Raw genomic sequence first — 112,942 nt, 5'->3', positions numbered from 1 at the left:
CGATCAGCAAAAACAGCATGATCAGGCCAAACAACGTGAGGTTGCCGAGGATCGAAGACAAGCCCGCCAGGGCCGTGGCCGACATCGTCGCCAGCAAGGCCATGAAGCCGCCCAGCACCAGCGCACCGGGGATCAGGTACGCCAGCACTACCGGGTCCCAAAGGCGCAGGCGCTGCATCAGCGCCACCGACAGCAGGCCCACCAGGGTCGAGGCGCTGGTGGCTAGCAGGATCGGCAGGAACACCAGGGTCGGGTCGGGCGCGCCTTGCTGGGCGCGGTACATGAAGATCGTCACCGGCAGCAGCGTCAGGGAAGACGCGTTGAGCACCAGGAACAGGATCTGCGCGTTGGTCGCGGTGTTGGGGATCGGATTGAGTTCTTGCAGCGCCTTCATGGCCTTGAGGCCGATCGGCGTCGCCGCGTTATCCAGGCCCAGGCCGTTGGCGGCAAAGTTGAGGGTGATCAAGCCGATGGCCGGGTGACCGGCCGGTACTTCCGGCATCAGCCGCAAGAACAGCGGGCCCAGGGCCTTGGCCAGCCACTCGACGATCCCGGCCTTCTCGGCGATGCGCAAAAAGCCCAGCCACAGGGTCAAGGTGCCGAACAGCAGCACCATCACTTCCACAGACAGCTTGGCCATGGCGAAGATACTCTCCACCATCGCCGCAAAGATCCCGGCGTTACCGCCCACCAGCCATTGCACCAGCGCCGATACCATCGCCACGACAAAGAAGCCAAGCCACAGGCCATTGAGCATCAGTCACACCCCTTTAAATATGTGGCGAATGATAGCGGGGCTGACAGAAACGACAAACCCCGGATTTACCGGGGTTTGTGCGTATCAAGCAGGGATCAGCCCTGGCTGGTCTCGCCAGCCGGCAGCGCGGTCTTGGTCCGCCAGTGTGGCAGGGAGTTCCAGTAGCGCTCGCCCTTGGCATCGTCGTACATGCCTTCCCAACGCGCGATGACCAGCACGGCCAGGGCGTTGCCGATCACGTTCAGGGCGGTACGCGCCATGTCCATGATGCGGTCGACACCGGCGATGAACGCCAGGCCTTCCAATGGGATACCCACGCTGCCCAGGGTGGCCAGCAGCACCACGAAGGACACGCCCGGCACGCCGGCGATACCTTTGGAGGTGACCATCAGGGTGAGTACCAGCATCAGTTGCTGGCCAACCGACAGGTCGATGCCATACAGCTGGGCAATGAAGATCGCCGCGATGCTCTGGTACAGGGTCGAACCGTCGAGGTTGAACGAGTAACCGGTCGGCACCACGAAGCTGCAAATGGCTTTCGGCGCACCGTAGGCTTCCATCTTCTCGATCACGCGCGGCAGCACGGTCTCGGAGCTGGCGGTGGAGTAGGCCAGTACCAGCTCATCCTTGAAGATGCGCATCAACTTGATCACCGAGAAGCCAAACAGGCGGGCGATCAGGCCAAGAATCACAAAGGCGAAGAACAGGATGGCAACGTAGACCAGGATTACCAGCTTGGCCAATGGCAGCAGCGAGGCGAAGCCGAAGTTGGCCACGGTCACGGCGATCAGGGCGAATACACCGATAGGGGCGTATTTCATGATCATGTGGGTGACTTTGAACATGCTCTCGGACACGCCCTGGAACATGGTGACCAGGGGTTCGCGCAGGTCTGGCTTGAGGCTCGACAAGCCCAGGCCGAACAACACGGAGAAGAAGATGATCGGCAGCATCTCGCCACGGGCCACGGCGGCAAAGATGTTCGATGGGATCAGGTTGAGGATGGTCTCGATGAACGCATGTTCATGCTGCACCTCGGCGGCGGTCGCCTGGTACTTGGAGATATCCACGGTACCCAGGGTACTCATGTCGATCCCGGCACCGGGGTGGAACAGGTTGGCCAACAGCAGACCGACCACAATCGCAATGGTAGTGACCACTTCGAAGTAAACGATGGTCTTCACGCCGATCCGACCGAGTTTTTTCGCATCCCCCACACCGGCGATTCCGACAATCAGCGACGAAATCACGATCGGGATCACGATCATCTTGATCAGGCGGATAAAGATATCGCCCGCCGGTTGCAACACGTTGCTGATCCACCAGGCTTTTTCGGCACTGAAGTGGTTGAGTACAGCACCGATTGCAATCCCTAGCACCAGACCGATGAGGATCTGCCAGGCGAGGCTTAGTTTTGCCTTCTTCATGTCATTACCCTTGTTTCAAGTGGACTCAGGCAGATGCGCCAGCTGGAACGCCCGGGAGCGAAAAAGTGTGAGCATCAACCTCCGTAGAAGGTCACCGCAGATGGCCGATATGGCTTACTGGCAAGCGAAAAAAGGCGCAACTATTCCGATGCGCGGGGGCAGAGTCTAATGCCGTAAACGCCTACCCTATGCCGAATCGGCATGGGTTTTTGCAAATAAATCTGTCTGTTTGGTCAGTTCGAATGCGACATTTTGTCAGGCATACCTGCCGTGAACCGGTCATTTCAGGCTTGCCCAGGGATTTTCGGTTTTTTTGCGGGGAGGGAAAAACTCTTGAAATTTCCTACGCATACCGTCAAGAAACAGGTCTGGCCGTAGACAAACTTTCTCGATAGATGGTCACGTAGCAACACCGTGAAACGGTTGTGATGATGCAGAAAGGAAATTTGCAGCTAAGTACAGCATAAGTGCCACGGGATGCTGAGCAAGCCCGTCGCAAGTCCGTCAGGCCATAACTGCCTGCGGACCTGCGTCGCAGCTTTTCTCCTGACCCGGCCCTTGCGCAGGCACTCCCTGTACCCGTAGGTCACGCCGATCCACTTTGATCAGAGCAACCCGGCCCCCTGGTCATGCACCGCCGCCAGGCAGGTGCAAACGGAAACAGGCAGTTGGCCGGTTTCCATGTGGGTAAGGCCCGCAGACGGGCCTAGTACCAATTCGGATCTTTCTTCAGTTGCTCCATGAGCAACTTCTGCATGCCTTCATCAGGCTTGCCGATGAAGCGATAGTCCGCATGCCTAGTTGGCGACTTGTCCGCCGGAAGCCCGGCTGGGACTTCGACCAGCATCGCGTAGGCATCTTCCTTATCAAGGCTGAAGGCAACGATCAGGCGTTTATTCAGGCAGGTGTCAGCCGTTTCACACAGCGGCCCTACCAGATACCCATCACCGTCCTCCGTGACGGCATTCATCTGCTCAGAGGTGCCCGACAGATTGATCACCCATTCCGGCAGGCGCTCTTCCTTCTTGACCACGCCCTGCCAGGTTTCCCGATACTGCGGGTCGGCATTGAGCAGTTCATTGGCCCGCGCCTGGCCGTCATTGGCGGCCATGGCCAAGCCACTGCCGCCCAACAGCAGGGCGGCAGCCAGGGTTTTGAAAGACAAGTTGGCCATGTTCAACCTCGACCGCGACGGCCAAAGAAGAAGGAAGCGATGAACATCACCAGGAAGACGACAAAGAGAATCTTGGCGATACCCGTAGCGGTGCCCGCGATACCACCGAAGCCCAGGACTGCAGCCACAATGGCAATGATCAGGAATGTGATTGCCCAACTCAACATGGTGATTCTCCTTTTGCGTCTATAGAAGTGACTGCTGTGTAGCCATCCTGTCGCACCCAACGGGGCGGCAGGTTCGTGCCTAGAACACCCAGCGTTCCTGGACGGGTTCGTCGTACAGGGCAATGTCCTGTTCAACCGCCATCATGCGTGGGGCTGTCACGTCAGCGCTGGTGCTGCCAACGGAACGGAAATGGGTCTGTGTCATCGGTGCGCGCTCGAACTGCGGGGCGGACTGCTGGCTCTGCTGCCAATGTTGCAATTGCTGGCCACCGATCAAGGTCACCATCAAGGCGAGGCTGGCAAACAGCCCCTGTTGAAGGCGCAGTGGCGATACACGCAATGGCTTGAGGCTTTGGCGAGTCATCCTGAATCTCTCCCGCATGTTGTTTTGTTCGTTGATCACGCTTGTAGAGGAGGTATTGCAGAGTGCATGCCAGTTTTTAATCCAAATAAAAGCCAATAAAATCAGCCACTTAAAAGATAGGTGCGTTTCTTGTCAGCAGCATCCTGCACGATGCGCCTATCCTCACCGTGCGAAATGCACGATGGCCAATGGTCGGATCAAGGGATCAGAGAGGCTGTAGGACTGCCGAAGGGTCAACAAGGGTTAAAAACCCGCTGCCCAGGCATATAAGTAGGAATGGTCTCAGATAGCTGCGCGATAGGGCTTTGAATCAATCAGAATAAACCATGCAACTTGCCCGATTATTCCGGGACTAACCAAGATCAATCATTCTTATTTTAAGGAGCGCGGGACAGATGGAATCCGCCAAGGAACTTCAAGGCCGCATTCTTTTAGTGGACGACGAGTCAGCAATCCTGCGCACCTTCCGCTACTGCCTGGAAGATGAAGGCTATACCGTAGCCACCGCCAACAGCGCGGCCCAGGCCGATGCCCTGTTGCAACGCCAGGTGTTCGACCTGTGTTTCCTGGACCTGCGCCTGGGCGAAGACAATGGCCTGGACGTGCTGGCGCAGATGCGCATCCAGGCACCGTGGATGCGTGTGGTGATCGTCACCGCTCATTCGGCCGTCGATACGGCAGTGGATGCGATCCAGGCAGGCGCGGCCGATTACCTGGTCAAACCATGCAGCCCCGACCAACTGCGCCTGGCCACCGCCAAGCAACTGGAAGTGCGCCAGCTGTCGGCGCGCCTGGAAGCGCTGGAAGGCGAGGTGCGCCAACCCAAGGATGGCCTCGACTCCCATAGCCCGGCGATGATGGTAGTGCTGGAGACCGCCCGCCAAGTGGCCGGCACCGATGCCAATATCCTGATCCTCGGCGAATCCGGCACAGGTAAAGGTGAGTTGGCCCGGGCGATTCACGGCTGGAGCAAAAGGGCGAAAAAATCCTGCGTCACCATCAACTGCCCGTCCCTGACCGCCGAACTGATGGAAAGCGAACTGTTCGGCCACAGCCGCGGGGCCTTTACCGGCGCCAGCGAAAGCACCTTGGGCCGAGTCAACCAAGCGGATGGTGGCACGCTGTTTCTTGACGAGATCGGCGATTTTCCCCTGACACTGCAACCCAAGTTGCTGCGTTTTATCCAGGACAAGGAATATGAACGGGTCGGTGACCCTGTCACCCGGCGCGCCGATGTGCGCATCCTGGCGGCGACCAACCTGAACCTGGAAGACATGGTGCGCGACGGACGCTTTCGCGAGGACTTGTTGTATCGCCTGAATGTCATCACCTTGCACCTGCCGCCCCTGCGCGAACGCAGCGAAGATATCCTGGCCCTTGCCGACCGCTTCCTCGCGCGCTTCGTCAAAGAGTACGCACGACCGGCTCGCGGCTTCAGCGATGACGCCCGGGAAGCGCTGCTCAACTACCGTTGGCCGGGCAATATCCGTGAGCTACGCAACGTCGTGGAACGCGCGAGCATCATCTGCGCCCAGGAGAAAGTCGAAATCAGCCATCTGGGGATGGCCGAGCAACCGACCAACAACTCGCCGCGTATCGGCGCGGCGTTGAGCCTGGATGAACTGGAAAAGGCCCATATCGGCGCCGTCCTGGCCACCAGCGACACCCTGGACCAGGCGGCCAAGACCCTGGGCATCGATGCGTCGACCCTGTATCGCAAACGCAAGCAATACAACCTGTGAGCTGCACCTTATGAAGCTGGCGATGAAACTGCGCACGCGGCTGTTCCTGAGCATTTCTGCGCTGATCACCGTGGCGCTGCTCGGGTTGCTGCTGGGGCTGGTGAGCGTCATGCAAATGGCCAAGACCCAGGAAGCCCTGATCCGCAGCAACTTCATTACCCTGGACCTGGGGCTCAAGCTGCGCCAGACCCTGGGTGACCAGCTGATTTTGATGCTCAACGACACTCCGGACCCGGTCGCGCTGAACACGTCCAAGCAACAGTATTTCAAGCTGCTGGACGAGGGCATCGCCCACGAAATGAGTGTCGCCAGGGTGGGAGGTTTCTCTCAGGCCAAGGCCGATTACCTGACATTCCTCGAAGCGTTCGAAGAAAATGAAAATAGGCCTCCGCCCCTGCGCAATAACGAACAACTCACCACCAGCTTCAACGTCTTGCGCAATGGGCTGATCAGCGAACACAAAAGAGCGCTGGAAAACATCAATGCCACCGAAAGCCAGTCTCGCGAACGCGCCCTGTGGATCGCCGGCCTGCTCGGGCTGGTGGGCCTGGCGGTGCTGATCATCGGCTTCATCACCGCCCACGGCATCGCTCGGCGCTTTGGCGGGCCGATCGAAGCCCTGGCCAAGGCAGCCGACAAAATCGGCCAAGGCAACTTTGATGTCACCCTGCCGATTTCTTCGGCGGCGGAAATGAACCAACTGACCCGGCGCTTTGGCATCATGGCCGAAGCGCTGCGCCAGCATCAGGCGACCAATGTCGACGAATTGCTCGCCGGCCAGCAACGCTTGCAGGCGGTGCTCGACAGCATCGACGACGGCTTGCTGATGATCGACCGCCAAGGGCACCTGGAACACCTCAACCCGGTCGCCCAGCGCCAACTGGGCTGGGACGAGAGCCGCCTGGGGCAGGGCCTGGGCGACGCGCTGCAACGCCCCGAACTGGATGAGCAACTGCACCTGGTGCTGCGCGGCGGCAACCTGGAGCGCGCACCCGACGACCTGGAAGTGGAAGTCGAAGGCGAATCGCGCCTGCTGACCTACAGCATGACGCCGGTCAGCCACCACCAGGGGCATATTCTCGGCGCGGTGATGGTGTTGCATGACGTTACCGAGCAGCGCGCCTTCGAGCGCGTGCGTAGCGAATTCGTGCTGCGTGCCTCACATGAACTGCGTACGCCGGTCACCGGCATGCACATGGCATTCGGCCTGTTCCAGGAGCGGGCGAAATTCCCTCCTGAATCCCGCGAAGCCGACCTGCTGAACACGGTCAACGAAGAAATGCAGCGCTTGATGCAACTGATCAACGACCTGCTCAACTTTTCCCGCTACCAGAACGGCCTGCAAAAACTCACCCTGGCGCCGTGCGACATCAACGATCTGCTTGAACATGCCCGCGCACGTTTTGCCGAGCTGGCGAATGCGCAACACATCGACCTGCTGGTAGAGGCGCAGGCGCAACTGCCCAGGTTGCATGCCGACCAGGCGCAATTGGAGCGGGTCCTGGACAATCTGCTCGGCAATGCCCTGCGCCACACCAGCGAGGGCGGGCAGATTCGCCTGCAGGCGCGGCGCCATGGCGAACGGCTGATCATCAGCGTCGAGGACAATGGCGAAGGCATCGCCTACGGCCAGCAGGGCAGGATTTTCGAGCCATTTGTCCAGGTAGGCCGCAAGAAAGGCGGCGCCGGCCTGGGGCTGGCGCTATGCAAGGAGATCGTGCAGTTGCACGGTGGCCGCATGGGGGTCTATTCCCGGCCGGGGCAGGGCACGCAGTTCTATATGGCGTTGCCGCTGTAACTACACACGGTGACCACTCAAGGGGTGCAAGATCAAAGGTCGGGGCTGTCGAGTCCCCACAGGTATTGCTCGCAGCCCTTTACTAGCCTGAATCAAAGACCTCAGCGGTGATTCAATACCCGCAGGATCGCTGCACTTTGCGCATCCGGCGTACCGTCGAACAACGCCGGCCTAAAGCGCATCTGGAACGCAGCCAGCACCCGCCGCGTCGCCACATCCAGCTCGCCGGTCTGCGGCGTGGAATAGCCCACGCGTGCCAACTCTTCCTGGAACCAGGTAATGCTCGGCAACTGCCCGGCGTACTCGGCCTGATACCGCGCGACCGCCTGGGCCTCGGGCCAGATCCCCAGGCCTTGATCCGCCAGGCGCTTCCACGGGAACAACGGGCCCGGATCGAGTTTGCGCCCGGGAGCGATATCACTGTGGCCGATAATGAACTTAGGGTTGATCCGATTGCGCTGGCTGATGTCCTTGAGCAAGGTCACCAGGGACTGGACCTGCGCTTCGGAGTACGGATACCAGACGCGCCCGGTGGGTGTGTCGCGGTAGCCAGGATTGACGATCTCGATGCCAATGGAGCTGGAATTGAGCCAGGTACGGCCCATCCACTCACTTTCCCCGGCGTGCCAGGAGCGCTTGTCTTCGTCCACCAGCTTATAGATGGTTGCACGGGCATCATCGCCAATCAGGTAGTGGCTGCTGACTTGGCCTTTGGTCAATAGCGCCAGCGAGCCTTGCAGGTTGGTAGCGGTGTAGTGCAGGACGACGAACTGGATACGATTATCGAAGTTCACCGACGGGTGGCTGGTATCCAGGCGTGGGCCACTCGCACAGCCGGCGAGTGTGAGGGATAGAAGAGCAGCAACGAGAAATTTCATGGCAACAGGCGGTACGCTAAAGACGATAATGCAACAGTGTAACGTACCGTTTGCCGGTCAGCGGCCCGCTATACAAAATGGAACAACTTTTCAGCCCGCCTGTACCTGATTGCGCCCCGCCGCCTTGGCCCGATACAAGGCTTCGTCTGCGCGCTTGAGTGTGAGGTCGCTGCGCTCGCCGGGCTGGAACTGCGCCATGCCGATGGACATGGTGATGGTCACGCGCTCGCCCTTGAAGTGAAACGGGCACGCCTCGATGGCTGCCCGCAGGCGCTCACCGAGTTGCAGCGCATCGCCCAGCGCCGAATCCGGCATCAGCAAAACAAACTCCTCACCGCCAAACCGCGCGATGAAGTCCGTCGGCCGCAGGCGTTTGCCCAACACATTGGCGATGATCTTCAGCACCTTGTCGCCCGCCAGGTGGCCGTAGCTGTCATTGATGCGCTTGAAGTGATCGAGGTCCAGCATCGCCAGCGACAGGCTGTTGCCCTGCTGATGCCAGATGTTGACCTCGGACTCCAGGCGCTCGCTCCAGGCGGCACGGTTGGGCAAGCCGGTGAGCGGATCGATCAGGGCTTTCTGGCGCTGGACCTCAAGGTGCTCACGATAGCCCTGGGCCTCCTGCTCCATGCTTGCTACCCGCTCCGCCAGCCCCTGCAACCGTGCGGCGACTTCATGTTCACGCTGGTCGCGCTGCTTTTGATGCTCGTCCATGGCCCCCAACAGCCCCTCAAGATGGCTTTCCAGCACTTGCTTGAGGTCATCGATGTCGGCCGCTTCCTGGACGCTGCTTTGCAAGCCGTCCATCTGTTCACGGATCTGCGTATCCATCTCGCGCGCAGCGCTGCGGCTGTCGGCATGCCCGTCGCTGGCCGCCTGCAAGTTAGCCTGGAAGGCTTCCAGTCGCTCGTTGAGGCGCTTGAGGTAGGCTTCGAACTCATGCTGGCCGCTATCAGTGATGGCCAGCATCAATACCGCCAGGTCATCAAGGATCGGCAGCAACTCGTACCAATTGAGCCCGTGGGCCAGGCGCTCGCGCATGGCTTCGGCCTGGGGCCGGTGATGCTCGGGCAGGTCGAGGTCGCCCAGCAGGCCGAGCAGGGTGTCTTCGATGTGCTTGGCGACTGAGCTGTAGGAAGGCTCGGGCGAGTCGGGCAGGGCGTACAACGCCTCGGGATCGATTTCAGCCGATTCGTCATCCAGCACCGGCGGCAATGACAGGCTGCCGATTGCCGTCGGCTGCGGCGCCTCTGGCAGGAGCTGCGGCGCTGCGACCGTACTTTCACGCTGCGGCACAACGCTCACGTCGGCAGACTGGACAGATTCCGGGGCCTGGACCACGGCAGCAGGCATTTCGACCGGCGTTATACGGGCAACCTGCGGCTGCGGCTGCGGCTGCGGTGCCACAAGCTCATCCACTTCGACCCGGGGCGCAACAGGCACCGGCGCAGGTGCGCTCTCAGTGACCTGCGGCTGCGGGGCCTGGGCTTGTGGCGCAAAAGCCCGCAGGGCCTGGGCCAGCTCGGGCGCATCCTCAACCGCCGGTGCGGCCGGGCTTGCCTGAGCAGCAGGGCTTTGCCGGGAGGCCGTGGCAGCGGGCTCAACCGGCGCAACCTCGGTACCCGCCTCCTTGCCCCCGAACAGACGTTGCAACAAACCCGGGCGAGCCGGTTCGTCATCCGACTCGAGGTTGCTCAGGGCCTGCCCTTGAAGGCCGCTCAATTCACTGAGCAGCAGAGGGATTTCCCGCGCCTGGCCGACGCGGCTGTCCAACTGCTTGGCAAAACTCTTGAGCGGGCGACTGACTTCCCGGGGCAAGGGCAGCGCCTGCAATTGCGTGACCAGGGAGGTCATAGCTGTGCTGATCTGATCAACCCGCGTTTCACGGCGTTGCTCGGAATCCAGCACGGCCTTTTCCAGGCGCGGCAGCAGGGCGGCGAGTGCGGCGTCCATGTCATCGCTGCGCACCACATCGCGCATCTCTTTCATGCACTGGTCGACGGCCCGGTCCGTGCCCTCGGCTGCCAGGGTGCTGCGCACCAGGCCACGGCGCAGCAAGTCGAGGCGCGCGGCCCAACGGCGTTCGAGCTTTTCTTGTTGCTCGATGCTTAACAGGTATTTTTCTTTCCAGCGCTGGGCGTCGTCGCTCATGCAAGGGGTCCGCGAGGGCCGGGGCTCAACGCGGGTAATGCATCAACCGTGAGCGAACCCGGCAGACGAATCTCTACCGCGACCGGCAGGTGATCGGAAATGGGTTGCGCCAGCACCTGCACGCTTTCCAGCGTCAGGGTCGGGCTTAACAGGATGTGATCAAGACAGCGTTGCGGGCGCCAGCTGGGGAAAGTGGCTTCGACCTGGGGCGCCAGCAGCCCGAGGTCGCGCAACGGGGAATTCTCCAACAGGTCACTGGCGTGGGTGTTCATGTCCCCCATCAGCACCTGGTGTTTGTAATCGCCAATCAGCTCACGGATGTAGGCCAACTGCATGGTGCGGGTACGCGCGCCCAGCGCCAGGTGCATCATGACGACCACCAGCGCCTCGGGCCCCTCGCCAAACCGCACGAGAATCGCCCCGCGCCCTTTCGGACCTGGCAGTGGATGGTCTTCGATCGCCCAGGGCTTAAGGCGGCTGAGTACACCATTACTGTGTTGGCCGAGTTTGCCGAGGTTGCGATTGAGTTGTTGATACCAGTAGGGAAACGCGCCGAGCTGGGCCAGGTGCTCGACCTGGTTGACGTAGCCCGAACGCAGGCTGCCACCATCGGCCTCCTGCAGGGCCACCAGGTCGAAGTCTCCCAGCAGGTCGCCAATCTTCTGCAGATTGCCGGCCCGGCCATTGTGGGGCAACAGATGCTGCCAGCCACGGGTCAGGTAGTGCCGGTACTTTTCGGTACTGATGCCGACCTGGATATTGAAGCTCAGCAAGCGCAGCCGGCTGTCCGCCGGCAGGCCGGTGGACGCGAGATGATGCTCGTTGACCTGCGGATCATGCAGGCCAACCACTCGTTCTGTACCCCAGCGGCGCATGGCGGGCCCCTTACTTGGCTGCGCGCTCTTTGGCGATCAGCTGGTCGGCAACGTTCAGGGTCGCTTCAGGGCCGCCGGTGGAGCCGAGGTCAAAGCGGTACTTGCCGTTGACGATCAGGGTTGGAACGCCTTGCACGCCGTATTTCTGTGCCAGCTCCTTGGCCTGCTTGATCTGGCCCTGGATGGCGAAGGAGTTGAAGGTTGCGAGGAACTTGTCCTTGTCCACGCCTTGGGTGGCGAGGAAGTCAGCCATTTGATCAGGCTTGGTCAGCGGCTTGCGATCCTTCTGGATAGCTTCGAACACGGCATTGTGGACCTTATGCTCCACACCCATGGCTTCCAGGGTCAGGAACATCTGGCCGTGGGCATCCCAAGGGCCGCCGAACATGGCCGGGATGCGCTTGAAGTTCACGTCCGAAGGCAGCTTTTCGGCCCAAGGGTTGATGGTCGGTTCAAAAGAGTAGCAATGCGGGCAGCCATACCAGAACAGCTCTACGACTTCGATCTTGCCCGGCACGGAAACCGGTACAGGATTGGCCAGTTCAACATAGGTCTTGCCCGCTTCAAGTGGCACATCGGCGGCTTGGGCGGTCATGCCGAACAGGCTGGCAGTGACGAGAGCGGCGCTGAGGATCAATTTACGCATGCTTTACTCCTGGACAAATAAAGTCGCCTCGCGCGACCTTTTTTATGACAGGCCTGCACGGGCATGAGTTCGTTAGTGTAACGGTAGCGGCCACAAAAAAGGGCGGCCCGCGCCACCCTTTTTATGCTTGCATCGACGGATTAATCGAGCGTTAACGTTACCACTGGTGTACGCCCGGCCTTGCGCGCCTTACTTGTGCAGGCCCTGGATATAGCTGGCCACCGCTGCAATGTCTTCATCGCTCAATTTGCGCGCGATGGTGCGCATGGTCATGGCGTCGCCATCGTTGGCGCGACCGGCTTCTTCCTTGCGGAAATCGGTCAGTTGCTTGGCAATGTACTGGGCGTGCTGGCCGCCCAGGTGCGGGAAACCTGCTGCGGCGTTACCCGAGCCATCCGGGGAGTGGCAGCCGGTACAGGCCGGCAGGCCTTTGTCGAGGTCGCCGCCACGGAACAGCTTTTCACCACGCTCGACCAGTTTTGGATCCGCCGCCCCCACGCTGCCTGCCTGGCTGGCGAAATACGCCGCGATATCCGCCAGGTCCTGATCGTTGAGATTGGTCAGCATGCCGGTCATTTCCAGGACCGTTCGCTTGCCGTCCTTGATGTCGTGCATCTGCTTGGTCAGGTATTTCTCGCCCTGGCCCGCCAGTTTTGGAAAGTTGGGTGCCGGGCTGTTGCCGTCCGGTCCATGGCAGGCGCCACATACAGCGGCCTTTGTCTGGCCAGCAGTAGCGTCACCTGCACCATGGGCAACACCAGTGATGCCCAAGGTCAACAGCAGACTCACGATCAATTTGTTCATCAGCTAATCCAATTACGGCTAAAGGTTATAGAGTTATGAACCGGGTCTACTCGCTCATCAAAAGGATGATGGCCTGGTAATCCTCGGCACGGCATTCCATGCACAAACCACGCGGCGGCATCGCCTTGAAACCCTGGGTCACGTGCTGCACCAGCGTATCCATGCCTTGCGCCAGTCTCGGCGCCCAGGCTGCCTGGTCACCCCGCTTGGGGGCCGTTGGCAACTGCCCGGCATGGCAAGCCGCGCAAACGCGGTTGTACACAGCTTCCGGATCCTGTGTAGCCTGCGCACTGTAAAGTGGTATCAGGACACCGACAGCTAGCAGCCACTTGGTCATACGTCGACCTTTTCAGGGTTTGGAAGCGTTTTGCGTTCTAATGCGCAATAAAGGTCTATCGCTCCCGTGAACTTCATCCTTCGCTGGGACAAAGCACACACAAAATCTGCGGCATTATATACTGGCGCTACTGAAACGGGAACGACACTACTTGCCGCACCCATTCCCGGCACCGCCCACATCGGAAATCCCATGCAACTCAAGAACCCCATCCTCGGTCTGTGCCAACAGTCCACGTTCATGCTCAGCGCCGCCAAAGTCGACCAATGCCCCGACGACGAAGGCTTTGAAGTGGCCTTCGCCGGGCGCTCCAACGCCGGCAAGTCCAGCGCGCTCAACACCCTGACCCATGCCAGCCTGGCTCGCACCTCGAAAACCCCAGGCCGCACGCAACTGCTCAACTTCTTCAAGCTAGACGATGATCGGCGTCTGGTCGACCTGCCGGGCTACGGTTACGCAAAAGTACCTATCCCATTGAAGCTGCACTGGCAGCGTCACCTGGAAGCGTATCTGGGTGGCCGCGAGAGTTTGAAAGGGCTGATCCTGATGATGGATATCCGTCATCCAATGACCGATTTCGACCTGCTGATGCTCGATTGGGCAGTCGCCAGCGGCATGCCAATGCACATCCTGCTGACCAAGGCCGACAAGCTGACCTACGGCGCCGCCAAGGGCACCTTGCTCAAAGTGCAGGCACAAATCCGTAAAGGTTGGGGTGATGCCATCACCATCCAGCTGTTCTCGGCACCCAAGCGCATGGGCCTGGAAGATGCCTATACCGTGCTGGCAGGCTGGATGGAACTGGCGGACAAGGGCGCAGAACTGGCCGAATAACTTTTCTGCGGGCAAAAAAAACCCCGGACTTCGTATGGGGAGGGGAAGTTCGGGGTCCAAGTTCCGGACCGCTAGGGCGGGGTCCAGATATCTGCCAACACTTAACACAACATAGGAGCATTGAAGGGCTTCACCACCCATTCAGTAACTCTGAGTGACTTTTCATGGGTTAAGTTCCGGCGCCCCGGAAAAACTATTGGAAATAACCCTCGGATATTTCCGATCTATAGGCAACGCTGCGACCTCATGCCGCAGCGCTGCCGGATAATCAGTGCGCCTGGTCCCAGTTATCGCCCACGCCGACCTCCACCAGCAGCGGCACATCCAGTTGCGCGGCACTGCTCATGTGCTCGCGAATCTTCTCGCTGACTTCAGCCACCAGGTCCTCACGGACCTCGACCACCAATTCATCGTGCACCTGCAGGATGACCTTGGCGTCGAGCCCCGACTCCGTCAGCCAGTTGTCGACCTTGACCATGGCCTTCTTGATGATATCGGCGGCAGTCCCCTGCATCGGCGCGTTGATCGCGGTGCGTTCTGCGCCTGCGCGCTCCTGCGGCTTGTTGGAGTGAATATCCGGCAAGTACAGGCGACGCCCGAACAGGGTTTCCACATAGCCCTGGTCGGAAGCCTGGGCGCGGGTGCGCTCCATGTACTCGCGCACCCCTGGGTAGCGAGCGAAGTACACATCTATATAGGCCTTGGCCGTCTTGGTATCGACGCCAATGTCCTTGCCCAGCTTCTGCGCGCCCATGCCGTAGATCAGGCCGAAGTTGATCGCCTTGGCGCTGCGGCGCTGATCGGACGTGACCTCGTCCAGTTCGACCTTGAACACCTCGGCCGCCGTGGCCGTGTGCACATCCAGGTTGTCGCGAAAGGCGTTGAGCAAGCCTTCGTCCTTGGACAGGTGCGCCATGATCCGCAGCTCGATTTGCGAGTAGTCCGCCGCCAGCAGCTTGTAGCCCTTGGGTGCGACGAACGCCTGGCGGATCCGCCGGCCTTCGGCCGTGCGCACCGGGATGTTCTGCAGGTTCGGATCACTGGACGACAAGCGCCCGGTGGCCGCCACCGCCTGGTGATAAGAGGTATGGATACGCCCGGTACGGGGGTTGATCTGCTCAGGCAAACGATCGGTGTAGGTGCTTTTGAGCTTGCTCATGCTGCGGTACTGCATCAGCACCTTGGGCAATGGATAGTCATCTTCGGCCAGTTTGGCCAGTACTTCCTCGGCGGTAGAGGCCTGGCCCTTGCCAGTCTTCTTCAATACCGGCAGCCCGAGCTTTTCGTAGAGGATAGCCCCCAACTGCTTGGGCGAACCCAGGTTGAACTCCTCGCCGGCGATCTCGTACGCCTGGCGCTCCAGCTCCACCATCTTGTTGCCCAGCTCGATGCTCTGCACGCCAAGCAACGCGGCATCCACCAGGGCACCTTGGCGCTCGATCCGTGCCAGCACCGGCACCAATGGCATCTCGATATCCGTCAGCACGCTGGCCAGGCTCGGCAGGGCGCAGAGCTGCTCATACAGCGCCAGGTGCAGGCGCAGGGTCACATCGGCGTCTTCGGCGGCGTAGGGGCCGGCCTGCTCCAGGGCAATCTGGTCGAAGGTCAGTTGCTTGGCGCCTTTGCCGGCGATGTCCTGGAAGCTGACGGTGTCATGTTCCAGGTACTTCTTCGCCAGGCTGTCCATGTCGTGACGGGTCGCGGTGGAGTTCAGCACGTAGGATTCAAGCATTGTGTCGAAGGCGATGCCGCGCACGGTGATGCCGTGCGCCGGGTCGCCGCCGATGGCGCAATTGGCCAGGATATTCATGTCGAACTTGGCGTGCTGGCCGACCTTGAGCTTGTTCGGGTCCTCCAGCAGCGGCTTGAGGGCCAACAACACCGTATCGCGATCCAATTGCTCGGGCACGCCGATGTAGGAATGGGTCAGCGGGATGTAGGCTGCTTCGTTGGCCTGCACGGCAAACGAAACCCCCACCAGTTGCGCCTGCTGCGCGTCGACACCGGTGGTTTCGGTATCGAAGGCAAACAACTTGGCGTCATTGAGTTTTTTCAGCCAGACGTCAAAACGGGCCTGGTCGAGGATGGTCTCGTACTGCGCCTGGACCGGGGCCACAGGCGCCTGGGCCTCAACTGCAACCTGAGCCGGTGCAACGTCCGCGGCGGCCTTGAGCTCGACGCGCTTGGCATCGCGCTGAATCTCGTCGATCCAGCTCTTGAACTCCAGCAGGGTGTACAGCTCCAGCAGCTTCTCGCGATCCGGCTCGATCAGGTGCAAGTCTTCCAGGCCAACATCCAGGGGCACGTCGACCTTGATGGTCGCCAACTGGTAGGACAGGAATGCCATCTCTTTATGCTCTTCCAGCTTGGCCGGCAGGGTCTTGGCCCCACGGATCGGCAAGGTCGGGACAATATCCAGTTGCTCGTACAGCTCTTTCAGGCCGCCGTTCACACCGACCAGCAGCCCTGAAGCGGTCTTAGGACCGATACCAGGAACGCCTGGGATGTTGTCGGAGGAATCGCCCATCAATGCCAGATAGTCGATGATCTGCTCGGGAGCGACCCCAAATTTCTCCTTAACGCCGTCGATGTCCATGGCGCTACCGGTCATGGTGTTGACCAAGGTAATGTGCCCATCGACCAGCTGTGCCATGTCCTTGTCACCCGTGGAGATCACCACCGGGCGGTTGGCGGCAGCACTGCTGCGGGCCAGGGTGCCGATAACGTCATCCGCTTCGACGCCTTCGACGCACAGCAGCGGGAAGCCCAGGGCGATCACGCTCTGGTGCAGCGGCTCGATCTGCACGCGCATGTCATCGGGCATGCTCGGGCGGTTGGCCTTGTATTCGGCGTACATATCATCGCGAAATGTCCCGCCCTTGGCGTCGAACACGACCGCGAACGGGCTATCCGGGTACTGCTTGCGCAGGCTTTTGAGCATGTTCAACACGCCCTTGACCGCACCGGTCGGCAGGCCTTTGGACGTGGTCAACGGCGGCAGCGCGTGGAAGGCGCGGTACAGATATGAAGAACCGTCCACCAGGACGAGGGGGGCTTGGCTCATGAGCAGGATCAACCTTTTCGGCGGGTCTGGCGCTAGAATAGCCGGACCAATGACAACAAAGGGACAAGGTTATCATGCGTACATTCAATCGCCTGCTGTTGACCGGCTTGATTGCACTCGCTCCGATGGCTGCCATGGCGGCAGACGACGCTCCCTCGGGAGACCCGCAAGTCACCATTCGCACGGAAGGCGACAAGACCATCCAGGAATACCGCCAAAACGGTTTCCTGTATGCCATCAAGGTAACGCCCAAGGGCGCACCCCCGTACTTTTTGGTGCGCGCGGACGGAACCGATGCGAACTTCATCCGCTCGGACCAGCCGGATATGCTGATCCCGTCATGGAAGATCTTCGAATGGAAATGATTTCTTAACTTTAATCGGCGCCGCGGCCTGCGGCGCCCGTACTGGCAGTTTTAACCATGTCTGTGTTCACCCCCCTGGCTCGGCCCGAGCTGGAAACCTTTCTCGCCCCTTATGGGCTCGGCCGCCTGCTCGATTTCCAGGGGATTGCCGCTGGTAGCGAAAACACCAACTTCTTTATCAGCCTGGAACAGGGCGAATTTGTCCTGACCCTGGTTGAACGCGGCCCCGTGGACGAAATGCCGTTCTTCATCGAACTGCTGGACGTACTCCACGACGCCGACCTGCCCGTGCCTTACGCCCTGCGCACCACCGACGGCGTGGCCCTGCGCGAATTGGCAGGCAAGCCGGCGCTGCTGCAACCGCGCCTGGCGGGCAAGCACATCAAGGAGGCCAATGCCCAGCATTGCGTGCAAGTGGGTGAATTACTCGCTCACCTGCACCTGGCCACCCAGGGCGACAAGGTGCTGGAGCGCAAGACCGATCGCGGGCTGGATTGGATGCTCGACGAGGGCACGCAGCTGATCTCGCACCTCGACGCCCACCAACAGCAACTGTTGCAAATGGCGCTGGATGAAATCCAGCAGCTCAAAGGGCAGATCCTCACGCTGCCACGGGCCAATATCCACGCCGACCTGTTTCGCGACAACGCGATGTTCGAAGGCACCCACCTGACCGGGTTGATCGACTTCTATAACGCCTGCTCCGGGCCAATGCTGTACGACGTGGCGATTGCCCTCAATGACTGGTGCTCGGACGCCGCCGGGGTGATCGACGGCCACCGCGCCCGCGCACTGCTGGGCGCCTATGCGGCACTGCGGCCGTTCAGCACCAGGGAAGCCGAGCTGTGGCCGACGATGCTGCGCGTGGCGTGTGTGCGGTTCTGGCTGTCCCGCCTGATTGCAGCAGAGACGTTTGCGGGGCAGGACGTGCTGATTCACGATCCGGTGGAGCTTCAACAGCTGCTGGAACAACGCCAGCAGGTCACCCTCCAGCTGCCGCTCGCCCTCTAACGCTCTGGGAGCGGGCTTGCCCGCGATGAGGCGTGTCAGTCACCTAATGAGCGCCTGATACACCGCCATCGCGGGCAAGCCCGCTCCCACATTGGTTTGGCGATGTGCCTACAGTGACTCCAGGCACCCTGCCAAATCATTGCCCAACTTCTCCAGCAACTGCTCATACCCCTGGCCCGTGGCCGGGGTGTAGCCGCCCAGGGCATCCAATTCCGCCAGCTTCACCGGCAGGCCAGCCACCAGGGTCTCGGCCAGGCGCGGGCGCAAGGGTGGCTCGCTGAACACACAGGTCTTACCCACTTCCTGCAAGCGCGTGCGCATCGCCGCCACATGCTGGGCGCCGGGCTGCACTTCGGCGGCCACGCTGAACACACCGGTGTGCTTGAGGCCGTAGGCATCTTCAAAGTAGTCGAAGGCTTCGTGGAACACGAAGTAAGGCTTGCCGGCGATACCCGCCAGACGCGCTTTCAAACGCAGGTCCAAGGCATCCAGGCGCCCGTTGAACGCTTGCAGGTTGCTCTGGTAGCGCTCTGCGTTGGCGGGGTCAGCCGCGCTCAAGTCCGCCGCCATCCTGGCCGCAATCACCCGCGCATTCACCGGCGACAACCACAAGTGGGCATCCAGGCTGCCAGGGCGATGATCGTGGTCATGGTCGTCGGCTTCTTCGCCATGGGAGTGATTATCTTCGGCGAAATGCCGCAGCTTCAGGCCCGGCAGTTCCTGCACGGCCACCGTGGGCAAGTTGCGACCCTTGAGGACCCGTGGCAGGAAGCCTTCCATGTCCGGACCGATCCAATACAGCAGATCCACCGATTGCACACGCCGTACGTCGGATGGGCGCAATGCATAGTTATGCGGCGAGGCTCCGGGTGGCAATAACACCTCTGGAACCGCCACGCCGTCCTGCACAGCGGCGGCAATCAGCTGTAAGGGTTTGATGCTGGTGAGCACCCGAACCTCGGCCTGGGCAGCCCCGGCAATCAATAAACTGGTGACAAATACGACAAAAACGGCAAAAAGTCGGGACACGATGAGCACTCAAGTCAGCAGGAACGGGTAACATAATAACGTCTCTCACAAATATCTGTCGCCGCTCATGCCTAAAACACCGCTTGCCAGCCGTCCCCACGACCACTCTCACTGCGTGCACAACGCACTGTCGGAGGCCGACGCCCTGTGCGCACGCCAAGGCCTGCGCCTGACCGCCCTGCGCCGGCGAGTGCTGGAACTGGTGTGGCAGAGCCACAAGCCGCTGGGTGCCTACGACATTCTCGGCGTGCTCAGCGAGCAGGACGGGCGCCGCGCCGCGCCGCCCACGGTGTACCGTGCGCTGGACTTCCTGCTGGAAAACGGCCTGGTGCACCGCATCGCCTCGTTGAACGCCTTTGTCGGCTGCAACCACCCGGAGCACGCGCACCAGGGCCAGTTCCTGATCTGCCGCGAGTGCCACGCCGCCATCGAGCTTGAACAAAAAAGCATCAGCGACGCGATTATCAAGAGTGCCGGCGATGTCGGCTTCCGAGTCGAAGGGCAGACCGTCGAAGTGGTTGGCATCTGCTCGGGCTGCCAGGGGGCTTGATGAGCACTGCGCTAATCCGCCTGGAACAGGTCGGCGTCACATTCGCCGACCAGAACGTGTTGGACAACATTGACCTGAGCGTCGAGCCGGGGCAGATCGTCACCCTGATCGGCCCCAACGGCGCCGGCAAGACCACCCTGGTGCGCGCCGTGCTAGGCCTGCTCAAGCCCGACAGCGGCAGTGTCTGGCGCAAGCCCAAGCTGCGCATCGGCTATATGCCGCAGAAACTGCACGTTGACCCAACCCTGCCACTGTCGGTGCTGCGCTTCCTGCGCCTGGTGCCCGGCGTGGACCGCACCCGCGCCCTGGCCGCGCTCAAGGAAGTGGGGGCCGAGCAGGTCATCGACAGCCCGGTGCAAAGTATCTCCGGTGGCGAGATGCAGCGCGTACTGCTAGCCCGGGCCCTGCTGCGCGAGCCCGAATTGCTGGTGCTCGATGAACCGGTGCAAGGCGTCGACGTTGCCGGCCAGGCCGAGCTCTACAGCCTGATCACCCGCCTGCGCGACCGGCATGGCTGCGGCGTGCTGATGGTGTCCCACGATCTGCACCTGGTGATGAGCACTACCGACCAGGTGGTGTGCCTCAACCGCCACGTCTGCTGCTCCGGCCACCCGGAACAGGTCAGCGGCGACCCGGCCTTCGTCGAGCTGTTCGGCAAGAATGCGCAGAGCCTGGCGATTTACCACCACCGTCACGATCATGCCCATGACCTGCATGGCGCGGTGGTTGCCGATCCGATCGCCCCTCATACCCACGTCCACGGAGATGGCTGCAAGCATGGCTGATTTTCTGCTCTACGCCCTGCTTGCAGGCTTGGCTTTGGCGCTGGTGGCGGGCCCGTTGGGCTCGTTCGTGGTCTGGCGGCGCATGGCCTACTTTGGCGACACCTTGTCCCACGCGGCCCTGCTCGGCGTGGCCCTGGGCTTTTTGCTGGACGTCAGCCCGACCATCGCGGTAACCGTCGGCTGCCTGCTGCTGGCAGTGCTGCTGGTGACCCTGCAACAGCGCCAGCCCCTGGCCTCGGACACGCTACTGGGGATCCTCGCGCCGAGTACCCTGTCCCTGGGCCTGGTGGTGCTGAGTTTTATGCACGAAGTGCGTATCGACCTGATGGCCTACCTGTTCGGCGACCTGCTGGCGATCAGCCCCACGGACCTGGCCTGGATTCTCGGCGGCAGCGCGGCAGTATTGATCCTGCTCGTGGCCCTGTGGCGCCCGCTGCTGGCAATTACCGTCCACGAACAACTGGCCACCGTCGAAGGCTTGCCAGTACCCGCACTGCGCATGACCCTGATGTTGCTGATCGCCGTGGTGATCGCTGTCGCAATGAAGATTGTCGGCGTATTGTTGATCACGTCGCTGTTGATCATCCCCGCCGCAGCCGCCCAGCGTCATGCACGTTCGCCGGAACAGATGGCGGTCGGCGCCAGTTTGCTGGGGATGCTTGCCGTGTGTGGTGGCCTGGCGCTGTCCTGGTTCAAGGACACCCCGGCCGGGCCGTCGATTGTGGTCACGGCCGCCGCACTGTTTCTGCTGAGTTTTGTCCTGCCCCGTCGAGGGGTGTAGACTTGCTCGCTTTTTGCGCAATTAGAGAGTCGCAGGAATGAAGCCGTTCACCTCCCGTTATCTGCTCCTTGCCGCATTTTCCCTGCTGCTGGGCGCCTGCCAAAGCACCCCGCCCGTCGCCCCCGAGGCACCGGACGCGCGCGCTGCGGCCATTGCACAGCTGGAACAAAACCTGGCCAGCAGTGAGCTGGCTACCGCCGAAGACCAACTGGCGGCCTTGCAGGCCCAATCGCCTGACGATCCGGCGCTGGAGCCTTATCAGCGCCAACTGGCCGAAGCCTATTTGCAGCGCAGCCAGATCGTCCTGCAAAAAGGTGATGTCAACGCCGCCGCTACGGCCTTGAGCCGCGCCCGGGCCCTGATGCCCAAGGCTCCGGCACTGACTGGCGGGGTCAACAGCGCCATCGCCCACGCCCGCAAAGCCGAGCTGGATAAAGCCGAAGCCGCCCTGAAAGCTGCCGAAGCCAAGCCACCGGCCAAGGTCATCGACCCCACCGCCGAGAGCACCACGGTTGCGCTGAACCTCACGGATATCCAGCAATTGCGCCATCAACTGGATGCCATCGCCACCGATGTGGTGAATTACCAGTGTGACGTGAGCATCCAGGTGCCGCGCACCGAGGATTACCCGTGGCTGAACACGCTGTTGACTAAACGAGTGAAGCGGATTGACTCAGGGTATGACCTGAAGATCCACCGGCAGATTCTCAAACACATACCGGCCCAGGTGGTGCTGATTCCGCGTAAGGCGGACTGACGCCCATCGCCGGCAAGCCGGCCCCCACAGTGCAATACATTTCAACGTGGGAGCCGGCTTGCCGGCGATGAGGCCCTGTCAAACAACCAGAAACTTAAGCCGGAACCGCCTTGGCCCTAGGCTCGCGCTCCCACACCCGATGCTGGGCAATCGCCGCAATAAACGCCTTCAACGCCTTGGCATCACCGCCCACAATCAACCCCGCATCCACCTCCAGCTTCAACACTTCCAGCAACTGCTTCGCCTCACCGGCCAAGGCAATCGCCTTCAAGTGCTTGTAGGCCTCCAGCAGGTAATGCAACGCCACGCCATCGCCGCTCAATGCCTGGATCGACTTCGCCCCGCCCGGCACAAACACCGCATCGAATGCCACCGACGGCAAGCCTTCCATCGACGCGTCCACCGCCAGGCTCTTGCCATCGGCCGTAGTGACCGGCGCCGAGGTCGGCCCGAGCAACTTGGCATGGGCACCTTCTGCGGCCAGCGCCTTCTTCAGCGCGGCAATCGCGGCACCATCCACACCATTGGCGGCCAGGATCGCCACCTTGCGCGTCTTGATATTGCCCGCCAGCAAGTTGGCCTGGCTCAAGGCCGGCGAGCGCTCTGGCGCGGTCTTGCGCACCGGCACGGTGCCTTTTTTCGGTGCCGGCAGGCCCAGGTTTTGCGCCACACGCTTGGCCAGCCCGAGGTCGATATTGGCCAGGATCTCATTGACCTGGCGCACCCGGATAAACTCACGCTCGACCTTGCCCAGCTCAAAGCTATAGGCCGCGATGATGTGTTCCTGCTCGTGCTTGCTCATGCTGTTGAAAAACAGGCGCGCCTGGGAAAAGTGATCGCCAAAGGACTCACTGCGCTCGCGGATCTTGTGCGCGTCGATACGCTCCGGGTAGGACTCAAAACCACCGTCCTGCGCTGCCGGCGCAGTTTCTTTCGGCCAGCCGCCGTCGATGGAGTTCGGCTCGTACGCGGCACGGCCTTTGTCGATGGTGCTGCGGTGCATGGCATCGCGCTGGTTGTTATGCAGCGGCGTCAGCGGCTGATTGATCGGCAACTGGTGAAAGTTCGGGCCACCTAGTCGGCTGATCTGCGTATCGGTGTAGGAAAACAGGCGACCTTGCAGCAGCGGGTCATTGGAGAAATCGATACCCGGCACGATATGGCCCGGGCAGAACGCGACCTGTTCGACTTCGGCGAAGAAGTTGTCCGGGTTGCGATTGAGCACCATCTTGCCCAGCGGGGTGATGGGCACCAACTCTTCGGGAATCAGCTTGGTCGGGTCGAGAATATCGAAGTCGAACGCGTGCTCCTTATCTTCCGGAATCACCTGTACGCCCAATTCCCACTCCGGGTAATCGCCCATCTCGATCGCATCCCACAGGTCGCGACGATGGTAATCGGTATCTTTACCGGCCAGCTTTTGCGCCTCATCCCACACCAGGGAGCAGGTGCCCGCCGTCGGACGCCAGTGGAATTTGACGAAGTTGGATTGACCCTCGGCATTCACCAGGCGGAACGTGTGCACCCCAAAACCCTGCATGCTGCGTAGGCTTTTTGGAATGGCGCGGTCGGACATCGCCCAGATCACCATGTGCGCCGATTCCGGCTGCAGCGAGACAAAATCCCAGAAAGTATCGTGGGCCGAGCCGCCGGTAGGAATTTCGTTGTGCGGCTCAGGTTTTACCGCATGCACGAAGTCAGGAAACTTGATCGCGTCCTGAATGAAAAATACCGGCATGTTGTTGCCCACCAGGTCGAAGTTGCCTTCGTCGGTGAAGAACTTCACGGCAAAGCCGCGCACATCACGCACCGTATCGCCTGAACCACGTGGGCCCTGCACCGTGGAAAAGCGCGTGAACACCGGGGTTTTACGGCCAGGGTCACGTAAAAAACCCGCCTTGGTCAGCGCCGAATGGTTTTCATAGGTCTGGAAGTAGCCATGGGCGCCAGTGCCGCGGGCGTGCACGATGCGCTCCGGGATACGCTCGTGGTCAAAGTGCGTGATCTTTTCACGCATGATGAAATCTTCCAGCAGCGAAGGCCCGCGCGCGCCGACTTTCAACGTGTTCTGGTTATCGGAGATTTTCACCCCCTGATTAGTGCGCAGCGCCTGGCCGGTGGCGTCGGAGCGAGACTTCTCCAGGCTTTGCAGCTTGGCATTGGTGTTGCCACGGTCCAGGGTATCGGTGCCTGCAAGCTCGCTCTTGGGCGGCGTAGCGGGTTTTTTGGTACTCATCAGACAAAACTCCTCGTTTGCGTAGGCCAGAGCGGTCCCTGGCTCGTTTGAGCAAAACCCCGGGCACGGCACCCGGGAAATCGAGTTGCTTAAGTAGTGACTGACGGGATTTTTTACCGTTCCTTTTTTATGACCTTTGATCGCGTTATTGCCAAATCGCTGGTTGAATACGAAATAAATGCTAAGAAACGCTATACGGACAGGCTAAAATGCGCGCCCGGCTAACCGCTGATCCCTTTTCAATGCGCCCCACAAGGTTCGCTACGTGATCGAGTTTCATAACGTCCATAAAACCTACCGGGTCGCCGGCAAGGATATCCCCGCACTGCATCCCACCAGCCTGCGCGTCGAGAACGGCCAGGTGTTTGGCCTGATCGGCCATTCCGGCGCGGGAAAAAGTACTCTGCTGCGCCTGATCAATCGCCTCGAAGAGCCTTCGGGCGGCCAGATCCAGGTGGATGGCGAAGAAGTCACCGCCCTGGATGCCAACGGCCTGCGCCGTTTCCGGCAGCAGGTCGGGATGATCTTCCAGCACTTCAACCTGCTGGCCTCCAAGACCGTTGCCGACAACGTCGCGCTGCCGCTGACCCTGGCGGGCGAACTGTCGCGCCGCGAGATCGATGCGCGCGTGGCCGAACTGCTGGACCGGGTCGGCCTCGCCGACCACGCCAGGAAGTACCCGGCGCAACTGTCCGGCGGCCAGAAGCAGCGCGTCGGCATTGCCCGTGCCCTAGCCACCAAACCGAAAATCCTGCTGTGCGACGAAGCCACCAGCGCCCTCGACCCACAGACCACCGCCTCGGTCCTGCAATTGCTGGCCGAGATCAACCGCGAGCTGAAGCTGACCATCGTGCTGATCACCCATGAAATGGACGTGATCCGCCGTGTCTGCGACCAGGTCGCGGTGATGGATGCCGGGGTGATTGTCGAGCAAGGCCCGGTGGCCCAGGTGTTCCTGCACCCCACGCACCCGACCACCAAGCGCTTTGTGCAAGAAGCCGAGCAGGTCGATGAAGGTGAGCAGCGCGATGTGTTCGCCCATGTGCCGGGCCGCATCGTGCGCCTGACGTTCCAGGGCGAAGCGACCTACGCGCCACTGCTGGGTACCGTCGCCCGCGAAACGGGTGTGGACTACAGCATCCTTGCCGGTCGCATCGACCACATCAAAGATACCCCTTACGGGCAACTGACCCTGGCCATCACCGGCGGTGACATGGAAGCGGCGTTCGCGCGCTTTACCGCCGCCGATGTGCACATGGAGGTCCTGCGTTAATGGACGTGCTACTGCATTACTTCGACAACGTCGACTGGGCTGATATCTGGGTGGCCACCAACGACACCCTGCTGATGCTCGGCACCTCGCTGTTTTTCACCGTGCTGGTGGGCCTGCCATTGGGCATCCTGCTGTTTCTGTTCAGCCCACGGCAGTTGCTGGAGCAGAAAACCACCTATGCCGCCCTGGCCTTCGTGGTCAACGCCATACGTTCGCTGCCGTTTATCATTCTGCTGATTGTGATGATCCCGACGACCGTGTTCCTCACGGGCACTTCGCTGGGCGTGGCCGGCGCGATTCCACCGCTAGTGGTAGGCGCTTCGACGTTCTTCGCGCGGCTGGTGGAAACCGCCCTGCGCGAGGTCGATCGCGGCATCATCGAGGCGACCCAGGCCATGGGCGCGACCACCCGGCAGATCATCACCAAGGCGCTGCTGCCCGAGGCAAAGCCGGGCATCATTGCTGCAATCACCGTGACCGCCATTGCCCTGGTGGGCTACACCGCCATGGCGGGTGTGGTGGGTGCCGGTGGCCTGGGCGACCTGGCGATCCGCTATGGCTACCAGCGTTTCCAGGATGACGTCATGGTCGTGACCGTGGTGATGTTGATTGTGCTGGTGCAGATTCTGCAAACCATCGGCGATAAGCTGGTGACCCACTATTCTCGAAAATAACGGCCATTGCCGGCCCTCGCCGGCATGCCCGAACAAGGAGCTTGTTGGATGAAAAAACTACTGGTTGCTTTCGCCGCGGTTGCCGCATTTTCCGCCCACGCCGCCGAGACCCTGACGGTCGCCGCGACCCCGGTGCCGCACGCTGAGATCCTTGAGTTCGTGAAGCCGGCCCTGGCCGCGCAAGGCGTGGACCTGAAGGTCAAGGTGTTCACCGACTACGTGCAGCCGAACGTACAAGTGGCCGAAAAACGCCTGGACGCCAACTTCTTCCAGCACCAGCCGTACCTGGATGAGTTCAACAAGGCCAAGGGCACCCACCTGGTGAGCGTCGCCGGCGTGCACCTGGAGCCGCTGGGCGCGTACTCCAGCAAGTACAAGAGCCTGGCCGAGCTGCCGAACGGCGCCAACGTGGTGATCCCCAACGACGCCACCAACGGCGGCCGCGCGCTGTTGCTGCTGGCCAGCAAGGGCCTGATCACCTTGAAGAACCCGACCGATATCCTGTCGACCATCAAGGACATCACCGGCAACGAAAAAGGCCTGAAATTCCGCGAACTGGAAGCCGCCACCCTGCCGCGCGTGCTGACCCAGGTCGACCTGGCCCTGATCAACACCAACTACGCCCTGGAAGCCAAGCTGGACCCGTCCAAGGATGCCCTGGCGATCGAAGGCAACGACTCGCCTTACGTCAATATCCTGGTGACCCGCGAGGACAACAAGGATTCGGACGCGGTGCAAAAACTGGTCAAAGCCCTGCACACTCCGGAAGTGAAGAAATTCATCAACGAGAAGTACAAAGGCGCGATCCTGCCGGCGTTTGATCTGAAAGACGATCTCTGAAGCCGAGCAAAGCAAAATGTGGGAGCTGGCTTGCCTGCGATCGCGGTGGGTCAGCAACCAAGAGGCTGGCTGACCTGACGCTATCGCAGGCAAGCCAGGTCCCACACTTGATCTGTGTTGTCAGCTCAGTTGCGCTGCAACAACCCCGGCAACTGCGCCACCAGCTTCTGGTTGTTCAACGGCGCACGGATAAACCCGCGCTGGCTGCCATCCGGGCCGATCAATGCCAGGTTGCCGCTGTGGTCGACGGTGTAGTTCGGCTTGCTGGTGTCGGCCGGAATGAACGGAATGCTCACCGCATTCGAGACCTTCTGCACATCCTCCACATTCGCCCCGGTCAACCCTGCAAATTGCGGATCGAAGTAGCTCAAGTACTGCTTGAGCTGGGTCGGGGTATCGCGATGCGGGTCAACGCTGACCAGGATCACCTGCAGCTTATCCACCACGTCCTTGGGCAGCTCGCTCTTGATCTGCCGCAGTTGGGCCAGGGTGGTCGGGCAGATATCCGGGCAGAAGGTGTAGCCAAAGAACAGCACGCTCCACTTGCCCTTCAACTCATTGACCAGCACCGGCTGGCCGTCCTGGTTGGTCATGGTCACGGGCGGCAGCTGGCGGCTTTGCGGCAGCAGGATAATGCCCGCGTCGATCAATGCCGTAGGGTCGCCCTGGCCCTTGCCAGACAGCACTTTGTTGACGGTCAGGCCCATGATCAACGCCACGACGGCCACCAGGATAAAGACAGTTTTTTGAGTTCGAGTCATAGGTTCAACAATAAGTAGTGGTCTACGAGCAGGGCGATAAATAGCAAAAACAGGTACCAGATAGAGTACTTGAAGGTATTGATCGCCGCGTGCGGCCGACTGCCACGGTACAGCACCCAGGCCCATTGCAGAAAGCGCGCACCCAGAACCAGCGCACAACCGAGGTACAACAGCCCGCTCATGTGGATCACATAGGGCATCAGGCTCACCGCCAGCAGCGCGAAGGTGTACAGCAGGATATGCACCTTGGTGTAGTGCTCGCCGTGGGTCACCGGCAGCATCGGGATATCGGCCTTGGCGTACTCCTCCTTGCGATGGATGGCCAGGGCCCAGAAGTGCGGCGGGGTCCAGGCGAAGATGATCAGCACCAGCAGCAACGGCTCGGCGCTCACATGGCCGGTGACCGCCACCCAGCCGAGCAATGGTGGCGCCGCGCCGGCCAGGCCGCCGATCACGATGTTCTGCGGTGTCGCGCGCTTGAGAAAGCCGGTGTAGATCACCGCATAGCCCAGCAGCGAGGCCAGGGTCAGCCAGGCCGCCAACGGGTTGGTAAACGCCAGCAGCAACGCCAGCCCGGCCACCGCCAGCGCCAGGGCAAACGTCAGCGCGGCAGCCGGGGAAACCCGGCCTTCAGCCAACGGCCGCTTGTGGGTGCGCGCCATCAGCGCGTCGATGCGCCGGTCCACCACATGGTTGACCGCTGCGGCGCCACCGGCACACAGGGCAATCCCCAGGTTGCCGAAGATCAGCACCGGCCACGGCACCCCGGCGCGGGTGGCGAGAAACATGCCTACCAGCGAGGTAATCAGCATCAGCACCACCACCTTGGGCTTGGTCAGCTCCAGGTAGTCGCGCCAGATCGCCTGGCCGGGACGCTCGCCAATCAAGGTCGCCATGGCATCTCTCCTTTAAGGGTGATCAGGCCCGACACGTGCTTGCGCGGGCTGAAGCGCCAACCGAACGGCACTTGGTGGCGGACCCGCACCAGGCTGGTACGGGCGTGGTAATTGACCAGCACCAGGGTCAGCAACAACGCTGCGCCGCCGGCGTTATGGGCGACCGCCACCGGCAGCGGCAAATGAAAGTACACATTGCTCAGGCCCAGGCCGATCTGCACGGCCAGGGCAACCAGCAGCAGGCCCGCCAGGCGGGTCATGCCCACCGCCTTGAGCTGCCAGGCCAGGCCCAGCAGCGCCACAGTCACCACCAGCGCGCCCAGGCGATGGGTCAGGTGAATCGCCGTGCGTGCATCACTGTCCAGTTGCCCGCCCAGGTAGTTGGGGCCGATATGCTGGGTCAGGTGAAAGCCATTGGCAAAGTCCGCTGCCGGCCACCACTCACCATGACAGGTCGGCAAATCGATACAGGCCACCGCCGCATAGTTGGAACTGACCCAGCCACCGAGGGCGATCTGCCCGATCACCAGCACCAGGCCGGCCGTGGCCCAATACTGCAGGCGCCGGGGCACGATCAGCGCCGGCAACACCCCGGACAAACGCAGGGTCAGCAGAAACAACAGGCTCAAGGTCGCGAAGCCACCCAGTAAATGCCCGGTGACGACCTGCGGCCACAGCTTGAGCGTCACCGTCCACATGCCAAAGGCCGCCTGGGCAAACACCACCGCCAGCAGGAACAACGGTAGCTTCAAGGGCTGCCCCGGATGCCGGCGATGGGTCCAGGCGCGGGTGGCCAACAGCGCGATCAGCAGCCCCAGGGTGCCTGCTGCATAGCGATGGATCATCTCGTTCCAGCCCTTGTCGGCCTCCACCGGCGTGTCCGGGAAGTGCAACTCGGCATGGGCCAACTGGGCCTCGCTTTTCGGCACGCTGATAAAGCCATAGCAACCCGGCCAGTCCGGGCAACCGAGACCGGCATGGGTCAGGCGCGTGTAGGCGCCCAAAAGCACCACAATCAGCGCCAGCAGGGTGGCAAACAGCGCGAGGCGAAATCCAGGTTTGGCCATGACGATGCCCTTATCCGATATTCGACAGTTTCAGCAGGTGGCGCAGATCGTTGAGCAGATCCTTGCCCTTGACCCGCGCGTCGTAGCGCAGCACCAGGTTGCCGTGGGGGTCGACGATCCACAGTTGCGCATCGCCCGGCGCGGCAGCGTTTTGCTTGAAAGTCGGCAGGTCCAGGGGCAAACGCTGCAACTGCGGATACTCGGCCTTCAACTTGGCCTCATACTCGGCGCCGACCGGCTGCGCACTGGCCAGGGCATGGCTGGCACGGGACGCATCGCGCCCCAGGCCGATCTGCAGCTGGCGCGCGAGGTAGACCAGTTGCTGGCAATCGGCGGCGCAGGCCGCGGGCGCGGTGACCAGCAATTGCCAGCGATCCTCGTCGGCCTGCACGCCGATATCGCTGCGGGTCTGGCCATTGCCGATCATTTCGCCATGATCGCTGCGGTTGTCCGGCACCCAGAACTGCCACTTGTACATCAGGGTCGCCAGCACCATCGGGCCGATCACCATCAGCAGGATCAGGATCAGTTGCCAGCGCCCTTTGCTGCGGTTGGGCGCCGCTGGCGTGTCAGACATGTTGAGTGGATTCATGGCCGCTCCCATGGTGCTTCTCCCTTGCGTTGTGCCAGCCGAGGTAGAGGTAAAGGCCCAGCAGCGCCAGCGCCATGGCGAACCACTGCACGGCATACCCCAGGTGTTTTTCCGGGCCCATGGCCACAACTGGCCACTGGGTTTCATAGGTCGCCGGGCCCGCTTCGGCCCGTAGCTCAAAGGCAAAGCCGCTGCGCTCCAACTCGGCCCACAGCGCCTGCGGGTGCAGCGCCGTCAGCAGGCGTGGCCATTTGGCGGCGGCTGGGTCGGCGTGTAGCTGGAACGTCTCGCCGGGGGCGACATACACCCAGGCGTTGATATTCAAAGGCTGGTCGGGGGTGGTGAAAGCTGGCGGCGTGCGCCGGTCCGGCCAAGGCAGCCAGCCGCGATTGAGCAACAGCCACTGGCCGCTGGTCTGGTCATGAAAGGGTTGCAGCAACTCGACGCCGGCCTTGCCGTCGCGCATGCGGTTATCCAGCAGCACGCTGTGCGCGGCGTCGAACTGCCCGCGCAACTGCACGCGGCGAAAGGCCGGATCCGCCACCGTCTCCAGTTGCGCAACGCTGATGGGCTGCGCCGCCCGGCGTTCGGCATAACTCTGGAGCAGTGCCTGTTTTTCCTGACCACGGGACAACTGCCAAAAGCCCAGGAACACCATCAGCGGTAGCAGCACCAGCACCACCAGGGTCGGGGCAATCCCGGGGCGAAAGCGTTTCATGGCGTTACCGCGAAGGTCGATGCTGTGCTGGCTATACTGAATCTCATTGCCCGCCCCTCAAAATAAGAGCCCTGGAGCCTGACCATGCTCAAAGCCGCTATCGCCCTGATGCTGATCGCTACCGTTGTGAGCCTGTTCAGTGGCTTGTTCTTCCTGGTCAAGGACGAGGGCCACTCCAATCGCCTCGTCACCGCCTTGACCGTGCGTGTAGTACTGGCCGTGATCACCCTGGCGCTGATCACCTGGGGGTTCTTCAGCGGCCAGCTGGTTTCCCACGCCCCCTGGTAAATCGCTACAGCACGTAGACGAAGAAAAACAGACCGATCCACACCACGTCGACAAAGTGCCAATACCAACTGGCCGCCTCGAAACCGAACTGGTGCTCGGCATTGAAATGCCCCTTGAGGATGCGCATCAGCATCACGAACAAAATGATCGTGCCGATGGTCACGTGGGCACCGTGAAAGCCGGTCAGCATGAAGAACGTCGCGCCATACACCCCCGAGCCCAGCGTCAGGCCCAGTTCTTTATAGGCGTGGATATATTCCTCGGCCTGGAACCCGAGAAACGCCAACCCCAGCAACACGGTGATCGCCAGCCAGATCTTCAGCGCACCGCGGTGCCCCTTGCGCAGGGCATGGTGGGCGATGGTGATGGTCACGCTGGAACTCACCAGCAAGATGGTATTGACCAACGGCAGGCCCCACGGGCTGATGGTGCCTTCCGGCGCCGGGAACAGCTTGGGGTCCGGGTTGTTGAGCAGCGGCCAGGCAAACTCGAAATTGGGCCACAGCATATGGGCAATGCCCTTGGAGCCTTCACCGGCCAGCCACGGCGCCGACATATGCCGCACATAGAACAGCGCACCAAAGAACGCGATAAAAAACATCACCTCGGAAAAGATGAACCAGGTCATGCCCCAGCGGAATGAGCGGTCCATCTGCGCGCTGTACAACCCGGCGCGGCTTTCCTTGATCACCGCGCCAAACCAGCCAAACATCATGTAGGCCAGCAGCAGGCTGCCGACGAAAAAGATCAGCGGGCCGTGGGATTCCGGGCGGGCCGCCTTGAGGTCGTTGAACCACACACCCAGGCCATACACGGTGATCAACAGCCCAAACGTGGCAATTATTGGCCATTTGCTTTGCGCTGGTACGTAGTACGTATCATGAGTCGACATGTATCCGTTCTCCTAATCGAGCCCGCAGGCACGCCTAGCCGCCGGTATGGACAGCCACGGGCGGTTGGCGCGCAGTGATATCGAACAGCGTGTACGCCAGGGTCAAATGCTTCACATCCTTGGGCATGTCGCGATCGACAATGAAGCGCACCGGCATCTCGATGCGCTCTCCCGGCTGCAGCACTTGCTGGGTGAAGCAAAAGCACTCGGTCTTGTGGAAGTACATCGCCGCTTCGGCCGGGGAAATACTCGGGATCGCCTGGGCGGTCATCGGCTTGTCGGTGGGGTTGAAGGCCACGAACACCATCTCGTTGACCGCACCGGGGTGGACCACGATTTCGTCGGCCTTGGAGTGGAATTCCCAGACCATATCGATGGCATTGGTCGACAGGAATTGCACCCGTATCTGACGTGACGGATCGACCACCTGCGAGCCTTCGTACTGCCCCGCGGTCTTGCCGTTGATGCCGAACGCCTTGCACATCACGTCGTAGATCGGCACCAGGGCAAAACCGAAGGCGAACATCGCCAGCACCAGGATCAGCAGGCGCGTGACCAGGCGGTTGAGAGGGACGGAGTCAGCCATGGCGCCCACCTGGGCGAGCTGGCTTCGCGATGAGGCCCTCAAGCTCTGCAGGGGTCTTGAGGCCGCCATCGCGGGCAAGCCCGCTCCCACAGGGGATCGGGAGTGTTTTCATGACCGGGCTCATTTGACCTCCGGCGGCGTGGTGAAGGTGTGATACGGCGCCGGCGAAGGAATGCTCCACTCCAGCCCTTCGGCGCCATCCCACGGCTTGGCCGGCGCCGGCTTGCCGCCCCGGATGCACTTGATCACGATAAACAGGAAGAAGATCTGCGTGGCGCCGAACATAAAGGCGCCAATCGACGACACCATATTGAAGTCGGCGAACTGCAGGTTGTAGTCCGGCACCCTCCGTGGCATGCCGGCCAGCCCCACGAAGTGCATCGGGAAGAACGCCATGTTCATCCCCACGAACGACAGCCAGAAGTGCAGCTTGCCCAGGGTTTCGTCGTACATATGGCCGGTCCATTTCGGCAGCCAGTAGTAAGCCGAGGCGAAGATCCCGAAGATCGCTCCAGGCACCAGTACGTAATGGAAATGCGCCACCACAAAGTAGGTGTCGTGGTACTGGAAGTCCGCCGGGGCAATCGCCAGCATCAGCCCGGAAAAGCCGCCGATGGTGAACAGGATCACAAAGGCCACGGCAAACAGCATGGGCGTCTCGAACGTCAGCGAGCCTTGCCACATGGTGCTGACCCAGTTGAACACCTTGACCCCGGTGGGCACCGCGATCAGCAGGGTGGCGTACATGAAGAACAGCTCGCCCACCAGCGGAATACCCACCACGAACATGTGGTGCGCCCACACGATAAACGACAGGAACGCGATGCTCGCCGTGGCGTAGACCATCGAGGTGTAGCCAAACAGCGGCTTGCGCGAAAAGGTCGGGATGATCGAGCTGACGGCACCGAAGGCCGGCAGGATCATGATGTACACCTCGGGGTGGCCGAAGAACCAGAACACATGCTGGAACAACACCGGGTCACCGCCGCCAGCGGCGCTGAAGAAGCTGGTGCCGAAGTGGATATCCATCAGCATCATGGTCACGCAACCGGCCAGCACCGGCATCACCGCAATCAGCAGGAAGGCGGTGATCAGCCAGGTCCAGACGAACAGCGGCATCTTCATCAGGGTCATGCCCGGTGCGCGCAGGTTGAGGATGGTGGCGACCACGTTGATCGCACCCATGATCGAGCTGATACCCATCAGGTGGATGGCAAAGATAAAGAACGTCACGCTTTCCGGGGCGTAGGTGGTGGAAAGCGGGGCGTAGAAGGTCCAGCCAAAATTCGGCCCGCCACCGGGGGTGAACAGGGTCGAGACCAGCAGCAGGAACGCCGCCGGCAGCAGCCAGAAGCTGAAGTTGTTCATGCGCGGCAAGGCCATGTCCGGCGCGCCGATCATCAGTGGGATCATCCAGTTGGCCAGGCCGACAAATGCCGGCATCACCGCGCCAAACACCATGATCAAGCCATGCATGGTGGTCATCTGGTTGAAGAACGCCGGCTCGACGATCTGCAAGCCCGGCTGGAACAGCTCGGCACGGATCACCATGGCGAACGAGCCGCCGAGCAGGAACATGGCGAAGCTGAACCACAGGTACATGGTCCCGATGTCTTTGTGGTTGGTGGTCAGCACCCAGCGCATCAGGCCCTTGGCGGGACCGTGGGCGTGGTCAGCGGCATGACCGTGGTCATCGATCACAGTGCTCATGGCCGTTCTCCTGCAAGCGGATGGGCGGGGCGGTTCAGGGCATACGCAATGAAGAGGTTCATTTGCTTTCCGCCTGTTTGATGGCCAGCACGTCTTTGGGCGTGACCATGTCGCCTTTGTTGTTGCCCCAGGCGTTACGCTCGTAGGTCACGACCGCCGCAATATCGACTTCCGACAGTTGTTTGCCAAAGGCCGCCATCGCCGTGCCGGGCTTACCGTGGTAGACGATGCTCAGGTGGTCTGCCGCCGGTCCAGTGGCGATTTTCGAGCCTTTGAGCGCCGGGAACATCGGCGGTAGGCCCTGGCCTTCGGCCTGGTGACAGGCCACGCAGGTGGTGTGATAGACCTTGTCGCCACGGGCCACCAGCTCTTCACGCGTCCACTCTTTGGAGGTCAGCTCCTTGAGCTTGGCGGCCTCCTCCTTGCGCTCGCCGAGCCAGGTTTCGTAGTCGGCCTTGGACTTGACCTCGACGACGATGGGCATGAAGCCGTGATCCTTGCCGCACAGCTCCGCGCACTGGCCACGGTAGATGCCGGGCTTCTCGACCCGGGTCCAGGCCTCGTTGACGAAGCCTGGGATCGCATCGCGCTTGACCGCAAACGCCGGCACCCACCACGAATGGATCACGTCGGCGGCCGTCACCAAAAAGCGCACCTTGGCGCCCACCGGCAGCACCAGCGGTTGGTCGACTTCCAGCAGATAGTGTTCGCCCTTGGTGGCCTGGTTATGGATCTGCTCGGCGGGAGTGGCCAGGTTGCTGAAGAACTCGACGTCCTGGCCCAGGTACTTGTAGTGCCACTTCCACTGGTAGCCGGTGACCTGGATATCGATATCCGATTCACTGCTGTCGTAGATGTTGATCAGGGTCTTGGTCGCCGGAATGGCCATGGCGACGAGGATCAGCAAGGGCACCACCGTCCAGAGAATCTCGACCGTCGTGCTTTCGTGGAACTTGGCCGCCACCTGGCCCGTGGAGCGTCGATGCACAATCATCGACCAGAACATGGCGCCAAACACGATGATGCCGATCACCACACAGATCCAGAAAATGGTCATGTGCAGGTCGAACACGGCGTGACTGACTTCAGTGGCCCCTGGTGCCATATTCACCGTCCAGGCGGCTTGCGCCTGGCTGAATACTGACCACAAGAGTAAGCCCATCCAAACATGTGGATGTCGCGTCATTGCGGGTTCCCCTTATCGTTCTTGTTATCCCGCCGGTTTGCACCTGCGGCCAAGGGGGCGGCTTCCAAACTGCTTACATCCGCCAAGCCTTGCCTGCCTAATGCAGTCGGGCGTCATCAGCTAATTGCGTACAAACCCGAGTATAGACAGCGACTGCGACCCCGCAATGTGTGGGGACAAATCAGTAAAAAGAGACGAACGGCATTGGCCGGCCAGCAGATTCAGGGCCTATCCGACGAACGATGGCATTTCGATATAACAGCGGCGCATAACCATGAAATAATTATGACAAATGCGTCTTAGGGGCTCGTATAAACGAGCTACCTTATGCAATCCCCTTTCCTACGCCCGTATTCCTGGAGCTTTCATGAACACCGCCGCATTGCGCGAGCAGATTTCCCGTGCCCATCAACACGAAGCGTCCACCGGCCAATTGGCTAAACAACTGGACGCACAGTTGCCACACCTGCACTCGGCCATTTCCCTGGCCGACGGTGATCGCAATGCCGTGATGACGCGTTTCGTCACCGCCTACATCGACCAGGTCCCGGACCTGCTGGACGCCGCCAACGACGTGGCCCGGGAAGCCGGGATTGAAAGCCAGATCAAGCCGGTGCTGAAAATCGCCGAGCATTTCTTTCTACAGCCGCCGGCGATCCTGACGGCCCATGAAGGCCTCAACGGCCTGTTGGACGAGGCCTACCTGGCCCACCGACTGGTGGAAGAAGTAAACGATCTGTATATCAAGCATTTCGGCCAGCCGTTGATTCCGGCAGACACCACCGTTGCCAACGTGATTGCCCACCAACTGATCGGCGAAGATTTCGCCAATCAGCTGGATGAAGCCGTGCACCTGGCGGTGGATGAAATGCTCAATGAAGAGAGCTTCGCCCTGGAGTCCGTCGAGGCCTATCGCGAACAGCTCAAGAGCCCGGCAACGGAAGCCGCGTGGAAGCGCTGGCCGTGCCTGTCGCGCCAATTGGGCGTGGAGTTGGAGCTGGATCAGCCAGCCTGAATTTCCGGCCTGGCGCAGAACAAAGTGTGGGAGCGGGCAAGTCGAATCGTCGCAGCGCCGCTCCCACATTTTTTTATCCGGTTTCGTCAGCCCACTGACGGGGCCGAACCAATCCGCGTCGTGGTACGTATCCGCCCTTCCAACCTGCGCTTCAACCCGCGCGCCTCGATCACCAACTTCGAGCCCTTGGCCGCATTGGCCCGCCCCCATTCCTCCAGCAACTCCAGGCACGAGTGATCCACGTAGCTCAGGTTATTGAGCGGCACATGCACCGTGGTCCCCGCCGGCACAGTCGCCAGCACCTGGGTCAATGCGGGCACCTTGAGAAAGGTCGCCGCACCGGTCAATCGCAACTCCATCTCACCGTCCTGGGGCAGGTCGATCAGGCTGACTTTCAACCGTGAAGCCTTCCACGCCAGTTTGACCAGGGTCAGGCCGAAGCCCACCAGCACTCCCGTCAGCAAATCGGTGAAGATGATCGCCAGGGCCGTGGCGGCGTAGGTGAACATCGGCATCCGGCCATAACGCGCCAGGCCACGGAACGCCTTGAGGTCCACCAGCTTGATGCCGGTGTACACCAGCACCCCCGCCAGGCTCGCCACCGGAATACTTTGCAGCACGCTCGACAACAGCAATACGAAGGCCAGTAGCCAAAGGCCGTGGAACATCGCCGACAAGCGCGTGGTTGCCCCCGCCTGGACGTTGGCCGAACTGCGCACGATCACCCCGGTCATGGGCAATGCGCCTACCAGGCCGCATAGCATGTTGCCTACACCCTGGGCGGACAATTCCTTGTCGAAGTCCGAACGCTGACCGTTGTGCATACGGTCCACAGCCGCCGCCGAGAGCAACGTTTCGGCACTGGCGATAAAGGCTACCGCGAAGGCCGCGATCAACAGGTTGGGGTCGGCCAGGTTCAGCAGGTCGCTGGGGCGCAACCAATCAATGGCATCGGCGAGGTTTTCCGGCACCTCCACGCGCTTGACCTGCAAGGCCAGCGCCAGGCTGGTCACAGTCGCCAGGCCCACGCCAAGCAATGCGCCGGGGACAAAACGCAGCTTTTGCGGGCGAAACCGGTCCCACAACCACATCACCAGCATGGTCGCCAAGCCCAGCAGGCCGGCTTGCCAACCGAGCCCGCCACCCAGGCTGGGAATGGCCTGGGCCACTGCGGCGGGGAAGCCCGCGAGGTTATCCAGCCCCGAAGGCTTGGGCGCCCCATCGAGCATCACATGCACTTGCGACAGGACGATCAACACCCCGATCCCCGCCAGCATGCCGTAGACCACCGCCGGCGCCGTCACCCGGAACCAGCAGCCCAGGCGCAGGCGCCCGGCCACCAGTTGCAGGAAGCCCGCCAACAGCAGGATCGGCCCGAGCATCAGCATGCCGTGCTGGCGCACCAACTCGAACACCAACACCGCCAAGCCGGCCGCCGGGCCGCTGACTTGCAGGGGCGAACCGGCCAGCCAGCCCACCACCAGGCCACCGATAATCCCGGTGATCAGCCCCTTGGCCGGTGGCATCCCGGATGCAATGGCGATCCCCATGCACAGGGGCAGGGCCACCAGAAACACCACCACCGAAGCCAACAGCTCCCGTGGCAGCACTGTTTTTAATTGAGCTGCACGCATGATGACTCTCCCGAGGCATTCGCCGGGCGTGGCAAGGCCTGGCTGCATCCATGGCAGCCATCGCATTACCCGGCAGGGGATTGTTTTAGAAGCGCGCTTTGGGCGTCGCCGAAGGGATCGGTCCGGACCCGCTCAGCGGCCGGAACGTGGCCTGGTCCGCATCGTAGGCTTTGATCTCGCTGGTCTCGATGTTGTAGATCCAGCCGTGGATGAACAAATGGCCGTTGGCCATGCGCGAAGCCACAGAGGGGTGGGTGCGCAAGTGTTGCAACTGGGCGATGACGTTTTCTTCGGTCAGCACCTGCATGCTTTCGCCTTCATTGGCGCAATCACAATTGTCCTGGACCATGGTCTTGGCGACCTCGGCGTGGCGCAGCCAGGCTTTGACCGTGGGCATTTTTTCCAGGCTCTGGGGGTTGAGCACGGCCCGCATGGCGCCACAATCGGAGTGGCCGCAAACGATGATGTGCTGCACGCCAAGCGCCAGCACCGCGTACTCGATGGCCGTGGACACACCGCCGTTCATCTGCCCGTAAGGCGGCACGACGTTACCCACGTTACGGGTGACGAACAAATCGCCCGGGGAGCTCTGGGTGATCAGTTCCGGAACAATGCGCGAGTCGGCACAGGTGATAAACATCGCCCGTGGGCTCTGGGCCGTGGCGAGTTTCTTGAAGAGCTCTTCCTGCTGGGGAAAGACCTCGTTATGGAAATGCAAAAAGCCATCAACGATGTGCTGCAGCGCTGCATCGGCGGACTCCGCCTCGTGAGGGGCTGAAGCCGACGCAGCCAACGGCTGTTTATCCTTGTCACTCATGATTCATCCTCGTGGTTGGGGCAGGAGAGTCTTGCAGTTGAGGTCGACGCGCGATCACCGGGAAACAACACATGCAAACCACCCAGCCAGCGCCGCCGACCCATCAGTCACTCAATGAACAAGGTACCTGCCGAAACTTAACTCAAACTGAATCAACCGCTCTATCTCGCGGGTTTCAGTGATATCAAAACGCGACTACCCTGGCCGGGAAACCCGCGCATTTGTATCAGTCTACAACAAAGCCAGCTGCCTGCCGGGTGGACAGAATGCACTGCAATCGAGATTGAAGCCCTCCCGCCGGTCAAGCCCCAAGCGCTTGATCGCCTTGGCAAATCGTTGCGCCAGCAGGTCGGCAAACGGTCCTTCACCGCGCATGCGCACACCGAAGCGGCTGTCATAGACTTCGCCACCGCGCACCTGGCGTACCAGGCTCATCACATGGGCCGCCCGTTGCGGGTAATGGGCCGCCAACCACTCCTCGAACAGCGGCGCCACCTCAAGGGGCAGGCGCAGCATCATATAGGCGGCGCTCTGCGCCCCGGCGGCATGGGCCTCGGCGAGCAGGCTTTCCAGTTCGCTGTCGTTGATCATCGGAATCATCGGCGAGCACAGCACGCCTACCGGGATCCCTGCCTCGCGCATCACCCGGATCGCCCGCAGCCGCGCCTTGGGCGCCGCTGCACGAGGTTCCAGGATGCGCTTGAGTTCATCGTCCAGGCTGGTAAGGCTGATCATCACCGCCACCAGCCGCTGGCGGGCCAGTTCGGTGAGCAGGTCAAGGTCACGCAGGATCAACGAACCCTTGGTCACGATAGTCACCGGGTGGCGATAGCGCAGCAGCACTTGCAGGGTTTGCCGGGTGATCTGGTACTCGCGCTCGATGGGCTGGTACGGGTCCGTGTTGGAGCCCAGGTTGATCGGCGCGCACACATAACCGGGCTTGGACAATTGTTGCTCCAGCACCTGGGCGGCGTTGCTCTTGGCGATCAGCTTGGTTTCAAAGTCCAGGCCCGGGGACATGTCCCAATAGGCATGGCTGGGCCGCGCATAACAATAAATGCAACCGTGCTCACACCCCCGGTAAGGGTTGATGGAGCGGTCGAACGGCAGGTCCGGCGAGGTGTTGCGGGTGATGATGGTCTTTGCCGTCTCGATGCGCACTTCGGTGCCCTGGGTCGGCGGCACTTCCTGATACCAGCCGTCATCCTCGGCCACACTCACCGTGGGCGCGAAGCGATTGTGCAGGTTGGTGGCGGTGCCTCGCCCGCGCGGCGGCAGAGGAGTGGACATGAAAGCGCCTCGATACTGTTTTTATATACAGTATCGAGGCGCAGCGTATCTGACCAGTGCCGTTGGGCGGCAAAGGCAAAATCAGTGACTCGTCACTTGCCCCAGATCGTCGCCCGAGGTGGTGTGTTTATCGCTTTTGCGCAGGTCGGCCACGTCACCAGCCTTCACCGGCGCGCCCTGGTTACCCCAGCTGCCCCGAATAAAGCTGACCACATCCGCCACTTCCTGATCCGACAAGCGCCAGGCAAAAGCCGGCATGGTGAATGTAGAAGGCGCTGCGTGTGTGGCCGGCAGGGTTCCACCATTCAACACAATGTTGATCAACGATGTGGCATCCGCCGTCTGCAACACCGGGTTGCCCGCCAGCGCCGGGAACACCCGGGTGTAGCCATGGCCATCGGTGCGATGGCAGGCCGCGCAGTTGTCGATGTACACCGCAGCGCCCGGCTGGCTGTCATCGCCTTTCCATAAAGCCTCGGCCACCTGCTTGTCGTACTGGTGCGGCTGATCCTTGGGATCGACCGCCGGCAGGCTCTTGAGGTAACGGGCGATAGCGGTCAGGTCGTCTTCAGACATGTACTGCATGCTGTGGACTACAACGTCGCTCATACCGCCAAACACCGCGCTGCGATCACTGCGGCCGGTCTTGAGAAACTGCACCAGTTGCTCTTCGCTCCAACTGCCCAGGCCGTCCTTGTGGTCGCCGCGCAGGCTTTTGGCGATCCAGCCTTCCAGGGGCGCACTGCCGGACAGGAACGCCGCACCTTGCGACGCGCTCAGGGTCTTTTCCTGCATGGTCAGGGCCCGCGGGGTATGGCAGGCGCCACAGTGGCCGAGGCCTTCCACCAGGTAGGCGCCACGGCTGATCACCGGGTCGGCATCGGCCGGAGCCTGATAGCCCGCCACCTCGGGCGCAAACATCCAACGCCATGCCGCCAGGGGCCAGCGCATGCTCAAGGGCCAGGGAATATCACTGTCCTGGTTCGCCTGGGCGACCGGCTCCACGCCTTTCATAAAGTACGCATACAGCGCCTGCATGTCGGTTTCGCTGACACGTGCGTAAGACGGGTAGGGCATCGCCGGGTAAAGGGTACTACCGCTTTTGGCGACACCATGGCGCACGGCTTTGTCGAAATCTTCAAAGCTGTAGTCCCCCAGGCCGGTTTTGTCCGGGGTGATGTTGGTTGAGTAGATCACGCCGATCGGGGTTTCCATCGCCAGGCCACCGGCAAACGGCTTGCCGCCCTTGGCGGTGTGGCAGGCCACGCAGTCACCGGCGCGAGCCAGGTATTCGCCCTGTTTGACCAGATCAGTTTCAGCGGCGCTCACCGAGCAACTGCTGAACAGGGCCAGGGTTGCGATAACAAATGCTTTCATAGTCGTCGCTCCTTATGCCTGAACCAGCGGGCCGGGGTTTTTCAGGTACTGCTCGCGTATCGCCCGGGCGGACCAATAGGTCAGCGCCGCCACCAGGCCCGTAGGGTTGTAGCCCAAGCCTTGTGGGAAAGCGGATGCGCCTGGGACAAACACGTTGTGCACATCCCAGCACTGCAGGTAGCGGTTCAACGCGCTGGTCTTCGGGTCGGTACCCATGATCGCGCCACCGTTGAGGTGCGTGGTCTGGTAAGACGCGGTGTTGAAGTGCTCGCCGACCTTCTTGCCGAGTACGGCAATCGCCTTGGGGTTCATCGCTTCGGCGATCTTGCCCATTTTCTCGACCATGAAGCGGTTCATCTTGATGTCGTTTTCCTGCCAGTCGAAGGTCATGCGCAGCAACGGCAGGCCGTAGGCATCACGGTAAACCGGGTCCAGATCGAGGTAGTTGCCCCGGTAGGATTGATGAGCGCCATGGGCGTCCATCGATACCTGGTGGGTGTAGTAATCGGCCGTGGCGCGCTTCCACGCACTGCCCCAGGCCGGCGTGCCCGGTGGGTTGGAGGTACCGGCAATCGGCCGGCTGCCCGCCTGGTTGACCCACATCGGCGAACCGCCGACGAAACCATGGGGGCCATGATCGAAGTTATCGGCGTTGAAGTCGTCCACCGCCACGCCATTGCCGCCAGCGCCGATGAAGTTGTTGGTGTGCACGTCTTTGTCGAAGTAGGCCTTGATGGTGGCCATGTTCTGGTAGGCGAAGTTCTTGCCCACCACCCCTTCGCCCGTGATCGGGTCGTAGGGCTTGCCGATGCCCGAGAGCAGCATCAGGCGCACGTTGTGGAACTGGAAGGCGCCAAGAATCACCAGGTCCGCCGGTTGCTCGATCTCGCGGCCCTGGGCGTCGATATAGGTCACGCCAGTGGCCTTGCGCTTGGTGCTGTCGAGATTGACTTTGAGCACGTGGGAATTTGGCCGCAGCTCAAAGTTCGGCACCTGGCGCAGGGCCGGCAGGATGTTCACGTTGGGCGATGCCTTGGAGTACATGTAGCAGACATACCCGCTGCAAAAACCACAGAAGTTGCACGGCCCCATCTGCGCGCCATAGGGGTTGGTGTAAGGCCCCGAGGTATTGGCCGAAGGCAGGTTGTAGGGCTTGTAGCCCACAGCAGTGGCGGCCTGCTGAAACAGCTGTGCCGAGTAGGTATTTTTCTGCGATTCCAGTGGGAAATGGCTGGAGCGATCCGGCGCGTAAGGGTTGCCGCCCTTGCCTTCACCCACCAGTTGGCCCTTCACGGTCCAGGCCTGGCCGGAGGTGCCGAAGACCTTTTCGGCGTAGTCAAAGAACGGTTCCAGTTCTTCGTAGCTGACGCCGAAGTCCTGGATGGTCATGTCCTTGGGAATGAAGTTTTTGCCGTAGCGTTCTTCGTAGTGGCTGCGCATGCGCAGTTCGATAGGGTCCACCCGAAAATGCACGCCCGACCAGTGCAGGCCCGCGCCGCCTACGCCGTTGCCCGGCAGGAAGGCGCCCAACTGACGGTTGGGCAGGGCGATGTCATTCACACTATGGCGAATGGTCACGGTTTCCTTGGAAATGTCCTGGAACAGCTTTTTGCGCACGCTGTAGGTCAGTTCGTCGATCACTTGTGGGTAATTGCCGTCCGGGTAGGTGTCCTGCATCGGGCCGCGCTCCAGCGCTACCACGTGCAAGCCGGCTTCCGTCAGCTCCTTGGCCATGATCGCGCCAGTCCAGCCAAAGCCGACGATGACTGCATCCACTTTCTTCATGATGGTCGCCACGTTTATGCCCTCTCGCCACGGATGGAAACAGCCGGGAAGGGGTATTGCTCGTTGCGTTCAACCCAATCCATGAAATCGGCGCGGGCGCCGGGGAAGCCGATCATGGTCCAGCCGACCATGCCTTTGTTGCCGCCGTGGATCGGGTCGCAGAAGAACCCTTCCTTGGTGTTTTGCAGCAACAAGTTGAAGAAAATCTTCGGCGGGACCGCAGCGAAATGCTCGCCGGTTTCGGCACCTCCCGCCTCCAGGCGGCGCAGCAAATCATCCTGGGTAGCGCTGTCTTGCCCAGCAAATGTTTTACCGTTGAACGCTTTCGACCAGGAATCCGTGGCAGCAATACCCAGGCGATAGATCTCCTTGGGCACCAGTTTGCTCTGCCAGCCCATCTCGGGCGGTGCGTCGGCGTTGAACGGACCTTGCATGAACCACAGGGCGCCGCTGGCGTAGGGCGTGTTCATCTGCCGGTCGATGTATTCCGGTGCACCGGCTTCCAGGGCACCTGGGCCTTGGGCATCTGCGGGGATCAGGCGCGCGACGGCCGCGTTGATGAAGGCCCATTCCTCAGCGGTGAAGTAACTGGGCTCGTAGGCCTTTTCGCTGGTAGGTGCCTTGGCCGGGCTGGCCTGGACAGGCTCGGGCGTGGCCATCAGCATCGAGCCGCCAAGGCCGGTGCTGGCAACCGTGACCACCGGGATCAAGGTCAAGGATTTGCGCAAAAAGTCACGCCGGGGGTTGTCTCGATCTTGATCAGACATGGTGGCACCTCATCATGTGGTCACGGGTTTGAGCAGTCGCTTCATGGAGCGGCTTGTCGTTGTGGATGTAATCAATGGTTACAAATGATAGCAGGCTAAGGAATGCAGGAATCGTTTCAGCCAGGAAAATCGAGAAATGCGCGCAAAAAAAGTGGGAACAGGCTTGTGTAGGAGCTGGCTTGCCTGCGATGCAGACACCTCGGTGTATCAGTGACACCGAGGTGATGCTATCGCTGGCAAGCCAGCTCCTACATGAGCCTGTTCCCACAGGTTGGACGGAGTGAGGTCCGTCAGTCTTTTTTCAGCTTGGGATTAGGGAAGAACTGCACCGCCTGCACCTTGGGGTCCGCCGGCGCTTTCAACGCCGAGGTGTTGACCCGCGTGCCCAATTCCTTGGGCACCGACAAACCCTGGTCGTTGAGCGTGTCGGTATAGCCACAGGCCACGCATTCGCGATGGGGCACGCTGTCTTCGGTCCACATCTTCAACTTGTCCGGCTCGCTGCACGCCGGGCACACGGCGCCGGCGATAAATTGCTTTTTGGTGATCACAGGCCCGTCACTCATGCTGCCGCGTCCTCACTCAGGCCGCTGTGGCGCAAGAGTGCGTCAATCGACGGTGCGCGTCCGCGGAAGTCGACGAACAGCACCATCGGCGCCTGGGAACCGCCACGGGCCAGGATCGCCTCGCGGAAGGCCCGGCCAGTTTCGGCATTGAGCACGCCGTCTTCTTCGAACTTGGAGAACGCGTCCGCCGACAATACTTCGGCCCACTTGTAGCTGTAGTACCCCGCCGCGTAACCGCCGGCGAAGATATGCGCGAAGCTGTTGGGGAAGCGGTTATAGGCCGGCGGACGCATCACCGACACCTCGTCGCGCACGCCTTCGAGCACCTGCGCCACGCTGCGGCCATCACCGTGGGTGGCATGCAGTTCAAAGTCGAACAGCGAGAATTCCAGCTGGCGCACCATCATCAGGCCAGACTGGAAGTTCTTCGCCGCGAGCATTTTTTGCAGCAGGTCCTGGGGCAGGGCTTCGCCGCTTTCGTAATGACCGGAAATCAGCGCCAGGCCTTCAGGTTCCCAGCACCAGTTCTCCATGAACTGGCTCGGCAACTCCACCGCGTCCCAGGCCACGCCGTTGATGCCGGACACGCCCGCGTGTTCGACGCGGGTCAGCAGGTGGTGCAGGCCGTGACCGAATTCGTGGAACAGGGTGGTGACTTCATCGTGGGTCAGCAGGGCTGGCTTGCCGCTGTCGGCCGGGGTGAAGTTGCACACAAGGTTAGCCACCGGGCTTTGCAGCACACCCTCGGCGGTGCGCCGACGATCCCGCGCGCCGTCCATCCAGGCACCGCCACGCTTGTTGGCGCGGGCATACAGGTCGAAGAAGAAGCGGCCGACGTGCTGGCCGTTTTCCTTGATTTCGAACAGGCGAACATCCGGGTGCCAGGTGTCGAAGCCTTTCTGCTCGGCGATCTCGATGCCGTACAGGCGCTGGACGATGGCAAACAGCCCGCCCAGCACTTTGTCGATCGGGAAGTAGGCACGCAGGGCTTCCTGGGACACGCTGTAGCGCTGTTCACGCAGCTTTTCGCCGTAGAAACCGCTGTCCCAGCTTTGCAGGTCGTTGCAGCCTTGTTCGGCGGCGTAGGCCTTGAGCTGTTGCAGGTCCTGGGTGGCGAATGGCTTGCTGCGTTTGGCCAGGTCGCGTAGGAAACTGAGTACCTGGTCGCTGGATTCGGCCATTTTGGTGGCCAGGCTCAGTTCGGAGAAAGAGGCGAAACCGAGCAGTTGGGCCAGTTCCTGACGCAAGTCGAGGATCTGTTCCATCACCGGGCCGTTATCGTTCTGACCGGCATTCGGGCCTTGGTCCGACGCACGGGTGCAGTAGGCCGCGTAGATTTCTTCGCGCAGGGCGCGGTCGTGGGCGTAGGTCATCACCGCGTAGTAGCTGGGGAACTCCAGGCTGATCAGCCAGCCGTCGAGGCCTTTGGCCTGGGCCGCAGCCGCCATTTGCGCCTTGGCCGAGTCGGTCAGGCCGGCGAGGGTGGCTTCGTCGGTGACGTGCTTGGTCCAGGCCTGGGTGGCGTCGAGCAATTGGTTGGAGAACTTGCTGCCCAACTCGGAGAGTTTGCTTTGCACCTCGGCGTAGCGCTTCTGCTGCTCAGGCGGCAGGTCGATACCCGACAGGCGGAAGTCGCGCAGTGCGTGCTCCAGAATGGTTTTTTGCGCCACATCGAAACCGGCCGCTTGCGAGCTGTTGGCCAGGGCTTCGAAGGCCTGGAACAGTTCGCGGTTCTGGCCCATCTCGGTGGAATAGGCGCTCAATGCCGGCAGGCAGGCCTCATAGGCCTCACGCAGTTCAGCGCTGTTGCACACGGCATTGAGATGGCTGACCGGGCTCCAGGCAGCGCCCAGGCGGTCGTTGAGTTCATCCATGGCCAGGACCAGGCCGGCCCAGGTCGGATTTTTTCCCTGGCTTTGCAGGATGCCTTCGATGGCGACGCGGTTGTCGGCCAGGATCTGTTCGATGGCCGGTTGGACGTGCTCGGCACGGATCGCCGAGAACGGCGGCAGGTCGTAGGACTGCAAAAGAGGGTTGTTCGCGCTCACGGTTGGCACCTTGGCTGAAGAAACAGGTAAGACAAAGATGGGGCCATCTTAATTACAATCAACGTCCACCGCAGCTATCAACCAAACAGAGAGAGGCTATCGTGACCCTTCGCACCTATCAGAATCACACGCCAACCCTCGGCGCCGGGGCTTTCGTCGATGCTTCGGCGGTGGTGATCGGCGATGTTCAAATCGGCGCCGACAGCTCGGTCTGGCCGCTGACGGTGATTCGCGGTGACATGCACCGCATCCGCATCGGTGCACGCACCAGCGTGCAGGACGGCTGCGTGCTGCACATTACCCACGCCGGGCCCTTCAATCCTGACGGTTTCCCGCTGCTGATCGGCGACGATGTGACCATCGCCCACAAGGTCATGCTCCATGGCTGCACCGTCGGCAGTCGTATCCTGATCGGCATGGGCAGCATTGTGATGGACGGCGCGGTGGTTGAAGACGATGTGATCATCGGCGCCGGCAGCCTGGTGCCGCCGGGCAAGAAACTTGAAAGCGGTTTTTTGTATGTGGGCAGCCCGGTTAAACAAGTCCGCGCGCTTTCTGACAAGGAACGCGCCTTTTTCACCTACAGCGCAGCGAACTACGTGAAGCTCAAGGACCTGCACCTGGCAGAAGGATTCGACCGATGACCCTGGATTACCAAACCGTCCTGTTTGACCTGGACGGCACCCTGACCGATCCACGGGAAGGCATCACCCGCTCGATCCAGTACGCCTTGGCCAAGCTGGGCATCGATGAGCCGGACCTGACCAAGCTCGAACACTTTATCGGCCCGCCGCTGCTGCAAGCCTTTATGCAGTTCTACGATTTCGACGAGGCGCGGGCCTGGGAGGCGGTGAATTTCTATCGCGAGCGCTTCAAAGTCACCGGGCTCTATGAAAACCGGCTGTTCGATGGGGTCATGCCGTTGCTGGAGGAGCTCAATGCCCAGGGTCGCCAACTGTATGTGGCCACCTCCAAACCGTGGGAATTTGCCCGGGAGATCGCCCGGCATTTCGATTTCGCCAAGCACTTCAAGGTGATTTACGGCAGTGAATTGGACGGTACCCGCACCAACAAGGTCGAGCTGATCGCCCATTTGATGCGCGAGGAAGGCCTGGATCCGGCCAGTACCTTGATGATCGGCGACCGCAAGCACGACCTGATCGGCGCACGTAGCAACGGGCTGGATGCAGCGGCGGTGGGGTATGGGTTTGGTAGTTTTGCCGAGTTGAATGCTGAAGCGCCGCGCTGGCATTTTGAGACGCTGGAGGAGATGCATCAGGCGTTTTTGCGGCGGGCTTGAGACCGCTATCGCGGGCAGGCCCGCTCCCACATTGGACGGTGTTCACACATCAACATGTGGGAGCTGGCTTGCCTGCGATGAGGCCCTAAACGTCACCGCTTACCAACTGCCGCAACGCTAATTTGCGCTGTTCCACCGGCAAGCGCCCCAACTGCTCCACGGCGCCGTAGAACCTCAGCCAATCCCCGCCCTCCCGGCGAAACAACGCCGCAAACGCCGGTACCCACTGGTCATACAGCCCAAACGGCAACAACCGCGCATTGTTCATCGGCTGATTGACCCAGGCGTCATAACGCGGGTCGCCGCCCCACTGGCTGTCGCGCATCTGCCGATACTCACGGCGCAAGCGCTCGAACTCGGCCGCCTTGGCCTGGCGCATCGCAACTGCGGCCAACGGCTGCGCATACAGGCGCTCCAGGCGACTGCGGGTGTCGAGGATCAGTTGGATAAACTGGTCGCGCTGCTTCAGCGTCGATTCGCTCGCAGGCGCCAGGCCACGGGCCGCGCGCCATTGCCGGGTGCCTTCCTGCTCGACGAAGGTGGCAAACGACTCATTGAACTCCGTGTCGTCCTTCACATAAAAACGCTGGTGCGCCAGCTCGTGAAAAATCACCGTGGCCAGGCGCTCATCACCCCAACGCATCATCGAACTCATGATCGGGTCATTGAACCAGCCGAGGGTGGAATAGGCCTCGACGCCGCCAATCGACACATCCATGCCACGCAGTTGCAACAACGCAGCCTCGCCCCGGGCCGCGCCCTGAGTGTAATAACCGCGATAGGCCACGCAGCCGGCAATCGGGAAGCAATGGGTCTGGGGTAACAAAGAAAACTCTGATGTAGCAAAGACATTCCAGACTACGTACGGCCGGCCGATATCGGCGTAAAGGCGGTAGCTCTGGTTGTCGGGCAAATGCAACTGTTGGCTGGCAAAGGTGCGTGCCTTCTGGGATTGCGCCAAATGCTCACGCAACACTTGCGGGCGCGTCGGATCGGCGATCACCTTGGCCACCGGCTCCCGCGCCTGCAGCAGTTGCCATTGGCCGCTGGCCAACTGGCTGTAATAGCTGACACTGGAACAGCCACCGAGCAATAGGCACGTCAGCCCCGCCAATAAATGCCGCACCATCTCAAACCGCTCCACAATCTTTGGCCCGCCAGACTAACTGGCTGGCAGGGGTTATGCTCATACCATTCCTACGGTTGAGTGCCCACTATGCGTCAGCTCTTGCTTCCCTTGGCGGCGATTTTTCTCAGCGCCTGCGCCTCCACCCCGATCCCGCCAGCCGACCCGCAACAGGCCTGGGTCGATTTTGCCACCCCGACACCCGGCGCCAAGCTGGTCATGGCGCAACGCCTGGACGGCAAGGCCCTGGACGATGGGCGCTACTTCCAGGTGCCACCGGGCAGCCACGAGTTGATGGTGCGTTTTGATTTTGAAGTGTATGCCGGCGCAGGCCTGGGTGGCGGGCTGAACCAGCCCCAGGAGCGCACCTGTTTTATCACCCTGCAATACGACCAGTTCCAGGCCGGCCAGCGCTACCGCCTGGAAGGGCGCTCGCTGGGCTTCACCCCGAATATCCGGCTGTATGACGCCCAGCGTCAGTTGCTGGCCGAAGAACGCAGCATCAACTGCATTCCCTGATCAGTCATCGTTGCGCTGGTAGATGATGCGCTTGGTGCCGTTTTCGCAGGAGCCGACGATCATGGCTTCGTCATGATTCTTGGCTTCTTCGGCGGTGATGATTTCCAGGGTGTAGGACGGGATTGCCTTGGCCTGTAGGCCGACTTCAATCTCTTTCCTGAGCTCTTCACAGTCTTTGGGCGCGGCCATTGCCGATGTGGCCAAAACACCGCAGATAATCGCCAAGGCAAAACGTTTCATGTGTGAAGCTCCCTAAATGCGCTGCGCACGGGTGTGCGCCAAAGGCTGCATGGGTATGAGACCACATTTGCGAAACGCGAGTTCTGATTTAACGCAGAACAAAATGTGGGGGCGAGCAAGCCCGCTCCCACATTGGACCTGCGCAGATCAGTTGACGAGGGTGCCATCCAGGGTGATGGTGGCGTTCAGCACCTTGGATACCGGGCATCCTTCCTTGGCCTTCTTGCTCAGTTCATCGAACTGCGCCTGGCTCGCGCCGGGGATCTTGGCCTTGAGGATCAGGTGGACTGCGGTGATCGCAAAACCACCGTCCACCTGGTCCAGGGTCACTTCGGCCTGGGTGTCAATACTGTCAGCCTTGAGGCCGGCATCGCCAAGAATCATGGAAAAGGCCATGGAGAAGCAGCCGGCATGGGCCGCGCCGATCAGTTCTTCAGGGTTGGTACCCTTGCCACCTTCGAAACGTGCCTTGAAGCCGTAGGGGGCTTCGCGCAATACGCCGGTTTCGGTCGAGATCGAGCCCAGACCGGTTTTCAGGTCGCCTTCCCAGTGTGCGGAGGCTTTTTTCACGATACTCATAGCGTTCTCCCAAGCAGTGGTTGTGCATCAGTAAGGTTCTGAGGATAGAACCTCTGGCAAAGTTCACCCTGTCGGAAAAACCAAGCGGGCAAGTAGGAAATTTCATGTCCGCTATTGAATCTCGGGTATATGCCCTCATTGCATAGGGCATGCACATGAAGCGGCAGGTTTTGGTTCGTCACAAGCCTGCGCCCCTATGGAGAAGCAGGCTTATGAAACCACTGTCCGATGTGAAGTTCTCGACCCTCGACCTGGTACCGGTGCGCGCCAATGGCAGCCCGGCGCAGTCGTTGCGCAATTCCCTGGACCTGGCCCAGCACGTGGAAAAGCTCGGCTACACCCGCTTCTGGGTGGCCGAGCACCACAATATGGATGGCATCGCCAGCTCCGCGACCTCGGTGCTGCTCGGCTACCTGGCCGGTGGCACTTCGACTATCCGGGTCGGCGCAGGCGGCGTGATGCTGCCCAACCATGCGCCACTGGTGATCGCTGAACAGTTCGGCACCCTGGAAAGCCTGTACCCCGGCCGGATCGACCTGGGCCTGGGCCGCGCACCCGGCTCCGACCAGATGACCGCCCGCGCCCTGCGCCGCGAACGCTCCGGCAGCGCCGATGACTTCCCGGAAGATGTGGCCGAGTTGATGGCCTATCTGGGCCCGCGCACCCCCGACCAACGGGTGATCGCCGTACCGGGCACCGGCACCAACGTCCCGGTGTGGCTGCTCGGTTCCAGCCTGTTCAGCGCCCAACTGGCCGGCGAGCGCGGTTTGCCCTACGCCTTCGCCTCCCATTTCGCACCGCGCATGATGCATGAGGCGATTCGCGTCTATCGCAATCACTTCAAGCCTTCGGCAGTGCTCGACAAGCCGTATGTGATGCTCGGTGTGCCGCTGGTGGCCGCTGATACCGATGAGCAGGCCAATTACCTGGCCACCTCGGTCTACCAGCGAATTCTCGCGCTGATGCGTGGGCAAAGCCTGGTGCAACGCCCGCCGGTCGACAGCATGGACGGCCTGTGGCTGCCCCATGAGAAGGACGCGGTAGGCAGTTTCCTAGGCCTGGCGATGGTAGGCAGCCCGGCGAAGATTCGCGCCAAACTGGAGGTGTTGATCGAGCAGACGGGCGCCGATGAGCTGATCTTTACCTGCGACCTGTACGAACATGCTGATCGGATTCATTCCTATGAGCTACTGGCCCAGGTGATGAAAGGCTGATCGGCAGGGATAAAAAAACCGACGCTCTGGCGTCGGTTTTTATGTCTGCCGCACGGGATCACCTACGGTTGTAGACGATTTCCTTGGTACCACCTTCGCAACTGCCGACCACTTCGCCGTTGGTTGCGCTGCCTTTTTCGACAATTTCCAGGGTGTACCCGGACGCACCATTGGCCTGGATCTTGGCGTCGATTTCGCTTTTCAGCTCGCCACAATCCTTGCCAGCCGCCAGGGCTGTACCTGCCAGGCTCAACAAACCTACCGCTAACAGAAACTTTTTCATCCGTTACTTTCCTTGCGCTGATCAAAAAATGTACGCCGACGCATAGGGCATCGGCGCCCAAAGGGTGTAGCGCAGGTTATGGCAATCGGCCAGCGTGCAAGTTCAACCAACCCCGTCAACTATTGGCAATACGAAAGCCCACCTTGAGTGTCACCTGGAAGTGCGCGGCCTTGCCGTCCTTGATGTGGCCACGGGTTTCGGTGACCTCAAACCACTCCAGGTGCTTGATGCTCTTGCTGGCCTCGGCCAGCGCATTGTTGATGGCGTCCTCGATGCTGGTTGGGGACGAGCCCACCAGTTCGACTTTCTTGTAGGTGTGATGATCAGTCATGAGTGTTCTCCTGGGTCGATTAATGAAGCCTAGCAGTGATTCTTCTTACTGCTTCTGGCGACTCTTCTCACTTGAAAGTTCAGATTTACTGCACTTTCTGAAACCCCCGCAGTCGGAATCAACACACGTTACTCATTCACTCCAGGAGAGCCCACATGGCCAACACCTCTTTACGCAAAGCGTCATTGGAAAGCATGGAAGCCGAGATTTCGAGCCTGCTCAAATCCCTTGAGAGCCTCAAGGACGATGCGTCTGACGAGTCGCGCAAAACCCTGAAGGCCCTCAAAAGCAATGCCGAGAATGCCCTCAAGCACTCCCGCCACTTGATCAGCGACGCCTACGAAGAAAGCAAAGTGAAAATCCGCGAAACCGGGGCTGCCACCCGTGACTACGCACAGGAGCACCCTTGGACCACCGCCGGCGTTGCCGTTGGCGCACTGGGCCTGCTGGCGGCTTACCTGCTGTGCAAACGCGGTGACTAAACCGGCTGGCGCGCAAGCTCAGCCTTGAGCCATTGCGCCAGCTGCCGGGCGCGCCCATCCGCGGCGCGCTTGGGTAGCCACAACGCCAGTTGCGCCGGGGTTTGACTAAAACCCCATGGCGCAACCAAGCGACCGGCGCGCACGTCCTCCGCCACCAGCGGTTGCGGTGCGATCGCCACCCCAAGGCCAGCCACGGCCGCCTCCAGCAAATAATACAAATGCTCAAACCCCTGGCCGTACTTCAATGCGCCGGGCTCGATGCCATGGTGCTGTGCCCAATTGGGCCAGGCTTGCGGGCGCGAAGTGGTGTGCAACAGGGCTTCGCCCAGCAGAGCCTGGGCGGGTGCCTGGCACAGGGCTTGGTAGTGGGCAAAGTGCGGGCTCATCACCGGGCCAATCCGCTCGCTCGCCAGCTCGTAGACCTGCATATCCGCAGGCCACGGCGGCTCGGCAAACAGCAGCAGGGCGTCCAGGCCCGGGCGCCTTGGATCAAGGTCGCCTTCGCCCGCCGATAGATGCAGACGCAAATCCGGCAAGTCGGCATTCAAGCGCCCCAGGCGCGGAATAAACCAACGCGCCAGCAGACTGCCGGAGCAGCCAAGGACAAACGGCGCGTCGGCGCTGCTTTGGGTCAACTCCCCGCACACATCCCGCAGACGCTCGAACGCCTCGAAGCTGGCATCGCGCAGCCGCACGCCGGCATCTGTGAGTTTAATGCCGCGTCCATCCTTGACGAAAAGACTCACCCCAAGGTGTTCGTCCAACACTTTCAGTTGTCGGCTGACCGCACCGTGGGTCACATGCAATTGCTCGGCTGCCTGGCTGACGCTGTTGAGGCGGGCGGTGGCTTCAAATGCACGCAGGGCATTAAGCGGCGGAAGGTCTCGGCTCATCTGTGAGTTTTCCTGACAGGTTGCGGCGATCTTATCGGTTTTCACGGTCCGGCGTCAGGGGTAGAGTGGCCGTCATTGCCTCTCCCAACTTTCTTCCTGGAGCGCACCATGACTCAGTCCCAGACCGATTTACGCAACGGCCCTGATGCCAACGGCCTGTTTGGCGCGTTCGGCGGCCGCTACGTGGCGGAAACCCTGATGCCGTTGATCCTCGACCTGGCCCGCGAATACGAAGCAGCCAAGATCGATCCGGCCTTCAACGAAGAACTGGCCTACTTCCAGCGCGACTATGTCGGACGCCCAAGCCCGCTGTACTTTGCCGAACGCCTGACCGAGTTCTGCGGCGGCGCCAAGATCTACCTCAAGCGCGAAGAGCTCAACCACACCGGCGCGCACAAGATCAACAACTGCATCGGCCAGATCCTGTTGGCGCGGCGCATGGGCAAGAAACGCATCATCGCCGAGACCGGCGCCGGCATGCACGGCGTGGCCACCGCCACCGTCGCCGCGCGGTTTGGCCTGCAATGTGTGATCTACATGGGCACCACTGATATCGAGCGCCAGCAGGCCAACGTGTTCCGCATGAAGCTTTTGGGCGCCGAAGTGATCCCGGTGGTGGCCGGCACCGGCACCCTCAAGGACGCGATGAACGAAGCCCTGCGCGACTGGGTGACCAACGTCGACAGCACCTTCTACCTGATCGGCACCGTGGCCGGCCCGCACCCGTACCCGGCGATGGTCCGCGACTTCCAGGCCGTGATCGGCAAGGAAACCCGTACCCAGTTACAAGCCCAGGAAGGCCGCCTGCCCGACAGCCTGGTGGCGTGCATCGGCGGTGGCTCGAATGCCATGGGCCTGTTCCACCCGTTTCTCGATGACACCAGTGTCCAGATCATTGGCGTTGAAGCCGCCGGCTACGGCATCGAGACCGGCAAGCACGCGGCCAGCCTCAATGGCGGCGTACCAGGCGTGCTGCACGGTAACCGCACCTTCCTGTTGCAGGACGACGACGGCCAGATCATCGACGCCCACTCGATTTCCGCGGGCCTCGACTACCCCGGCATCGGCCCTGAGCATGCGTGGTTGCACGATATCGGCCGCGTCCAATACACCTCGGTAACTGACGACGAAGCCCTCGACGCCTTTCACAAATGCTGCCGCCTGGAAGGGATTATTCCTGCACTGGAAAGCGCCCACGCCCTGGCCGAAGTGTTCAAGCGCGCACCGAGCCTGCCCAAGGATCACCTGATGGTGGTCAACCTGTCGGGCCGTGGCGACAAGGACATGCAGACCGTGATGCACCATATGGAACAGTCTCAGCAGGAGAAACACTAAATGAGCCGCCTGCAAACCCGCTTTGCGCAACTCAAGGAACAAAACCGCGCCGCCCTGGTGACCTTCGTCACCGCCGGCGACCCGGGGTATGACACCTCCCTGGCGATCCTCAAGGGCTTGCCGGCAGCCGGCGCCGATGTGATCGAGCTGGGCATGCCCTTCACCGATCCGATGGCCGACGGTCCGGCGATCCAACTGGCCAATATCCGCGCGTTGGGCGCCAAGCAGAACCTGCTGAAAACCCTGCAGATGGTGCGCGAGTTCCGCCAGGGCAACAGCGATACGCCGCTGGTGCTGATGGGCTACTTCAACCCGATCCACATGTACGGCGTGCCGCGCTTTATCCATGACGCAAAAGAGGCCGGCGTGGACGGCCTGATCGTGGTCGACATGCCGCCGGAACATAACAGCGAACTGTGCGACCCGGCCCAGGCCGCAGGCATCGACTTTATCCGCCTGACCACGCCCACCACCGACGATGCGCGCCTGCCCACCGTGCTCAACGGCAGCTCCGGGTTTGTGTACTACGTGTCGGTGGCCGGTGTGACCGGTGCCGGTGCCGCCACCCTGGAACACGTGGAAGAGGCCGTCGGCCGCCTGCGCCGGCATACCGACCTGCCGATCAGCATTGGCTTCGGCATCCGCACCCCGGAACAGGCCGCCGCCATCGCCCGCCTGGCGGACGGTGTGGTGGTGGGGTCGGCGCTGATCGACCACATCGCCAATGCCAGCAACGACCAGCAAGCGATTGATGGGGTGTTGAGCCTGTGTGCGGCCTTATCCGAAGGTGTACGCAACGCCCGTAAATAAGCCCCCCCTTGTAGGAGCGAGCCAAGCTCGCTCCTACAACAGCTTTATTCCTTCAGCTCGATCCGCTCGACCTTACCCACCAGCAGTATGTAAGACAGCGCCCCCAGCAGCGCCAGCACCGCAATGTAGGTAATCGCCGGCGCAAACGAGTCGCCCGTGGCCAGAAAGCCAATGACGATCGGCGTGGTGATCGCCGCCAGGTTGCCGATGAAGTTGAACACCCCACCCGTCAACCCCAACAGTCGCGCCGGCGCCAGTGTCGAGACCAGCGACCAGGTGATCGACGCCAGGCCGTTGCCGAAAAACGCCACCGCCAGGAATGCAATCACCAGTGGCGTGGAATCCACGAAGTTGGCGCCGATGATTGCCGTGGAGATCAGCAGGCCACTGATGATCGGCAATTTGCGCGCAAACCCCACCGAGGCGCCACGGCGGATCAGCCAGTCGGAAAACAGCCCGGAACACAACACCCCGACAAACGCCGCGAGAAACGGCAGCGAGGCAAGCAGGCCGGACTTGATGAAGTCCATGCCGCGATATTTCACCAGATAGGTTGGGAACCATGTCAGGAAAAACCACAGGGTCGAGTTCAGGCAGAACTGGCCCAGGTAGATGCCCCACAGCTTGCGTTGGGTCAGCACGATACCCAGGTCGACCCAACTGAAAGGCGCCTTGCGCTTGGCGGTTTGTGCATCCAGGTCCACCAGGCCGCCGCCTGCGCGGATCAACTCGATTTCTGCGCTGTTGACCCCTTTGAAATCCCGCGGCTCGCGGTACACCGCATACCACACCAGTGCCCAGAGGATGCCCACCGCGCCGGTGCTGATAAACACCATGTGCCAGCCATAGTGATGCTGCAACCACGCCAGTACCGGGGTAAGGAACGCCAGCCCGACGAACTGCCCGGACGTGTAGAAACCAATGGCCGTGGCGCGCTCACGCTCGGGAAACCAACTGGTGACGACCCGACTGTTGATCGGATAAGCCGGCGCTTCCAGGGCACCCACCGCCATGCGCAACACAAACAGCGCGATAAAGCTTGCGGCAAACCCCAGCATCACCGTGGCAATCGACCACAACAGCAAGGCCACGGTGTACAAAATGCGCGGTGGCACCCGGTCCACCAGCCAGCCGCCGGGGATTTGCATGGCGGCGTAGGTCCAGCCGAACGCCGAGAAAATCAGCCCCACATGCACCGGGTCGATCCCCAGCTCGCTGGTCAGGGCCGGCGCGGCAATCGACAGGTTGCTGCGGTCCAGGTAGTTGATCACCACCGTGATAAACAGCAGGACCATGATGAAGTAACGCTTGCGGCTGGGCGTGACGAGGGACGCCTGGCCGGTGAGGGTTTCAGGGTGCATGGGGGGAGCCTCTTATTATGTTTATTGAGGTCTGAAAAAATTGACTGAAGAAACCGTACTCAGTGTGGGAGCGGGCTTGCTCGCGATAGCGGTGTGTCAGTGCCTGATAAGTTGGCTGATTTACCGCAATCGCGAGCAAGCCCGCTCCCACATTGACCGCGCTCTTTCAGGCAGGGCTTACCACTCGGCAAAACTGCCATCGGCATGCCGCCAGATCGGGTTGCGCCAGCGGTGACCAATGGCCGCGCGCTCGATCACGTATTCCTCGTTGATCTCAATCCCCAGCCCCGGCCCGTTGGGGATTTTCACAAAGCCCTGGTCGTAGTCGAAAACCCCCGGATCGCGCACGTAGTCGAGCAAATCGTTGCTCTCGTTGTAGTGAATGCCCAGGCTTTGCTCCTGGATAAACGCGTTGTAGCAAACCGCATCCAGTTGCAGGCACGCCGCCAGGGCAATCGGGCCCAGCGGGCAGTGCAGGGCCAGGGCCACGTCGTAGGCTTCGGCCATGTTGGCGATCTTGCGGGTTTCGGTGATGCCGCCGGCGTGGGATGCATCCGGCTGGATGATGTCGACGTAACCTTCACTGAGCACACGCTTGAAATCCCAGCGCGAGAACAGCCGCTCGCCCAGGGCTATCGGGGTGCTGGTCAAAGGCGCCAGTTCCTTGAGCGCTTCGTAGTTTTCGCTGAGCACCGGTTCTTCGATAAACATCAGCTTGTACGGGTCCAGCTCTTTCATCAGCACCTTGGCCATGGGCTTGTGGACGCGGCCATGGAAGTCCACGCCAATGCCGACATTCGGGCCGACCGCGTCGCGCACGGCGGCCACGTTGGCCAGGGCCTGGTCGACCTTGTCGAAGGTGTCGAGAAATTGCAGCTCCTCGGTGCCATTCATCTTCACCGCCGTAAACCCCCGGGCCACGGCTTCTTTGGCCGCACGGGCGGTGTCGGCCGGGCGGTCGCCGCCGATCCACGAGTAGACGCGGATCTTGTCCCGCACCTGGCCGCCCAGCAGGTCGCTGACCGACACGCCGAGGGCCTTGCCCTTGATGTCCCACAACGCCTGGTCGATCCCGGCCAGGGCGCTCATATGAATCGCGCCGCCCCGGTAGAAGCCGCCGCGATACAGCACGGTCCAGATATCTTCGATATTGCGTGGGTCTTTGCCGATCAAGTAGTCGGACAATTCCTCGACCGCCGCCGCCACGGTGTGGGCGCGGCCTTCAACCACGGGCTCGCCCCAACCGGTTACACCCTGGTCGGTTTCCACTTTGAGGAAGCACCAGCGCGGCGGCACGATAAAGGTGGTCAGTTTGGTGATTTTCATCTTCTTATCTCTCTTGTCGGATGCGGCGCCTGAGGCGCCAGGCACACTCAGTTCAAGGCATTCCAGGCAGCGACATACGCCTGGGCACGGCTCGCCACCTGCTCGACCGTCATGCCGGGCTTGAACAGCCCGGAGCCCAGGCCAAAGCCCTTGACCCCGGCGTCGACGAACACTTGCATGTTGTCCGGGGTAATCCCGCCCACCGGCAGCAGGACCGTGCCGGCCGGCAACACCGCCAGCCAGGCCTTGACCACCGCCGGGCCCATTTGCTCGGCCGGGAACAGCTTGAGCACATCGGCCCCTTCGGCCAGGGCGGCGAAGGCTTCGGTGGGCGTCGCGACCCCGGGCGACAGGTACAGGCCCGCAGCTTTTGCGGCACGCAGCACCTTGGCATCGCTGTGGGGCATGACGATCACCTGGCCACCCGCCGCCTTCACCCGCCCCACCTGCTCGGGCGTCAGCACGGTGCCAGCGCCGATCAGGCAGTCGGCGGGCAACGTCTCACGCAGGGTGCGGATGCTGGTGTAGGGATCTGGCGAATTGAGCGGCACTTCGATCACCCGGAACCCGGCCTGGTACAGCACCTGGCCGACAGCGCCAGCCTCATCCGGGCGCAGGCCACGCAGGATCGCGATCAAACCGTTGTGTGTGAGTGCTTGCTTGAGCATGTCAGGCCTCGATTGCAGGTTGAATGAGCCCGGCGGCCAGCGCCAGTTGCCACAGGCCGCGCTCGGTCGCTGCTTGCGCGAGGCTGACGTGGTGCAAACCACACAGGGCGAGGGCACGTTGGTAGCGGGCGCAGAGGGCGGCGGCGCCCACCAGGATGATCGGCGTGTGGCGCGCACGGTCGGGCAAGCCGGCCAGTTCATGGCCGATCAGCAGGCCGGACAGGTAGTCGGGCTGCTGTTCAGGAGTCAGTTCTGCGGTCAACCCCAGGGTACGCGCGCTGAACAGGGTCGACAGCACACCGCGCCGGCCATCCTCTGAAAGTGCCACGCGCACACCCCGGTCAAAGGCGTCGGCCTGAAACTGCCCGGCGATCTTTTGCGTACGCCCCAGAATGCTGTGCTTGCTCAGCACCGCGAACAGTTCGCCGGTCATGAAGGTGTCGAAATGGGTAATGCGGCCTGCGACCACCTCGACCCATTTGGAATGGCTGCCGGGCAGGCCGATCAATAATTCAGCGCTGGCTGGCAGGCTTTGCAGCACGCCGAGCACCTGGGTTTCTTCGCCGCGCATCACGTTGGGTAAACCGACCTGCTCGATCACACCGGGCACGATATGCACATCCACACCGCGCAAACTGCGCACCTTGTGCAGCGCCAAGCCCAGGCTGGCGACGTCAACCGGCGTCTTGCGATAGGCCGCCTCACCCCACCCCTGGGCGCTGCCGACCATGCCGCAGGCTATCACCGGCAGCTCGGGCTGGGCGTCGAGCCAGTCGCCGCACGCGGTATCAAAGGCCAGCTCAAACCCATCGCTGCAATGAACACCACCGATCAATCGCGGTTCGCTGGGCAAATGCATGATCCCCGACGCCAGCGAGCGCTGTTCGAGGACCTGGCCACCTGGGCCGAGCTTATAGGCACGAAGGGAACTGGTTCCCCAATCGAGCGCGATCAATTGCGCCGGCATCGCTTCACCTGGAATGTGGCAGATGGCCGACTATAAACCTAAGGCTGAAAATATCTCAATATATAAATATCAATCCCATATAGTGGAACAATGCCGAAAAAATCCCCACGCCCCTGCGCTGTTCTTCGCACCTGAACGTGAGGACTCAACTGACAGCAACTGGTTAAAAAATCGACAAATCCAACGGCCGCATGGCGCCCATCCAGATCGCATAGTCGGTGTGATCCTTCAGGTCATCGCCGGTATCCGGGTGCAGAAACACCACCAACCCGTTGCGGTTGAGCGCCAGCCACGGCAGCGCCACGCCGATGTACTCGGGGTCGAACGCCAGCTGGCAGCTCCAGTCCGGATGCGGGCCCACCGGGCGCTCGTGCATACGCCCCATGCGCACCGGGAAGATGGCCGCCGCGTCTTCGCAGAGCTTGCGCGCCTGGTCGAGGGTGCTGGCGTCGAAGTAGATATGGGCGTGGTAGCCCTTGATACGTTGCATGACTGGCTCCGGACTCGTTGATCGGCCGATCCTAGACCGCAATCGACGGCAGGGCCAGCCCGGCCAGGGACTGCGCGCTGCTGGCCTGCTCGGCCGCCAGCCAGTCGACAAACCGTTCGATCAACTGCCCGCGCCGTTTGCGCTGGGGCAATACCACGTAATAACCAAAGCGTGAGATCACCGTGTCGCCAATCGGCCGGCACAGCCATTTCTGCTCCAGCAGGTTATCCACCAGATGGCGCCAGCCGATGGCCACGCCCTGGCCGGCAATCGCCGCCTGGATCAACAGGGTGTAATTGTCGAAACGCAGCAGGCCGGGGGTCGGTGCGGCGGTGATGCCCAGTTCGCGAAACACCCCGTTCCAGTCGAACCACTGGCTGTTTTCCTGGCGCAGGTGCAATAGCGGCAGCTCCTGCAGGCTTTGTAGCGACAGCGGCGCGGCGCGGCCCTTGAGCAGTTGCGGGCTGCACACCGGGAACACTTCCTCGTTGAACAACCACTGGCTGTGGCCCTGGCGAAAACGCCCATCGCCAAACAACACCGCCACATCGATGTCACTGCGCAAGGCCGCGTGGTTGCGCTCGCTGGTGACCAGGCTCACATCCACCTGCGGGTTGGCCTCATGAAAGCGATGCAGTCGCGGCATCAGCCAGTAGGCGGCGAAGGCGAAGTCGGTCGCCACTTGCAACACTTCGTGCTGGTCCTGCTCCGTGATTAGACCCAGGCCCGCATCAATGCTCTGCAATCCGGCCTGGACGTGCTCGAACAACAGCAGGCCCGCGTCAGTCAATTCGATGCCGCGGTAGATACGGTCGAACAGGCGTACTGCCAGCTGTTCTTCCAGGCGCTTGATCTGCTGGCTGACGGCCGGCTGGGTGGTGCCCAGCTCCATCGCAGCCGCTGTAAAGCTGCGATGACGGGCGGCGGCTTCAAAGGCGCGCAACAGATCCAGCGACAGGTTTCCCAGGGCTTTATACATAAGCGGTGCTTATCCTAGACATTGCTTTTCATGGGCTTTACCACGGTTTCCATGGCCTGCATGCTCAATCGCATAAACACTGACTATGGAATGCCGAGAGACCATGAAGCGCAAGAACATTCTTTTCATCATGGCCGATCAAATGGCCGCGCCGTTGCTTCCGTTCTACGGCCCTTCGCCGATCAAACTGCCCAACCTCAGCCGCCTGGCCGCACAAGGCGTGGTGTTCGACGCCGCGTACTGCAACAGCCCGCTGTGTGCGCCGTCGCGTTTTACCCTGGTCAGCGGCCAGTTGCCGAGCAAGATCGGCGCCTACGACAACGCGGCGGATTTCCCCGCCGATGTACCGACCTATGCCCACTACCTGCGCCGCCTCGGCTACCGCACGGCGCTGTCGGGCAAGATGCACTTTTGCGGGCCGGACCAGTTGCACGGCTATGAAGAGCGCCTCACCAGCGATATCTACCCCGCCGACTACGGCTGGGCGGTGAACTGGGATGAGCCCGACGTGCGCCCCACCTGGTATCACAACATGTCGTCGGTGCTGCAAGCCGGCCCGTGTGTGCGCACCAACCAGCTGGATTTCGACGAAGAGGTGGTGTTCAAGGCCCAGCAGTACCTGTTCGACCATATTCGCGAGGACGGCGACCAGCCGTTCTGCCTCACGGTTTCCATGACTCACCCCCACGACCCGTACACCATTCCCAAACCGTTCTGGGATCTGTACGACGACAATGACATCCCAATGCCTACAACGCCGGCCCAGGCCGACCTGGACCCGCATTCCCAGCGCCTGCTCAAGGTCTACGACCTGTGGGACAAGCCGCTGCCTGTGGATAAGATCCGCGATGCGCGGCGCGCTTACTTCGGGGCGTGCAGCTACATTGACAGCAACGTCGGCAAACTCCTGCAAACCCTGCAGGACACAGGCCTGGCCGAGGACACCATCATCGTGTTCTCCGGCGACCACGGCGACATGCTCGGCGAGCGGGGGCTCTGGTACAAAATGCACTGGTTTGAAATGGCCGCGCGGGTGCCGCTGCTGGTCAGTGCACCGGGGCAATTCAAGGCCGGGCGGGTGAGTGCGGCGGTGTCCACCGCCGACCTGTTGCCGACCCTGGTGGAGCTGGCCGGCGGCGAGCTGGACCCCAACCTGCCGCTGGACGGCCGCTCACTGGTCCCGCACTTGCAAGGGCAGGGCGGGCATGACGAGGTGTTCGGCGAGTACATGGCCGAAGGCACCATCGGCCCATTGATGATGATTCGCCGGGAGGCCTACAAATTCATCTACAGCGAGGACGATCCTTGCCTACTGTTTGATGTGCACCACGACCCACGTGAGCAAGAAGAACTCAGTCAGTCGCCGGCCCATCGTGCGTTGTTCGAGGCGTTCCTGGCCGAAGCGCGGGCCAAGTGGGACATGCCGGCGATCCACCAGCAAGTGCTCGCCAGCCAACGCCGTCGGCGCCTGGTATGCGAGGCGCTGGCGGTGGGCAAACTCAAGAGCTGGGATCACCAGCCGCTGGTAGACGCAAGCCAGCAGTACATGCGCAACCATATCGACCTCGACGATCTGGAGCGCAAGGCCCGTTATCCACAACCCTGCCAAAACCAATAAATCAGTAAGGGGAAGGCCATGCAAAAGTTATCCACAATCGTGAGTGCAGTGTTGTTGCTCAGTGCCACCCATGCGTATGCCGACACCCGTTGCGAGACGGTAAAGATGGCCGACCCCGGCTGGAGCGACATTGCCGCCACCAATGCCATCGCCGGTGTTTTGCTCAGCGGCATGGGCTACAAGGCCAAGATCGATACCCTGGCGGTGCCGATCACGTTTGGCGGGCTCAAGGACGGCCAGGTGGATGTGTTTCTGGGCAACTGGATGCCGGCGCAGCAGGGCTTCTATGACAAGTTCGTGGCCAATGGCGATGTGGTGCAACTGGCGAAAAACCTCGAGGGCACCCAGTTCACCCTCGCGGTGCCGGACTATGTGTGGGAGGCCGGTGTGCGTGACTTTGCCGACCTGAACAAATTTGCCGACAAGTTCGACAAAAAGATCTACGGCATCGGCTCCGGCGCGCCGGCCAACCTTTCGCTGCACGAGATCATCAAGAAAAACGACTTCGACCTCAGCCAGTGGAAGCTGATCGAATCCAGCGAACAGGCGATGCTCGCCGAAGTGTCCAGGGCGGTGAAGCGCGAGCGTTTCGTCACTTTCCTGGGCTGGACACCGCACCCGATGAACGTGCAGTTGAAGATGCGTTACCTCAAGGGCGGCGAAAAATACTTCGGCGACACCGGCAATGTGTACACCCTGACCCGCAAAGGTTATGCACAGGCCTGCCCGAATGTGGCCAGACTGCTGACCAACCTTACGTTTACCCAGGATATGGAAAACAGCATCATGGCCGAGGTGGTGAACAACAAGGTCAGCAATGCTGACGCGGCGAAGGCATGGATCAAGGCCAATCCGGCGGTTTTGGACAAGTGGCTGGAGGGGGTTGAAACCCTCGATGGCCAGGATGCATTGGCGGCGGTCAAAGCCAAACTCTAAATATTGCCCTGGTTCCTACAGGTCTTCCTATCACCCTGTAGGAGCCGGCTGCCGGCGAAGAATTCGAAAACGCCGCGTTTTTTCAGGCAACCCGCGTTATCGTTATCCATCTTCGCGAGCAAGCTCGCTCCTACAGTATTTCGAGCGATCCATGTCCCGGCCCCACAGTCTGCTCCCATTCCTGCGCTGGCTGCCACGCCAGACCCGCGCCAGCGTCGGCCGGGATGCGCTGGTCGGCCTCAGCGGCGCGGTGCTGGCCTTGCCGCAATCGATCGCCTACGCCCTGATCGCCGGCCTGCCCCCCGAATACGGCCTGTATGCGGCGATCATCCCGGTGCTGATTGCCTGCCTGTGGGGTTCGTCCTGGCATTTGATCTGCGGCCCGACGGCGGCAATTTCCATCGTGCTCTACGCCAGCATCAGCCCGCTGGCGGTGCCTGGCTCCCAGGACTACATCACCCTGATCCTGCTGCTGACCTTGCTCGCCGGCGTATTCCAATGGCTGTTGGGCATGTTGCGCTTTGGCGCGCTGGTCAATTTCGTCTCCCATTCCGTCGTCCTCGGCTTCACCCTCGGCGCGGCGGTGGTCATCGCCCTGGGCCAGTTGCCCAACCTGCTGGGGCTCGACCTGCCCAGCCAGGCCACGGCCATCAACAGCCTGCTGGCGCTGATCGACCATGGTGGCGAGTGGGATCGCCCGTCACTGGCCCTTGGCCTGGGCACCTTGCTGGTGGGCGCGCTGCTTAAATACTGCGTGCCGCGCTGGCCAAGCCTGTTGATTGCCCTGGCAGTAGGCAGCCTGGCGGCGTGGGCGTGGCCGGCGATGTTCGGGCATGTGGCGCGGGTCAGCTCATTTGTTGGCCAACTGCCGCCGTTCAGCCCGTTGCCGCTGGACCTGGACATGGTCCTGCGCCTGCTACCCAGCGCCGTGGCGGTGGGCATGCTGGGGCTGGTGACCAGCCTGTCGATTGCCCGCTCGCTGTCGGCGCGCTCGCAACAGTTGCTCGACGCCAACCAGGAAGTACGCGCCCAGGGTTTATCCAATATCGTCGGCGGATTTTTCTCCGGCTACCTGTCGGCCGGATCCTTCACCCGCTCGGGCCTGAGTTACGAGGCGGGCGCCTGTTCGCCGCTGGCGGGGGTGTTTTCGGCATTGTGGGTCGCACTGTTTGCGCTGTTTGGCGCGGCGGTGATTGCGCACATCCCGATCCCGAGCATGGCCGCCAGCATCCTGCTGATCTGCTGGGGCCTGGTGGATCATCGGGGCATCCGCGCGCTGTGGCGGGTCAGCCGTGCAGAGTGTGTGGTGATGGGCCTGACGTGCCTGGCCACCTTGCTGCTGGAGCTGCAAACGGCAATCTATGCCGGGGTGCTGGCATCGCTGTTCTTCTACCTCAAGCGCACCTCGCAGCCACGGGTGCAGCAATGGCGCGATGGGGACGACGATGTGCTGCGGGTCGGTGGCTCGATCTTCTTTGGCGCCAGCCATTACCTGCAAGTGCGCTTGCAGCGCCTGCAAGGCCAGCGGGTGGTGATCGAGGCGCAGCAGATCAACTTTATCGACTATTCCGGGGTGGAGATGCTGCACCAGGAAGCGCGGCGGTTGCAGGGGTTGGGACGCAGCCTGACGCTGCGCCGGGCGCGGCCGCAAGTGGTGGAGGAGTTGAGGAAGCTGGAAGGGGCGGACAAATGCCCGATCCTTTTCGAAGACTGACACGGTCAAAACCTGTAGGAGCTGGCTTGCCTGCGATCGCGGTGTATCAGTGGCGCATCCGGCGCTGACCCACCGCTATCGCAGGCAAGCTCCTACAGTTGATCTTCAGTGGCCTGCCAACTGCCGACGTAACTCGGCCAGCACCGGCGCCGAATCCGGCCGTACACCGCGCCACAGGTAGAAGGCTTCCGCCGCCTGCTCCACCAGCATGCCCAAGCCATCCATCGCCACCGCCGCAGCGTGTTCAGTGGCCCAGCGGCAGAAGGCGGTCGGCTCCTTGGCGTACATCATGTCGTAGCAAAAGGTCTTGCCCGGTTCGATCAGGCTGCTGGCAATCGGCGGTACATCGCCTGACAGGCTCGCGGAGGTGGCGTTGATGATCAGGTCCACCGGTTCACTCAGCCAGTCGAAACCGCTGGCGGAGACCGGCCCCAGGTCATCGAACAGTTCGGCCAGCCGCTCGGCCTTTTCCACGGTGCGGTTGGCGATGATCAGCGAGGCGGGCTGTTGCGCCAGCAGTGGCTCCAGTGCACCGCGCACTGCGCCGCCGGCACCGAGCAGCAGGATGCGCTTGCCGGCCAGGCTCAGGCCGGCGTTGACGGTCAAGTCGCGCACCAGGCCGGCGCCATCGGTGTTATCACCCAGCAGGCTGCCATCGGCCAGCTTGCTCAGGGTGTTCACCGCGCCTGCGCGTTGCGCGCGCTCGGTCAGGGCATCGGCCAGGCGGTAGGCCTCTTCCTTGAAGGGAACGGTGACGTTGGCACCGCGCCCATGCAGGAAAAATTCCTGAGCACAGCCGGTGAAATCCTCGAGCGGCGCCAGCAGGGTGCTGTAGTCCAGCGCCTGGCCGGTCTGCTCGGCAAACAGGCGATGGATCAGCGGCGATTTGCTGTGGCCGATGGGGTTGCCGAACACCACATAACGATCCATCAGCTGGCCACCTGGGGCGCAGCAAGGCCGAGCCAGTCACGGTCTTGCAGGAAGTAGTCGGTCAGGCGCGCTTCTTCGCTGCCGGCAGCGGCCTTCCAGTCATAGCTCCAGCGCACTTGCGGGGGCAACGACATCAGGATCGACTCGGTACGCCCGCCCGATTGCAGGCCAAACAGCGTGCCACGGTCATAAACCAGGTTGAATTCCACGTAGCGCCCACGGCGAAACTCCTGGAACTGGCGTTGCTGCTCGGTATAAGCCATTGCCTGGCGGCGCTGGACGATCGGCAGGTAAGCGTCGATGTAGGCGTCGCCAATCGCTCGGATAAAGGCGAAGCAGGTGTCGAAGTCCCACTCGTTCAAATCATCGAAGAACAGGCCGCCAATACCCCGGGGCTCGTTGCGATGCTTGATATGGAAGTAGCTATCGCACCAGGCCTTGTAGCGCGGGTAAACGTCCGCGCCAAAGGGCGCGCAGGCCTGCTCGGCCACGCGGTGCCAGTGGATGCAGTCTTCTTCGTTGGCGTAGTAGGGCGTCAGGTCGAAGCCGCCACCGAACCACCACACCGGCTCTTCACCGTCTTTCTCGGCGATGAAAAATCGCACGTTGGCGTGGGACGTTGGCACATGGGGGTTATGCGGGTGGATCACCAGCGACACGCCGAGGGCTTCAAAACCACGACCGGCGAGCTCCGGGCGGTGGGCACTGGCGGACGGTGGGAGGCCGCTGCCGAAGACGTGGGAAAAGTTGACGCCGCCTTTCTCGATCACGGTCCCGTTCTCGATCACCCGCGTGCGGCCACCACCACCGGCTGGGCGGGTCCAGGCGTCTTCGATAAAGCGCGTATGCGCCTCGAAGGTTTCCAGGGCACTGCAAATGCGGTCTTGCAGGTCGAGCAGGTAGGCTTTTACAGCCTCGGTGCGGGTAGTCATGGCATCACCTTGAATCGGGCAAAGCTACGCGAGGCCATTGGGCGTCGGCGGCAAAGGGGCGCACAGGATACCACCGCGCCGGGCACTGCCACAGTTGACGAAGGTCAAGCATAGGAGTCCGATAGGAGCCTTTCGCGAAACAGACTTGAGGACAGAACAGATGGCCAAACGTATCCAGTTCAGCACCCATGGCGGCCCCGAAGTACTTGAGTATGTGGACTACACACCCGTGGAGCCCGGCCCACAGCAGGTTCGGGTGCGGAACAAGGCCATTGGCCTGAACTTCATCGACACCTATTACCGCAGCGGTCTGTATGCACCGCCAGCCTTGCCCTCGGGCCTGGGCGCGGAGGGCGCTGGCGTGGTGGATGCGGTGGGCAGCGCAGTCACTCAATTCAAGGTCGGCGACCGCGTGGCCTACGGCAGCGGCCCGCTGGGTGCCTACAGCGAACTGCATGTGTCGCCAGCGGCCAACCTGGTGCACCTGCCGGACGCGATCAGCTTCGAACAAGCGGCTGGCGCCATGCTCAAGGGCCTGACCGTGCAGTACCTGCTGCGCCAGACCTATGAGTTGCAAGGCGGTGAAACCATCCTGTTCCACGCCGCTGCAGGTGGCGTCGGTTCCCTGGCCTGCCAATGGGCCAAGGCCCTGGGCGTGAAGCTGATCGGTACGGTCAGTTCGCCGGAAAAAGCCGCCCTGGCCAAATCCCTCGGCGCCTGGGAAACCATCGACTACAGCCAGGAAAATGTCCCACAGCGGGTGCTGGAACTGACCGACGGCAAAAAATGCCCGGTGGTGTACGACGGCGTCGGCAAGGACACCTGGCTCGCCTCGCTGGACAGCGTGGCGCCACGTGGCCTGCTGGTGAGTTTCGGCAATGCCTCGGGCGCGGTGGACGGGGTGAACCTGGGGATTCTGGCGGCGAAAGGCTCGCTGTACGTGACCCGGCCGACGCTGGCGACCTACGCCAACAATCCGCAGAACCTACAGGCCATGGCCGATGACCTGTTTGGCATGATCGCAAGCGGCAAGGTGCGCATTGATATCAACCAGCGCTTTTCGTTGGCGGATGCGGCGAAGGCGCAGGTGGAGTTGTCGGGGCGGCGGACGACGGGGTCGACCATTCTGTTGCCTTGAGATCTCGGTGGTTTGGCAGACCGCTATCGCGGGCAAGCCCGCTCCCACATTCGAGCGCATTCCCATGCTGGAAATCGGTCGAATGTGGGAGCGAGCTTGCTCGCGATAGCCACGCCTGGGTCTCAGGACGGGCGCCGAACCTCGCCCGTCGCCAGGTCCCGAATCAAACTCGGGTTCTTGCGCCCACCCAGGCTACCGCCCAGCACCAAATCCACCTGCCCACGGAAATACTGCTCCACCCGGATCCGCGTGCGCGCTGCCGGCCGGCCTTGTGGGTTGGCCGAGGTGGAAATCAACGGGCCCACCAATGCACACAAATCCCGCACCAGCGGATGATCACTGACTCGCAACGCCACGGTGTCGTGCTTGCCGGTAATCCACTCAGGCAGCAGGTCCTGATGGGGTACCAGCCAGGTATTGGGTCCCGGCCAGGTACTGGCCATGCGGTCGATCCAGGTGTCCGGGAAGTCTTCGAACAGAAAATCGAACTGCCGGATATTGTCGGCGACCAGGATCAAGCCCTTGTCCACCGAGCGGCCCTTGATCGCCAGCAAGCGCTCCACCGCCTCCTCGTTCCATGGGTCGCAGCCCAGGCCCCACACCGCCTCGGTCGGATAGGCAATCACCGCGCCTGCGCGAATTTCTCGTGCGGCTTCTTGCACACGCCACCTGTTGACCATTACTCACTCTCCGGACTAAAGCTCTGCGCAGTTTACCGATCTTCGTTACAAAACCTAACTGCGCGCGAGCCAGCGGCCACTTTCGCAGATCACCCGGCCCTCCAGCTCCAGTTCGGTGAGGCTCGCCAACACCTGGGACAGGCTCTGCCCGCTGGCGATGGCCAGGCCTTCGCTGGTGTGGGGCGCGGCGTGCAGCAACGCCAGCAGCGGATGGGTCACCGGCACCGGCGCGGGCCGCGACAACGCCTGCCAGCCGCGCAGCCCCTCAAGGATGTGCTCGATGGTCTCCACCAGCACCGCCCCCTCACGGATCAGTTGGTGACAACCCCTGGCCCCCGGGTGATGAATCGACCCCGGTATGGCGTACACCTCGCGGCCCTGCTCGGCCGCCAGCCGCGCGGTGATCAGCGAACCGCTGGCCACGCTGGCTTCCACCACCAGCACGCCCAGGGACAGGCCACTGATAATGCGGTTGCGTCGCGGGAAGTTGCCGGCCTGGGGCCCGGCGTCCAGCGGGAACTCGGAAACCACCGCGCTGCCCTGGGCAATCATCGCCTCGGCGAGCCGGCGGTGGCGCTGTGGATAAAAATTTTCCAGGCCGGTGCCCAACACCCCGATTGTCTGCCCCCCGACATCTAATGCCGCCTGGTGCGCCGCCCCATCGATGCCCAGGGCCAGGCCGCTGGTGATCACAAAACCGGCGCCCGCCAGGCTGCGGGAAAAGGCCGCCGCCGTATCCATTCCGGGTCGGGAAGCACGGCGGCTGCCGACCATGGCCAACTGCGGTTTTTCCAGGATGGCGGGATTGCCGGCGACGAATAACAAGGGTGGCGCATCGCCCAACTCGGCCAGCAGGGCCGGGTAGTCGGGCTGGTCCCACATCAGCAAATGTTGGGCCGGATGCTCAAGCCAAGCCAATGCGACGCTGGCGCCATCACGCACCTGCACGCTGCGCCGGGCTTCGGCGCAGGCGGCCGGCAACCCCAGGGAGCGCCAGGCACTGGCCGGTGCGCCGATGGCTTTCGAGGCGCAACCAAAGGCCTCGATCAACGTCTTGAAACGCCTGGGCCCCAGCTCCGGCATGCGGTGCAAACGCAGGCGGGCTTCGAGCTCGGCAGGGGAAATATCTGCAGTAGGGATTGCTGACATATGATCATCCTTGATCAGGAACAAGCTGTGGATAACTCTGTTGGTAACTTATTTAGCAGGCTAATTATTGCAACTGGTTATTGCCGCCCAACCTGGCGCCCCGTTTTGAAGACGAGTAGCGATTTCCTCATGGGGGCAATCTCCTTTATTATGTCGGTTCGCGTGAAATGCCTTGGCCTTCGCGGCCTGCGAGCGTTTCACACCGGCCGTGCGGGGTGTCCCGAGGCCGATTTGCCTTTACCTCACATGTGCAGCAATTACGCTTATGGCTATTTTGAACATCCTCGAATTCCCGGACTCGCGCCTGCGCACTATCGCCAAACCGGTGGCCGTAGTGGACGACAAGGTTCGTCAGCTGGTCGATGACATGTTTGAAACAATGTATGAAGCCCCGGGCATCGGCCTCGCCGCCACCCAGGTCAACGTGCACCTGCGCGTGGTGGTCATGGACCTGTCCGAAGACCGCAGCGAACCGATGGTGTACATCAACCCGGAATTCGAGCCGCTGACCGACGAGATGGGCGAATACCAGGAAGGCTGCCTGTCGGTGCCGGAGTTCTACGAGAACGTCGAACGCCCGCTGCGCGTCAAGATCAAGGCCCTGGACCGCGACGGCAAGCCATTCGAGCTGATTGCCGAAGGCCTGCTGGCGGTGTGCATCCAGCACGAGTGCGACCACCTCAACGGCAAGCTGTTTGTCGATTACCTGTCCACGCTCAAACGCGACCGGATCAAGAAGAAACTGGAAAAGAAGCATCGCCAGCAAGCTTGATTCCCTTCTTTCAAAGGCTTGCTCCGGCAAGCCTTTTTCTTTTGTGAGACGTTTCCCATGACCGAGCCACTGCGCATCGTTTTTGCCGGCACCCCTGAATTTGCCGCCGAACACCTCAAGGCCCTGCTTGCCAGCCCTTATGAAATCGTCGCGGTGTACACCCAGCCGGATCGCCCGGCCGGCCGTGGGCAAAAACTGATGCCCAGCCCGGTCAAGCAACTGGCGCTGGAAAACGGAATCGTCGTGCTGCAACCGCCGACCCTGCGCAATGCCGAGGCCCAGGCTGAACTGGCAGCACTGCAGCCGGACCTGCTGGTGGTGGTGGCCTACGGCCTGATCCTCCCCCAAGCAGTGCTGGATATCCCGCGCCTGGGTTGTATCAACAGCCACGCCTCGCTGCTACCGCGCTGGCGCGGTGCGGCGCCGATCCAGCGCGCGGTGCAAGCCGGTGACGCACAAAGCGGCGTGACCGTGATGCGCATGGAAGCTGGCCTGGACACCGGGCCGATGCTGCTCAAGGTCACCACGCCCATCACCGCCCAAGACACCGGCGGCAGCCTGCACGACCGCCTGGCCGAGATGGGCCCGCCAGCGGTGGTCGAGGCGATTGCCGGCCTCGCGGCTGGCACCTTGCACGGTGAAGCGCAGGACGACAGCCTCGCCACCTACGCCCACAAGCTGAACAAGGACGAAGCGCGCATCGACTGGAGCCGCCCGGCCGTGGAACTGGAGCGCCTGGTACGTGCCTTCAACCCGTGGCCGATCTGCCACAGCACCCTCAATGGCGAAGCCTTGAAAGTCCTCGCCGCCACCCTGGCCGACGGCAGCGGCGCACCCGGTGAAATCATCGGCGCCAGCAAGGAAGGCCTGCTGGTGGCCTGCGGCGAACAGGCACTGTGTCTGACTCGTCTGCAATTGCCCGGCGGCAAGGCGCTGAACTTCAGCGACTTGTTCAACAGCCGTCGTGAGAAATTTGCCCCCGGCATCATCCTCGGAGTGGACGCTTGATGAACCCGCGTTTGGCCGCCGCCAAGGCCCTGGCCGCCGTGCTCAATGGCAAGGCTTCCCTGAACAGCTCGTTGCCGGTGCAACTGGATAAAGTCGAAGACCGCGATCGCGGCTTCACCCAGGACCTGGCCTTTGGCACCGCCCGCTGGCAGCCGCGTCTGTCGGCGCTGGCGGCCAAGCTGCTGCAAAAGCCGTTCAAGGCCGTCGATTCCGACGTCGAGGCGCTGCTGCTGGTGGGCCTCTACCAGTTGCTCTACAGCCGCGTGCCGGCCCACGCCGCCATCGGCGAAACCGTGGGGTGCGCCGACAAGCTGAAAAAGCCCTGGGCCAAGGCCTTGCTCAACGCCGTGCTGCGCCGTGCCCAGCGCGAAAGCGAGGGGTTGCTGGCCGAGCTCGAACACGACCCGGTAGTGCGCACCGCGCACCCGCGCTGGCTGCAAAAATCCCTCAAGGCATTCTGGCCAGAGCAGTGGGAAGCCATCTGCGCCGCCAACAATGCCCACCCGCCGATGATTCTGCGGGTCAATCGCCGCCATCACAGCCGCGATGCCTATCTCCAACTACTGGCAGAGGCCGGCATCAATGCCAGCGCCTGCGTGTACAGCCAGGACGGCATCGTGCTGGAGACCGCAGGTGATGTGCGCAGCCTGCCAGGCTTTGCCGAAGGCTGGATCAGCGTGCAGGACGAAGCCGCGCAACTGGCCGCCGACCTGCTCGACCTGGCACCGGGCCAGCGGGTGCTGGACGCCTGCTGCGCCCCAGGCGGCAAGACCTGCCACATCATGGAAGTGCAGCCGGGCCTGGCCGGCGTCGTCGCCGTCGACCTGGAAGCCAAGCGCCTGGTGCGCGTGCGCGAAAACCTCGCGCGCCTGGGCCTGGACGCCGAGCTGATTGCCGCCGATGGGCGCGACACCGCCGCCTGGTGGGATGGCAAGCCGTTCCAGCGCATCCTGCTGGACGCACCCTGTTCCGCCACCGGTGTGATCCGCCGTCACCCGGATATCAAGCTCACCCGCCAACCCGACGACATCGCCGCCCTGGCTGTGCTGCAAGGCGAGTTGCTGGACGCGCTGTGGCCGACGCTGGAAGTCGGTGGCATCCTGCTCTACGCCACCTGCTCGACCTTGCCGACCGAAAACACCGACGTGATCGAAGCCTTCCTCGCCCGCACCAGCGGCGCGCGGGAGTTGGACATTGCCACTACCGCCGGCATCAAGCAGCCCCACGGCCGCCAGTTGCTGGCGCAGGAAGGCGGGCACGATGGCTTCTATTACGCCAAGCTGATCAAGATTGCCGCGGCACGCGGTTGAATGGTTTTTAAGGGAGTGACCGGATGAAGATCATCATCCTTGGCGCAGGGCAGGTCGGCGGTACGCTGGCCGAGCATTTGGCCAGTGAAGCCAACGACATTACCGTGGTCGACACCGACGCCGAACGCCTGCGCGGTCTGGGCGATCGCCTGGATATCCGTACGGTCCAGGGCCGTGCCTCGTTCCCCACCGTGCTGCGCCAGGCCGGCGCCGACGATGCCGACATGCTGGTGGCGGTGACCAACAGTGACGAGACCAATATGGTCGCCTGCCAGGTCGCCCACACCCTGTTCCACACCCCGACCAAGATCGCCCGGGTGCGTGAAGCGGCCTACCTGACCCGCGCCGGCCTGTTCGACAACGACGCGATTCCGGTGGACGTGCTGATCAGCCCCGAGCAAGTGGTTACCCACTACATCAAGCGCCTGATCGAAATCCCCGGCGCGCTGCAGGTAATCGACTTCGCCGAAGGCAAGGCGCAACTGGTGGCGGTCAAGGCCTACTACGGCGGGCCGCTGGTGGGCCAGCAACTGCGCCAGCTGCGCGAACATATGCCGAATGTGGAAACCCGCGTGGCCGCGATTTTCCGTCGCGACCGGCCGATCCTGCCCCAGGGCGACACGGTGATCGAAGCCGACGACGAAGTCTTCTTCATCGCCGCCAAGGCCAATATTCGTGCCGTGATGAGCGAAATGCGCCGGCTCGACGAGAGCTACAAGCGCATCGTCATCGCCGGCGGCGGGCAGATCGGCGAGCGCCTGGCCGAGGCCATCGAAAGCCGCTACCAGGTGAAGATCATCGAGATGAACGCCGCGCGCTGCCGCTACTTGTCCGATACCCTCGACAGCACCGTGGTGCTGCAAGGCAGCGCTTCGGATCGCGACCTGCTGATGGAAGAGAACATCGCTGACGCCGATATCTTCCTGGCCCTGACCAACGACGACGAGGCCAATATCATGTCGTCGCTGCTGGCCAAGCGGCTGGGGGCGAAGAAGGTGATGACCATCATCAACAACCCGGCCTATGTGGACCTGATCCAGGGTGGCGACATCGACATTGCCATCAGCCCGCAATTGGCCACCATCGGTACCCTGCTGGCCCACGTGCGGCGCGGCGATATCGTCAGCGTGCACTCATTGCGCCGGGGGGCGGCGGAAGCCATCGAGGCGATCGCCCACGGTGACTCCAAGTCGAGCAAGGTGATCGGCCGGGCGATCCGTGATATCGGCTTGCCACCGGGCACCACCATTGGCGCGATCATCCGCGATGAAGAAGTGATCATCGCCCATGACGATACGGTGATCGCCACGGGCGACCATGTGATCCTGTTCCTGGTGGATAAAAAACATATCCGCGATGTGGAGAAGTTGTTCCACGTGGGGTTGAGCTTTTTCTGATCTGACGGAGAGACCGACATGCTCGAATCCCTGGAAAAAATGCTCGCCAAGGGTGTGGATAACTCGCTGCTGCGCTTTGGCTTGGGCAAGGGTTACCTGGATTTGAAGGACAACGCCAAGGCAGCCGAGCATTTAGGCAAGTGCGTCGGGTTTGACCCGAAGTATTCGGCGGCGTGGAAGCTGCTGGGCAAGGCACACGCTGCGCTCGGCGATAAAGACGCGGCACGCCAGGCATGGGAGAAGGGTATCGAAGCGGCCCAGGCCCATGGCGACAAGCAGGCCGAGAAAGAGATGACGGTGTTCCTGAAAAAACTCGATCGCCAAGCCTGAGGCACCCCCTGTGGGAGCTGGCTTGCCTGCGATGCAGGCGACTCGGTCTCTCAGTGACACCGAGGCGATGCTATCGCAGGCAAGCCAGCTCCTACATTTGATCTTTGTTGCTTGCAGAGCCGGGTGTATCAGTACCAACGCGCCTCGCCCGGCGGGCGTTTCTTGAAGCGCTTCATGCTCCACATGTACTGGCTCGGGTAGGCGCCGACATAACGCTCCACCACCTTGCTCATCGCCGCGCAGGACGTGGCCGTGTCGGTGCTGTACATGTCTTCTGGCGCCGCTTCCAGGATCACTTTGTAACCCGAGCCGTCCGGCAGCCGCAGGGCATGCAGGAACACGCCCACCGCCTTATGGCCGGCGAGCATATTCGGCACGAACTTGCTGGTCAGCGCCTGGGTGGCGAAGAACGGTACGAAGATCCCGGCCGATTCTGCCGGCTCCGGGTCAGCGGGAATCCCCACCTGGCCGCCCTTGCGCACTTCCTTGATGACGCTGAGGATGCCTTCTTTGGTCGACGCCGCCACCCGGTTGCCCAACTGCACGCGTTGCTTGCGCAGCAGGTCATCCACCGCCTTGAGCTTGGGCGGGCGATAAAAAATGATCGGTTTGCACTGGCTGCAATAGAAGTGGTTCAACACTTCCCAGTTGCCCAGGTGGCTGGTGATGCCGACCACGCCTTTGCCAGAGGCCAGGGCTTGCTGCAGCACTTCCAGGCCTTCGACTTCACGTACCAGGTCGATAGAACGCTGGGCCGGCCAGATCCAGGCGCACGCGCTCTCGGTCAGGGACTTGCCGATGTCCATCAGGCTCTGGCCGACCAGGCGCTCGCGCTCGGCCGGGTCCATGTCCGGGAAACACTTGGATAGGTTGATCCGCACCGTGTCGCGGGAGCGGTTGGGGGTCTTCCACATGATCCAGCCAATCGCCGAACCCACGGCTTGCACGGCGCGCCAGGGCAGCAGGGCAAACAATCGCAGAGCGCCTACCAGCAAGACGCCTTTTAACTTTTCCACAGGTCACTCCTGATCGTGTGTGGTGCGCAAAGCGGCCATTCTACCCGGCGTTGACCAAGTCCGCGTAACGGTCACAGTCCTGGGTGTGGTCCATGACCATCCCTGAGGCCTGCATGAACGCGTAGCAGATGGTCGGCCCGACGAACGTGAAGCCGGCTTTCTTGAGGGCTTTGCTCATGGCTTCGGCCTCTGGCGTAATCGCCGGGACCTGGCTGCGATCCTTGAAGTGATTGACCTTGGGCACACCACCGACAAACGACCAGAGCAACCCCACCGGGTCCTCCAGCGCCAGCCAGGCCGCGGCATTGCGCCGGGTGGCATTGAGTTTCAAGCGGTTGCGCACAATGCCTGGGTCGAGCATCAACTGCTCGATCTGGGCATCGCTCAACTGCGCCAGGCGCTTTGGATCAAAACCGAACAAGACCTTTCGATAATGCTCGCGTTTGCGTAAAACGGTGATCCAGGACAGGCCCGCCTGGAACCCTTCGAGCAAAAGCAACTCGAACAAACCCTGCGCATCGCGCAGCGGCGTTCCCCACTCTTGATCGTGATAAGCCATGTACAGCGGATCTTCAGAACACCAAAAGCAGCGTGGCATAAGGCTCCAGGGAGTGGTGGCGGGGCCGAATCGGGTATACTCCCGCCCTTTAAATCGCAGCCCAAGTAACAGGTGAATTTTGTGAGCCAGCCTACGCCAGCCGTGCGTACCTTCCAAGACTTGATCCTCGCCCTCCAGCAATACTGGGCCGAGCAAGGTTGTGTGGTACTTCAGCCCTACGATATGGAAGTAGGCGCCGGCACTTTCCACACCGCAACATTCCTGCGGGCCATCGGCCCGGAAACCTGGAACGCCGCTTATGTGCAGCCCAGTCGTCGCCCGACTGACGGCCGCTACGGCGAAAACCCCAACCGCCTGCAGCACTACTATCAGTTCCAGGTGGTCCTCAAGCCCAACCCGGACAACTTCCAGGAGCTGTACCTGGGTTCGCTGAAACATGTCGGCCTGGACCCACTGGTCCACGACATCCGTTTCGTCGAAGACAACTGGGAATCGCCAACCCTCGGCGCCTGGGGCCTGGGCTGGGAAGTCTGGCTCAACGGCATGGAAGTCACGCAGTTCACCTACTTCCAGCAGGCGGGCGGCATCGAGTGCTACCCGGTGACCGGCGAAATCACCTACGGCCTGGAACGCCTGGCCATGTACCTGCAGGGCGTGGACTCGGTCTACGACCTGGTGTGGGCTGACGGCCCGTTCGGCAAAGTGACGTATGGCGATGTGTTCCACCAGAACGAAGTGGAACAGTCGACCTACAACTTCGAACACGCCAACGTCGAGAAGCTGTTCGAACTGTTCGACTTCTACGAAAGCGAAGCCAAGCGCCTGATCGAACTGGATCAACCGCTGCCGTTGCCAAGCTACGAAATGGTCCTGAAGGCATCCCACACCTTCAACCTGCTGGACGCCCGCCGTGCCATCTCGGTAACCGCGCGCCAGCAATACATCCTGCGTGTCCGCACCCTGGCGCGTTCCGTTGCGCAAGCCTACCTGCTGGCTCGCGCCAAGCTGGGCTTCCCGATGGCGACCCCGGATCTGCGTGATGAAGTGTTGGCTAAGCTGGAGGCTGCACAATGAGTGCTCAAGATTTCCTGGTTGAACTGGGTACCGAAGAGCTGCCACCCAAGGCCCTCAACACCCTGGCCGATGCATTTTTGGCCGGCATCGAGAAAGGCCTGCAGACTGCCGGCCTGAAGTTTGAAGCCAAGAAGGTCTACGCCGCGCCACGTCGCCTGGCAGTATTGCTGACCGCGCTGGAAACCCAGCAGCCGGACCGCAACATCAACCTCGACGGCCCGCCACGCCAGGCCGCCTTTGATGCTGAAGGCAACCCGACCCAGGCTGCCCTTGGTTTTGCCAAGAAGTGCGGCGTCGAGCTGAGCGAGATCGACCAGAGCGGCCCGAAACTGCGTTTCAGCCAAGTCATCAAGGGCAAGCCGACCGCCAGCCTGTTGCCGACTATCGTTGAAGATTCTCTCAATGACCTGCCGATCCCCAAGCGCATGCGCTGGGGTGCACGCAAGGAAGAGTTCGTACGTCCGACCCAATGGTTGGTGATGCTGCTCGGTGACGAAGTCATCGATTGCACCATCCTCGCCCAGAAGGCCGGTCGTGAGTCCCGTGGTCACCGCTTCCACCATCCTGAAGCCGTGCGCATCACCTCGCCGGCCAACTACGCCACTGACCTGCGTGCCGCCTACGTGCTGGCCGACGCCAACGAGCGTCGCGAGCTGATCAGCAAGCGCACCGAAGAGCTGGCCCGTTTGCAGGAAGGCACTGCCATCGTGCCGCCAAGCCTGCTCGACGAAGTAACTGCGCTGGTCGAGTGGCCGGTGCCACTGGTGTGCTCGTTCGAAGAGCGTTTCCTCGATGTGCCGCAAGAAGCCCTGATCACCACCATGCAGGACAACCAGAAGTATTTCTGCCTGCTGGATGTGGACGGCAAGTTGCTGCCGCGCTTTATCACCGTGGCCAACATCGAAAGCAAGGACCCGCAGCAGATCATCGCCGGTAACGAAAAAGTCGTACGCCCGCGCCTGACCGACGCCGAGTTCTTCTTCAAGCAAGACAAGAAGCAGAAGCTCGAAGACTTCAACCTGCGCCTGCAGAACGTGGTGTTCCAGGAGAAGCTGGGCAGCGTCTACGACAAGGCTGTGCGGGTTTCCAAGCTGGCGGCCTACATCGCCCCACGCATTGGCGGCGACGCTGCCTTGGCCGCACGCGCGGGCCTGCTGTGCAAATGCGACCTGGCCACCGAGATGGTCGGCGAGTTCCCGGAAATGCAAGGCGTGGCCGGTTACTACTACGCGCTCAATGACGGCGAGCCTGAAGACGTCGCCCTGGCCTTGAACGAGCAGTACATGCCGCGTGGCGCTGGCGCCGAGCTGCCAACCACCCTGACCGGTGCGGCCGTGGCCATCGCCGACAAGCTGGATACCCTGGTCGGTATCTTTGGCATCGGCATGTTGCCGACCGGCAGCAAAGACCCATATGCCCTGCGCCGTGCCGCCCTGGGCGTGCTGCGCATCCTGATCGACAAAAAGCTCGACCTCGACCTGACCCAGGCCGTGGTATTTGCCGTCGGCCAGTTTGGTGGCAAGGTCAAGCAAGCCGGCCTGGCCGAGCAAGTGCTGGAGTTCGTGTTCGACCGCCTGCGTGCGCGCTACGAAGACGAAGGCGTGGACGTTTCCGTCTACCTGTCGGTACGTGCCCTGCAACCGGGTTCGGCACTGGACTTCGACCAGCGTGTGCAAGCCGTACAAGCGTTCCGCAAGCTGCCGGAAGCGGACGCCCTGGCCGCCGTGAACAAGCGCGTGTCGAACCTGCTGAGCAAGGCCGAAGGCCTGGGCAATGCCGATGTCGACCCTGGCCTGTTTGCCGATGCCAAGGAGTTCTCGCTGAACTCGGCCATCGCCAAGGCAGAAAACGCAGTGAAGCCGCTGATCGCCGAGCGCAACTACGCCGAAGCCCTGGCGCGCCTGGCCACCTTGCGTGAGCCGGTGGATGCGTTCTTCGAGGCGGTGATGATCAATGCCGAAGATGCTGGCGTGCGGAAAAACCGCTACGCCATGCTGGCGCGCCTGCGCGGCTTGTTCGTCAACATCGCTGACATCTCGACGCTGAGCTGATCATGTTGAAACTGCTGATTCTCGATCGGGACGGGGTGATCAATTACGACTCCGACGCTTACATCAAGTCGGTGGAGGAGTGGATCCCGCTGCCCGGCTCGGTCGAGGCCATCGCGCAGTTGAGCAAGGCCGGCTGGACGGTAGCCATCGCTACCAACCAGTCCGGCATCGCCCGCGGCTACTACGACATCGCCACCCTGGACGCCATGCACGCGCGCCTGCGCGCATTGGTGGCCGAGCAGGGCGGTGAGGTGGGGCTGGTGGTGTACTGCCCCCACGGGCCGGATGAGGGTTGCGATTGCCGCAAACCCAAGCCTGGCATGTTGAAAATCATTTCAGAACATTACAAGGTGCCCCTGGCTGGGATATGGTTCGTCGGGGACAGTCTCGGTGACCTGGAGGCCGCCAAAGCCGTCGACTCTCAGCCAGTTTTGGTAAAGACCGGGAAAGGCGAAAAGACCCAGGCGAAAAACCTGCCGGTCGGCACCTTGATTTTTGACGATCTGGCGGCGGTTGCCGCAGAACTTATCAACAACTAGTCGCCCTCGACTTCCTGACCAAGGATTGTTCGGGAGTGCACTTTTAACAGGCGGGCGTTGTCCCGCAACGGTAAATGCTGCCATGTCGATTTTGCAGGCCATCAGAACCTTCTTCTTTTACCTGCTGCTGGGCACCAGTTCGTTTCTCTGGTGCACCCTGAGCTTTTTTATCGCGCCCTTTTTGCCATTCAAGGCGCGCTATCGCTTTATCAACGTCTATTGGTGCCGCTGCGCGTTGTGGCTGACCAAGGTGTTCCTGGGCATTCGTTTCGAGGTCAAGGGTGCCGAGAATGTGCCGGACCAGCCGTGCGTGATCCTGTCGAACCACCAGAGCACCTGGGAGACCTTCTTTCTTTCCGCGTATTTCTCGCCCCTGAGCCAGGTGCTCAAGCGTGAGTTGCTGTTCGTGCCGTTCTTTGGCTGGGCGATGGCCATGCTGCGCCCGATTGCCATCGACCGCGACAACCCCAAGGCCGCGCTCAAGCATGTGGCGAAGAAGGGTGACGAGCTGCTCAAGGATGGGGTGTGGGTACTGATCTTCCCGGAGGGCACTCGCGTACCCTTTGGCACTGTAGGCAAGTTCTCCCGGGGCGGTACGGCATTGGCGGTCAACGCCAACCTGCCAGTACTGCCGATTGCCCACAATGCCGGCAAGTTCTGGCCCAAGGAAGGCTGGGCCAAGCGCAAAGGCACCATCACCGTGGTGATCGGCGAGCCGATGTATGCGCAAGGGGAAGGACCGCGTGCAATTGCCGCGCTCAATGACCGCGCTGCAGCGTGGAATGAGGCGCAGCAACGGGCCATGGGTTCGCTGCCGCCACTGCCGGTTGCAGCGGACCAGGCGGTGATCTGACGTTCTGTGGATAACCTGTGCACGGTTTGTTGGCGAAATGCAGTTTTTCGCTTGTAGGCTTATGATTCTATTACATATTTCTTAAGCTAATAAAACACCGGAAAACGTGCATAAGTTTTTTTGGAGCGTTGAAGACCGGCCCTTGCGGCCGGTTTTTTATGCACAGCCGTTTACTCCTCCCACAACGGCATCTGCAGGCTGAAAACCGTGCCTTGCCCCACCACACTCACACAGTCGATCCGCCCCCCATGGCGGTCCATCACCGCCTTGACCATGGTCAGGCCCAGCCCCAGGCCTTCGCTGCCCTGGGCCGAAGCAAAACGTCGGTATTGGCTGAACAGTTCAGGCAGCTCCTGGGCCGCGATGCCGGGGCCCTGGTCCTGGATATGACAAGCCAGCCATTGGCCGTTGCGTTCGAGGCGCACCGTCACCGTGGTGCCGGCTGGGCTGTACTTGATCGCATTCTCCATCAGGTTGAACAAGGCTCGGGTGAGCAGCGACTGATCCGCGAGGACCATTTGCTCACCAGCCTCGTCCAGGTCGTGGACCAATTGGATATGTTTCAATTGGGCCAGCAGCGCGACCTGGTCAAACGCATCGAGCACCAACATGGCAAACAGGCTGGGCTCAAACTGATAACCGTCGGACTCGGCCTTGGCCAGTTGAACGAACGATTCGGTCAAATTCAATGCGCGTCGCACTTGCTGTTCGATCTGGGTAAAGACCTGCGGAACGTCTGAGGCTTCATGCCGTTGCACATCCAGCAACGCGAGGATTGCCGAGTGGGGCGCCCGCAGATCATGGGAGAGAAACCGCAGCAGGGTTTCACGTTGCTGCTGGGCGTCGCGTTCGATACTCAGGTCAGTCAAGCTCAACAGCCACCCCAACGCCACATCACCGTCGGCCGGTAACAGAGGCGCCAGTTCCAGGCGCAGGCTGCGTTGCTGGGTATCGCGGAACTCGATGATTTCCAGGGCCGATAGCGGCGTATGTACCTGGCCTTGCAAGGGCGGGTAACCCAGTGCCGCCAGTTGCTGCAGCAGGTTCTGGGCAATCAGTTCGTTGCCAAACACATCGCGGGCGATCCGATTGGCCAACAGGATCTCGCCTGTGGGATCGGTAATCAGCGTAGCGACCGGCAAGCACTCCAGGCCATCGGCCATAAAACGCCGGGTGTCGCGGGTACGACTGACCGCTTGCTCCAGGGCCACGATACGGCCCTGCAACACATCACCGTTGCTGACGGCCGCGCGACGGCGTTCCGGCAGCACCTTGGGCTCGCTGTCCAGGCGCGCCAATTCCCAGCCGAAGTAAGCGAGGATTACGCTCAGGCGGCGCCAGTTCCAGATCAGGTAGCCCAGCAGCATGCCGATCAGCGTGGCCGCTGGCGACCACCAGAGCCCCAGGCGCAACAAGCCCCAGGAAGCGAGGAGGGCGCCCGCCATGCAGCCCAGGGTCAGCCACAGCGCATAACGCGGGCGCAACAGCAGCAGGCCCAGCAACAAGGCCACCATCGCGGTGGACAGCAGCGTGGCCAGCCAGCCAGGCAACACGGTAATGCTGCGCCCTTGCAGCAGGCCGTTGAGGATATTGGCCTGGATCTCGACGCCCGGGGTGGTACCGACGCTGGCCGAAAGCGGTGTCACATAGCGATCGCCCATGCCCGGTGCAGTAGCCCCCACCAGAATGATCCGGTCACGCAACAGTTGGGCAGGGACCTCACCGCGCAAGACACTGACATACGGCACGCTGGGAAAGCCGTGATCGGTGGCGATAAATGGGATGCGGATGGCATTGTCACGCTGCCAATCGGTTACTTCAGAAGACGCTGACAGCCCTGGCATATCGGTGTGCTGGCCGGTCAGCTCGAAGGCCAACCAGGCCAGTTGCGGGACCAGTTGCCCCGGCGGCCCCTCACGCAGGTACAGGCTGCGCACAATACCGTCGCTGTCCGCTTCCACGTTGATATGACCCACCCCCCTCGCACAATCGCGCAGTGGCAGCACAGGGAGGATCTGCGCGATGGGTTGCCCCAGGCGCGGCGTGCCTTCGCGAATCAACGGCAGCAGGACATTGCCGGCATTGCACATCGCCTGGGCCAGGCGTTGATCATTGGCCGGCTCGCGCGCCGGTTCGCTGAAGATCACATCGAGCAGGATCCCGGCGGGTTTGGCCGCACTCAACTGGTCAATCAGGTCGGCATGCAGGCGCCGCGACCACGGCCATTGACCGAGTTCCTTGAGGCTCATGTCGTCAATGTTCACCAGCAGGATGCGCGGATCCACCGGCAACGGCGCCATGCGCCGCAGGCTGTCGTACAGCAGGTTATTCAGGGCAAGGCCGGGGCTTAGCGACAGAAAGGCTGTCATCGGCAGCAGAAGCAGACCGATCCACAGCCACTCCCTGACCAGCCCATTGAACAGGCGTTGGGCCTGGGTCGGCTGGCGCTGTTCAGCCCGGCGCCACCACTTCACCGTGCGAGCGCCGCGCTGCTACTGCACACGGGTGGCAGGTGGGTAATAGAAGATGTCATAAACGCCTGCTTCTCCTTCCAGTCCCTGGTCATCAAAGGCCGACACGCGCACGTGATAGAACGAGGCCTTGAGTCCAGTGAAGCTCAAGCGCGGCTCACTGGAGAAGTTTTCCTGCTTGATGTTCATGAAGGTTTTATCGGTAGCTACTTGCGCACGGTAGCGCTGGGCCCCCGGTTGCGGGTGCAGGATCAATGTCCATACCGGCGCATCGCCTTTCTGGCCGTCCTGGCCCATCAGGCGCGGCGCGGGCAAAAGGTCGACTGTCTTCAACTCGCCCTGGGGCTTGAGCAGCACACCTTGTCTAGCGCCGACCTTCAGTTCACCTTCCACCGGGCCCGTCTGCGGCTTTTTCTTCAGCTGTTTGCCTACCGGCTGCGGTTCGGTCCGGCTGGCGGCTACCTGGCCGTTGAGTACTTCGACCACCGATTGCTGATCGTCGTTACGCACACGAAAGTGCGTACCGCGCACGCCCAGTACGCCCACCGGGGTCACGATTTGAAAACGGTCATAGTCACTGGTGCGCTTGAGTACGTAGGCCTCGACCTGGCCTTGTTGCAGGATGACCTGGGGGATCGCCTGTTCTTCCACCAAATGCAAACGCACCTCGGAGCTGGAGGGCAGGACGATGCGTGAGCCATCGCCCAGCAACAGGCTGACAAACGCCGATGGCGAGGTTTTTACGCTTTCCTGCTCATCGATCAGCATGCCTTCTTCCAACACACTGGGGCGCCCCTTGGCGTCCAGCTTCCAGGCTTCACCGGTAAGGTTCTGCACGACTGCCGGCAGCGGCTGTGCCCGGCACATCAGGTTGTCATCAATGTAGGGCGCGCGCACAGGTGCAGGCTTGGCGAGGACTTGTGGGCTGGTGACCACCAGCGCCAGGGCCAGGCTTGAGCCAAACAAAGAGGAAAGGGAATAGCGACGAGGAAAGAGGGTCATGGCGCTCATCAAGGTTCTAGTTCTAAAGGTCCGTCAGACTGCACATTCAGAAAGCGTCTTGCGGCGGCAGGACCTTGAATCTCGCCTACGATACCCGATGACGCATCGAACTCGATAGCCGTAGTGGTAGGGATGAGGCGCCAAGAAAGGTGACACATCCCTGTGTCTGCCGGATCGACGACGTCGAACCGGATGTACATCGAAGAAATACTGTCCCTCACATCCCTCCGACAGCAGCCCATGGCGAACCGCAGACTACAGATGATACGTCCGTGTATCGAGAGCGCTTCCCGCGCACGCCCTCCATGTGTCACTCAGCGAAAGAGAATTTACCTACAAGAGTGGTGCATAGGGGAGTAGTGCAACATTTGTTCAGATTTAGAAGATCCATCGTTGATCCTGGTCCAGCAAGCTTCCGTGTTGAAACGCCTGCGGGGCATCGATTTCCCTGAGTCCTGCGTAACCGAGGCCGTCTACGGATTCGGCGTACACCGTCATTTCGTCAAGTGGGGCAGACTGTGCCGGGCTGCAGGCATCCACCATTTCTGTGCCAAAACCTGTTGCCATCACCAGCATGAACATCTTTCCCCACACTCTGACCTTCTGCACGAGACACACCTGTCCCGACAGCGCATAAAACCTGATTGGCATTGATCCTTTTCCTGAGGGGCTTGAGCCGGTATCTTTCCAGCTGGGTACGCGATGTTTAACGGCCTTAGGGCTATCTGATATCAGCGTACCGAGAGATTCAGGGAGCTTGAGAAACTGGCCACAATTGTTCAGATTCAACGGTGAACCATTACGCTCTCTTCAACCGCTGCAACATTCTTCAAGAAGAAAGGACCCTGCCATGCGTGTCGCGATACTGGATGACGAACCTGCCGAATTGCGGCGGGTGGAACAGACACTGCGACAAATCCCAAGTGCCTCGGAGCAGCCATGGACGCTGCATTGCTTCGAACGTGGCGAAGACTTGCTGCGCCAACTGCGCCGAGAAACCTTCGACTTGCTGGTGCTCGATTGGCAGTTGCCGGACCTGAGCGGCATCGCGATCCTGCGCTGGACCCGTGAGCACATGGAGGCGCCACCGCCCGTGATTATGCTGACCAGCCGCGATGCCGAGAGCGATATCGTCCAGGCCCTGAACAGCGGTGCCGATGACTACGTCAGCAAACCGTTTCGCCCCAACGAACTGAAGGCACGGGTGAGTGCCGTCCTGCGTCGTCACGGCCTGCAGAAATCTGCTGCCACCGAAGTGCTGGTTTTCAACGACCTGACCTTCGACGATGCCGAACTGACCGTCAGCCGCGCGGGTGACCCAATCAACCTGACCGAAAGGGAATACCGCCTGGCACGCTGCCTGTTCGCCAACCTGGCCCGGCCGCTGTCACGGGAATATCTCTATGAACGGTTCTGGACCCATGAAGAAATGGTGTCTTCGCGCCCGCTGGATACCCACATTTATCGGCTACGAAACAAGCTTGGGCTGACGCCGGAGCGGGGTTGGCAGCTGCTGACGATCTATGGGTACGGCTATCGGTTGGAGAGCGTGACCGCAGCGACGGCGTAGCCGATGTTCCACGTGGAGCATTTAAAAAGGGCTCCAAAATCTGGGCAATAAAAAAGGCCAACGTTAAACGTTGGCCTTTTTTGTTTGGCAATAGCGTTATCAGAAGTCCAGGTTGGACACTGCCAAGGCATTGCTCTCGATGAAGTCACGACGTGGCTCGACCGCATCACCCATCAGGGTGTTGAAGATCTGGTCCGCGCCAATGGCGTCTTCGATGGTCACACGCAGCATACGGCGCTGGGCTGGGTCCATGGTGGTTTCCCACAGCTGGTCCGGGTTCATTTCGCCCAGACCTTTGTATCGCTGGATGGTGTGACGCTTGGTGCTTTCTGCCATCAACCAGTCCAGGGCTTCCTTGAACTCCTTGACCTGCTTTTTGCGTTCGCCGCGCTGAATATAAGCGCCGTCGTCCAGCAGGGTGCTCAGTTGCGCGCCCAGGGTTACTACGGTCTTGTAGTCGTTACTGCCGAAGAAGTCGCGGTTGAAGGTGACGTAGTTCGACAGGCCGTGGGAGATCAGTTCGACCTCTGGCAGCCAGACGTTACGTTCACGGTCTTCACGCAGGCTGGCTTTGTACACCAGGCCAGACTTCTCGACGGTGCGCAGGCGCACTTCGTACTGGGCCAGCCAATCCTGCATCGCTGCGTGATCGCCCAACTGCTCCAGGCTGACGGCCGGCAGGTAGATGAAGTGCTCGGTCAGCTCCTGAGGGTACAGGCGCGACAAACGCTTGAGGGTCTTCATCACCATGCGGAAGTCGTTTACCAGACGCTCCAGCGCCTCACCGGAGATGCCCGGGGCTTCGTCGTTCAAGTGCAGGCTGGCATCTTCCAGGGCCGACTGCGTCATGTACTCTTCCATGGCGTCGTCGTCTTTGATGTATTGCTCTTGCTTGCCCTTTTTCACTTTGTACAACGGCGGCTGGGCGATGTAGATGTAGCCACGCTCGATCAGCTCCGGCAACTGACGGAAGAAGAAGGTCAGCAGCAGGGTACGGATGTGCGAACCGTCGACGTCAGCATCGGTCATGATGATGATGTTGTGGTAGCGCAACTTGTCGATGTTGTACTCGTCGCGACCAATGCCACAGCCCAGGGCGGTGATCAAGGTGCCGACTTCCTGGGAGGAAATCATCTTGTCGAAACGGGCCTTCTCGACGTTGAGGATCTTACCCTTCAACGGCAGGATCGCCTGGGTGCGACGGTTACGACCCTGCTTGGCGGAACCGCCAGCAGAGTCACCTTCCACTAGGTACAGTTCGGAGAGGGCAGGGTCCTTCTCCTGGCAGTCCGCCAGTTTGCCCGGCAGGCCAGCGATATCCAGCGCGCCTTTACGACGGGTCATTTCACGGGCTTTACGCGCCGCTTCACGGGCCCGTGCCGCGTCGATCATCTTGCCGACGACCAGCTTGGCTTCGTTGGGGTTTTCCAGCAGGAAGTCGGAGAAGTACTTGCCCATTTCCTGTTCGACAGCCGTCTTCACTTCAGAAGAAACCAGCTTGTCTTTGGTCTGGGAACTGAACTTCGGATCCGGGACCTTGACCGAAATAATCGCGGTCAGGCCTTCGCGGGCATCGTCACCAGTAGTGGCGACTTTATGCTTCTTCGCCAGGCCTTCGGCTTCGATGTAGGTGTTCAGGTTACGCGTCAGTGCGGAACGGAAACCCACCAGGTGAGTACCGCCATCGCGCTGTGGAATGTTGTTGGTGAAGCACAACAGGTTCTCGTTGAAGCTGTCGTTCCACTGCAAGGCGATTTCCACGCCGATGCCGTCTTCACGCTGGATGTTGAAGTGGAACACCTGGTTGACCGCAGTCTTGTTGGTGTTCAGGTATTCAACGAATGCACGCAGGCCGCCTTCGTACTTGAACAGCTCTTCCTTGCCGCTGCGCTCGTCCTTGAGGACGATACCCACACCGGAGTTGAGGAAGGACAGCTCACGAATCCGCTTGGCCAGGATGTCCCAGCTGAAGTGGATATTCTTGAAGGTGTCAGCCGAAGGCTTGAAGTGAATCTGGGTGCCTGTGGTTTCGCTGTCGCCAACGATCGCCATAGGTGCTTGAGGCACGCCGTGGACGTAGGTCTGTTCCCAGATCTTGCCGCTGCGGCGCACAGTCAGAATCAGTTCTTCCGACAGGGCGTTTACCACCGACACACCTACACCGTGCAAACCGCCGGATACTTTATAGGAGTTGTCGTCGAACTTACCGCCGGCGTGGAGCACGGTCATGATGACCTCTGCCGCCGATACGCCTTCTTCTTTATGCACATCTACCGGAATGCCGCGACCGTTGTCGCGTACGGTGATGGATTCATCCGGGTGGATGATGATGCTGATGTCGTCGCAATGGCCGGCGAGCGCTTCGTCGATGGAGTTGTCGACCACCTCGAACACCATGTGGTGCAGACCGCTACCATCATCGGTGTCGCCAATGTACATACCGGGACGTTTGCGTACGGCATCCAAACCTTTCAGCACTTTAATGCTGGTCGAGTCGTACGTGTTTTCTTCGCTCATGCCTTCACTCCCGATGGTCGTGGGTCTGGGTGATACGGCCTTGTTCCACGTGGAACAAAGCGACTGGCGTTTCCGTCTGCCAGCCTTCCCTCAATAATTCGTGGTCTACACAGGTAATAAATACCTGGCAGCGTAAGTCTTCCAACAAGCGGCATAGCGCGCGGCGGTGTTGCTCGTCCAATTCGGACGGCAAGTCATCCACCAGATAAATACACTGCCCGCGCCGGGCCTGGCTAACCAAGTGCCCCTGGGCGATACGCAACGCGCAGACCACCAACTTCTGCTGGCCACGGGACAAGATATCCGCGGCGTTATGTGCACCTAATCTAAGGCGCAAATCAGCGCGTTGCGGCCCTGCCTGGGTGTGGCCAATTTGCTGATCCCGTTGCAAAGAGGTGGCGAGTACTGCACTCAAGTCACGCTCTTTGTCCCAACCACGGTAGTAGCTCAGCGTCAGTCCCTCGAGTTCCAGCAACTCACTCAAGGTCTGTTCAAAGACTGGTTTCAAGGCTTTGATGTAAGTGCGGCGGTATTCATCTATTTCGTCGCTGGCCAGGCACAGTTCACGGTCCCAGGCCGCTTGCGAAGCGGCGTCAAGTGTACCATGCCGCAGCCATGAGTTCCGCTGCCGCAGGGCCTTCTGCAGGCGCTGCCACGTGGCCATGAACCTCGGTTCCACGTGGAACACTCCCCAATCGAGGAACTGCCGGCGAATTTTTGGTGCCCCCTCCAGTAAACGGAAGCTGTCAGGGTTGATCAATTGCAGGGGCAGGATTTCCGCCAACTGCGCTGCACTGCGCGCATTCTGCCCATCGATACGGATCTGGAACTCTCCCTGCCGATCACGAGATATCCCCAGGCTGCTGTGCCCGCCTTGCGCCAGTTCGACTTGGCCAAAAACGGTGCACGCCAATTGCTCGTATTGAATCACCGGTAACAGGCGGGCGCTGCGAAAGGAACGAGCCAGGCCCAGCAAGTGAATGGCTTCCAGCACGCTGGTTTTGCCACTGCCGTTGGCGCCATGGAGGATATTGATGCGGGGGGAGGGGGAGAAGGTCACCGGGTGCAGATTGCGCACCGCGGTGACCGAGACGCGACTGAGGGACATCTAGCTTCTGCTGAGCATGATTACAGGCGCATCGGCATAACAACATAAGCCGAGTCGTCGTTATCGGATTCTTGCACCAGGGCGCTGCTGTTGGAGTCCGACAGGATCAGACGCACTTGCTCGGTGGTCATCACACCCAGCACGTCCAGCAGGTAGCTCACGTTGAAGCCGATTTCCAGGGATCCACCGTTGTAGTCGACGCCTACTTCTTCTTCCGCTTCTTCCTGTTCCGGGTTGTTGGCCTGGATTTTCAGCTGGCCGTTGGCCAATTGCAGGCGAATACCACGGTACTTCTCGTTGGACAGGATCGCGGTACGGCTGAACGCTTCACGTAGCGCCTGGCGATCACCGATCACCAGCTTGTCGCCGCCTTTGGGCAGCACGCGCTCGTAGTCCGGGAATTTGCCGTCTACCAGCTTGGAGGTGAAGGTGAACTCGCCGGTGGTAGCACGGATGTGATGCTGACCTAGGACGATGCTGACGTTACCGTCCGGCTCGGTGAGCAGGCGCGCCAGTTCAAGGATACCTTTGCGCGGCACGATGACCTGGTGGCGGTCCGGCTGACCGATATCGGCCTTCATCGAGCACATTGCCAGACGGTGACCGTCGGTGGCCACGGCACGGATGATGCCTTCGGAGACTTCCAGCAGCATGCCGTTGAGGTAGTAACGCACGTCCTGCTGGGCCATGGCGAAGCTGGTGCGCTCGATCAAACGGCGCAGGCGGCTTTGCTCCAGGCTGCAAGTCAGCGAACCGGGGCCTTCTTCCACCGTAGGGAAATCGTTGGCCGGCAGGGTCGACAAGGTGAAACGACTGCGCCCGGCCTTGACCACCAACTTCTGCTCATCAACCTTGATGTCGATCAGCGCATCGTTGGGCAGGCTTTTGCAGATATCCATCAGCTTGCGCGCAGGCACGGTGATCTCACCGGGCTCGGCGGGTTCTTCCAGCTGTACGCGACCAACCAGTTCGACTTCCAGGTCGGTACCGGTCAACGACAACTGCTGGCCTTCGACAACCAACAATACGTTGGAAAGTACCGGCAAGGTCTGTCGGCGCTCGACGACGCCTGCGACCAGTTGCAGGGGTTTCAACAGGGCTTCGCGTTGAATGGTGAAATGCATGGTCTAGTCCCTTGCCTTAATAAGCTGCGCTGGTGTTCATCAAGTTGTCAGTGTACGCAGCAGGTTCTTGTAGTCCTCGCGAATATCCGCGTCGGATTCCTTAAGTTCATTGATCTTGCGGCACGCGTGCAAGACCGTGGTGTGGTCGCGACCACCAAACACATCGCCAATTTCCGGCAGGCTGTGGTTGGTCAGCTCCTTGGAGAGCGCCATGGCCACCTGACGGGGACGCGCTACCGAGCGCGAGCGGCGCTTGGACAGCAGGTCGGAAATCTTGATCTTGTAGTACTCGGCCACGGTGCGTTGAATGTTATCCACACTGACCAGCTTGTCTTGCAGCGCCAACAGGTCCTTCAGGGATTCGCGAATCAGCTCGATAGTGATGTCGCGGCCCATGAAGTGCGAGTGAGCGATAACGCGCTTGAGCGCACCTTCGAGCTCACGCACGTTGGAGCGAATACGCTGGGCAATGAAGAATGCCGCATCGTGAGGCAGATCGACTTTCGCCTGGTCGGCTTTCTTCATCAGGATCGCGACCCGGGTTTCCAGTTCCGGCGGCTCTACCGCAACGGTCAGGCCCCAGCCGAAGCGCGATTTGAGGCGCTCTTCCAGGCCTTCGATTTCCTTCGGGTAACGGTCGCTGGTGAGGATGACCTGCTGGCCGCCTTCAAGCAGGGCGTTGAACGTGTGGAAAAACTCTTCCTGGGAACGTTCCTTGCGCGCGAAGAATTGAATGTCATCAATCAGCAGCGCATCGACGGAGCGATAGAAGCGCTTGAATTCGTTGATCGCATTGAGTTGCAACGCCTTGACCATGTCGGCCACGAAGCGCTCCGAGTGCAGGTACACGACCTTGGCATTCGGATTCTTCTTTAATAGGTGGTTACCCACAGCGTGCATCAAGTGCGTCTTACCCAAGCCAACGCCGCCGTAAAGGAAGAGCGGGTTGTAACCGTGCTTGGGATTGTCGGCCACCTGCCAGGCGGCGGCGCGGGCCAACTGGTTGGATTTACCTTCGACGAAGTTTTCAAAGGTAAAGGTGCGGTTCAGGTAACTGGTGTGCTTGAGCGCACCTTCGACCTGGACCGTGCGCTGCTCCGCGCGCACCGGGGCCTGCTGCGAACTGGCTCCTGCCATGGGGTCGAAGCTGTCGCGGGACGGCTCTTCGCTCACTGGCGCATTTTTTTGCGCCACGGATTTGCTCGGGGCTGGCGCAGCGGTGGCTGGTGCGTGGTTAACCGGGGCTGCCGCAGCCTGGGCGTGCGAGGCAGCCGCGGCCAGCGGCGCATTCGGCGCGGCACGCGGCGCGGAGCTGCGTTTGCTGCCTATTAATAAGGAGAGCGCTGGAGCCATCCCATTGCCATGTTCGTCGAACAATTCGAGAACGCGGCTTAGGTACTTCTCGTTGACCCAGTCGAGAACAAAACGATTGGGTGCGTAGACACGCAACTCGTCGCCTTCGGCTTCGACCTGTAGTGGACGGATCCAGGTGTTGAATTGCTGGGCAGGCAGCTCATCGCGCAAAAGCTCCACGCACTGCTGCCAAAGTTCCACTGACACGGATATCCCCTAAGTTGAAAGCCGGTGAGGCAAAAACAGCCGCCATTGTAGCGGCGAGCGGCCCACTTATCCACATGTAGGTTGCTCACAGGCCGCCAAGAATCAATGCCTTAACCGTAAAAAAGGCGACAAATGGTCTGTGCATAAGCTCTGTGGATAAGCGCCCCTAAGCTCGTTGTACAAGTGGGGTCGAAAGTCTGTGGGTAACTGGTCTGTGGATAAGTAGCCATTCCACACACAGCTTATCCGATAGCGCAGCACAGGCAGAGCACCGTTTCTCCCCCGTGTTGTCATTCTCTGTACAGCACGTGGAATATGGCCTCAAGGCAGTTATCCACAGAAGATCGCGTGCCTAGCTTTTATAAGCTTTACAGAAAAGCTTTAAATAACTTCCTTCTTTATTTTTATATCTATGGCATTGCTCGTCAAAGTCGAACCGCCCGGAATCGGTCTCGATGCCCTCAGATATCTAATTGAAGGAATAGCTGGTTGGAAATTGACCTAGAGGCTTGCTTTCTCTAGAATCCCCGGTCTCTTAAAACGGGGGCCATTCCGGCCCGTTGTGGACGAACCAGGTAACACGCCATGAAACGTACTTTCCAACCAAGCACCATCAAACGCGCCCGTACCCACGGTTTCCGTGCTCGCATGGCTACCAAGAACGGCCGTGCTGTCCTGTCGCGTCGCCGCGCCAAAGGTCGTGCGCGTCTGGCAGTTTGATAATCCGGTACTGGTGGTGAGTCAGGACTTCAGTCGGGAAAAGCGTCTGCTAACCCCCCGGCACTTCAAGGCAGTCTTTGACTCCCCCACCGGCAAGGTTCCGGGGAAAAATCTCCTGCTCCTTGCGCGTAACAACGATCTGGATCACCCCCGTCTCGGGTTGGTGATCGGCAAGAAGAGCGTAAAGCTCTCCGTTGAGCGCAATCGCCTCAAGCGTCTGATGCGCGAATCGTTTCGCCTCCACCAGGAGACTCTGGTTGGTTGGGATATTGTTATCGTCGCGCGCAAAGGCTTGGGGGACGTAGAAAACCCCGAATTGATTCAGCATTTCGGCAAGCTCTGGAAACGTTTGGCTCGCACCAGCAAGCCGACCCCAGCAGTCAGCCCCGAAACTGTAGGGGTAGACAGCACTGATGCGTAAACTGGCCCTCGTTCCGATCCAGTTTTACCGTTATGCCATTAGTCCGCTGATGGCCAGCCACTGTCGTTTCTACCCCAGTTGTTCCTGCTACGCGTATGAAGCCATAGAAAATCATGGCCTTCTGCGCGGTGGCTGGCTGACCTTTCGTCGTTTAGGTCGCTGTCATCCGTGGAATCCCGGTGGTTATGACCCGGTTCCGCCTATCCCTACCTCCCGTTCTTCTTCGATGGCCGAGTAATCATGGATATTAAACGCACGATCCTGATCGTCGCCCTGGCAATCGTGTCCTACGTTATGGTTCTGAAATGGAACCAGGACTATGGCCAGGCTGCCCTGCCGACTCAGAATGTTGCTACCAATCAGTCTGCTCCTGCTATTGCAGATGCACCGTTGGGTAACAATGCTTCCGCCAGTGCCGATGTACCCAGCGCGAATGCCGATACCAGCACCCCTGTAGATAACGCGGTCATCACCAATAAAGACCTCATCCACGTCAAGACGGATGTGTTGGACCTGGCGATCGATCCACAGGGCGGCGATATCGCCCAGCTGAAATTGCCACTGTACCCACGTCGCCAAGACCATCCGGATGTTCCATTCCAGTTGTTCGATAACGGTGGCGAGCGTGTTTATCTGGCACAAAGCGGCCTGACTGGCACTGATGGCCCTGATGCTCGTGCTACCGGTCGTCCGGTTTATTCGACCGAACAGAAGACTTATCAACTGGCTGATGGCCAAAACCAGTTGAACGTCGACCTGAAATTCAGTCACGACGGCGTCAATTACATCAAGCGCTTCAGCTTCACGCGCGGTTTGTACGATCTGAAAGTCACCTACCTGATCGATAACACCAGCGAAAAGACCTGGACTGGCAACCTGTTTGCCCAGCTCAAGCGTGATGGCAGTTCCGATCCATCTTCCAGCACTGCCACCGGCACCGCGACTTACCTGGGCGCCGCCCTGTGGACAAGTAACGAGCCGTACAAGAAAGTGTCGATGAAAGACATCGACAAGGGCGCGCTGAAAGAAACGGTCCAAGGTGGTTGGGTAGCCTGGCTGCAACACTACTTTGTAACCGCGTGGATCCCGAATAAGGGCGAAGCCAACCTGGTCCAGACCCGCAAGGACAACCAGGGTAACTACATCATTGGTTTCACTGGCCCGGCGTTGACCGTTGCACCAGGAGCCAAGGCTGAAACCAGCGCCACCCTGTATGCCGGCCCGAAAAGCCAGGCGGTACTCAAGGAGTTATCCCCAGGTCTGGAACTGACTGTGGATTACGGCATCCTGTGGTTCATTGCCCAGCCGATCTTCTGGTTGCTGCAACATATCCACAGCATCGTCGGTAACTGGGGCTGGTCGATCATCTTCCTGACCATGCTGATCAAAGGGATTTTCTTCCCTCTGTCGGCCGCCAGCTACAAGTCGATGGCCCGTATGCGCGCCGTTGCGCCGAAACTGGCTGCACTCAAAGAGCAACATGGCGATGACCGGCAGAAAATGTCGCAAGCCATGATGGAGCTGTACAAGAAAGAGAAGATCAACCCGCTGGGTGGATGCTTGCCGATTCTGGTACAGATGCCGGTGTTCCTGTCGCTGTACTGGGTACTCCTGGAAAGCGTGGAAATGCGCCAGGCGCCGTTCATGCTGTGGATAACTGACCTGTCGATCAAAGACCCGTTCTTTATCCTGCCGATCATCATGGGCGCAACCATGTTCATCCAGCAGCGTCTGAACCCGACGCCTCCGGATCCGATGCAGGCCAAGGTAATGAAAATGATGCCAATCATCTTCACCTTCTTCTTCCTGTGGTTCCCGGCTGGTCTGGTTCTGTACTGGGTGGTCAACAACGTGTTGTCGATCTCTCAACAGTGGTACATCACACGTAAGATCGAAGCGGCTGCCAAAAAAGCCGAGGCGTAACTTACTCTGTGGATAACCACTCAAGACGCCCCCTCGTGGGGCGTTTTGCATTCTGTCACTTTTGTCTGGGAAACCGCTGATGAGCGCTCCTCGTGAAACCATCGCTGCCGTCGCCACCGCTCAAGGCCGGGGCGGTGTCGGCATCGTTCGTATTTCCGGGCCACTTGCTGGCATTGCCGCCCAAGCGATCAGCGGCCGTGAGCTCAAGCCTCGGTATGCGCATTACGGGCCTTTTTTCGGCGAGGATCTTGAGGTACTGGATGAGGGCCTGGCCCTGTATTTCCCGGGCCCAAACTCTTTCACCGGTGAGGATGTGCTGGAACTGCAAGGCCATGGCGGGCCTATCGTCCTCGACATGCTGCTACAGCGCTGCCTGCAGTTGGGCTGCCGTCTGGCGCGGCCTGGTGAGTTCAGCGAGCGTGCGTTTCTCAACGACAAGCTCGACCTGGCCCAGGCCGAGGCGATTGCCGACCTGATCGAGGCCAGTTCTGCACAGGCGGCGCGCAATGCCTTGCGCTCGTTGCAGGGGGCATTTTCCCTGCGTGTGCATAACCTCACCGAGCAATTGATCAGTTTGCGCATCTATGTCGAGGCCGCGATTGATTTCCCGGAAGAAGAAATCGACTTTCTTGCCGATGGCCATGTCCTGGCCATGCTCGATAAGGTACGAGACGAGTTATCCACAGTTTTGAAGGAAGCCGGGCAGGGCGCATTGCTGCGCGATGGCATGACGGTGGTGATTGCCGGCCGGCCCAACGCCGGCAAGTCCAGCTTGCTCAACGCCCTGGCGGGGCGTGAAGCGGCGATTGTCACCGAAATTGCCGGCACCACCCGGGATATCCTGCGCGAACATATCCACATTGATGGCATGCCGCTGCACGTGGTCGATACCGCCGGTTTGCGTGACACCGATGACCAGGTGGAAAAAATCGGCGTGCAACGGGCGCTCAAGGCCATCGGGGAAGCCGATCGGGTGTTGCTGGTGGTGGATGCCACCGCGCCAGAGGCCGTGGATCCTTTTGCCCTGTGGCCGGAGTTCCTTGAGCAACGGCCGGACCCGGCCAAGGTCACGCTGATTCGCAACAAGGCAGACCTCACGGGTGAGGCGATTGCCCTGGAGGTCAGCGACGATGGCCATGTCACCATCAGCCTCAGCGCCAAGTCTGCCGGCGATGGCCTGGAACTGCTGCGCGATCATCTCAAGGCCTGCATGGGCTATGAACAGACTTCGGAAAGCAGCTTCAGTGCGCGTCGCCGCCACCTTGAGGCGTTGCGCCATGCCAGTGCCGCCCTTGAGCATGGCCGGACGCAGTTGACCCTGGCAGGTGCTGGGGAGCTTCTGGCTGAGGATTTGCGCCAGGCACAGCAGCTTCTGGGGGAGATTACCGGGGCATTCAGTTCCGATGACCTGCTCGGCAGGATCTTTTCCAGTTTCTGCATCGGTAAATAACCCTTCGTAGTTCACAGACAGGCCATTGGTGCCTGTCTGTTTTGTCCGTTTCAGGACACCCCTGAGTATTTTCTGACAATAACCTCGCCCCGAGGTGGCCTTGCCGTGGACGGAATTTGCCGCGGCTGATGCTTTTCTGTGGATTAAGCCCTGTGAATAACCGCCCCTGTGCCCAGTTGATAACAGGGCTTGAAACCTGAGTAAAACCCCCTCTGTGGATAACCACCTGTTTAATCCACAGGCTTAAAGCACTTATCCAAGGGCCTCATTGGCACCTAACCACAGACTTTTGAATCTCTGTACAGTACGTAAATAAAGGGCTATAGAGATCTATCCACAGAAAGTAGGCTCAGTAGAAATAAACATAAAAACAAAGATTTAATAGATTTCTCTCTTTTAATTTCTATTGTCTGTGATTCATCCACAGCTGGTTAAATTTTGTGCAAAGGGTTCTTTAGGAACGGCTAAGTCCCTATACTTGCCGCCATAGCTCTAAAACTCTTTCAACAAACAATTCCTGATTACCTACATAAGCAGGCACGAGGTGCGTGGTGGATTTCCCTTCCCGTTTTGGAGTGATCGTCATCGGCGGCGGTCATGCCGGTACCGAGGCAGCACTGGCGTCAGCCCGCATGGGGGTCAAAACCCTGTTGCTGACGCACAACGTGGAAACCCTCGGTGCCATGAGTTGCAACCCCGCCATTGGTGGGATCGGCAAAAGCCATCTGGTCAAGGAAATCGACGCCCTTGGCGGTGTGATGGCCATGGCTACCGACAAGGGTGGTATTCAATTTCGCGTGCTCAACAGCCGCAAAGGCCCGGCGGTGCGTGCTACTCGGGCACAAGCCGACCGCATCCTGTACAAGGCCGCGGTGCGCGAAACCCTGGAAAACCAGGCCAACCTGTGGATATTTCAACAGGCCGCAGATGACCTGATCGTCGAACAGGACCAGGTGCGCGGTGTTGTTACGCAAATGGGCCTGCGTTTCTTCGCAGAATCCGTGGTGTTGACCACTGGTACCTTCCTCGGTGGACTTATCCACATCGGGATGCAGAACTATTCCGGCGGCCGCGCCGGCGATCCGCCGTCCATCGCCCTGGCTCATCGCCTGCGCGAACTGCCACTGCGTGTCGGTCGCCTGAAAACCGGGACCCCGCCGCGTATCGACGGGCGTTCTGTGGATTTCTCGGTGATGACCGAACAGGCCGGGGATACGCCGATTCCGGTGATGTCGTTCATGGGTTCCAAGGAGCAGCACCCCAAGCAGGTGAGCTGCTGGATTACCCACACCAACGCGCGCACTCACGAAATCATCGCTGCCAACCTTGATCGTTCGCCGATGTACTCGGGCGTGATCGAAGGCATCGGCCCGCGTTATTGCCCATCGATCGAGGACAAGATCCACCGCTTTGCCGACAAGGAAAGCCACCAGGTCTTCATCGAGCCGGAAGGTTTGACTACCCACGAGCTGTACCCGAACGGAATTTCCACTTCCCTGCCGTTCGACGTGCAAATCCAGATCGTGCAGTCGATTCGCGGCATGGAAAACGCCCACATCGTGCGCCCCGGCTACGCCATCGAGTACGACTACTTCGATCCGCGGGACTTGAAATACAGCCTGGAAACCAAAGTGATCGGCGGCCTGTTCTTCGCTGGGCAAATCAACGGCACCACCGGTTACGAAGAGGCCGGCGCCCAGGGTTTGCTGGCCGGGACCAACGCCGCATTGCGCGCCCAGGGCAAAGACAGCTGGTGCCCGCGTCGCGATGAAGCGTACATCGGGGTGTTGGTCGACGACCTGATTACCCTGGGTACCCAGGAACCGTACCGGATGTTCACTTCCCGGGCCGAATATCGCCTGATCCTGCGCGAAGACAACGCCGACCTGCGCCTGACCGAAAAAGGTCGCGAGCTGGGCCTGGTCGATGACGCGCGTTGGGCAGCGTTCTGCAAAAAACGCGAAAGCATCGAACTGGAAGAGCAGCGCCTGAAAAGTACCTGGGTCCGCCCGGGCACCGAGCAGGGCGATGCCATTGCCGAAAAATTCGGCACGCCGCTGACTCACGAGTACAACCTGTTGAACCTGCTGTCCCGCCCGGAAATCGACTACGCTGGTCTAGTCTCGGTAACCGGCGGCGGTGCAGAAGATCCACAGGTGGCCGAACAGGTCGAAATCAAGACCAAATACGCCGGTTACATTGACCGCCAGCAGGACGAGATCGCCCGGCTGCGCGCCAGTGAAGACACCAAGCTGCCTGTGGATATCGATTACACCGGGATTTCCGGGTTGTCCAAAGAGATTCAAAGCAAGCTGGGGATAACTCGTCCCGAGACGTTGGGCCAGGCTTCCCGTATCCCGGGCGTCACCCCGGCAGCCATTTCGCTGTTGATGATTCATTTGAAAAAAACGCGGCGCGGGCCGTCAGTTGGAGCAAAGCGCTTGAGTTCGTTGGTCACCTCGCAACACGCCGAAGAGTTATCCACAGGTGCACGCCAGTTGGGTGTGGACCTGACCGCAGCCCAGCACGAGTTGCTGTTGGGCTACCTGGCCCTGTTGATCAAGTGGAACAAGGCCTACAACCTCACTGCGGTGCGCGATCCGGACGAAATGGTTTCGCGGCATCTGCTCGACAGCTTGAGCGTGATGCCCTTCATCGAAAACGGCCGCTGGCTGGACGTTGGCAGTGGCGGTGGCATGCCTGGCATCCCGTTGGCGATCCTGTTTCCCGAGTCGCAAGTGACTTGCCTGGACAGCAACGGCAAGAAAACCCGCTTCCTGACCCAGGTCAAACTCGAACTCAAGCTGGACAACCTGCAAGTTATCCACAGCCGGGTCGAAGCCTTCACGCCTGAACTGCCTTTCAATGGAATTGTTTCCAGGGCCTTCAGCAGCATGGAGAACTTCAGCAACTGGACCCGCCACCTGGGCGACCTGAACACCCGTTGGCTGGCAATGAAGGGCGTTCATCCAAGCGACGAGCTGTTAGCATTGCCGGCAGACTTCCACCTCGATAGCGAACACGCCTTGGCCGTACCCGGTTGCCAAGGCCAACGCCATCTGCTGATACTGCGCCGCACGGCATGATTGGGAACACAAGCAAGAATGGCTAAGGTATTCGCGATAGCGAACCAGAAAGGTGGCGTGGGCAAAACCACCACCTGCATCAACCTCGCAGCATCCCTGGTCGCTACCAAGCGTCGGGTGCTGTTGATCGATCTCGATCCACAGGGCAACGCCACCATGGGTAGCGGTGTGGATAAACACGGCCTGGAAAACTCGGTCTACGACTTGCTGATAGGCGAGTGCGACCTGGCCCAGGCTATGCACTACTCCGAACACGGCGGTTATCAACTGCTGCCGGCCAACCGCGACCTGACCGCGGCGGAAGTGGTGCTGCTGGAAATGCAGATGAAAGAAAGCCGTCTGCGCAGCGCCCTGGCGCCGATCCGCGAGAATTACGACTACATTTTGATCGACTGCCCGCCGTCGCTGTCGATGCTGACGCTCAACGCGTTGGTCGCCGCCGATGGGGTGATCATCCCCATGCAGTGCGAGTACTTCGCCCTCGAGGGCTTGAGCGACCTTGTGGATAACATCAAGCGTATCGCCGAGTTGCTCAACCCGAACCTGAAGGTCGAAGGCCTGCTGCGGACCATGTATGACCCGCGCCTGAGCCTGATGAACGATGTGTCGGCGCAGCTCAAGGAACACTTTGGCGACCAGCTCTACGACACAGTGATCCCGCGTAACATCCGCCTGGCCGAAGCGCCAAGCTATGGCATGCCCGCGCTGGCGTACGACAAGTCATCGCGTGGTGCCATTGCCTACCTGGCGCTGGCCGGCGAGATGGTTCGTCGCCAACGTCGCAACTCACGCACCGCTGCAGCCCAGCCAACTTAAGGAATCCCCATGGCCGTCAAGAAACGAGGTCTCGGACGTGGACTGGATGCACTGCTGAGTGGTCCGACTGTTACTTCGCTGGAAGAGCAAGCGGTGCAGGCCGACTCCCGTGAACTGCAACACCTGCCCCTGGACCTGATCCAGCGTGGCAAGTACCAGCCGCGCCGGGACATGGACCCGCAGGCGCTGGAGGAGTTGGCGAACTCGATCAAGGCGCAGGGCGTGATGCAGCCGATTGTCGTGCGCCCCATTGGCGGCGGTCGGTTTGAAATCATCGCCGGTGAACGCCGCTGGCGCGCCAGCCAGCAGGCCGGCCAGGAAACCATCCCGGCGATGGTGCGTGATGTGCCAGATGAAACGGCCATTGCCATGGCGCTGATCGAGAATATCCAGCGTGAAGACCTCAATCCCATCGAGGAAGCCATTGCCCTGCAGCGTCTGCAGCAGGAATTCAAGCTGACCCAGCAGGAAGTGGCCGATGCGGTGGGCAAATCCCGTGTCACGGTTTCCAACCTGTTGCGCCTGATTGCGCTTCCGGAAGTGATCAAGACCATGCTGTCCCACGGCGACCTGGAAATGGGTCATGCCCGTGCTTTGCTCGGTTTGCCGGAAAATCAACAGGTTGAAGGGGCGCGACACGTTGTCGCACGAGGTCTCACCGTTCGTCAGACCGAGGCCTTGGTTCGCCAGTGGCTCAGTGGTAAACCTGCACCGGTCGAGACGGTCAAAACTGATCCGGATATTGCGCGCCTTGAGCAGCGCCTGGCCGAGCGGCTGGGCTCTGCGGTGCAAATTCGCCACGGTAAGAAGGGCAAAGGGCAATTGGTTATCGGATATAACTCCCTCGATGAGCTTCAGGGCGTTCTTTCCCACATCCGCTGAAACATTTGCTTATGTAGCGTGCAGTCGGAAATCACTACCCGGCAGTTGAATAGGGGCAGAACCGCCCCTATACTCTGCGCGCATTTTGTCGGCACAAATTATGCCAAGTTATTGATTTCCGGCAGCCGACCATTGAGGAGCAAGAGTGATGGAAACCCGCACGCCAAACACGTTGCCGTTCCATCGCTTGGCCGTTTTTCCGGTTTTATTGGCCCAATTTGTCATTTTGCTGATCGCCGCATTGGCGCTTTGGTATTGGCATGGGGTCGTAGCCGGATACTCAGGACTCTGCGGAGGCCTGATAGCCTTGCTGCCCAATATGTATTTTGCTCACAGGGCCTTTCGGTTTTCCGGCGCCCGGGCAGCCCAGGCTATCGTCCGGTCCTTTTATGCCGGCGAGGCAGGGAAACTGATTTTGACGGCAGTGCTGTTTGCACTGACCTTTGCAGGTGTGAAGCCATTGGCGCCGCTAGCTGTATTCGGCGTCTTCGTGTTGACCCAACTGGTCAGCTGGTTCGCTCCCCTGCTAATGAAAACAAGACTTTCGAAACCTTAGGGCGTTTGAGGCAACCATGGCAGAAACAACCGCTTCGGGCTATATCCAGCACCACTTGCAGAACCTGACCTTCGGTCAGCTTCCCAACGGCGGCTGGGGCTTTGCCCACTCCGCAGCAGAAGCCAAAGAAATGGGCTTCTGGGCTTTCCACCTGGATACTCTGGGCTGGTCGGTCGCATTGGGTCTGATCTTCGTCCTGATTTTCCGCATGGCGGCAAAGAAGGCGACTTCCGGTCAGCCAGGTGCTTTGCAGAACTTCGTTGAAGTATTGGTCGAATTCGTCGATGGCAGCGTGAAAGACAGCTTCCATGGCCGTAGCCCGGTGATTGCACCGCTGGCACTGACCATCTTCGTCTGGGTGTTCCTGATGAACGCCGTCGACCTGATCCCGGTGGACTGGATCCCGCAAGTGGCCATGTGGATCAGCGGCGACCCGCACATCCCATTCCGCGCGGTATCGACCACTGACCCGAACGCTACCTTGGGCATGGCCCTGTCGGTGTTCGCGTTGATCATTTTCTACAGCATCAAGATCAAGGGCATCGGCGGCTTCATCGGCGAACTGACCCTGCACCCGTTCGGCAGCAAGAACATCTTCGTTCAAGCCCTGCTGATCCCGGTGAACTTCCTGCTGGAATTCGTCACCCTGATCGCCAAGCCGATTTCCCTGGCCCTGCGACTGTTCGGCAACATGTATGCCGGCGAGCTGGTGTTCATCCTGATCGCTGTGATGTTCGGCAGCGGCCTGCTCTGGCTTAGCGGCCTGGGCATTGTTCTGCAGTGGGCGTGGGCTGTGTTCCACATCCTGATCATCACCCTGCAGGCGTTTATCTTCATGATGCTGACCATCGTCTACCTGTCGATGGCGCACGAAGAGAACCATTAAGACCAGTCTCGACTAGTCTGATGTCCTTCCCGGTGAAACGGGAAGGTGGCCCCAAAGGGCTATGAAACGATTTGTTTTACCGCTTTAAAATCTAAAAAACCTAAACCATACGACGTAAAAGTCGGGAGGAAAGATGGAAACTGTAGTTGGTCTAACCGCTATCGCTGTTGCACTGTTGATCGGCCTGGGCGCCCTGGGTACTGCCATTGGTTTCGGCCTGTTGGGCGGCAAGTTCCTGGAAGGCGCAGCGCGTCAGCCAGAAATGGTTCCAATGCTGCAAGTTAAAATGTTCATCGTTGCCGGCCTGCTCGACGCCGTGACCATGATCGGTGTTGGTATCGCTCTGTTCTTCACCTTCGCGAACCCCTTCGTTGGTCAACTCGCCGGTTAATCACTCGTTTTTTCGAGTGATTGGTGTGTTGTGCAACGAACGAGCGAGGTATTGGCGTGAACATTAATGCAACCATTATTGGTCAGTCCTTAGCGTTCTTGATTTTTGTTGTTTTCTGCATGAAGTTCGTATGGCCTCCGGTCATCGCGGCTTTGCACGAACGTCAGAAGAAGATCGCGGATGGACTGGACGCTGCCGCACGAGCAGCTCGCGACCTGGAGTTGGCCCAAGATAAAGCGGGTCAGCAACTGCGCGAAGCGAAGGCTCAGGCAGCTGAAATCATTGAGCAAGCCAAGAAACGCGGTAACCAGATTGTTGAAGAGGCTGTTGAAAAAGCCCGTATCGACGCTGACCGTGTGAAGGTTCAGGCTCAGGCCGAGATCGAACAGGAACTGAATGGTGTCAAAGATGCGCTGCGTGCCCAACTGGGTGCTCTGGCCGTCGGCGGTGCTGAGAAGATCCTGGGTGCCACAATCGATCAAAACGCGCACGCGGAGCTGGTAAACAAACTGGCTGCTGAAATTTAAGCGAGGGCGATCATGGCAGAATTGACCACGTTGGCCCGACCTTACGCTAAGGCAGCCTTCGAGCACGCCCAGGCCCACCAGCAGCTGGCCTCTTGGTCAGCCATGCTCGGCCTGGCTGCAGCAGTGTCGCAAGACGACACCATGCAGCGCGTGCTCAAGGCCCCGCGACTGACGAGCGCAGACAAGGCCGCCACGTTTATTGACGTGTGCGGCGACAAGTTTGATGTGAAAGTGCAGAACTTCATCCACGTCGTTGCCGAAAACGACCGTCTCCCGCTTTTGCCGGAGATTGCCGCTCTGTTCGACCTGTACAAGGCCGAGCAAGAGAAGTCGGTAGACGTTGAAGTGACCAGTGCTTTTGCATTGAACCAAGAACAGCAAGACAAACTCGCCAAGGTTCTCAGTGCACGACTCGACCGGGAAGTGCGCCTGCAAGTTGCGGAAGACCCATCCCTTATTGGGGGTGTTGTCATTCGCGCCGGCGACCTGGTTATCGATGGCTCGATTCGCGGCAAACTCGCGAATCTTGCCGAAGCATTGAAATCTTGAGTTTGAAGGGGCAGCAGAGCAATGCAGCAACTCAATCCTTCCGAAATAAGTGAAATTATCAAGGGCCGCATCGACAAGCTCGATGTGACCTCCCAAGCCCGTAACGAAGGCACTGTCGTCAGCGTATCTGACGGCATCGTGCGGATTCACGGTCTGGCCGACGTAATGTACGGCGAGATGATCGAGTTTCCGGGCGGCGTCTACGGTATGGCCCTCAACCTGGAGCAAGACTCCGTAGGTGCCGTTGTATTGGGCGCGTACACCAGTCTGGCTGAAGGCATGAGCGCCAAGTGCACAGGCCGCATCCTGGAAGTTCCGGTTGGTAAGGAACTGCTGGGTCGCGTTGTCGACGCACTGGGTAACCCTGTTGACGGTAAAGGTCCACTGGGCAACACCGAGACCGACGCGGTCGAGAAAGTTGCTCCAGGCGTGATCTGGCGTAAGTCGGTAGACCAGCCTGTACAGACTGGCTACAAGGCTGTCGATGCCATGATCCCAGTCGGCCGTGGCCAGCGTGAGCTGATCATCGGTGACCGTCAGATCGGTAAGACCGCTCTGGCGATCGACGCGATCATCAACCAGAAAGACAGCGGCATTTTCTGCGTCTACGTAGCGATCGGTCAGAAACAATCGACCATCGCCAACGTGGTTCGCAAGCTGGAAGAAAACGGCGCCCTGGCCAACACGATCATCGTGGCTGCCAGTGCTTCGGAATCTCCTGCGCTGCAATTCCTGGCACCGTACTCCGGTTGCACCATGGGTGAATTCTTCCGCGACCGCGGTGAAGACGCGCTGATCGTTTATGACGATCTGTCCAAGCAAGCAGTGGCTTACCGCCAGATTTCCCTGCTGCTGCGCCGTCCACCAGGCCGTGAAGCCTACCCAGGCGACGTGTTCTATCTCCACTCCCGTCTGCTGGAGCGCGCATCCCGCGTTTCCGAAGAGTACGTAGAGAAGTTCACCAACGGCGCAGTGACCGGCAAAACCGGTTCCCTGACCGCACTGCCGATCATCGAAACCCAGGCTGGCGACGTTTCCGCGTTCGTTCCGACCAACGTGATTTCCATCACCGACGGTCAGATCTTCCTGGAATCGGCCATGTTCAACTCCGGGATCCGTCCTGCTGTGAACGCCGGTGTTTCGGTATCCCGTGTGGGTGGTGCCGCTCAGACCAAGATCATCAAGAAGCTCTCCGGTGGTATCCGTACCGCTCTGGCTCAGTACCGTGAACTGGCGGCATTCGCCCAGTTCGCTTCTGACCTGGACGAAGCGACCCGTAAGCAACTTGAGCATGGTCAGCGCGTTACCGAGCTGATGAAGCAGAAGCAATACGCGCCAATGTCGATCGCTGACATGTCGCTGTCGCTGTATGCCGCTGAGCGTGGGTTCCTGACTGACGTCGAAATCGCCAAGGTCGGCAGCTTTGAACAAGCGCTGATTGCTTACTTCAACCGAGATCATGCCGATTTGATGGCCAAGATCAACGTGAAGGGTGACTTCAATGACGAAATCGACGCTGGCCTGAAGGCTGGTATCGAGAAGTTCAAGGCCACCCAAACCTGGTAAGCCGCAGCGGGAGCCGCAAGGCTCCCGCTTGCTAACCTGATAGGTGTTACATGGCAGGCGCAAAAGAGATTCGCAGTAAGATTGCGAGCATCAAAAGCACGCAAAAAATTACCAGCGCCATGGAGAAAGTGGCGGTCAGCAAAATGCGCAAGGCACAAATGCGCATGTCGGCTAGCCGTCCTTATGCGGAGCGTATCCGCCAGGTAATTGGGCATCTGGCCAACGCCAACCCGGAATACCGCCACCCGTTCATGATCGAGCGCGCCGTCAAGCGTGCAGGTTATGTGGTAGTGAGCAGTGACCGTGGTTTGTGCGGTGGTTTGAATACCAACCTGTTCAAGGCCCTGGTCAAGGACATGGCGGTAAACCGCGAAAACGGCGTCGAGATTGATCTGTGTGTTGTTGGTAGCAAGGGTGCGGCCTTTTTCCGCAACTTCGGCGGTAACGTCGTTGCAGCTATCAGCCACCTGGGTGAAGAGCCGTCGATCAATGACTTGATCGGCAGTGTGAAGGTGATGCTGGATGCGTACCTGGAAGGCCGGATTGACCGCCTGTCCGTGGTATCCAACAAGTTCATCAACACCATGACCCAGCAGCCGACCGTGGAGCAATTGATTCCACTGGTGGCGACCCCGGATCAGGAACTCAAGCACCACTGGGACTACCTCTACGAACCAGACGCCAAAGAGCTGCTTGACGGCTTGATGGTGCGCTACGTGGAGTCGCAGGTGTACCAGGCGGTGGTCGAGAACAACGCAGCTGAACAAGCGGCGCGGATGATCGCGATGAAAAACGCTACCGACAACGCCGGTGATCTGATCAGCGATTTGCAGCTGATCTACAACAAGGCGCGTCAGGCTGCGATCACCCAAGAGATCTCGGAAATCGTCGGCGGCGCTGCCGCGGTTTAACGGTTCAAATATTCAGAGGATCCAGCTATGAGTAGCGGACGTATCGTTCAAATCATCGGCGCCGTTATCGACGTGGAATTCCCACGCGACAGCGTACCGAGCATCTACAACGCGCTGAAAGTACAAGGCGCGGAAACTACTCTGGAAGTTCAGCAGCAGCTGGGCGACGGCGTAGTTCGTACCATTGCGATGGGTTCCACCGAAGGCTTGAAGCGCGGTCTGGACGTTGTCGACACTGGCGCTGCCATCTCCGTACCGGTCGGTAAAGCGACCCTGGGCCGGATCATGGACGTACTGGGCAACCCGATTGACGAAGCTGGCCCGATCGATACTGAAGAGCGTTGGGGCATTCACCGTCCAGCACCTTCGTTCGCCGAGCAAGCTGGCGGCAACGACCTGCTGGAAACCGGCATCAAGGTTATCGACCTGGTCTGCCCGTTCGCCAAAGGCGGTAAAGTGGGTCTGTTCGGTGGTGCCGGTGTAGGCAAGACCGTAAACATGATGGAACTGATCCGTAACATCGCCATCGAGCACAGCGGTTATTCCGTGTTCGCCGGTGTGGGTGAGCGTACTCGTGAGGGTAACGACTTCTACCACGAGATGAAGGACTCCAACGTTCTGGACAAAGTGGCACTGGTCTACGGTCAGATGAACGAGCCGCCGGGTAACCGTCTGCGCGTAGCACTGACTGGCCTGACCATGGCCGAGAAGTTCCGTGACGAAGGTAACGACGTTCTGCTGTTCGTCGACAACATCTACCGTTACACCCTGGCCGGTACCGAAGTATCCGCACTGCTGGGCCGTATGCCTTCGGCAGTAGGTTACCAGCCGACCCTGGCTGAAGAGATGGGCGTTCTGCAAGAACGTATCACTTCGACCAAGGAAGGTTCGATCACTTCGATCCAAGCGGTATACGTACCTGCGGATGACTTGACCGACCCGTCGCCTGCGACCACCTTCGCCCACTTGGACGCCACCGTCGTACTGTCCCGTGACATCGCTTCCCTGGGTATCTACCCAGCGGTCGATCCACTGGACTCGACTTCGCGCCAGCTGGACCCGAACGTGATCGGCCAGGAGCACTACGACACCGCTCGCGGCGTTCAGTACGTGCTGCAGCGCTACAAAGAGCTGAAGGACATCATTGCGATCCTGGGTATGGACGAGCTGTCGGAAACCGACAAGCAGTTGGTATCCCGCGCTCGTAAGATCCAGCGCTTCTTGTCGCAGCCGTTCTTCGTGGCTGAAGTCTTCACCGGTGCCTCGGGTAAATACGTTTCCCTGAAAGACACCATTGCTGGCTTCAAAGGCATCCTCAACGGTGACTACGACCACCTGCCAGAACAAGCGTTCTACATGGTCGGCGGCATCGAAGAAGCGATCGAGAAAGCCAAGAAACTGTAATCCAGGCGCCCGGCAACGGGCGCTCATCAGGTTGAGGCAATCAGATGGCTATGACAGTCCATTGCGATATCGTCAGCGCGGAAGGGGAAATCTTCTCCGGTCTGGTAGAGATGGTAATTGCACACGGCGAGTTGGGTGACCTGGGTATTGCCTTGGGCCACGCACCGCTGATCACCAGCTTGAAGCCCGGTCCGATTACTCTGACCAAGCAGGGCGGGGAAAAGGAGGTGTTCTACATCTCTGGCGGTTTCCTCGAAGTTCAGCCGAACATGGTCAAGGTTCTTGCCGACACCGTGCAACGTGCTGGCGACCTGGATGAAGCCTCCGCTCAGGAAGCCGTCAAGGCTGCCGAGAAGGCTCTGCACGAAAAAGGTGCAGACTTCGACTACAGCGCTGCTGCTGTACGTCTGGCCGAGGCTGCAGCCCAGCTGCGCACGCTCCAGCAGATCCGCAAGAAGTAAGCGGCCAAGCCGTCATGCTTCATGCGCGATTGATTAAAAAGGGTAGCCTCGGCTACCCTTTTTCTTTTTTTGCAAAACACTTCTTTGGTCTGAAGCCGGACCGCCCAGGATTGGTAGCCATTCATGTCTCTTGAAATCGTCATTCTCGCCGCTGGCCAGGGCACCCGCATGCGTTCAGCCCTGCCCAAGGTACTGCACCCGGTTGCGGGTAACTCCATGCTTGGCCATGTTATCCACAGCGCCCGGCAACTGGACCCACAACGTATCCACGTAGTGATTGGCCACGGTGCCGATGCGGTACGTGAGCGTCTGGCAGCCGATGACTTGAATTTCGTATTGCAGGACAAGCAACTGGGTACCGGTCATGCCACCGCGCAAGCCGTACCGTTCATCAAGGCCGACACCGTGCTGATCCTCTACGGTGATGTGCCGCTGATCGAAGTGGAAACCCTGCAGCGCCTGCTCAAGCACGTAGTGCCGGGCCAGATGGGCCTGCTCACCGTCGAACTGGACGACCCTACCGGTTATGGCCGCATCGTGCGTGATGCAGACGGCAACGTCGCCGCCATCGTCGAGCATAAAGATGCCAGCGAGGCACAACGGGCGATAACCGAAGGCAATACCGGGATTCTCGCGGTGCCGGCGGCTCACCTGGCAGACTGGATGAGTCGTTTGTCGAATAACAATGTCCAGGGCGAGTACTACCTCACCGACGTCATCGAGATGGCCGTCAGCGACGGCCTGCTGGTCGCCACCGAGCAGCCCCACGACCCAATGGAAGTGCAGGGCGCCAACGACCGCAAGCAACTGGCGGAACTGGAGCGTCACTACCAACTGCGCGAAGGCCGCCGCCTGATGGCGCAGGGCGTGACACTGCGTGACCCGGCGCGTTTCGATGTACGCGGTGAGGTGACCGTGGGCCGCGACGTGCTGATCGATATCAATGTGATCCTCGAAGGCCGCGTGATCATCGAAGACGATGTGGTAATTGGCCCCAATTGCGTGATCAAGGACAGCACCCTGCGCAAAGGCGTGGTGGTCAAGGCCAACAGCCACATCGACGGTGCCGTGATGGGTGAGGGCAGCGATGCGGGGCCGTTTGCGCGGTTGCGCCCGGGCAGCGTGCTGGGCGCCAGGGCCCATGTGGGTAACTTCGTTGAGCTGAAAAACGCACGGATGGGCGACGATGCGAAGGCGGGGCACCTGGCCTACCTCGGCGATGCAGTGATTGGGGCCCGCAGCAACATTGGCGCCGGCGCCATTACTTGCAATTACGATGGTGCCAACAAGTATCAGACGACGATCGGTGAAGACGTCTTTATTGGCTCCAACAATTCACTGATTGCGCCCGTCACCATTGGCGATGGTTCAAACACAGCGGCAGGCTCAACCATCAACCAGGATGTGGATAAGTCGCAATTGGCGGTGGCCCGCGCCCGCCAACGCAACATCGACGGCTGGAAACGCCCGGTCAAAATCAAAAAGACCTGAGTTATCCACAACCTTCAGCCACCACCCATCAATGTGGGAGCTGGCTTGCCTGCGATGGCGATATTTCAGTCACGTTTTCATCGACTGATACACCTCTATCGCAGGCAGCCAGCTCCTACATTTTTGATCTGGGCTTCAATAAAATTTCATTCTTCTGCTTGACGATCCTTCGTCAATAGGTTTTGATTGCCTTCGTTATCTTTCGAAACGAAACTTATCATCACCATGTCGAAACGAAATACACCACAACGACGCCACAACATCCTCACCTTGCTCAACGAGCAGGGCGAAGTGAGCGTGGATGAATTGGCTAAGCGTTTCGAAACCTCCGAAGTGACCATCCGCAAGGACCTCGCCGCGCTGGAAAGCAACGGCTTGCTGCTGCGTCGCTACGGTGGCGCCATCACCATGCCCCAGGAACTGGTGGGTGATCCTGCCCAACCGATTTCTGTGCATAAGCGCGCCATCGCCCGGGCGGCGGTCAAGCGCCTGCGTGAACATGCGCGGATCATCATCGACAGCGGCAGCACCACCGCCGCGATGATCCCCGAACTGGGCCATCAGCCAGGCCTTGTGGTGATGACCAACTCCCTGCATGTGGCCAGTGCCCTGAGTGAACTTGAGCATGAACCGGTACTGCTGATGACCGGCGGTACCTGGGACCCGCACTCGGACTCGTTCCAGGGACAGGTCGCCGAACAGGTGCTGCGTTCCTATGACTTCGACCAACTGTTTATAGGCGCTGACGGCATCGACCTGCAGCGCGGTACCACCACCTTCAATGAATTGCTGGGCTTGAGCCGAGTGATGGCCGAAGTCGCCCGTGAAGTTGTGGTGATGGTCGAATCCGACAAGATCGGCCGCAAGATTCCCAACCTGGAACTGCCCTGGAGCAGCGTCCATACCCTTATTACCGATGATCGCCTGCCGCTTGAGGCCCGCGACCAGATTCAAGCCCGCGGCATTACTCTGATTTGCGCGGCAGTCATCTAGGAGAGAAACCATGTGTGGAATTGTAGGCGCAGTCGCTGAACGAAACGTTACCGCCATTTTGCTCGAAGGCCTCAAGCGCCTGGAATACCGCGGCTATGACAGTGCCGGCGTGGCGGTCTTCAGCAACGCGGGCAAGCTCGAGCGCATGCGTCGCCCAGGCAAAGTCAGCGAACTGGAACAGGCCCTGGCCGGTGAGCCCCTGGCGGGCCGCCTGGGCATCGCCCACACCCGCTGGGCGACCCACGGGGCACCGTGCGAGCGCAATGCGCACCCGCACTTCTCCGGTGATATCGCGGTGGTGCACAACGGCATCATCGAAAACCACGAAGTGCTGC

Annotated in this window: 111 protein-coding genes and 1 pseudogene (2 of these 112 cut by a window edge); 56 read left to right on the top strand and 56 right to left on the bottom strand. The window is 60.7% G+C overall.

Annotated elements, in window-relative coordinates:
• From HBO05_RS20650 to HBO05_RS20630, 5 genes are all read right to left on the bottom strand, one after another.
• A protein-coding gene (locus HBO05_RS20650) for a spore maturation protein (RefSeq protein WP_170057442.1) crosses the window boundary here: on the bottom strand, positions 1–757 show its 5' portion. 473 nt of this gene lie to the left of the window's left edge; the window shows 757 of its 1,230 coding nt (coding positions 1–757); its start codon is at positions 755–757; the stop codon falls past the left edge of the window.
• Positions 758–852: 95 nt separating this feature from the next.
• Positions 853–2,184, bottom strand: coding sequence for a glutamate/aspartate:proton symporter GltP (gltP, locus tag HBO05_RS20645; protein WP_057444842.1), 1,332 nt, complete (start codon positions 2,182–2,184; stop codon positions 853–855).
• A gap of 706 nt (positions 2,185–2,890) precedes the next feature.
• A complete protein-coding gene (locus tag HBO05_RS20640) occupies positions 2,891–3,358 on the bottom strand; it encodes an inhibitor of vertebrate lysozyme family protein (protein WP_169954129.1) in 468 nt (155 codons plus the stop codon).
• 2 nt (positions 3,359–3,360) lie between these two features.
• On the bottom strand, positions 3,361–3,525 hold the full coding sequence (locus HBO05_RS20635) for a DUF1328 domain-containing protein (RefSeq protein WP_003170804.1): 165 nt from the start codon (positions 3,523–3,525) through the stop codon (positions 3,361–3,363).
• A gap of 79 nt (positions 3,526–3,604) precedes the next feature.
• Positions 3,605–3,889: a hypothetical protein gene (locus HBO05_RS20630; RefSeq protein WP_169954128.1), complete on the bottom strand. Its 285-nt coding sequence runs from the start codon at positions 3,887–3,889 to the stop codon at positions 3,605–3,607.
• Positions 3,890–4,284: 395 nt separating this feature from the next.
• Here HBO05_RS20630 and algB point away from each other — a divergent pair, with 395 nt between their 5' ends.
• Together algB and HBO05_RS20620 are read left to right on the top strand one after the other, a co-directional pair.
• Complete coding sequence (gene algB, locus HBO05_RS20625) at positions 4,285–5,631, top strand: sigma-54-dependent response regulator transcription factor AlgB (protein WP_169954127.1); 1,347 nt, start codon at positions 4,285–4,287, stop codon at positions 5,629–5,631.
• Positions 5,632–5,641: 10 nt separating this feature from the next.
• Entirely contained in the window at positions 5,642–7,429 is a 1,788-nt protein-coding gene (locus tag HBO05_RS20620) for a KinB sensor domain-containing domain (RefSeq protein WP_170041972.1), read from the top strand.
• A gap of 101 nt (positions 7,430–7,530) precedes the next feature.
• Here the strand turns inward: HBO05_RS20620 and HBO05_RS20615 are convergent, their stop codons facing one another.
• From HBO05_RS20615 to HBO05_RS20590, 6 genes are all read right to left on the bottom strand, one after another.
• Positions 7,531–8,307 (bottom strand): N-acetylmuramoyl-L-alanine amidase, encoded by a 777-nt coding sequence (locus HBO05_RS20615; RefSeq protein ID WP_170041973.1) that lies wholly within the window; start codon positions 8,305–8,307, stop codon positions 7,531–7,533.
• Positions 8,308–8,397: 90 nt separating this feature from the next.
• Positions 8,398–10,458, bottom strand: a complete 2,061-nt coding sequence (locus HBO05_RS20610) for a diguanylate cyclase (RefSeq protein WP_172313881.1) — start codon at positions 10,456–10,458, stop codon at positions 8,398–8,400.
• Entirely contained in the window at positions 10,455–11,333 is an 879-nt protein-coding gene (locus HBO05_RS20605; RefSeq protein ID WP_169954123.1) for an endonuclease/exonuclease/phosphatase family protein, read from the bottom strand. The genes HBO05_RS20610 and HBO05_RS20605 overlap by 4 nt, the downstream gene beginning before the upstream one ends.
• Before the next feature lie 10 nt (positions 11,334–11,343).
• Positions 11,344–11,979, bottom strand: a complete 636-nt coding sequence (gene dsbA, locus HBO05_RS20600) for a thiol:disulfide interchange protein DsbA (RefSeq protein WP_170041976.1) — start codon at positions 11,977–11,979, stop codon at positions 11,344–11,346.
• A gap of 189 nt (positions 11,980–12,168) precedes the next feature.
• Complete coding sequence (locus tag HBO05_RS20595; RefSeq protein ID WP_172313879.1) at positions 12,169–12,783, bottom strand: cytochrome c4; 615 nt, start codon at positions 12,781–12,783, stop codon at positions 12,169–12,171.
• Between the two features lie 46 nt (positions 12,784–12,829).
• On the bottom strand, positions 12,830–13,120 hold the full coding sequence (locus tag HBO05_RS20590) for a c-type cytochrome (RefSeq protein WP_169954120.1): 291 nt from the start codon (positions 13,118–13,120) through the stop codon (positions 12,830–12,832).
• 192 nt (positions 13,121–13,312) lie between these two features.
• On the opposite strand from HBO05_RS20590, the gene yihA reads away from it, so the two are divergent.
• Complete coding sequence (gene yihA / locus HBO05_RS20585) at positions 13,313–13,954, top strand: ribosome biogenesis GTP-binding protein YihA/YsxC (protein WP_076963373.1); 642 nt, start codon at positions 13,313–13,315, stop codon at positions 13,952–13,954.
• 268 nt (positions 13,955–14,222) lie between these two features.
• Here yihA and polA read toward each other — a convergent pair whose 3' ends face one another.
• A complete protein-coding gene (gene polA, locus HBO05_RS20580) occupies positions 14,223–17,018 on the bottom strand; it encodes a DNA polymerase I (protein ID WP_169954119.1) in 2,796 nt (931 codons plus the stop codon).
• A 74-nt stretch (positions 17,019–17,092) separates the two neighbouring features.
• Between polA and HBO05_RS20575 the strand changes: the two genes are divergently transcribed.
• Both HBO05_RS20575 and HBO05_RS20570 read left to right on the top strand, forming a co-directional pair.
• Positions 17,093–17,383, top strand: coding sequence for a DUF2782 domain-containing protein (locus tag HBO05_RS20575; protein WP_104911281.1), 291 nt, complete (start codon positions 17,093–17,095; stop codon positions 17,381–17,383).
• A gap of 56 nt (positions 17,384–17,439) precedes the next feature.
• On the top strand, positions 17,440–18,393 hold the full coding sequence (locus HBO05_RS20570; RefSeq protein WP_169954118.1) for a homoserine kinase: 954 nt from the start codon (positions 17,440–17,442) through the stop codon (positions 18,391–18,393).
• A gap of 108 nt (positions 18,394–18,501) precedes the next feature.
• Here the strand turns inward: HBO05_RS20570 and HBO05_RS20565 are convergent, their stop codons facing one another.
• Complete coding sequence (locus tag HBO05_RS20565) at positions 18,502–19,431, bottom strand: zinc ABC transporter substrate-binding protein (protein ID WP_169954117.1); 930 nt, start codon at positions 19,429–19,431, stop codon at positions 18,502–18,504.
• 46 nt (positions 19,432–19,477) lie between these two features.
• Between HBO05_RS20565 and HBO05_RS20560 the strand changes: the two genes are divergently transcribed.
• Genes HBO05_RS20560 through HBO05_RS20545 form a run of 4 tightly spaced genes read left to right on the top strand, consistent with a single transcriptional unit; the run spans position 19,478 to position 22,295 of the window.
• On the top strand, positions 19,478–19,972 hold the full coding sequence (locus HBO05_RS20560; protein ID WP_169851371.1) for a Fur family transcriptional regulator: 495 nt from the start codon (positions 19,478–19,480) through the stop codon (positions 19,970–19,972).
• Positions 19,972–20,757 carry a zinc ABC transporter ATP-binding protein ZnuC gene (znuC, locus tag HBO05_RS20555; RefSeq protein ID WP_169954116.1) on the top strand — a complete coding sequence of 262 codons (786 nt, stop codon included), beginning with the start codon at positions 19,972–19,974 and terminating at the stop codon, positions 20,755–20,757. The genes HBO05_RS20560 and znuC overlap by 1 nt, the downstream gene beginning before the upstream one ends.
• On the top strand, positions 20,750–21,538 hold the full coding sequence (gene znuB / locus HBO05_RS20550; RefSeq protein ID WP_029290341.1) for a zinc ABC transporter permease subunit ZnuB: 789 nt from the start codon (positions 20,750–20,752) through the stop codon (positions 21,536–21,538). Before znuC ends, znuB begins: the two co-directional genes overlap by 8 nt.
• A 37-nt stretch (positions 21,539–21,575) precedes the next feature.
• The gene (locus tag HBO05_RS20545; RefSeq protein WP_172313877.1) at positions 21,576–22,295 is read left to right on the top strand and encodes a PA5502 family lipoprotein; all 720 of its coding nucleotides are present in this window, start codon (positions 21,576–21,578) and stop codon (positions 22,293–22,295) included.
• Positions 22,296–22,389: 94 nt separating this feature from the next.
• Here the strand turns inward: HBO05_RS20545 and katE are convergent, their stop codons facing one another.
• Entirely contained in the window at positions 22,390–24,561 is a 2,172-nt protein-coding gene (katE, locus tag HBO05_RS20540) for a catalase HPII (RefSeq protein WP_262381440.1), read from the bottom strand.
• Positions 24,562–24,796: 235 nt separating this feature from the next.
• On the opposite strand from katE, the gene HBO05_RS20535 reads away from it, so the two are divergent.
• From HBO05_RS20535 to HBO05_RS20525, 3 genes are read left to right on the top strand one after another with little or no spacing between them, the layout of a single operon-like run.
• A complete protein-coding gene (locus HBO05_RS20535) occupies positions 24,797–25,804 on the top strand; it encodes a methionine ABC transporter ATP-binding protein (RefSeq protein WP_170041980.1) in 1,008 nt (335 codons plus the stop codon).
• Positions 25,804–26,478 (top strand): methionine ABC transporter permease, encoded by a 675-nt coding sequence (locus HBO05_RS20530; RefSeq protein ID WP_169954113.1) that lies wholly within the window; start codon positions 25,804–25,806, stop codon positions 26,476–26,478. Before HBO05_RS20535 ends, HBO05_RS20530 begins: the two co-directional genes overlap by 1 nt.
• Before the next feature lie 48 nt (positions 26,479–26,526).
• Positions 26,527–27,318 (top strand): MetQ/NlpA family ABC transporter substrate-binding protein, encoded by a 792-nt coding sequence (locus tag HBO05_RS20525; RefSeq protein ID WP_169954112.1) that lies wholly within the window; start codon positions 26,527–26,529, stop codon positions 27,316–27,318.
• Positions 27,319–27,443: 125 nt separating this feature from the next.
• Here the strand turns inward: HBO05_RS20525 and HBO05_RS20520 are convergent, their stop codons facing one another.
• From HBO05_RS20520 to HBO05_RS20500, 5 genes are read right to left on the bottom strand one after another with little or no spacing between them, the layout of a single operon-like run.
• Entirely contained in the window at positions 27,444–28,079 is a 636-nt protein-coding gene (locus tag HBO05_RS20520) for an SCO family protein (protein ID WP_169954111.1), read from the bottom strand.
• A complete protein-coding gene (cyoE, locus tag HBO05_RS20515) occupies positions 28,076–28,975 on the bottom strand; it encodes a heme o synthase (RefSeq protein ID WP_169954110.1) in 900 nt (299 codons plus the stop codon). The genes HBO05_RS20520 and cyoE overlap by 4 nt, the downstream gene beginning before the upstream one ends.
• Complete coding sequence (locus HBO05_RS20510) at positions 28,963–30,042, bottom strand: COX15/CtaA family protein (RefSeq protein ID WP_172313875.1); 1,080 nt, start codon at positions 30,040–30,042, stop codon at positions 28,963–28,965. The genes cyoE and HBO05_RS20510 overlap by 13 nt, the downstream gene beginning before the upstream one ends.
• A 10-nt stretch (positions 30,043–30,052) precedes the next feature.
• Positions 30,053–30,646, bottom strand: coding sequence for a hypothetical protein (locus tag HBO05_RS20505; protein WP_169954108.1), 594 nt, complete (start codon positions 30,644–30,646; stop codon positions 30,053–30,055).
• Positions 30,612–31,352, bottom strand: coding sequence for an SURF1 family protein (locus HBO05_RS20500; RefSeq protein ID WP_170057446.1), 741 nt, complete (start codon positions 31,350–31,352; stop codon positions 30,612–30,614). The genes HBO05_RS20505 and HBO05_RS20500 overlap by 35 nt, the downstream gene beginning before the upstream one ends.
• Positions 31,353–31,436: 84 nt before the next feature.
• Here HBO05_RS20500 and HBO05_RS20495 point away from each other — a divergent pair, with 84 nt between their 5' ends.
• A complete protein-coding gene (locus HBO05_RS20495) occupies positions 31,437–31,640 on the top strand; it encodes a twin transmembrane helix small protein (protein ID WP_017528731.1) in 204 nt (67 codons plus the stop codon).
• A 4-nt stretch (positions 31,641–31,644) separates the two neighbouring features.
• Here HBO05_RS20495 and HBO05_RS20490 read toward each other — a convergent pair whose 3' ends face one another.
• From HBO05_RS20490 to coxB, 4 genes are all read right to left on the bottom strand, one after another.
• Entirely contained in the window at positions 31,645–32,532 is an 888-nt protein-coding gene (locus tag HBO05_RS20490) for a cytochrome c oxidase subunit 3 (RefSeq protein ID WP_169954106.1), read from the bottom strand.
• 34 nt (positions 32,533–32,566) lie between these two features.
• Complete coding sequence (locus HBO05_RS20485; protein WP_076963356.1) at positions 32,567–33,118, bottom strand: cytochrome c oxidase assembly protein; 552 nt, start codon at positions 33,116–33,118, stop codon at positions 32,567–32,569.
• A gap of 120 nt (positions 33,119–33,238) precedes the next feature.
• A complete protein-coding gene (gene ctaD, locus HBO05_RS20480) occupies positions 33,239–34,828 on the bottom strand; it encodes a cytochrome c oxidase subunit I (protein WP_038444815.1) in 1,590 nt (529 codons plus the stop codon).
• A gap of 58 nt (positions 34,829–34,886) precedes the next feature.
• Positions 34,887–36,014: a cytochrome c oxidase subunit II gene (gene coxB / locus HBO05_RS20475; RefSeq protein WP_169954105.1), complete on the bottom strand. Its 1,128-nt coding sequence runs from the start codon at positions 36,012–36,014 to the stop codon at positions 34,887–34,889.
• 367 nt (positions 36,015–36,381) lie between these two features.
• On the opposite strand from coxB, the gene HBO05_RS20470 reads away from it, so the two are divergent.
• Positions 36,382–37,029 carry a hypothetical protein gene (locus HBO05_RS20470; RefSeq protein WP_169954104.1) on the top strand — a complete coding sequence of 216 codons (648 nt, stop codon included), beginning with the start codon at positions 36,382–36,384 and terminating at the stop codon, positions 37,027–37,029.
• Positions 37,030–37,115: 86 nt separating this feature from the next.
• Here HBO05_RS20470 and HBO05_RS20465 read toward each other — a convergent pair whose 3' ends face one another.
• The 8 genes from HBO05_RS20465 to prlC form a co-directional block, all read right to left on the bottom strand.
• On the bottom strand, positions 37,116–38,663 hold the full coding sequence (locus HBO05_RS20465) for a SulP family inorganic anion transporter (protein WP_169954103.1): 1,548 nt from the start codon (positions 38,661–38,663) through the stop codon (positions 37,116–37,118).
• A gap of 85 nt (positions 38,664–38,748) precedes the next feature.
• On the bottom strand, positions 38,749–39,480 hold the full coding sequence (locus HBO05_RS20460) for a carbonic anhydrase (RefSeq protein ID WP_057957895.1): 732 nt from the start codon (positions 39,478–39,480) through the stop codon (positions 38,749–38,751).
• A gap of 231 nt (positions 39,481–39,711) precedes the next feature.
• Positions 39,712–40,770 (bottom strand): PA0069 family radical SAM protein, encoded by a 1,059-nt coding sequence (locus HBO05_RS20455; RefSeq protein ID WP_169954102.1) that lies wholly within the window; start codon positions 40,768–40,770, stop codon positions 39,712–39,714.
• 81 nt (positions 40,771–40,851) lie between these two features.
• A complete protein-coding gene (locus tag HBO05_RS20450; protein WP_172313873.1) occupies positions 40,852–42,147 on the bottom strand; it encodes a cytochrome c in 1,296 nt (431 codons plus the stop codon).
• 12 nt (positions 42,148–42,159) lie between these two features.
• The gene (locus tag HBO05_RS20445) at positions 42,160–43,944 is read right to left on the bottom strand and encodes a GMC family oxidoreductase (RefSeq protein WP_169954100.1); all 1,785 of its coding nucleotides are present in this window, start codon (positions 43,942–43,944) and stop codon (positions 42,160–42,162) included.
• A 2-nt stretch (positions 43,945–43,946) separates the two neighbouring features.
• Positions 43,947–44,699 carry a gluconate 2-dehydrogenase subunit 3 family protein gene (locus tag HBO05_RS20440; protein WP_170041987.1) on the bottom strand — a complete coding sequence of 251 codons (753 nt, stop codon included), beginning with the start codon at positions 44,697–44,699 and terminating at the stop codon, positions 43,947–43,949.
• 290 nt (positions 44,700–44,989) lie between these two features.
• A complete protein-coding gene (locus tag HBO05_RS20435) occupies positions 44,990–45,265 on the bottom strand; it encodes a YheV family putative zinc ribbon protein (protein WP_029290288.1) in 276 nt (91 codons plus the stop codon).
• Positions 45,262–47,313 (bottom strand): oligopeptidase A, encoded by a 2,052-nt coding sequence (prlC, locus tag HBO05_RS20430; RefSeq protein ID WP_172313871.1) that lies wholly within the window; start codon positions 47,311–47,313, stop codon positions 45,262–45,264. The genes HBO05_RS20435 and prlC overlap by 4 nt, the downstream gene beginning before the upstream one ends.
• Positions 47,314–47,414: 101 nt before the next feature.
• Here prlC and HBO05_RS20425 point away from each other — a divergent pair, with 101 nt between their 5' ends.
• Together HBO05_RS20425 and HBO05_RS20420 are read left to right on the top strand one after the other, a co-directional pair.
• Positions 47,415–47,957, top strand: coding sequence for a gamma carbonic anhydrase family protein (locus tag HBO05_RS20425; RefSeq protein WP_170041989.1), 543 nt, complete (start codon positions 47,415–47,417; stop codon positions 47,955–47,957).
• Complete coding sequence (locus tag HBO05_RS20420) at positions 47,954–48,613, top strand: HAD family hydrolase (RefSeq protein ID WP_172313869.1); 660 nt, start codon at positions 47,954–47,956, stop codon at positions 48,611–48,613. The genes HBO05_RS20425 and HBO05_RS20420 overlap by 4 nt, the downstream gene beginning before the upstream one ends.
• Before the next feature lie 85 nt (positions 48,614–48,698).
• On the opposite strand, the gene HBO05_RS20415 is transcribed toward HBO05_RS20420, so the two are convergent.
• Positions 48,699–49,742 carry an aminopeptidase gene (locus tag HBO05_RS20415; RefSeq protein WP_169954095.1) on the bottom strand — a complete coding sequence of 348 codons (1,044 nt, stop codon included), beginning with the start codon at positions 49,740–49,742 and terminating at the stop codon, positions 48,699–48,701.
• 87 nt (positions 49,743–49,829) lie between these two features.
• Here HBO05_RS20415 and HBO05_RS20410 point away from each other — a divergent pair, with 87 nt between their 5' ends.
• The gene (locus HBO05_RS20410; protein ID WP_172313867.1) at positions 49,830–50,258 is read left to right on the top strand and encodes a hypothetical protein; all 429 of its coding nucleotides are present in this window, start codon (positions 49,830–49,832) and stop codon (positions 50,256–50,258) included.
• Here the strand turns inward: HBO05_RS20410 and HBO05_RS20405 are convergent, their stop codons facing one another.
• Both HBO05_RS20405 and HBO05_RS20400 read right to left on the bottom strand, forming a co-directional pair.
• Positions 50,259–50,498 (bottom strand): DUF1161 domain-containing protein, encoded by a 240-nt coding sequence (locus HBO05_RS20405; RefSeq protein ID WP_057439267.1) that lies wholly within the window; start codon positions 50,496–50,498, stop codon positions 50,259–50,261. It abuts the gene before it with no gap.
• Positions 50,499–50,645: 147 nt separating this feature from the next.
• Entirely contained in the window at positions 50,646–51,077 is a 432-nt protein-coding gene (locus HBO05_RS20400; protein ID WP_003170750.1) for an OsmC family protein, read from the bottom strand.
• Between the two features lie 212 nt (positions 51,078–51,289).
• Between HBO05_RS20400 and HBO05_RS20395 the strand changes: the two genes are divergently transcribed.
• Positions 51,290–52,291, top strand: a complete 1,002-nt coding sequence (locus HBO05_RS20395; RefSeq protein WP_029290274.1) for an LLM class flavin-dependent oxidoreductase — start codon at positions 51,290–51,292, stop codon at positions 52,289–52,291.
• 58 nt (positions 52,292–52,349) lie between these two features.
• Here the strand turns inward: HBO05_RS20395 and HBO05_RS20390 are convergent, their stop codons facing one another.
• Together HBO05_RS20390 and HBO05_RS20385 are read right to left on the bottom strand one after the other, a co-directional pair.
• Positions 52,350–52,574: a DUF1161 domain-containing protein gene (locus HBO05_RS20390; protein ID WP_169954092.1), complete on the bottom strand. Its 225-nt coding sequence runs from the start codon at positions 52,572–52,574 to the stop codon at positions 52,350–52,352.
• A gap of 115 nt (positions 52,575–52,689) precedes the next feature.
• Positions 52,690–52,905 (bottom strand): dodecin, encoded by a 216-nt coding sequence (locus HBO05_RS20385; RefSeq protein ID WP_029290270.1) that lies wholly within the window; start codon positions 52,903–52,905, stop codon positions 52,690–52,692.
• Between the two features lie 155 nt (positions 52,906–53,060).
• Between HBO05_RS20385 and HBO05_RS20380 the strand changes: the two genes are divergently transcribed.
• Positions 53,061–53,387, top strand: coding sequence for a DUF883 family protein (locus HBO05_RS20380; RefSeq protein ID WP_016969656.1), 327 nt, complete (start codon positions 53,061–53,063; stop codon positions 53,385–53,387).
• Here HBO05_RS20380 and HBO05_RS20375 read toward each other — a convergent pair.
• On the bottom strand, positions 53,384–54,280 hold the full coding sequence (locus tag HBO05_RS20375; RefSeq protein ID WP_172313865.1) for a LysR family transcriptional regulator: 897 nt from the start codon (positions 54,278–54,280) through the stop codon (positions 53,384–53,386). The genes HBO05_RS20380 and HBO05_RS20375 overlap by 4 nt on opposite strands.
• Positions 54,281–54,388: 108 nt before the next feature.
• Between HBO05_RS20375 and trpB the strand changes: the two genes are divergently transcribed.
• Positions 54,389–55,615, top strand: a complete 1,227-nt coding sequence (gene trpB, locus HBO05_RS20370) for a tryptophan synthase subunit beta (protein WP_169954090.1) — start codon at positions 54,389–54,391, stop codon at positions 55,613–55,615.
• Complete coding sequence (gene trpA, locus HBO05_RS20365; RefSeq protein ID WP_172313863.1) at positions 55,616–56,425, top strand: tryptophan synthase subunit alpha; 810 nt, start codon at positions 55,616–55,618, stop codon at positions 56,423–56,425.
• 44 nt (positions 56,426–56,469) lie between these two features.
• Here the strand turns inward: trpA and HBO05_RS20360 are convergent, their stop codons facing one another.
• From HBO05_RS20360 to HBO05_RS20335, 6 genes are all read right to left on the bottom strand, one after another.
• The gene (locus tag HBO05_RS20360) at positions 56,470–57,786 is read right to left on the bottom strand and encodes an MFS transporter (RefSeq protein WP_170057454.1); all 1,317 of its coding nucleotides are present in this window, start codon (positions 57,784–57,786) and stop codon (positions 56,470–56,472) included.
• Between the two features lie 177 nt (positions 57,787–57,963).
• Positions 57,964–59,112: a galactonate dehydratase gene (dgoD, locus tag HBO05_RS20355; protein ID WP_032857121.1), complete on the bottom strand. Its 1,149-nt coding sequence runs from the start codon at positions 59,110–59,112 to the stop codon at positions 57,964–57,966.
• A gap of 47 nt (positions 59,113–59,159) precedes the next feature.
• The gene (locus tag HBO05_RS20350) at positions 59,160–59,780 is read right to left on the bottom strand and encodes a 2-dehydro-3-deoxy-6-phosphogalactonate aldolase (protein WP_172313861.1); all 621 of its coding nucleotides are present in this window, start codon (positions 59,778–59,780) and stop codon (positions 59,160–59,162) included.
• A gap of 1 nt (position 59,781) precedes the next feature.
• Positions 59,782–60,747, bottom strand: coding sequence for a 2-dehydro-3-deoxygalactonokinase (locus HBO05_RS20345; protein WP_170057456.1), 966 nt, complete (start codon positions 60,745–60,747; stop codon positions 59,782–59,784).
• 163 nt (positions 60,748–60,910) lie between these two features.
• Entirely contained in the window at positions 60,911–61,237 is a 327-nt protein-coding gene (locus tag HBO05_RS20340; protein ID WP_169954086.1) for a DOPA 4,5-dioxygenase family protein, read from the bottom strand.
• Between the two features lie 31 nt (positions 61,238–61,268).
• Positions 61,269–62,216, bottom strand: a complete 948-nt coding sequence (locus tag HBO05_RS20335; RefSeq protein ID WP_172313859.1) for a LysR family transcriptional regulator — start codon at positions 62,214–62,216, stop codon at positions 61,269–61,271.
• A 103-nt stretch (positions 62,217–62,319) separates the two neighbouring features.
• Between HBO05_RS20335 and betC the strand changes: the two genes are divergently transcribed.
• The 3 genes from betC (at position 62,320) to HBO05_RS20320 (ending at position 66,484) form a co-directional block, all read left to right on the top strand.
• Positions 62,320–63,834: a choline-sulfatase gene (gene betC, locus HBO05_RS20330; protein ID WP_172313857.1), complete on the top strand. Its 1,515-nt coding sequence runs from the start codon at positions 62,320–62,322 to the stop codon at positions 63,832–63,834.
• A gap of 18 nt (positions 63,835–63,852) precedes the next feature.
• Positions 63,853–64,770: a choline ABC transporter substrate-binding protein gene (gene choX / locus HBO05_RS20325; protein WP_172313855.1), complete on the top strand. Its 918-nt coding sequence runs from the start codon at positions 63,853–63,855 to the stop codon at positions 64,768–64,770.
• A 151-nt stretch (positions 64,771–64,921) separates the two neighbouring features.
• Entirely contained in the window at positions 64,922–66,484 is a 1,563-nt protein-coding gene (locus HBO05_RS20320; RefSeq protein WP_172313853.1) for a SulP family inorganic anion transporter, read from the top strand.
• A 105-nt stretch (positions 66,485–66,589) separates the two neighbouring features.
• Here HBO05_RS20320 and aroE read toward each other — a convergent pair whose 3' ends face one another.
• Together aroE and hemF are read right to left on the bottom strand one after the other, a co-directional pair.
• Positions 66,590–67,414, bottom strand: a complete 825-nt coding sequence (gene aroE, locus HBO05_RS20315) for a shikimate dehydrogenase (RefSeq protein ID WP_169954081.1) — start codon at positions 67,412–67,414, stop codon at positions 66,590–66,592.
• Positions 67,414–68,346, bottom strand: a complete 933-nt coding sequence (gene hemF / locus HBO05_RS20310) for an oxygen-dependent coproporphyrinogen oxidase (RefSeq protein WP_170042002.1) — start codon at positions 68,344–68,346, stop codon at positions 67,414–67,416. Before hemF ends, aroE begins: the two co-directional genes overlap by 1 nt.
• 160 nt (positions 68,347–68,506) lie before the next feature.
• Between hemF and HBO05_RS20305 the strand changes: the two genes are divergently transcribed.
• Positions 68,507–69,484 (top strand): NADPH:quinone reductase, encoded by a 978-nt coding sequence (locus tag HBO05_RS20305; RefSeq protein ID WP_172313851.1) that lies wholly within the window; start codon positions 68,507–68,509, stop codon positions 69,482–69,484.
• A 122-nt stretch (positions 69,485–69,606) separates the two neighbouring features.
• On the opposite strand, the gene HBO05_RS20300 is transcribed toward HBO05_RS20305, so the two are convergent.
• Together HBO05_RS20300 and dprA are read right to left on the bottom strand one after the other, a co-directional pair.
• The gene (locus tag HBO05_RS20300) at positions 69,607–70,164 is read right to left on the bottom strand and encodes an L-threonylcarbamoyladenylate synthase (RefSeq protein WP_169954078.1); all 558 of its coding nucleotides are present in this window, start codon (positions 70,162–70,164) and stop codon (positions 69,607–69,609) included.
• A 54-nt stretch (positions 70,165–70,218) separates the two neighbouring features.
• Positions 70,219–71,313 (bottom strand): DNA-processing protein DprA, encoded by a 1,095-nt coding sequence (gene dprA, locus HBO05_RS20295; RefSeq protein WP_169954077.1) that lies wholly within the window; start codon positions 71,311–71,313, stop codon positions 70,219–70,221.
• A 265-nt stretch (positions 71,314–71,578) separates the two neighbouring features.
• Between dprA and def the strand changes: the two genes are divergently transcribed.
• From def to HBO05_RS20270, 5 genes are read left to right on the top strand one after another with little or no spacing between them, the layout of a single operon-like run.
• On the top strand, positions 71,579–72,085 hold the full coding sequence (def, locus tag HBO05_RS20290; RefSeq protein WP_029290229.1) for a peptide deformylase: 507 nt from the start codon (positions 71,579–71,581) through the stop codon (positions 72,083–72,085).
• Between the two features lie 57 nt (positions 72,086–72,142).
• Positions 72,143–73,093 (top strand): methionyl-tRNA formyltransferase, encoded by a 951-nt coding sequence (gene fmt / locus HBO05_RS20285; RefSeq protein ID WP_172313849.1) that lies wholly within the window; start codon positions 72,143–72,145, stop codon positions 73,091–73,093.
• A complete protein-coding gene (rsmB, locus tag HBO05_RS20280; RefSeq protein ID WP_172313847.1) occupies positions 73,093–74,403 on the top strand; it encodes a 16S rRNA (cytosine(967)-C(5))-methyltransferase RsmB in 1,311 nt (436 codons plus the stop codon). The genes fmt and rsmB overlap by 1 nt, the downstream gene beginning before the upstream one ends.
• Before the next feature lie 23 nt (positions 74,404–74,426).
• Positions 74,427–75,800, top strand: coding sequence for a Trk system potassium transporter TrkA (gene trkA / locus HBO05_RS20275; protein ID WP_057957876.1), 1,374 nt, complete (start codon positions 74,427–74,429; stop codon positions 75,798–75,800).
• A gap of 18 nt (positions 75,801–75,818) precedes the next feature.
• Positions 75,819–76,130 carry a tetratricopeptide repeat protein gene (locus HBO05_RS20270; protein ID WP_170057464.1) on the top strand — a complete coding sequence of 104 codons (312 nt, stop codon included), beginning with the start codon at positions 75,819–75,821 and terminating at the stop codon, positions 76,128–76,130.
• Positions 76,131–76,258: 128 nt separating this feature from the next.
• On the opposite strand, the gene HBO05_RS20265 is transcribed toward HBO05_RS20270, so the two are convergent.
• On the bottom strand, positions 76,259–77,146 hold the full coding sequence (locus tag HBO05_RS20265; protein ID WP_169954073.1) for a lysophospholipid acyltransferase: 888 nt from the start codon (positions 77,144–77,146) through the stop codon (positions 76,259–76,261).
• Positions 77,147–77,186: 40 nt separating this feature from the next.
• Positions 77,187–77,744 carry a DNA-3-methyladenine glycosylase I gene (tag, locus tag HBO05_RS20260; RefSeq protein ID WP_169954072.1) on the bottom strand — a complete coding sequence of 186 codons (558 nt, stop codon included), beginning with the start codon at positions 77,742–77,744 and terminating at the stop codon, positions 77,187–77,189.
• Between the two features lie 81 nt (positions 77,745–77,825).
• On the opposite strand from tag, the gene glyQ reads away from it, so the two are divergent.
• The 4 genes from glyQ (at position 77,826) to HBO05_RS20240 (ending at position 82,222) form a co-directional block, all read left to right on the top strand.
• Positions 77,826–78,779 carry a glycine--tRNA ligase subunit alpha gene (gene glyQ / locus HBO05_RS20255; RefSeq protein WP_003213601.1) on the top strand — a complete coding sequence of 318 codons (954 nt, stop codon included), beginning with the start codon at positions 77,826–77,828 and terminating at the stop codon, positions 78,777–78,779.
• The gene (gene glyS / locus HBO05_RS20250; protein WP_170042006.1) at positions 78,776–80,830 is read left to right on the top strand and encodes a glycine--tRNA ligase subunit beta; all 2,055 of its coding nucleotides are present in this window, start codon (positions 78,776–78,778) and stop codon (positions 80,828–80,830) included. The genes glyQ and glyS overlap by 4 nt, the downstream gene beginning before the upstream one ends.
• Entirely contained in the window at positions 80,830–81,369 is a 540-nt protein-coding gene (gene gmhB / locus HBO05_RS20245) for a D-glycero-beta-D-manno-heptose 1,7-bisphosphate 7-phosphatase (protein WP_169954151.1), read from the top strand. Before glyS ends, gmhB begins: the two co-directional genes overlap by 1 nt.
• 82 nt (positions 81,370–81,451) lie before the next feature.
• Complete coding sequence (locus HBO05_RS20240) at positions 81,452–82,222, top strand: lysophospholipid acyltransferase family protein (RefSeq protein ID WP_169954070.1); 771 nt, start codon at positions 81,452–81,454, stop codon at positions 82,220–82,222.
• Positions 82,223–82,392: 170 nt separating this feature from the next.
• On the opposite strand, the gene HBO05_RS20235 is transcribed toward HBO05_RS20240, so the two are convergent.
• The 3 genes from HBO05_RS20235 to HBO05_RS20225 all read right to left on the bottom strand — a co-directional run bounded on the left by HBO05_RS20235 (position 82,393) and on the right by HBO05_RS20225 (position 86,346).
• Positions 82,393–84,696: a CHASE2 domain-containing protein gene (locus HBO05_RS20235; RefSeq protein ID WP_172313845.1), complete on the bottom strand. Its 2,304-nt coding sequence runs from the start codon at positions 84,694–84,696 to the stop codon at positions 82,393–82,395.
• Between the two features lie 18 nt (positions 84,697–84,714).
• On the bottom strand, positions 84,715–85,704 hold the full coding sequence (locus HBO05_RS20230; RefSeq protein ID WP_172313843.1) for a FecR domain-containing protein: 990 nt from the start codon (positions 85,702–85,704) through the stop codon (positions 84,715–84,717).
• A 369-nt stretch (positions 85,705–86,073) separates the two neighbouring features.
• Entirely contained in the window at positions 86,074–86,346 is a 273-nt protein-coding gene (locus tag HBO05_RS20225; RefSeq protein WP_170042009.1) for a hypothetical protein, read from the bottom strand.
• Positions 86,347–86,545: 199 nt separating this feature from the next.
• Here HBO05_RS20225 and HBO05_RS20220 point away from each other — a divergent pair, with 199 nt between their 5' ends.
• Complete coding sequence (locus HBO05_RS20220; protein ID WP_032857163.1) at positions 86,546–87,265, top strand: response regulator transcription factor; 720 nt, start codon at positions 86,546–86,548, stop codon at positions 87,263–87,265.
• A gap of 99 nt (positions 87,266–87,364) precedes the next feature.
• Here HBO05_RS20220 and gyrB read toward each other — a convergent pair whose 3' ends face one another.
• The 4 genes from gyrB to dnaA are packed head-to-tail and all read right to left on the bottom strand — an operon-like array spanning position 87,365 to position 93,574.
• Positions 87,365–89,782, bottom strand: coding sequence for a DNA topoisomerase (ATP-hydrolyzing) subunit B (gene gyrB, locus HBO05_RS20215; protein ID WP_032857164.1), 2,418 nt, complete (start codon positions 89,780–89,782; stop codon positions 87,365–87,367).
• Positions 89,783–89,786: 4 nt separating this feature from the next.
• Positions 89,787–90,890: a DNA replication/repair protein RecF gene (recF, locus tag HBO05_RS20210; protein ID WP_029290195.1), complete on the bottom strand. Its 1,104-nt coding sequence runs from the start codon at positions 90,888–90,890 to the stop codon at positions 89,787–89,789.
• Positions 90,891–90,910: 20 nt separating this feature from the next.
• A complete protein-coding gene (dnaN, locus tag HBO05_RS20205; protein WP_057439291.1) occupies positions 90,911–92,014 on the bottom strand; it encodes a DNA polymerase III subunit beta in 1,104 nt (367 codons plus the stop codon).
• Positions 92,015–92,053: 39 nt separating this feature from the next.
• A complete protein-coding gene (gene dnaA / locus HBO05_RS20200; RefSeq protein ID WP_169954065.1) occupies positions 92,054–93,574 on the bottom strand; it encodes a chromosomal replication initiator protein DnaA in 1,521 nt (506 codons plus the stop codon).
• Between the two features lie 585 nt (positions 93,575–94,159).
• Between dnaA and rpmH the strand changes: the two genes are divergently transcribed.
• The 21 genes and pseudogenes from rpmH to glmS form a co-directional block, all read left to right on the top strand.
• The gene (rpmH, locus tag HBO05_RS20195; protein ID WP_003213577.1) at positions 94,160–94,294 is read left to right on the top strand and encodes a 50S ribosomal protein L34; all 135 of its coding nucleotides are present in this window, start codon (positions 94,160–94,162) and stop codon (positions 94,292–94,294) included.
• 16 nt (positions 94,295–94,310) lie between these two features.
• Positions 94,311–94,715 carry a ribonuclease P protein component gene (rnpA, locus tag HBO05_RS20190; protein ID WP_308936377.1) on the top strand — a complete coding sequence of 135 codons (405 nt, stop codon included), beginning with the start codon at positions 94,311–94,313 and terminating at the stop codon, positions 94,713–94,715.
• A complete protein-coding gene (gene yidD, locus HBO05_RS20185) occupies positions 94,708–94,953 on the top strand; it encodes a membrane protein insertion efficiency factor YidD (RefSeq protein ID WP_010465488.1) in 246 nt (81 codons plus the stop codon). The genes rnpA and yidD overlap by 8 nt, the downstream gene beginning before the upstream one ends.
• Positions 94,954–94,955: 2 nt before the next feature.
• On the top strand, positions 94,956–96,638 hold the full coding sequence (yidC, locus tag HBO05_RS20180) for a membrane protein insertase YidC (protein WP_172313841.1): 1,683 nt from the start codon (positions 94,956–94,958) through the stop codon (positions 96,636–96,638).
• Positions 96,639–96,717: 79 nt separating this feature from the next.
• Positions 96,718–98,088 carry a tRNA uridine-5-carboxymethylaminomethyl(34) synthesis GTPase MnmE gene (gene mnmE, locus HBO05_RS20175; protein WP_172313839.1) on the top strand — a complete coding sequence of 457 codons (1,371 nt, stop codon included), beginning with the start codon at positions 96,718–96,720 and terminating at the stop codon, positions 98,086–98,088.
• A gap of 551 nt (positions 98,089–98,639) precedes the next feature.
• A pseudogene (gene mnmG, locus HBO05_RS20170) lies at positions 98,640–100,533 on the top strand (tRNA uridine-5-carboxymethylaminomethyl(34) synthesis enzyme MnmG).
• Positions 100,530–101,174: a 16S rRNA (guanine(527)-N(7))-methyltransferase RsmG gene (gene rsmG, locus HBO05_RS29055; protein ID WP_169902059.1), complete on the top strand. Its 645-nt coding sequence runs from the start codon at positions 100,530–100,532 to the stop codon at positions 101,172–101,174. Before mnmG ends, rsmG begins: the two are co-directional and overlap by 4 nt.
• Positions 101,175–101,192: 18 nt before the next feature.
• On the top strand, positions 101,193–101,990 hold the full coding sequence (locus HBO05_RS20165) for a ParA family protein (protein WP_005792605.1): 798 nt from the start codon (positions 101,193–101,195) through the stop codon (positions 101,988–101,990).
• Positions 101,991–101,999: 9 nt separating this feature from the next.
• Entirely contained in the window at positions 102,000–102,872 is an 873-nt protein-coding gene (locus tag HBO05_RS20160; protein ID WP_032857179.1) for a ParB/RepB/Spo0J family partition protein, read from the top strand.
• 148 nt (positions 102,873–103,020) lie between these two features.
• A complete protein-coding gene (locus HBO05_RS20155) occupies positions 103,021–103,428 on the top strand; it encodes a F0F1 ATP synthase subunit I (protein WP_010565865.1) in 408 nt (135 codons plus the stop codon).
• Positions 103,429–103,444: 16 nt separating this feature from the next.
• Positions 103,445–104,314 (top strand): F0F1 ATP synthase subunit A, encoded by an 870-nt coding sequence (gene atpB, locus HBO05_RS20150; RefSeq protein WP_029290172.1) that lies wholly within the window; start codon positions 103,445–103,447, stop codon positions 104,312–104,314.
• 133 nt (positions 104,315–104,447) lie between these two features.
• On the top strand, positions 104,448–104,705 hold the full coding sequence (gene atpE, locus HBO05_RS20145; RefSeq protein ID WP_002555987.1) for a F0F1 ATP synthase subunit C: 258 nt from the start codon (positions 104,448–104,450) through the stop codon (positions 104,703–104,705).
• Positions 104,706–104,761: 56 nt separating this feature from the next.
• Positions 104,762–105,232 carry a F0F1 ATP synthase subunit B gene (locus tag HBO05_RS20140; RefSeq protein ID WP_008439543.1) on the top strand — a complete coding sequence of 157 codons (471 nt, stop codon included), beginning with the start codon at positions 104,762–104,764 and terminating at the stop codon, positions 105,230–105,232.
• A 12-nt stretch (positions 105,233–105,244) separates the two neighbouring features.
• Positions 105,245–105,781 (top strand): F0F1 ATP synthase subunit delta, encoded by a 537-nt coding sequence (locus tag HBO05_RS20135; RefSeq protein ID WP_057439298.1) that lies wholly within the window; start codon positions 105,245–105,247, stop codon positions 105,779–105,781.
• 21 nt (positions 105,782–105,802) lie between these two features.
• Positions 105,803–107,347 (top strand): F0F1 ATP synthase subunit alpha, encoded by a 1,545-nt coding sequence (gene atpA / locus HBO05_RS20130; protein ID WP_029290137.1) that lies wholly within the window; start codon positions 105,803–105,805, stop codon positions 107,345–107,347.
• Positions 107,348–107,397: 50 nt separating this feature from the next.
• Complete coding sequence (gene atpG, locus HBO05_RS20125) at positions 107,398–108,258, top strand: F0F1 ATP synthase subunit gamma (RefSeq protein ID WP_057439299.1); 861 nt, start codon at positions 107,398–107,400, stop codon at positions 108,256–108,258.
• Positions 108,259–108,285: 27 nt separating this feature from the next.
• A complete protein-coding gene (gene atpD / locus HBO05_RS20120) occupies positions 108,286–109,662 on the top strand; it encodes a F0F1 ATP synthase subunit beta (RefSeq protein WP_015886645.1) in 1,377 nt (458 codons plus the stop codon).
• Between the two features lie 44 nt (positions 109,663–109,706).
• Complete coding sequence (locus tag HBO05_RS20115; RefSeq protein WP_057439300.1) at positions 109,707–110,123, top strand: F0F1 ATP synthase subunit epsilon; 417 nt, start codon at positions 109,707–109,709, stop codon at positions 110,121–110,123.
• A 123-nt stretch (positions 110,124–110,246) separates the two neighbouring features.
• Positions 110,247–111,614, top strand: a complete 1,368-nt coding sequence (gene glmU / locus HBO05_RS20110; RefSeq protein WP_169954061.1) for a bifunctional UDP-N-acetylglucosamine diphosphorylase/glucosamine-1-phosphate N-acetyltransferase GlmU — start codon at positions 110,247–110,249, stop codon at positions 111,612–111,614.
• A gap of 225 nt (positions 111,615–111,839) precedes the next feature.
• Positions 111,840–112,607, top strand: a complete 768-nt coding sequence (locus HBO05_RS20105; RefSeq protein WP_029290123.1) for a DeoR family transcriptional regulator — start codon at positions 111,840–111,842, stop codon at positions 112,605–112,607.
• A 10-nt stretch (positions 112,608–112,617) separates the two neighbouring features.
• Positions 112,618–112,942: the 5' portion of a glutamine--fructose-6-phosphate transaminase (isomerizing) gene (glmS, locus tag HBO05_RS20100; protein WP_057439302.1), read on the top strand. It continues 1,508 nt past the right edge of the window; 325 of the gene's 1,833 nt are visible here — the first part of the coding sequence; its start codon is at positions 112,618–112,620; its stop codon lies off the right edge, out of view.

It is taken from the genome of Pseudomonas sp. WS 5079 (genome assembly GCF_012985465.1).
Lineage (GTDB): Bacteria > Pseudomonadota > Gammaproteobacteria > Pseudomonadales > Pseudomonadaceae > Aquipseudomonas.
This window is presented reverse-complemented; position numbering and strand designations above follow the sequence as displayed.

What these genes read in the sequence shown, in the direction of transcription:
- HBO05_RS20410 (WP_172313867.1), top strand. Translation starts at nt 49,830, where the DNA reads ATGCGTCAGCTCTTGCTTCCCTTGGCGGCGATTTTTCTCAGCGCCTGC.
- HBO05_RS20465 (WP_169954103.1), bottom strand. Translation starts at nt 38,663, where the DNA reads ATGCGTGCAGCTCAATTAAAAACAGTGCTGCCACGGGAGCTGTTGGCT.
- HBO05_RS20570 (WP_169954118.1), top strand. Translation starts at nt 17,440, where the DNA reads ATGTCTGTGTTCACCCCCCTGGCTCGGCCCGAGCTGGAAACCTTTCTC.
- atpA (WP_029290137.1), top strand. Translation starts at nt 105,803, where the DNA reads ATGCAGCAACTCAATCCTTCCGAAATAAGTGAAATTATCAAGGGCCGC.
- betC (WP_172313857.1), top strand. Translation starts at nt 62,320, where the DNA reads ATGAAGCGCAAGAACATTCTTTTCATCATGGCCGATCAAATGGCCGCG.
- HBO05_RS20220 (WP_032857163.1), top strand. Translation starts at nt 86,546, where the DNA reads ATGCGTGTCGCGATACTGGATGACGAACCTGCCGAATTGCGGCGGGTG.
- HBO05_RS20530 (WP_169954113.1), top strand. Translation starts at nt 25,804, where the DNA reads ATGGACGTGCTACTGCATTACTTCGACAACGTCGACTGGGCTGATATC.
- gltP (WP_057444842.1), bottom strand. Translation starts at nt 2,184, where the DNA reads ATGAAGAAGGCAAAACTAAGCCTCGCCTGGCAGATCCTCATCGGTCTG.
- choX (WP_172313855.1), top strand. Translation starts at nt 63,853, where the DNA reads ATGCAAAAGTTATCCACAATCGTGAGTGCAGTGTTGTTGCTCAGTGCC.
- atpB (WP_029290172.1), top strand. Translation starts at nt 103,445, where the DNA reads ATGGCAGAAACAACCGCTTCGGGCTATATCCAGCACCACTTGCAGAAC.
- dnaN (WP_057439291.1), bottom strand. Translation starts at nt 92,014, where the DNA reads ATGCATTTCACCATTCAACGCGAAGCCCTGTTGAAACCCCTGCAACTG.
- yidC (WP_172313841.1), top strand. Translation starts at nt 94,956, where the DNA reads ATGGATATTAAACGCACGATCCTGATCGTCGCCCTGGCAATCGTGTCC.
- coxB (WP_169954105.1), bottom strand. Translation starts at nt 36,014, where the DNA reads ATGACGCGACATCCACATGTTTGGATGGGCTTACTCTTGTGGTCAGTA.
- HBO05_RS20605 (WP_169954123.1), bottom strand. Translation starts at nt 11,333, where the DNA reads ATGCGCCGCTGGGGTACAGAACGAGTGGTTGGCCTGCATGATCCGCAG.
- HBO05_RS20485 (WP_076963356.1), bottom strand. Translation starts at nt 33,118, where the DNA reads ATGGCTGACTCCGTCCCTCTCAACCGCCTGGTCACGCGCCTGCTGATC.
- HBO05_RS20155 (WP_010565865.1), top strand. Translation starts at nt 103,021, where the DNA reads ATGGAAACCCGCACGCCAAACACGTTGCCGTTCCATCGCTTGGCCGTT.
- dsbA (WP_170041976.1), bottom strand. Translation starts at nt 11,979, where the DNA reads ATGCGTAAATTGATCCTCAGCGCCGCTCTCGTCACTGCCAGCCTGTTC.
- recF (WP_029290195.1), bottom strand. Translation starts at nt 90,890, where the DNA reads ATGTCCCTCAGTCGCGTCTCGGTCACCGCGGTGCGCAATCTGCACCCG.
- HBO05_RS20375 (WP_172313865.1), bottom strand. Translation starts at nt 54,280, where the DNA reads ATGAGCCGAGACCTTCCGCCGCTTAATGCCCTGCGTGCATTTGAAGCC.
- mnmE (WP_172313839.1), top strand. Translation starts at nt 96,718, where the DNA reads ATGAGCGCTCCTCGTGAAACCATCGCTGCCGTCGCCACCGCTCAAGGC.
- rpmH (WP_003213577.1), top strand. Translation starts at nt 94,160, where the DNA reads ATGAAACGTACTTTCCAACCAAGCACCATCAAACGCGCCCGTACCCAC.
- HBO05_RS20105 (WP_029290123.1), top strand. Translation starts at nt 111,840, where the DNA reads ATGTCGAAACGAAATACACCACAACGACGCCACAACATCCTCACCTTG.
- dprA (WP_169954077.1), bottom strand. Translation starts at nt 71,313, where the DNA reads ATGTCAGCAATCCCTACTGCAGATATTTCCCCTGCCGAGCTCGAAGCC.
- HBO05_RS20415 (WP_169954095.1), bottom strand. Translation starts at nt 49,742, where the DNA reads ATGGTGCGGCATTTATTGGCGGGGCTGACGTGCCTATTGCTCGGTGGC.
- aroE (WP_169954081.1), bottom strand. Translation starts at nt 67,414, where the DNA reads ATGGATCGTTATGTGGTGTTCGGCAACCCCATCGGCCACAGCAAATCG.
- HBO05_RS20345 (WP_170057456.1), bottom strand. Translation starts at nt 60,747, where the DNA reads ATGCCGGCGCAATTGATCGCGCTCGATTGGGGAACCAGTTCCCTTCGT.
- HBO05_RS20595 (WP_172313879.1), bottom strand. Translation starts at nt 12,783, where the DNA reads ATGAACAAATTGATCGTGAGTCTGCTGTTGACCTTGGGCATCACTGGT.
- HBO05_RS20455 (WP_169954102.1), bottom strand. Translation starts at nt 40,770, where the DNA reads ATGTCCACTCCTCTGCCGCCGCGCGGGCGAGGCACCGCCACCAACCTG.
- HBO05_RS20440 (WP_170041987.1), bottom strand. Translation starts at nt 44,699, where the DNA reads ATGTCTGATCAAGATCGAGACAACCCCCGGCGTGACTTTTTGCGCAAA.
- HBO05_RS20520 (WP_169954111.1), bottom strand. Translation starts at nt 28,079, where the DNA reads ATGACTCGAACTCAAAAAACTGTCTTTATCCTGGTGGCCGTCGTGGCG.
- HBO05_RS20495 (WP_017528731.1), top strand. Translation starts at nt 31,437, where the DNA reads ATGCTCAAAGCCGCTATCGCCCTGATGCTGATCGCTACCGTTGTGAGC.
- HBO05_RS20300 (WP_169954078.1), bottom strand. Translation starts at nt 70,164, where the DNA reads ATGGTCAACAGGTGGCGTGTGCAAGAAGCCGCACGAGAAATTCGCGCA.
- HBO05_RS20400 (WP_003170750.1), bottom strand. Translation starts at nt 51,077, where the DNA reads ATGAGTATCGTGAAAAAAGCCTCCGCACACTGGGAAGGCGACCTGAAA.
- algB (WP_169954127.1), top strand. Translation starts at nt 4,285, where the DNA reads ATGGAATCCGCCAAGGAACTTCAAGGCCGCATTCTTTTAGTGGACGAC.
- HBO05_RS20225 (WP_170042009.1), bottom strand. Translation starts at nt 86,346, where the DNA reads ATGCCAATCAGGTTTTATGCGCTGTCGGGACAGGTGTGTCTCGTGCAG.
- yihA (WP_076963373.1), top strand. Translation starts at nt 13,313, where the DNA reads ATGCAACTCAAGAACCCCATCCTCGGTCTGTGCCAACAGTCCACGTTC.
- HBO05_RS20390 (WP_169954092.1), bottom strand. Translation starts at nt 52,574, where the DNA reads ATGAAAAAGTTTCTGTTAGCGGTAGGTTTGTTGAGCCTGGCAGGTACA.
- HBO05_RS20395 (WP_029290274.1), top strand. Translation starts at nt 51,290, where the DNA reads ATGAAACCACTGTCCGATGTGAAGTTCTCGACCCTCGACCTGGTACCG.
- HBO05_RS20230 (WP_172313843.1), bottom strand. Translation starts at nt 85,704, where the DNA reads ATGAGCGCCATGACCCTCTTTCCTCGTCGCTATTCCCTTTCCTCTTTG.
- rsmB (WP_172313847.1), top strand. Translation starts at nt 73,093, where the DNA reads ATGAACCCGCGTTTGGCCGCCGCCAAGGCCCTGGCCGCCGTGCTCAAT.
- atpG (WP_057439299.1), top strand. Translation starts at nt 107,398, where the DNA reads ATGGCAGGCGCAAAAGAGATTCGCAGTAAGATTGCGAGCATCAAAAGC.
- HBO05_RS20360 (WP_170057454.1), bottom strand. Translation starts at nt 57,786, where the DNA reads ATGCACCCTGAAACCCTCACCGGCCAGGCGTCCCTCGTCACGCCCAGC.
- HBO05_RS20320 (WP_172313853.1), top strand. Translation starts at nt 64,922, where the DNA reads ATGTCCCGGCCCCACAGTCTGCTCCCATTCCTGCGCTGGCTGCCACGC.
- HBO05_RS20590 (WP_169954120.1), bottom strand. Translation starts at nt 13,120, where the DNA reads ATGACCAAGTGGCTGCTAGCTGTCGGTGTCCTGATACCACTTTACAGT.
- HBO05_RS20525 (WP_169954112.1), top strand. Translation starts at nt 26,527, where the DNA reads ATGAAAAAACTACTGGTTGCTTTCGCCGCGGTTGCCGCATTTTCCGCC.
- HBO05_RS20500 (WP_170057446.1), bottom strand. Translation starts at nt 31,352, where the DNA reads ATGAAACGCTTTCGCCCCGGGATTGCCCCGACCCTGGTGGTGCTGGTG.
- gyrB (WP_032857164.1), bottom strand. Translation starts at nt 89,782, where the DNA reads ATGAGCGAAGAAAACACGTACGACTCGACCAGCATTAAAGTGCTGAAA.
- HBO05_RS20350 (WP_172313861.1), bottom strand. Translation starts at nt 59,780, where the DNA reads ATGCTCAAGCAAGCACTCACACACAACGGTTTGATCGCGATCCTGCGT.
- dgoD (WP_032857121.1), bottom strand. Translation starts at nt 59,112, where the DNA reads ATGAAAATCACCAAACTGACCACCTTTATCGTGCCGCCGCGCTGGTGC.
- trkA (WP_057957876.1), top strand. Translation starts at nt 74,427, where the DNA reads ATGAAGATCATCATCCTTGGCGCAGGGCAGGTCGGCGGTACGCTGGCC.
- HBO05_RS20165 (WP_005792605.1), top strand. Translation starts at nt 101,193, where the DNA reads ATGGCTAAGGTATTCGCGATAGCGAACCAGAAAGGTGGCGTGGGCAAA.
- HBO05_RS20490 (WP_169954106.1), bottom strand. Translation starts at nt 32,532, where the DNA reads ATGTCGACTCATGATACGTACTACGTACCAGCGCAAAGCAAATGGCCA.
- HBO05_RS20115 (WP_057439300.1), top strand. Translation starts at nt 109,707, where the DNA reads ATGGCTATGACAGTCCATTGCGATATCGTCAGCGCGGAAGGGGAAATC.
- HBO05_RS20135 (WP_057439298.1), top strand. Translation starts at nt 105,245, where the DNA reads ATGGCAGAATTGACCACGTTGGCCCGACCTTACGCTAAGGCAGCCTTC.
- znuB (WP_029290341.1), top strand. Translation starts at nt 20,750, where the DNA reads ATGGCTGATTTTCTGCTCTACGCCCTGCTTGCAGGCTTGGCTTTGGCG.
- glyS (WP_170042006.1), top strand. Translation starts at nt 78,776, where the DNA reads ATGAGTGCTCAAGATTTCCTGGTTGAACTGGGTACCGAAGAGCTGCCA.
- HBO05_RS20575 (WP_104911281.1), top strand. Translation starts at nt 17,093, where the DNA reads ATGCGTACATTCAATCGCCTGCTGTTGACCGGCTTGATTGCACTCGCT.
- HBO05_RS20545 (WP_172313877.1), top strand. Translation starts at nt 21,576, where the DNA reads ATGAAGCCGTTCACCTCCCGTTATCTGCTCCTTGCCGCATTTTCCCTG.
- HBO05_RS20620 (WP_170041972.1), top strand. Translation starts at nt 5,642, where the DNA reads ATGAAGCTGGCGATGAAACTGCGCACGCGGCTGTTCCTGAGCATTTCT.
- HBO05_RS20630 (WP_169954128.1), bottom strand. Translation starts at nt 3,889, where the DNA reads ATGACTCGCCAAAGCCTCAAGCCATTGCGTGTATCGCCACTGCGCCTT.
- fmt (WP_172313849.1), top strand. Translation starts at nt 72,143, where the DNA reads ATGACCGAGCCACTGCGCATCGTTTTTGCCGGCACCCCTGAATTTGCC.
- HBO05_RS20510 (WP_172313875.1), bottom strand. Translation starts at nt 30,042, where the DNA reads ATGGCCAAACCTGGATTTCGCCTCGCGCTGTTTGCCACCCTGCTGGCG.
- HBO05_RS20640 (WP_169954129.1), bottom strand. Translation starts at nt 3,358, where the DNA reads ATGGCCAACTTGTCTTTCAAAACCCTGGCTGCCGCCCTGCTGTTGGGC.
- polA (WP_169954119.1), bottom strand. Translation starts at nt 17,018, where the DNA reads ATGAGCCAAGCCCCCCTCGTCCTGGTGGACGGTTCTTCATATCTGTAC.
- HBO05_RS20420 (WP_172313869.1), top strand. Translation starts at nt 47,954, where the DNA reads ATGACCCTGGATTACCAAACCGTCCTGTTTGACCTGGACGGCACCCTG.
- HBO05_RS20385 (WP_029290270.1), bottom strand. Translation starts at nt 52,905, where the DNA reads ATGACTGATCATCACACCTACAAGAAAGTCGAACTGGTGGGCTCGTCC.
- HBO05_RS20470 (WP_169954104.1), top strand. Translation starts at nt 36,382, where the DNA reads ATGAACACCGCCGCATTGCGCGAGCAGATTTCCCGTGCCCATCAACAC.
- HBO05_RS20635 (WP_003170804.1), bottom strand. Translation starts at nt 3,525, where the DNA reads ATGTTGAGTTGGGCAATCACATTCCTGATCATTGCCATTGTGGCTGCA.
- znuC (WP_169954116.1), top strand. Translation starts at nt 19,972, where the DNA reads ATGAGCACTGCGCTAATCCGCCTGGAACAGGTCGGCGTCACATTCGCC.
- HBO05_RS20240 (WP_169954070.1), top strand. Translation starts at nt 81,452, where the DNA reads ATGTCGATTTTGCAGGCCATCAGAACCTTCTTCTTTTACCTGCTGCTG.
- atpE (WP_002555987.1), top strand. Translation starts at nt 104,448, where the DNA reads ATGGAAACTGTAGTTGGTCTAACCGCTATCGCTGTTGCACTGTTGATC.
- HBO05_RS20460 (WP_057957895.1), bottom strand. Translation starts at nt 39,480, where the DNA reads ATGAGTGACAAGGATAAACAGCCGTTGGCTGCGTCGGCTTCAGCCCCT.
- hemF (WP_170042002.1), bottom strand. Translation starts at nt 68,346, where the DNA reads ATGACTACCCGCACCGAGGCTGTAAAAGCCTACCTGCTCGACCTGCAA.
- yidD (WP_010465488.1), top strand. Translation starts at nt 94,708, where the DNA reads ATGCGTAAACTGGCCCTCGTTCCGATCCAGTTTTACCGTTATGCCATT.
- HBO05_RS20340 (WP_169954086.1), bottom strand. Translation starts at nt 61,237, where the DNA reads ATGCAACGTATCAAGGGCTACCACGCCCATATCTACTTCGACGCCAGC.
- HBO05_RS20615 (WP_170041973.1), bottom strand. Translation starts at nt 8,307, where the DNA reads ATGAAATTTCTCGTTGCTGCTCTTCTATCCCTCACACTCGCCGGCTGT.
- atpD (WP_015886645.1), top strand. Translation starts at nt 108,286, where the DNA reads ATGAGTAGCGGACGTATCGTTCAAATCATCGGCGCCGTTATCGACGTG.
- HBO05_RS20335 (WP_172313859.1), bottom strand. Translation starts at nt 62,216, where the DNA reads ATGTATAAAGCCCTGGGAAACCTGTCGCTGGATCTGTTGCGCGCCTTT.
- HBO05_RS20450 (WP_172313873.1), bottom strand. Translation starts at nt 42,147, where the DNA reads ATGAAAGCATTTGTTATCGCAACCCTGGCCCTGTTCAGCAGTTGCTCG.
- HBO05_RS20160 (WP_032857179.1), top strand. Translation starts at nt 102,000, where the DNA reads ATGGCCGTCAAGAAACGAGGTCTCGGACGTGGACTGGATGCACTGCTG.
- def (WP_029290229.1), top strand. Translation starts at nt 71,579, where the DNA reads ATGGCTATTTTGAACATCCTCGAATTCCCGGACTCGCGCCTGCGCACT.
- HBO05_RS20610 (WP_172313881.1), bottom strand. Translation starts at nt 10,458, where the DNA reads ATGAGCGACGACGCCCAGCGCTGGAAAGAAAAATACCTGTTAAGCATC.
- HBO05_RS20270 (WP_170057464.1), top strand. Translation starts at nt 75,819, where the DNA reads ATGCTCGAATCCCTGGAAAAAATGCTCGCCAAGGGTGTGGATAACTCG.
- HBO05_RS20435 (WP_029290288.1), bottom strand. Translation starts at nt 45,265, where the DNA reads ATGAGTGACGGGCCTGTGATCACCAAAAAGCAATTTATCGCCGGCGCC.
- tag (WP_169954072.1), bottom strand. Translation starts at nt 77,744, where the DNA reads ATGCCACGCTGCTTTTGGTGTTCTGAAGATCCGCTGTACATGGCTTAT.
- cyoE (WP_169954110.1), bottom strand. Translation starts at nt 28,975, where the DNA reads ATGGCGACCTTGATTGGCGAGCGTCCCGGCCAGGCGATCTGGCGCGAC.
- HBO05_RS20380 (WP_016969656.1), top strand. Translation starts at nt 53,061, where the DNA reads ATGGCCAACACCTCTTTACGCAAAGCGTCATTGGAAAGCATGGAAGCC.
- glmU (WP_169954061.1), top strand. Translation starts at nt 110,247, where the DNA reads ATGTCTCTTGAAATCGTCATTCTCGCCGCTGGCCAGGGCACCCGCATG.
- HBO05_RS20305 (WP_172313851.1), top strand. Translation starts at nt 68,507, where the DNA reads ATGGCCAAACGTATCCAGTTCAGCACCCATGGCGGCCCCGAAGTACTT.
- HBO05_RS20505 (WP_169954108.1), bottom strand. Translation starts at nt 30,646, where the DNA reads ATGGGAGCGGCCATGAATCCACTCAACATGTCTGACACGCCAGCGGCG.
- trpB (WP_169954090.1), top strand. Translation starts at nt 54,389, where the DNA reads ATGACTCAGTCCCAGACCGATTTACGCAACGGCCCTGATGCCAACGGC.
- ctaD (WP_038444815.1), bottom strand. Translation starts at nt 34,828, where the DNA reads ATGAGCACTGTGATCGATGACCACGGTCATGCCGCTGACCACGCCCAC.
- trpA (WP_172313863.1), top strand. Translation starts at nt 55,616, where the DNA reads ATGAGCCGCCTGCAAACCCGCTTTGCGCAACTCAAGGAACAAAACCGC.
- HBO05_RS20405 (WP_057439267.1), bottom strand. Translation starts at nt 50,498, where the DNA reads ATGAAACGTTTTGCCTTGGCGATTATCTGCGGTGTTTTGGCCACATCG.